Annotated in this window: 83 protein-coding genes, 1 tRNA gene, 3 rRNA genes and 2 riboswitches; of the genes, 55 read left to right on the top strand and 32 right to left on the bottom strand. The window is 69.4% G+C overall.

From position 1 onward, the window contains the following. Window positions 1-272: 272 nt before the first annotated feature. The 5 genes from OG266_RS11655 to OG266_RS11635 all read left to right on the top strand — a co-directional run bounded on the left by OG266_RS11655 (window position 273) and on the right by OG266_RS11635 (window position 7,108). Window positions 273-566 carry a DUF503 domain-containing protein gene (locus OG266_RS11655; protein ID WP_266474462.1) on the top strand — a complete coding sequence of 98 codons (294 nt, stop codon included), beginning with the start codon at window positions 273-275 and terminating at the stop codon, window positions 564-566. A 73-nt stretch (window positions 567-639) separates the two neighbouring features. Continuing rightward, window positions 640-1,107: a 30S ribosome-binding factor RbfA gene (gene rbfA / locus OG266_RS11650; protein WP_266474461.1), complete on the top strand. Its 468-nt coding sequence runs from the start codon at window positions 640-642 to the stop codon at window positions 1,105-1,107. After that, window positions 1,104-2,009 (top strand): tRNA pseudouridine(55) synthase TruB, encoded by a 906-nt coding sequence (gene truB, locus OG266_RS11645; RefSeq protein ID WP_371545262.1) that lies wholly within the window; start codon window positions 1,104-1,106, stop codon window positions 2,007-2,009. Before rbfA ends, truB begins: the two co-directional genes overlap by 4 nt. Window positions 2,010-2,269: 260 nt before the next feature. After that, window positions 2,270-6,004 carry a trypsin-like peptidase domain-containing protein gene (locus OG266_RS11640; protein ID WP_371545259.1) on the top strand — a complete coding sequence of 1,245 codons (3,735 nt, stop codon included), beginning with the start codon at window positions 2,270-2,272 and terminating at the stop codon, window positions 6,002-6,004. A gap of 138 nt (window positions 6,005-6,142) precedes the next feature. Next, on the top strand, window positions 6,143-7,108 hold the full coding sequence (locus OG266_RS11635; RefSeq protein WP_266474458.1) for a bifunctional riboflavin kinase/FAD synthetase: 966 nt from the start codon (window positions 6,143-6,145) through the stop codon (window positions 7,106-7,108). Window positions 7,109-7,145: 37 nt separating this feature from the next. Here the strand turns inward: OG266_RS11635 and OG266_RS11630 are convergent, their stop codons facing one another. The 7 genes from OG266_RS11630 to OG266_RS11600 form a co-directional block, all read right to left on the bottom strand. Then, complete coding sequence (locus OG266_RS11630; RefSeq protein ID WP_371545257.1) at window positions 7,146-8,162, bottom strand: ABC transporter ATP-binding protein; 1,017 nt, start codon at window positions 8,160-8,162, stop codon at window positions 7,146-7,148. Then, window positions 8,159-9,175, bottom strand: a complete 1,017-nt coding sequence (locus OG266_RS11625; protein ID WP_371545255.1) for an ABC transporter ATP-binding protein — start codon at window positions 9,173-9,175, stop codon at window positions 8,159-8,161. Before OG266_RS11625 ends, OG266_RS11630 begins: the two co-directional genes overlap by 4 nt. After that, a complete protein-coding gene (locus OG266_RS11620) occupies window positions 9,172-10,122 on the bottom strand; it encodes an ABC transporter permease (protein ID WP_329545191.1) in 951 nt (316 codons plus the stop codon). Before OG266_RS11620 ends, OG266_RS11625 begins: the two co-directional genes overlap by 4 nt. Further along, a complete protein-coding gene (locus OG266_RS11615; RefSeq protein WP_266474453.1) occupies window positions 10,119-11,189 on the bottom strand; it encodes an ABC transporter permease in 1,071 nt (356 codons plus the stop codon). The genes OG266_RS11620 and OG266_RS11615 overlap by 4 nt, the downstream gene beginning before the upstream one ends. A 99-nt stretch (window positions 11,190-11,288) precedes the next feature. Continuing rightward, the gene (locus tag OG266_RS11610) at window positions 11,289-13,127 is read right to left on the bottom strand and encodes an ABC transporter substrate-binding protein (RefSeq protein WP_371545250.1); all 1,839 of its coding nucleotides are present in this window, start codon (window positions 13,125-13,127) and stop codon (window positions 11,289-11,291) included. Between the two features lie 330 nt (window positions 13,128-13,457). After that, window positions 13,458-16,841 carry an SCO5717 family growth-regulating ATPase gene (locus tag OG266_RS11605; RefSeq protein ID WP_371545249.1) on the bottom strand — a complete coding sequence of 1,128 codons (3,384 nt, stop codon included), beginning with the start codon at window positions 16,839-16,841 and terminating at the stop codon, window positions 13,458-13,460. 559 nt (window positions 16,842-17,400) lie between these two features. After that, the gene (locus OG266_RS11600; protein WP_266474437.1) at window positions 17,401-17,718 is read right to left on the bottom strand and encodes a DUF397 domain-containing protein; all 318 of its coding nucleotides are present in this window, start codon (window positions 17,716-17,718) and stop codon (window positions 17,401-17,403) included. A gap of 349 nt (window positions 17,719-18,067) precedes the next feature. On the opposite strand from OG266_RS11600, the gene rpsO reads away from it, so the two are divergent. From rpsO to OG266_RS11575, 5 genes are all read left to right on the top strand, one after another. Then, window positions 18,068-18,355, top strand: coding sequence for a 30S ribosomal protein S15 (rpsO, locus tag OG266_RS11595; protein ID WP_019064787.1), 288 nt, complete (start codon window positions 18,068-18,070; stop codon window positions 18,353-18,355). A 414-nt stretch (window positions 18,356-18,769) separates the two neighbouring features. Next, entirely contained in the window at window positions 18,770-20,986 is a 2,217-nt protein-coding gene (locus OG266_RS11590) for a polyribonucleotide nucleotidyltransferase (RefSeq protein ID WP_266474436.1), read from the top strand. Further along, the gene (locus OG266_RS11585; protein ID WP_329545188.1) at window positions 20,983-22,362 is read left to right on the top strand and encodes a pitrilysin family protein; all 1,380 of its coding nucleotides are present in this window, start codon (window positions 20,983-20,985) and stop codon (window positions 22,360-22,362) included. Before OG266_RS11590 ends, OG266_RS11585 begins: the two co-directional genes overlap by 4 nt. A gap of 34 nt (window positions 22,363-22,396) precedes the next feature. Next, a complete protein-coding gene (dapB, locus tag OG266_RS11580) occupies window positions 22,397-23,149 on the top strand; it encodes a 4-hydroxy-tetrahydrodipicolinate reductase (RefSeq protein WP_266474432.1) in 753 nt (250 codons plus the stop codon). 5 nt (window positions 23,150-23,154) lie between these two features. Beyond that, window positions 23,155-23,610, top strand: a complete 456-nt coding sequence (locus OG266_RS11575) for a hypothetical protein (RefSeq protein WP_266474430.1) — start codon at window positions 23,155-23,157, stop codon at window positions 23,608-23,610. A gap of 100 nt (window positions 23,611-23,710) precedes the next feature. Here OG266_RS11575 and OG266_RS11570 read toward each other — a convergent pair whose 3' ends face one another. After that, complete coding sequence (locus OG266_RS11570; RefSeq protein ID WP_371545246.1) at window positions 23,711-24,268, bottom strand: PH domain-containing protein; 558 nt, start codon at window positions 24,266-24,268, stop codon at window positions 23,711-23,713. Between the two features lie 90 nt (window positions 24,269-24,358). Beyond that, on the bottom strand, window positions 24,359-24,613 hold the full coding sequence (locus OG266_RS11565; protein ID WP_371545245.1) for a hypothetical protein: 255 nt from the start codon (window positions 24,611-24,613) through the stop codon (window positions 24,359-24,361). 202 nt (window positions 24,614-24,815) lie between these two features. Between OG266_RS11565 and thyX the strand changes: the two genes are divergently transcribed. The 8 genes from thyX to OG266_RS11525 all read left to right on the top strand — a co-directional run bounded on the left by thyX (window position 24,816) and on the right by OG266_RS11525 (window position 35,110). After that, entirely contained in the window at window positions 24,816-25,556 is a 741-nt protein-coding gene (gene thyX, locus OG266_RS11560; RefSeq protein WP_326720319.1) for an FAD-dependent thymidylate synthase, read from the top strand. Window positions 25,557-25,766: 210 nt separating this feature from the next. Beyond that, window positions 25,767-26,666 carry a 4-hydroxy-tetrahydrodipicolinate synthase gene (gene dapA / locus OG266_RS11555; RefSeq protein ID WP_371545242.1) on the top strand — a complete coding sequence of 300 codons (900 nt, stop codon included), beginning with the start codon at window positions 25,767-25,769 and terminating at the stop codon, window positions 26,664-26,666. 137 nt (window positions 26,667-26,803) lie between these two features. After that, complete coding sequence (locus OG266_RS11550) at window positions 26,804-28,489, top strand: ribonuclease J (protein WP_266474420.1); 1,686 nt, start codon at window positions 26,804-26,806, stop codon at window positions 28,487-28,489. A gap of 504 nt (window positions 28,490-28,993) precedes the next feature. Continuing rightward, window positions 28,994-30,521: ribosomal RNA gene (locus OG266_RS11545) — 16S ribosomal RNA — on the top strand. A 314-nt stretch (window positions 30,522-30,835) separates the two neighbouring features. Beyond that, a 23S ribosomal RNA gene (locus tag OG266_RS11540) occupies window positions 30,836-33,960 on the top strand. An 87-nt stretch (window positions 33,961-34,047) separates the two neighbouring features. Further along, a 5S ribosomal RNA gene (rrf, locus tag OG266_RS11535) occupies window positions 34,048-34,164 on the top strand. The 16S, 23S and 5S rRNA genes sit together here, the layout of an rRNA operon. 113 nt (window positions 34,165-34,277) lie before the next feature. Continuing rightward, the gene (locus tag OG266_RS11530; protein WP_266475058.1) at window positions 34,278-34,940 is read left to right on the top strand and encodes a DegT/DnrJ/EryC1/StrS family aminotransferase; all 663 of its coding nucleotides are present in this window, start codon (window positions 34,278-34,280) and stop codon (window positions 34,938-34,940) included. 97 nt (window positions 34,941-35,037) lie between these two features. Then, window positions 35,038-35,110: transfer RNA gene (locus OG266_RS11525), tRNA-Thr, on the top strand. 61 nt (window positions 35,111-35,171) lie between these two features. Here the strand turns inward: OG266_RS11525 and OG266_RS11520 are convergent. After that, window positions 35,172-37,913 (bottom strand): SpoIIE family protein phosphatase, encoded by a 2,742-nt coding sequence (locus tag OG266_RS11520; RefSeq protein WP_266474418.1) that lies wholly within the window; start codon window positions 37,911-37,913, stop codon window positions 35,172-35,174. Between the two features lie 316 nt (window positions 37,914-38,229). On the opposite strand from OG266_RS11520, the gene OG266_RS11515 reads away from it, so the two are divergent. The 10 genes from OG266_RS11515 to OG266_RS11470 all read left to right on the top strand — a co-directional run bounded on the left by OG266_RS11515 (window position 38,230) and on the right by OG266_RS11470 (window position 53,005). Next, on the top strand, window positions 38,230-43,731 hold the full coding sequence (locus tag OG266_RS11515) for a HAMP domain-containing protein (RefSeq protein ID WP_371545239.1): 5,502 nt from the start codon (window positions 38,230-38,232) through the stop codon (window positions 43,729-43,731). Between the two features lie 256 nt (window positions 43,732-43,987). Further along, window positions 43,988-44,671, top strand: a complete 684-nt coding sequence (locus OG266_RS11510; RefSeq protein WP_266474415.1) for a two-component system response regulator — start codon at window positions 43,988-43,990, stop codon at window positions 44,669-44,671. Window positions 44,672-44,852: 181 nt separating this feature from the next. Then, complete coding sequence (locus OG266_RS11505; protein WP_266474414.1) at window positions 44,853-47,576, top strand: DNA translocase FtsK; 2,724 nt, start codon at window positions 44,853-44,855, stop codon at window positions 47,574-47,576. A 264-nt stretch (window positions 47,577-47,840) separates the two neighbouring features. After that, window positions 47,841-48,689 (top strand): RodZ domain-containing protein, encoded by an 849-nt coding sequence (locus tag OG266_RS11500; RefSeq protein WP_329545182.1) that lies wholly within the window; start codon window positions 47,841-47,843, stop codon window positions 48,687-48,689. Between the two features lie 91 nt (window positions 48,690-48,780). Further along, entirely contained in the window at window positions 48,781-50,256 is a 1,476-nt protein-coding gene (gene rimO, locus OG266_RS11495) for a 30S ribosomal protein S12 methylthiotransferase RimO (RefSeq protein ID WP_329545181.1), read from the top strand. Further along, on the top strand, window positions 50,253-50,966 hold the full coding sequence (gene pgsA / locus OG266_RS11490; protein ID WP_266474409.1) for a CDP-diacylglycerol--glycerol-3-phosphate 3-phosphatidyltransferase: 714 nt from the start codon (window positions 50,253-50,255) through the stop codon (window positions 50,964-50,966). The genes rimO and pgsA overlap by 4 nt, the downstream gene beginning before the upstream one ends. Next, complete coding sequence (locus OG266_RS11485; RefSeq protein ID WP_326720312.1) at window positions 50,963-51,508, top strand: CinA family protein; 546 nt, start codon at window positions 50,963-50,965, stop codon at window positions 51,506-51,508. The genes pgsA and OG266_RS11485 overlap by 4 nt, the downstream gene beginning before the upstream one ends. A 109-nt stretch (window positions 51,509-51,617) precedes the next feature. Next, on the top strand, window positions 51,618-51,995 hold the full coding sequence (locus OG266_RS11480; protein ID WP_266474405.1) for a helix-turn-helix domain-containing protein: 378 nt from the start codon (window positions 51,618-51,620) through the stop codon (window positions 51,993-51,995). Between the two features lie 150 nt (window positions 51,996-52,145). Next, window positions 52,146-52,631 (top strand): Dps family protein, encoded by a 486-nt coding sequence (locus OG266_RS11475; protein WP_266474404.1) that lies wholly within the window; start codon window positions 52,146-52,148, stop codon window positions 52,629-52,631. A gap of 98 nt (window positions 52,632-52,729) precedes the next feature. Continuing rightward, a complete protein-coding gene (locus tag OG266_RS11470; RefSeq protein ID WP_371545236.1) occupies window positions 52,730-53,005 on the top strand; it encodes a hypothetical protein in 276 nt (91 codons plus the stop codon). Window positions 53,006-53,035: 30 nt separating this feature from the next. Here OG266_RS11470 and OG266_RS11465 read toward each other — a convergent pair whose 3' ends face one another. The 3 genes from OG266_RS11465 to OG266_RS11455 form a co-directional block, all read right to left on the bottom strand. Then, the gene (locus OG266_RS11465; protein WP_326720310.1) at window positions 53,036-53,800 is read right to left on the bottom strand and encodes an SDR family NAD(P)-dependent oxidoreductase; all 765 of its coding nucleotides are present in this window, start codon (window positions 53,798-53,800) and stop codon (window positions 53,036-53,038) included. A gap of 32 nt (window positions 53,801-53,832) precedes the next feature. Continuing rightward, window positions 53,833-54,702 carry an Fpg/Nei family DNA glycosylase gene (locus OG266_RS11460; protein WP_371545233.1) on the bottom strand — a complete coding sequence of 290 codons (870 nt, stop codon included), beginning with the start codon at window positions 54,700-54,702 and terminating at the stop codon, window positions 53,833-53,835. A gap of 70 nt (window positions 54,703-54,772) precedes the next feature. Further along, entirely contained in the window at window positions 54,773-59,755 is a 4,983-nt protein-coding gene (locus OG266_RS11455; protein WP_371545230.1) for an ATP-dependent helicase, read from the bottom strand. Window positions 59,756-59,892: 137 nt separating this feature from the next. Between OG266_RS11455 and OG266_RS11450 the strand changes: the two genes are divergently transcribed. The 3 genes from OG266_RS11450 to OG266_RS11440 are packed head-to-tail and all read left to right on the top strand — an operon-like array spanning window position 59,893 to window position 61,807. Next, on the top strand, window positions 59,893-60,882 hold the full coding sequence (locus tag OG266_RS11450; protein WP_329545174.1) for an AraC family transcriptional regulator: 990 nt from the start codon (window positions 59,893-59,895) through the stop codon (window positions 60,880-60,882). After that, on the top strand, window positions 60,783-61,502 hold the full coding sequence (locus tag OG266_RS11445) for an AzlC family ABC transporter permease (RefSeq protein WP_266475057.1): 720 nt from the start codon (window positions 60,783-60,785) through the stop codon (window positions 61,500-61,502). The genes OG266_RS11450 and OG266_RS11445 overlap by 100 nt, the downstream gene beginning before the upstream one ends. Next, window positions 61,499-61,807 (top strand): AzlD domain-containing protein, encoded by a 309-nt coding sequence (locus tag OG266_RS11440; RefSeq protein ID WP_266474394.1) that lies wholly within the window; start codon window positions 61,499-61,501, stop codon window positions 61,805-61,807. The genes OG266_RS11445 and OG266_RS11440 overlap by 4 nt, the downstream gene beginning before the upstream one ends. An 84-nt stretch (window positions 61,808-61,891) precedes the next feature. Here the strand turns inward: OG266_RS11440 and OG266_RS11435 are convergent, their stop codons facing one another. Beyond that, window positions 61,892-62,845 (bottom strand): hypothetical protein, encoded by a 954-nt coding sequence (locus OG266_RS11435; RefSeq protein ID WP_266474392.1) that lies wholly within the window; start codon window positions 62,843-62,845, stop codon window positions 61,892-61,894. A gap of 81 nt (window positions 62,846-62,926) precedes the next feature. On the opposite strand from OG266_RS11435, the gene OG266_RS11430 reads away from it, so the two are divergent. The 6 genes from OG266_RS11430 (at window position 62,927) to OG266_RS11405 (ending at window position 70,370) form a co-directional block, all read left to right on the top strand. Beyond that, entirely contained in the window at window positions 62,927-63,121 is a 195-nt protein-coding gene (locus OG266_RS11430) for a DUF3046 domain-containing protein (RefSeq protein WP_371545227.1), read from the top strand. 60 nt (window positions 63,122-63,181) lie between these two features. Further along, entirely contained in the window at window positions 63,182-64,396 is a 1,215-nt protein-coding gene (locus OG266_RS11425; RefSeq protein ID WP_329545172.1) for an AI-2E family transporter, read from the top strand. A gap of 334 nt (window positions 64,397-64,730) precedes the next feature. Then, window positions 64,731-65,855, top strand: coding sequence for a recombinase RecA (recA, locus tag OG266_RS11420; RefSeq protein ID WP_266474386.1), 1,125 nt, complete (start codon window positions 64,731-64,733; stop codon window positions 65,853-65,855). A gap of 3 nt (window positions 65,856-65,858) precedes the next feature. Next, window positions 65,859-66,767 (top strand): recombination regulator RecX, encoded by a 909-nt coding sequence (gene recX, locus OG266_RS11415; RefSeq protein WP_371545223.1) that lies wholly within the window; start codon window positions 65,859-65,861, stop codon window positions 66,765-66,767. Between the two features lie 382 nt (window positions 66,768-67,149). Continuing rightward, window positions 67,150-67,839 (top strand): ArsR/SmtB family transcription factor, encoded by a 690-nt coding sequence (locus tag OG266_RS11410; RefSeq protein WP_371545221.1) that lies wholly within the window; start codon window positions 67,150-67,152, stop codon window positions 67,837-67,839. After that, the gene (locus tag OG266_RS11405) at window positions 67,836-70,370 is read left to right on the top strand and encodes an FtsX-like permease family protein (RefSeq protein WP_371545219.1); all 2,535 of its coding nucleotides are present in this window, start codon (window positions 67,836-67,838) and stop codon (window positions 70,368-70,370) included. Before OG266_RS11410 ends, OG266_RS11405 begins: the two co-directional genes overlap by 4 nt. A 68-nt stretch (window positions 70,371-70,438) precedes the next feature. Here the strand turns inward: OG266_RS11405 and OG266_RS11400 are convergent, their stop codons facing one another. The 8 genes from OG266_RS11400 to OG266_RS11365 all read right to left on the bottom strand — a co-directional run bounded on the left by OG266_RS11400 (window position 70,439) and on the right by OG266_RS11365 (window position 76,895). After that, complete coding sequence (locus tag OG266_RS11400) at window positions 70,439-70,834, bottom strand: rhodanese-like domain-containing protein (RefSeq protein WP_371545217.1); 396 nt, start codon at window positions 70,832-70,834, stop codon at window positions 70,439-70,441. Next, window positions 70,831-71,367, bottom strand: a complete 537-nt coding sequence (locus tag OG266_RS11395; RefSeq protein ID WP_371545215.1) for a cysteine dioxygenase — start codon at window positions 71,365-71,367, stop codon at window positions 70,831-70,833. The genes OG266_RS11400 and OG266_RS11395 overlap by 4 nt, the downstream gene beginning before the upstream one ends. A gap of 74 nt (window positions 71,368-71,441) precedes the next feature. Then, window positions 71,442-71,513 carry a putative leader peptide gene (locus tag OG266_RS11390; RefSeq protein WP_323178383.1) on the bottom strand — a complete coding sequence of 24 codons (72 nt, stop codon included), beginning with the start codon at window positions 71,511-71,513 and terminating at the stop codon, window positions 71,442-71,444. A 115-nt stretch (window positions 71,514-71,628) separates the two neighbouring features. Continuing rightward, window positions 71,629-73,308: an FAD-dependent monooxygenase gene (locus OG266_RS11385; protein WP_371545212.1), complete on the bottom strand. Its 1,680-nt coding sequence runs from the start codon at window positions 73,306-73,308 to the stop codon at window positions 71,629-71,631. 180 nt (window positions 73,309-73,488) lie between these two features. Continuing rightward, complete coding sequence (locus OG266_RS11380) at window positions 73,489-74,430, bottom strand: amino acid ABC transporter permease (RefSeq protein ID WP_266474374.1); 942 nt, start codon at window positions 74,428-74,430, stop codon at window positions 73,489-73,491. Beyond that, entirely contained in the window at window positions 74,427-75,095 is a 669-nt protein-coding gene (locus OG266_RS11375; protein WP_266474372.1) for an amino acid ABC transporter permease, read from the bottom strand. The genes OG266_RS11380 and OG266_RS11375 overlap by 4 nt, the downstream gene beginning before the upstream one ends. A 116-nt stretch (window positions 75,096-75,211) precedes the next feature. After that, the gene (locus OG266_RS11370; protein ID WP_266474369.1) at window positions 75,212-76,054 is read right to left on the bottom strand and encodes a glutamate ABC transporter substrate-binding protein; all 843 of its coding nucleotides are present in this window, start codon (window positions 76,052-76,054) and stop codon (window positions 75,212-75,214) included. 64 nt (window positions 76,055-76,118) lie between these two features. Then, window positions 76,119-76,895 carry an amino acid ABC transporter ATP-binding protein gene (locus tag OG266_RS11365; protein WP_371545207.1) on the bottom strand — a complete coding sequence of 259 codons (777 nt, stop codon included), beginning with the start codon at window positions 76,893-76,895 and terminating at the stop codon, window positions 76,119-76,121. Window positions 76,896-77,202: 307 nt separating this feature from the next. Between OG266_RS11365 and OG266_RS11360 the strand changes: the two genes are divergently transcribed. Next, complete coding sequence (locus OG266_RS11360; RefSeq protein WP_371545204.1) at window positions 77,203-77,889, top strand: response regulator transcription factor; 687 nt, start codon at window positions 77,203-77,205, stop codon at window positions 77,887-77,889. Window positions 77,890-77,898: 9 nt separating this feature from the next. Further along, on the top strand, window positions 77,899-79,308 hold the full coding sequence (locus tag OG266_RS11355; protein WP_329545164.1) for a HAMP domain-containing sensor histidine kinase: 1,410 nt from the start codon (window positions 77,899-77,901) through the stop codon (window positions 79,306-79,308). A 36-nt stretch (window positions 79,309-79,344) separates the two neighbouring features. On the opposite strand, the gene OG266_RS11350 is transcribed toward OG266_RS11355, so the two are convergent. Continuing rightward, window positions 79,345-80,343 carry a TAXI family TRAP transporter solute-binding subunit gene (locus OG266_RS11350; protein ID WP_371545201.1) on the bottom strand — a complete coding sequence of 333 codons (999 nt, stop codon included), beginning with the start codon at window positions 80,341-80,343 and terminating at the stop codon, window positions 79,345-79,347. Between the two features lie 179 nt (window positions 80,344-80,522). On the opposite strand from OG266_RS11350, the gene OG266_RS11345 reads away from it, so the two are divergent. The 3 genes from OG266_RS11345 to OG266_RS11335 all read left to right on the top strand — a co-directional run bounded on the left by OG266_RS11345 (window position 80,523) and on the right by OG266_RS11335 (window position 83,341). Then, complete coding sequence (locus tag OG266_RS11345) at window positions 80,523-80,951, top strand: MazG nucleotide pyrophosphohydrolase domain-containing protein (RefSeq protein WP_371545199.1); 429 nt, start codon at window positions 80,523-80,525, stop codon at window positions 80,949-80,951. Between the two features lie 40 nt (window positions 80,952-80,991). Then, window positions 80,992-82,518: a tRNA (N6-isopentenyl adenosine(37)-C2)-methylthiotransferase MiaB gene (miaB, locus tag OG266_RS11340; RefSeq protein WP_371545196.1), complete on the top strand. Its 1,527-nt coding sequence runs from the start codon at window positions 80,992-80,994 to the stop codon at window positions 82,516-82,518. 88 nt (window positions 82,519-82,606) lie between these two features. Then, window positions 82,607-83,341: a class III extradiol dioxygenase subunit B-like domain-containing protein gene (locus OG266_RS11335; RefSeq protein WP_371545195.1), complete on the top strand. Its 735-nt coding sequence runs from the start codon at window positions 82,607-82,609 to the stop codon at window positions 83,339-83,341. A 429-nt stretch (window positions 83,342-83,770) separates the two neighbouring features. Here OG266_RS11335 and OG266_RS11330 read toward each other — a convergent pair whose 3' ends face one another. Together OG266_RS11330 and OG266_RS11325 are read right to left on the bottom strand one after the other, a co-directional pair. Further along, window positions 83,771-84,034, bottom strand: a complete 264-nt coding sequence (locus tag OG266_RS11330; protein ID WP_329545159.1) for an antitoxin — start codon at window positions 84,032-84,034, stop codon at window positions 83,771-83,773. A gap of 24 nt (window positions 84,035-84,058) precedes the next feature. Further along, the gene (locus tag OG266_RS11325; protein WP_323178371.1) at window positions 84,059-84,250 is read right to left on the bottom strand and encodes a gliding motility protein; all 192 of its coding nucleotides are present in this window, start codon (window positions 84,248-84,250) and stop codon (window positions 84,059-84,061) included. Window positions 84,251-84,496: 246 nt separating this feature from the next. Between OG266_RS11325 and miaA the strand changes: the two genes are divergently transcribed. From miaA to hflX, 6 genes are all read left to right on the top strand, one after another. Next, window positions 84,497-85,435 (top strand): tRNA (adenosine(37)-N6)-dimethylallyltransferase MiaA, encoded by a 939-nt coding sequence (gene miaA / locus OG266_RS11320; protein ID WP_266474353.1) that lies wholly within the window; start codon window positions 84,497-84,499, stop codon window positions 85,433-85,435. A gap of 107 nt (window positions 85,436-85,542) precedes the next feature. Then, window positions 85,543-86,052, top strand: a complete 510-nt coding sequence (locus OG266_RS11315; protein WP_371552745.1) for a hypothetical protein — start codon at window positions 85,543-85,545, stop codon at window positions 86,050-86,052. A gap of 107 nt (window positions 86,053-86,159) precedes the next feature. Continuing rightward, on the top strand, window positions 86,160-87,029 hold the full coding sequence (gene dapF / locus OG266_RS11310) for a diaminopimelate epimerase (protein ID WP_371545192.1): 870 nt from the start codon (window positions 86,160-86,162) through the stop codon (window positions 87,027-87,029). 168 nt (window positions 87,030-87,197) lie between these two features. Continuing rightward, a complete protein-coding gene (locus tag OG266_RS11305) occupies window positions 87,198-89,381 on the top strand; it encodes a bifunctional (p)ppGpp synthetase/guanosine-3',5'-bis(diphosphate) 3'-pyrophosphohydrolase (protein WP_371545189.1) in 2,184 nt (727 codons plus the stop codon). A 70-nt stretch (window positions 89,382-89,451) separates the two neighbouring features. Further along, complete coding sequence (locus OG266_RS11300) at window positions 89,452-90,966, top strand: M1 family metallopeptidase (protein ID WP_371545187.1); 1,515 nt, start codon at window positions 89,452-89,454, stop codon at window positions 90,964-90,966. 262 nt (window positions 90,967-91,228) lie between these two features. Next, entirely contained in the window at window positions 91,229-92,719 is a 1,491-nt protein-coding gene (gene hflX, locus OG266_RS11295; protein WP_371545185.1) for a GTPase HflX, read from the top strand. A gap of 82 nt (window positions 92,720-92,801) precedes the next feature. On the opposite strand, the gene OG266_RS11290 is transcribed toward hflX, so the two are convergent. Continuing rightward, the gene (locus tag OG266_RS11290; protein ID WP_371545183.1) at window positions 92,802-94,031 is read right to left on the bottom strand and encodes a serine protease; all 1,230 of its coding nucleotides are present in this window, start codon (window positions 94,029-94,031) and stop codon (window positions 92,802-92,804) included. Window positions 94,032-94,269: 238 nt separating this feature from the next. Next, entirely contained in the window at window positions 94,270-94,992 is a 723-nt protein-coding gene (locus OG266_RS11285) for an FAD binding domain-containing protein (protein WP_371552743.1), read from the bottom strand. 332 nt (window positions 94,993-95,324) lie between these two features. Then, a riboswitch (cobalamin riboswitch) is annotated at window positions 95,325-95,408 on the top strand. A 60-nt stretch (window positions 95,409-95,468) separates the two neighbouring features. Here OG266_RS11285 and OG266_RS11280 point away from each other — a divergent pair. Together OG266_RS11280 and OG266_RS11275 are read left to right on the top strand one after the other, a co-directional pair. Next, the gene (locus OG266_RS11280; RefSeq protein ID WP_266474345.1) at window positions 95,469-95,687 is read left to right on the top strand and encodes a CbtB-domain containing protein; all 219 of its coding nucleotides are present in this window, start codon (window positions 95,469-95,471) and stop codon (window positions 95,685-95,687) included. A 19-nt stretch (window positions 95,688-95,706) separates the two neighbouring features. Beyond that, window positions 95,707-96,465 (top strand): CbtA family protein, encoded by a 759-nt coding sequence (locus OG266_RS11275; protein WP_371545179.1) that lies wholly within the window; start codon window positions 95,707-95,709, stop codon window positions 96,463-96,465. A 121-nt stretch (window positions 96,466-96,586) separates the two neighbouring features. Here the strand turns inward: OG266_RS11275 and metE are convergent, their stop codons facing one another. The 4 genes from metE to OG266_RS11255 all read right to left on the bottom strand — a co-directional run bounded on the left by metE (window position 96,587) and on the right by OG266_RS11255 (window position 104,301). Continuing rightward, a complete protein-coding gene (metE, locus tag OG266_RS11270) occupies window positions 96,587-98,905 on the bottom strand; it encodes a 5-methyltetrahydropteroyltriglutamate--homocysteine S-methyltransferase (protein WP_371545176.1) in 2,319 nt (772 codons plus the stop codon). A 141-nt stretch (window positions 98,906-99,046) separates the two neighbouring features. Then, a riboswitch (cobalamin riboswitch) is annotated at window positions 99,047-99,270 on the bottom strand. Window positions 99,271-99,344: 74 nt separating this feature from the next. Further along, a complete protein-coding gene (gene meaB, locus OG266_RS11265) occupies window positions 99,345-100,337 on the bottom strand; it encodes a methylmalonyl Co-A mutase-associated GTPase MeaB (protein WP_371545174.1) in 993 nt (330 codons plus the stop codon). Next, window positions 100,334-102,496 carry a methylmalonyl-CoA mutase gene (scpA, locus tag OG266_RS11260; protein WP_371545172.1) on the bottom strand — a complete coding sequence of 721 codons (2,163 nt, stop codon included), beginning with the start codon at window positions 102,494-102,496 and terminating at the stop codon, window positions 100,334-100,336. The genes meaB and scpA overlap by 4 nt, the downstream gene beginning before the upstream one ends. After that, window positions 102,496-104,301 carry a methylmalonyl-CoA mutase family protein gene (locus tag OG266_RS11255; RefSeq protein WP_371545169.1) on the bottom strand — a complete coding sequence of 602 codons (1,806 nt, stop codon included), beginning with the start codon at window positions 104,299-104,301 and terminating at the stop codon, window positions 102,496-102,498. Before OG266_RS11255 ends, scpA begins: the two co-directional genes overlap by 1 nt. Before the next feature lie 432 nt (window positions 104,302-104,733). Between OG266_RS11255 and OG266_RS11250 the strand changes: the two genes are divergently transcribed. The 5 genes from OG266_RS11250 to OG266_RS11230 all read left to right on the top strand — a co-directional run bounded on the left by OG266_RS11250 (window position 104,734) and on the right by OG266_RS11230 (window position 113,937). Further along, a complete protein-coding gene (locus tag OG266_RS11250; RefSeq protein WP_371552741.1) occupies window positions 104,734-106,248 on the top strand; it encodes a diaminobutyrate--2-oxoglutarate transaminase family protein in 1,515 nt (504 codons plus the stop codon). A 488-nt stretch (window positions 106,249-106,736) separates the two neighbouring features. Next, window positions 106,737-108,797: an IucA/IucC family siderophore biosynthesis protein gene (locus tag OG266_RS11245; protein WP_371545165.1), complete on the top strand. Its 2,061-nt coding sequence runs from the start codon at window positions 106,737-106,739 to the stop codon at window positions 108,795-108,797. Window positions 108,798-108,836: 39 nt separating this feature from the next. Continuing rightward, entirely contained in the window at window positions 108,837-109,634 is a 798-nt protein-coding gene (locus tag OG266_RS11240) for a GNAT family N-acetyltransferase (RefSeq protein ID WP_371545162.1), read from the top strand. Window positions 109,635-109,802: 168 nt separating this feature from the next. Beyond that, window positions 109,803-111,872 carry an IucA/IucC family siderophore biosynthesis protein gene (locus tag OG266_RS11235; protein WP_371552739.1) on the top strand — a complete coding sequence of 690 codons (2,070 nt, stop codon included), beginning with the start codon at window positions 109,803-109,805 and terminating at the stop codon, window positions 111,870-111,872. 88 nt (window positions 111,873-111,960) lie between these two features. Next, entirely contained in the window at window positions 111,961-113,937 is a 1,977-nt protein-coding gene (locus OG266_RS11230) for an ATP-dependent DNA helicase (protein WP_371545159.1), read from the top strand. A 429-nt stretch (window positions 113,938-114,366) separates the two neighbouring features. On the opposite strand, the gene lexA is transcribed toward OG266_RS11230, so the two are convergent. Continuing rightward, window positions 114,367-115,143, bottom strand: coding sequence for a transcriptional repressor LexA (gene lexA / locus OG266_RS11225; RefSeq protein WP_266474334.1), 777 nt, complete (start codon window positions 115,141-115,143; stop codon window positions 114,367-114,369). Window positions 115,144-115,343: the final 200 nt, after the last annotated feature.

The following is a 115,343-nucleotide window of genomic DNA, read 5'->3' as shown; positions in this document are numbered from 1 at the left end:
GTGATGGTGTGAGCTGGCCGGGGTGACTTTGTCACCCCGGCCAGCTCACCGCTTTTAGGGGCGCGGGGAACTGCGCGACAAGCCCCCACCGGGCCGGCACCCGAAGAACAACCGAGGGGGCCTGGGGCGCAGCCCCAGAGGATGGGACGGGTAGGGGCGGCGGGGGCGAAAACCCCGTCGAGCGAGCCGGAGGTTCGTTGTACGGTTCTGATGACCCTGCCAAGCGCATTGGCAGGCCATCTATCCCGTACCGGCGGGACATCCGGTTACACATGTATGTGGGGACGCTGTCCTTCGACCTGCTCCTCGGCGACGTTCGCTCGCTCAAGGAGAAACGCTCTCTCGTCCGCCCGATCGTCGCCGAACTCCAGCGGAAGTACCCGGTGAGCGTGGCGGAGACGGGAAACCAGGACTTGCACCGCAGGGTCGAGATCGGCCTCGCGGTGGTCTCCGGAGACACCGAGCACCTCACCGACGTACTGGACCGGTGTGAGCGGCTCGTCGCGGCACGACCGGAGGTGGAACTGCTGTCGGTACGGCGCAGACTCCACACGGACGAAGACTGACGACGTCGGACGACGAATGACGAAGACCGACGAAGACTGACGGAACAAGCAAGGCGAAGAAGGAGACGGACCAGTGGCCGACAACGCGCGGGCTAAGAGGCTGGCGGACCTCATCCGAGAGGTGGTGGCCAAGAAGCTGCAGCGCGGGATCAAGGATCCGCGGCTCGGCACCCACGTCACCATCACGGACACCCGGGTCACGGGTGATCTGCGGGAGGCGACCGTCTTCTACACGGTGTACGGGGACGACCAGGTGCGGGCGGAGGCCGCCGCGGGCCTGGAGAGCGCCAAGGGCGTGCTCCGCTCCGCGGTCGGTGCGGCGGCGGGCGTGAAGTTCACGCCGACGCTGACCTTCGTCGCGGACGCCCTGCCGGACACCGCCAAGACCATCGAGGACCTGCTCGACAAGGCGCGTGCCTCGGACGAGAAGGTGCGCGAGGTCTCCTCCGGAGCGAAGTACGCCGGTGACGCGGACCCGTACAAGAAGCCGGACTCCGACGAAGAGTCGGACGACGACGAGACGGACGACGCCACCGGATGACCGAGAAGCACCAGACGCCCGACGGGCTTGTCATCGTCGACAAGCCGTCGGGCTTCACTTCGCACGACGTGGTCGCCAAGATGCGCGGGATCGCCAGGACCCGCCGCGTCGGACACGCGGGCACCCTCGACCCCATGGCGACGGGTGTGCTCGTCCTCGGCGTCGAGAAGGCCACCAAACTCCTCGGGCACCTCGCGCTCACCGAGAAGGAGTATCTGGGGACCATCCGGCTCGGGCAGAACACGCTGACGGACGACGCCGAGGGCGACATCACCTCGTCCGCGGACGCGTCCGGCATCAAGCGGGACGCCGTCGACGCCGGTATCGCCAAGCTGACCGGCGACATCATGCAGGTGCCGTCCAAGGTCAGCGCCATCAAGATCAACGGCGTGCGCTCGTACAAGCGGGCGCGCGACGGCGAGGACTTCGAGATCCCGGCCCGTCCGGTGCGGATCTCCTCGTTCGCGGTGTACGACGTCCGTGACGCCGTCGCCGAGGACGGCACCCCGGTCCTGGACCTGGTGGTCTCGGTGGTCTGCTCGTCCGGCACGTACATCCGGGCGCTCGCCCGTGACCTGGGCGCGGACCTGGGCGTCGGCGGCCACCTCACCGCGCTGCGCCGCACCCGCGTCGGCCCGTACAAGCTCGACTCCGCGCGCACCCTCGACCAGCTCCAGCAGGAGCTGACCGTGATGCCGGTCGCGGAGGCCGCGGCGGCCGCGTTCCCGCGCTGGGACGTGGACGACAGGCGGGCGGGGCTGCTTCTCAACGGCGTACGCCTGGAGATTCCCGAGGAGTACGCGGGGCGCGGCGCCGTGGCGGTCTTCGACCCGGCCGGGCGGTTCCTGGCCCTGGTGGAGGAGCAGAAGGGGAAGGCGAAGAGCCTGGCGGTGTTCGGCTGACGCCGACGGCCATTCGGGACCGGGCTTGCTGTACCCGCCCGTGGAGCGGCGATCACGGGGTCTCGTGCCCGCCGCTCCACGGTCCCCCCTCGGTTCCCCCACCCAAGGGTGTATCCATCCGTACCCGCCTATTCACCCCTTCGGGCAGGCGCTCGGAGTGAAGCGGGGGAGCGGAAGGGGGCGCGTTCGACACGCGATCTGTCCCGCTGATCACCCCGCGCCTACCGTCGGAAGAAGAAGCGCGGCGGGGAGGTTCGAGCATGGCGGGACGGGGCCCGCGGACCGGGGGCCGACATGCACCGGTCGACAGCCGACACGTACCGGTCCAGAGTCGGCCGGTACCGGACGACACCCGGGAGACGCCGGACGAGGCCCGGGAAGCGTATGACGACGCCCTGGTGCGGGTCTGCGACCTGGCGGGGCGTCCGCGCGGCACGGGGTTCGTCGCCGACCACCACGGCACGGTGATCACCAGCCACGAGGCGGTCGACGGCCTGGCCCGTCTTGTCCTGCACGCTCCCGGCGGCCGCACCTGTGTGGTCACCGCCGACGCCGTCACACCCCTCCCGGACGCCGATCTGGCTCTCGTACGCAGCGAAGGTCTCGGCGTGGACCCGCTCCCCGTCACCGTGCGGACCCACGTCGAGACCGGCACGTACGTCCGGATCGCCGCAGGCGGCTGGCGCGAGGCACGGGTACTCGGCGCCTCCGCCGTCACGTACACGGCGACCGACCGCTTCCATGTCCTGGGCGATGCCCTGGAATTGGCGATCGGTACGGCCGGCGCCGACGCGCTGCGGCTGGGCGGCGGAGCCGCCGGAGGCCCGGTCCTCGACGTCTCGACCGGGGCGGTGGTGGCGGTCCTGGGTACCGCGCTGCACGCCGGGCACCGAGTGGCGGGCTTCGCCGTCCCGCTGCGGACTCCGGAGGCCGAAGGACCGCTCGCCGCGCTGCTGGTCCGCAACGCGGCGACGGTGCCCGCGTACGGAGCCGATCTGAATCCGGCGGGGGTGCTGGAGCTGACGGCGACGTCCGTGGGCTCGGACGGGCCCGGTGGACCGGACGGCGGGGACTTCGAACCTGTCGAACGGGCAGATGTCGTAAGGGAGTTCGCCGGATTCGAGGGCGGTGGCCAGGCCGCCGTGCTCGGGCTCGTCGGCCCGCCCGGCAGCGGTCGTACGACGGAACTGGCGGCCCTCGCCGCACGCCGGACCCGGGGCGCGGAACCGGCGCCCACCCTGTGGCTGCGAGGCGCCGACCTCCTCGCCACGGACCTCTCGGTGGCGGACGCGGCGGCGCGGGCGCTGGAGCGGGCGGGGCGGATCGTGGCGGCCTCGCGGGAGGGCCTGCGCTCGGGGAGCTCTGCGGATTCGGGTGTGCTGCCTCCCGAGGGGTACGACGGTGAGCTGGGCGACATCGGGCCGGAGCGGCTGGCCCGGGTGGCGCTGGACACGGGGCGGCCGTTGCTGCTGCTCCTCGACGGTCCCGAGGAGATGCCGCCCGCCCTCGCCCACCGGATGCCCGAGTGGACGGCGGGAACGGCGGACTGGCTGCGGGAGACCGGGGCGCGGCTCGTGGTCGCGTGCCGGGCCGAGTACTGGGAGCAGGCGGGGGCGGAGTTTCCGGCGGAGCTGCTGCACCGGGCCGATCCCTCCTTGTCCGGGGCCGGGCGGCTTCCCGCCTGTGTGTGGCTGGGGGATCTGACCGAGGCGGAGGCGCTGCGGGCCCGGGCTCGTGCGGGGATCCCCGAGGGCACGCTCGCGTCGGCCGACGCACGGCATCCGCTGGCGCTGCGGCTGCTGTCCGAGGTGCGGGCGGCGCTGCCGGACTCCGCGGCCGCTCGGGGTGCGATGTCGGACGTCCCGGCCGCTCCGGGTGCGCTGCTGGACGCCTCGGCCCGGCCGCTCGACCGGGACGAGGTGTTCGCCGCCTACCTGGACCTCATGTGCCTGCGTGTCGCGGTCCGGCTGGCCGCGGTGAACGGGCTGCGTGGTACGGCCGTACGACGGCTCGCCGCTCAGGTCTCCGGCCAGGTGCACGAGGCCGCGCGGCGCTGTCTGGGGCCCGGGCAGGGGGAGTTGGACCGCGCGTCCTTCGAAGCAGTCTTCCCGTGGGGCCCCGCACCCGTTCGCCGCCTCGGGGCCACCACAGGCTGGGCCTCCGCCGTCCTCACCGAGGGCCTCCTCGTGCCTGCGGGCAACGGGTACCGCTTCGCCCACGAGGAACTCGCGGACTGGATCCAGGGCACCCACCTCGACCTGGACCCCGCCCTGCACGCCTTGGTGCACCGGGGGCGCGCGGGGGTGCCCGAGCAGGCGGGGCCCCGTGGGTCAGCCCGGCCGGGAAAGCCGGGATCCGCCCCGCCCCGCGCACTCCCCGTCCCCCGCCACCGCATCGGCCCGGTCGTCCAGGCCCTGCTGCTCCTGGGCCGGCAGCAGGGTCCCGGCGAGCTGGCCCGTCGGCTGGAAGACCTGGTCGACGCCGTGGACGACCTGCTGCCCGAGGGGCCGGCCCCGCTCGGCGACCCCGGCTGGTGGGCCACGCATCTCTGCGTCGACGTCCTGCTGCGGGTTCCCGACGCGAGCCCGTACGCCGGGGTGCTGCGGTTGCTCGCGGAGCGGATCGTGAGGTGGCGGGAGCAAGGGCGAGCTGTACCTGGGGAGTTCGGGCCGGCCTTCTGGGAGGCGCTGCCGCTGCCGGAGGAGGAACGGTTCGAGCTGCTGAGGTGCCTGGTCGTCGCGGATGAGGCACCGCGCACCGGGAGCCAAGAAGGCGAACCCCGCTATCTGGACGCCGTGGCCCGCCTCCTCACCGCCGACCCCACCGCCGTACAACCGCACCTCACCCACTGGTTCGACGACGACCGCCCCCTCCCCGCGACCCCGCACGCGACCGTGGCGACGGCGGCACAGGCGCTGCTGTACGCGTACCGGCGCCGGGCCCTGGACGATCTCGCGGAGGCGCTGGTCGCAGTCGCGCACCGGCTCGGCGACGAGCTGCTCGCCGTACTCGCCGAGGAGGAACCTTCGGCCGTGTGCCGGGCGGTGGACCGGTGGGCGCACGACGAGCGCCCCGCACGGCGGGTGGCGGCGGTGGCCTACGGACTGCGGGCCGCCCCGCAGGTGCGGACCGAGGCCGACCGCGCGCTGCTGCGCTACGCGGCGCTGGCCCTGCTGGCCCGCCCCGCCGACTGCACCCTGCACGGCGGAGCGCTCGGCCTCCTCGTACGGGACCCGTGGACCCGGGCCCGGTACCTGCCGCAGGCCTTGGAGCGGTTCACGGCGGGTGACCCGCAGCTGCCCGCGAGCGCGCTCGTCGCCGCCCTCACGACCCACCCCGACCCGGTGCTCGCCGCCTTCCGGGCCAGGCTGTGGCAACCGGGCGCGGGCCCGGACACCGGCGAGCTGCTGCGCACCCTCGCCGACGTCACCACACCCGGCCTGGCCCGCCGCGTCGCCGCCCTCGTACGCGAGGCGGTGGAGATCCGCCCGGCGGCCGCCGCGCACGTGGCCGCGTACGTCGACCGGCGGCTCGAACACGGGACGGAGGCCTACACGGTGCTCTTTCCGCTGGTCACAGGGTTGATCGACGGCTGCCCCGCACCGGTGCGGTCGGCGCTCGCGACCGTGCTCGCCGCGCCCGGCGGCCCGGACTCCCGTCCGCTGCGGCGCGAACTCCTCGACCTCCTCCTCGCCCATGAACGGGACCCGGCCGTCCTCGACACCGTGCTGCGCGCGGCGGCGGCCGACGCGGCCCGCAGGGGAGAGGAGCCCACCCGTGAACTGGTGCACCGTACGGGCCTCCTCCTCGTCCGCACCCCGGCCGGAGCCACCGGCTTCGACCACGGTCTCGTCGACCTGGCCCGCACCGTCCCCGGCTTCGCCGGCCTCGTGGCCGGCTGGCTGACGGGCGCCCCCGAGGAGTGGGCCGGCGTGGTCGGCCCGAGCACCCGCCGCATGATCGAGAACCTGGCCGGGGTGCGGGTTCCCGCCTGACCCGCGCCGCCGGAATGCGGGATGTGTCACAGCCTGATGCCGATGCAGGCGGAGAGCACCCGGCATGGCACTCTTAGAGCTGCGATTGAGGCAATCACGGACACAGGTTCGACGAGTTTGCGACAAGGAGCAGTCACAGTGCAGCGCTGGCGTGGCTTGGAGGACATCCCCGAGGACTGGGGGCGCAGCGTCGTCACCATCGGTTCCTACGACGGGGTGCACCGCGGACACCAGCTGATCATCCGGCATGCCGTGGACCGCGCCCGCGAGCTGGGCGTTCCCTCCGTCGTCGTCACCTTCGACCCGCACCCCAGCGAGGTCGTGCGCCCCGGCAGCCACCCCCCGCTGCTCGCCCCGCACCACCGCCGGGCCGAACTGATGGCCGAGCTGGGCGTGGACGCCCTGCTCATCCTTCCGTTCACCAAGGAGTTCTCGAAGCTGTCGCCCGCAGACTTCGTCGCGAAGGTCCTGGTCGACAAACTGCACGCGAAGGCCGCCGTCGAGGGCCCCAATTTCCGCTTCGGCCACAAGGCCGCCGGCAATGTCGACTTCCTGCGGGAGCAGGGCCGGACGTACGACTTCGAGGTCGAGGTCGTCGACCTGTACGTGACCGGTGACGCGGGCGGCGGCGAACCCTTCTCCTCGACCCTCACCCGGCGGCTCGTCGCCGAGGGCGACGTCGAGGGCGCGCGCGAGATCCTCGGGCGTCCGCACCGTGTCGAGGGCATCGTCGTACGAGGCGCCCAGCGCGGCCGCGAGCTGGGCTTCCCGACGGCGAACGTCGAGACCCTCCCGCACACCGCCATTCCCGCCGACGGCGTCTACGCCGGCTGGCTGCACGTCGCGGACGAGGCGATGCCGGCCGCGATCTCCGTGGGCACGAACCCCCAGTTCGACGGCACCGAGCGAACCGTCGAGGCGTACGCCATCGACCGCGTCGGCCTCGACCTGTACGGCCTGCACGTCGCCGTCGACTTCCTCGCCTTCGTACGCGGACAGGCCAGGTTCGACTCCATCGACGCGCTCCTCGTGGCCATCGGGGACGACGTGAAGCGGTCGCGGGAACTGATCGAGGCGTACGAGGCAGAGGCCGACTCCGAGTAGCTTCTCCGCGTACGTCGACGGGGGCGGCCGGTGGCCTTTATGTAGCGACCTGTGCCCTCGCCCAGTGGCACGCGACCTGCATCTCCGCACCCCCGCCCAGCACCTCCAGATCCTGCCCCCGGCACGCGTCTGCCACCCCGGCCCGCTCCGCCTCCCCGCTCGCCAGGATCTGACAGCGCGCGTGGAAACGGCAGCCGGAGGGGATGCGTGACGGGTCCGGGGGCTCGCCGGTCAGCACGATAGGGTCGCCCGGAGCCTCCGGCAGGACGGACAACAGGGCCTGGGTGTACGGGTGCTGAGGTGCCGTCAGGACCTGTTCGACCTCGCCCGTCTCCACGATGCGGCCCAGGTACATCACCGCGACCCGGTCGGCGATGTTCCACGCCAGACCCAGGTCATGTGTCACCACCAGGGCGGACAGGCCGAGTTCGGCGCGCAGCCGCAGGAGCAGGGCCAGGATCTCGCCGCGCACCGAGGCGTCCAGGGAGGCCACCGGCTCGTCGGCGACGATGAGTTCGGGCTCCAGGACGAGCGCGCCCGCGATGACGACACGCTGGCGCTGGCCGCCGGACAGCTCGTGCGGGTAGCGCAGGAAGAAGCGTTCCGGAGGGCGAAGTCCCGCCCGGGAGAGGGCTTCCGCGACCGCCGCCCGCTCGTCGCCGCCGTACCGGTGGATGCGCAGGCCCTCGGCGACCGCGTCGTACACCGTGTGCCGGGGGTTGAGGGAGCCGCTCGGGTCCTGGAGGACCAGCTGGACACGTTTGCGGTACGCCTTCAGGGAGCGTGAGGAGTAGTCGAGGGGCTTGCCGTCGAACGTGACGCGGCCCCCGGTCGGCGGGACGAGACCGAGCAGGGAGCGGGCCAGCGTCGTCTTGCCGCAGCCCGACTCGCCGACCAGGGCGACGATCTCGCCGCGCCGGATGTCGAGGTCGACCCCGTCGACGGCACGGGCGCGGTCGGCACCGTGGCGGCCGGGGAAGGCGATGTGCAGGCCCTCGGCGCTGAGCAGCGGTGATGTCGTCACGGGAGGCGCTGTCACGGGAGGTGTCGTCATGGAGTGCTCCTGGCTGGTTCCGCTTCCACGGCCGCGTCCATGTGTACGCAGGCCGCCCACCTTCCCGCCCCCGCGTCCCGCAGTGCCTGGTCCTCCGTCACACAGGAGTCGAGCGCCACCGGGCACCGGGAGTGGAACGTACAGCCGGACGGCAGCGCCGAGGGGTCCGGCGGGTCGCCCGGCAGGCCGCGCGGCGCGAACCGCGAGGCGGGGTCGCCGATGCGTGGGAAGGCGGCCGACAGGGCTTTGCCGTACGGGTGTCGGGCATCCTCGTAGACCTTCCGCGCGGGCCCTTCCTCGACCACGCGACCCGCGTACATCACCGCGAGCCGGTCGCAGGTGTCGGACAGCACCGCGAGGTCGTGGCTGATCATGATCAGGCCCAACTCCTGCTCGGTGACGAGCTGTTGGATGAGGCGGAGAATCTGCGCCTGGATCATCACGTCGAGCGCGGTGGTCGGTTCGTCGGCGATGACGAGCCGGGGATCGCAGGCCAACGCCATGGCGATCATGACGCGTTGGCGCTGGCCGCCGGAGAGCTCGTGCGGGTAGGCGTCCGCGCGGGCGGCGGGCAGGCCCACGTGTTCGAGCAGTTCGCCGGTCTTCCGCTTCGCGCCCGCCGGAGTCGCCTTCTTGTGCAGCAGGATCGGCTCGGAGATCTGGTCGCCGATGCGGTGCACGGCGTTCAGCGAGTGCATCGCGCCCTGGAAGACGATGGAGGCGCCCGCCCAGCGGACCGCCCGCACCCGGCCCCACTTCATGGTCAGTACGTCTTCACCGTCGAGCAGGATCTCGCCGGTCGTGCGCGTGCCGGCCGGCAGCAGCCGCAGCAGCGCGAGCGCCAGTGTGGACTTGCCGCAGCCGGACTCGCCCGCGATGCCGAGTTTCTGGCCCGCGTCGAGGGATAGGTCCACACCGCGTACGGCGGCCGCTCCGCCCGCGTAGGTCACTTCGAGGTTCCGGACCTCCAGGAGACGGTGACCGGTCGTGTTCGGTTCGGTCGGAGTGCTCAACGTGCCACCCCCAGCTTGGGGTTGAGGACCGATTCGACCGCGCGTCCGCACAGCGTGAACGCCAGCGCGACCCCCGCGATCGCGATACCCGGCGGCACCAGATACCACCACTTCCCGGCGCTGACCGCGCCCGCCTCCCGCGCGTCCTGGAGCAGCCCGCCCCATGACACGACCGTCGGATCGCCGAGTCCGAGGAAGGCGAGCGTCGCCTCGGCGAGGATCGCGGAGGAGATGATCAGGGTCGTCTGGGCCAGCACCAGCGGCATCACGTTGGGCAGGACATGCCGGGACATGATGTGCCAGTGCCCGCCGCCGAGCGCCTTGGCCCGCTCGATGTACGGCCGCGACTCCACCGCCAGGGTCTGCGCGCGTACCAGCCGGGCCGTCGTCGGCCAGGTCGTGACACCGATCGCCAGGATGATCGTGCCGAGCGAACGGGACATCACGGTCGCCAGCGCGATCGCGAGGACGAGGGTCGGCATGACCAGGAACCAGTCCGTGATCCGCATCATCACGGTCGCGAACCAGCCCCGGAAGTGTCCCGCGGTGATCCCGATGAGTGCGCCGATCGCGACGGAGAGCACGGCGGCGAGCAGCCCGACGAGCAGGGACACCCGGGCGCCCCACACCACGAGCCCGAGCAGATCACGCCCGAACTGGTCGGTCCCCAGCGGGAATTCGGCGCTCGGGCTCTCCATCGGACCGCCCGGCGCGTTCGTCACGCTCTGCACGTCGGAGCCGACGGTCAGCGGTGCGGTCAGCGCGACGAGCGCGAAGAGGCCGAGGGCGGCGAGGCCGAGGACGCCTGCCCGGTGGGTGCGGTACTGCTTCCAGAAGCGGGCGGCGGAGGCTCGGCGGCGCTGCCGGGCCAGTGTGCGCGGGCTCGCTGTCGCCACTTGCGGGGTTGCTTCGGTCGGCACCGGCCCGTTCGACTCTGTTGTGGTCATCGGCCCACCCGTGGATCCAGCAGCGGATAGATCAGATCGGCCAGCGTGTTCATCACGATCACCGCCGCCGCGAAGAAGAAGAACAGTCCCTGAACCAGGGGCAGATCGGGCACGCTGAGCGCTTGGTAGAAGAGCCCGCCCAGGCCCGGCCAGGAGAAGACGGTCTCGACGAGGATGACGCCCGCGACCGTCCGGCCGAGGTTGATGAAGATCAGCGTCACGGTCGGCAGCAGGGCGTTGGGCACGGCATGACGGCGCCGTACGAGGTCGTCCCGCAGGCCCTTGGCCCGCGCCGTCGTCAGATAGTCGCTGCCCATCTCGTCGAGCAGCGCCGAACGCGTCACGAGCAGGGTCTGCCCGTACTCGACGGCGACCAGCGTCACCACCGGCAGCACGAGATGGTGGGCGACATCGGCGACGTACGCGAAACCGGTCTCGCCGTTCCCCGACACCATGCCGCCGGTCGGGAAGAGCCCGGGGATCGGGCCGATGCCCACCGAGAAGACGATGATCAGCAGCAGCCCGAGCCAGAAGGACGGGATGGAGTAAAGGGTCAGCGCCAGACCGGTGTTGAGGCGGTCGGCGATCCCGCCGTTGCGCCACGCCGAGCGGGTGCCGATGAAGATGCCGAGCGCCGTGTAGAGGATGAACGACGTGCCGGTGAGGAGGAGGGTGTTCGGGAGCGCCTCGGTGATCTTGTCGATGACGGGGGCGCGGAACTGGTACGACGTGCCGAGGTCACCGGTGAGTGCCTTGGCGCAGTAGTCCGTGAACTGCTCCCACATCGGCAGATCGAGCCCGAACTCCTTGCGGTAGTTGGCGAGTTGTTCCGCCGACACCTGACGGCCGCCCGTCATGTACTTGACGGGGTCGCCGGGGATGAGCCGGAAGAGGAAGAAGCTGGTGACGAGGACGGCGAGCAGGGAGACGGCCGCGCCGCCCAACTTGCCCGCCACATACCGCGGATAGGCGGTCCTGTTGCGCGCCCGCGGCCTGCGGACCGACGGCCCGGCCTCAGCCGGACCGCCGGTCGCCTCGACCAGCGAGGGTGTTGCTTCAGCGGTCATGGACTCTCACTCGGTGGAGGCGGCTCGCTGCTCGTGGCTCCGTAGTGGCGGTGTGCGTGGCTCGGTAGTGGTGGTGTGCCAGTGGTGGCGTGCGCGGGGCTACTCGCGGTCCTCGGCGGTCGAGCGGCGCCGCATCGCGAAGAACGCCCCGGCGCCCACGAGGACGGCGACGCCCGCGACGATGCCGATGATGACCCCCGTCGAGCTCGAACCGTCGGAGGACTCACCGGAGGAGGCCGCAGGAACCGCCGACCACCAGCTCCAGTAACCGTCCTGGCCGTAGATGTTGCCCGCGGCCTTGGGCATCGTCTCGATCGACCCGATCTGGTCGGTGCGGTAGGCCTCGACCGCGTTCGGGTACGCCATGACGTTCATGTACCCGGTGTCGTACAGCCGCGACTGCATCTGCTTGACGAGATCCGCCCGTTTGGCGGTGTCGTACTCGGCGAGCTGCTGCCCGTACAGGTCGTCGAACTGCCTGTCGCAGATGAAGTTGTCGGTCGCACCCGTGTCCTTGGGGGTCGCCGGGAGCGCGCCGCAGGTCTGGATCGACAGGAGGAAGTCGGGGTCGGGGTTGGCGGACCAGCCGTCGAAGGCGAGGTCGTACGTGCCCGCGAGCCAGGGATCGGTCACGTTGTCCAGGCAGTTGAGGGTGACCCCTATGCCGAGTTCGCCCCACCACTCCTTCAGGTACTGTCCGACCGCCTTGTCGTTCGGGTCGGTGGCGTGGCACAGGACGCGGTAGTCGATCGGCTTGCCGTTCTTGCCGACGCGCTTGCCGTCACCGTTCTTCTTGTAGCCCGCCTGGTCGAGGAGTTGGGCCGCCTCGGCAGGGTCGTACGACAGGACCTGGCTCGCGGACGGCTTCCAGAAGTACTCCGCGAAGCGCGGCGGGATGTATCCGGCGCCCTCGACCGCGTGGCCCTGGAAGACCTTGTCGAGGAGGGCCTTGCGGTCGACGGCCATGAACAGCGCCTGCCGCACCTTCTCGTCGAGCAGCGACTCGTGCCCGTCGCCGAACTTCTGCCCGTTCTTGGCCTGGGCGCCCGGGTTGACGGCGAGCGCGTAGAAGCGGCGGCCCGGCGCGTCGTTGACCTTGATGTTCTTCTGGGTCCCGAGGGTGGCCGCCTGAGCGGGCGTCAGACCGAAGGTGAAGGACACCTCGCCCTTCTGCAGGGCGGCGACGGCGGCATCGTTGTCCTTGTAGTACTTGAACACCAGCTCGTCGAACTTGGGCGAGCCGCGCCAGAAGCTCTTGTTGGCCTTGAGCCGTACGTAGCTGTCGGCCTTGTAGTCGGTGAGGATGAACGGTCCGTTGCCGACGACGGGGAAGCTCTTGTCGTTGTTGTACTTCGAGAAGTCCCCGACCTTCTCCCAGACATGCTTGGGCACGATCGGCACGTCGAGCGCGGCCATGGTGGCCTGCGGCTTCTTCAGCTCGATGACGAGTTCGGTGGGGCTGAGGGCCGTGACCTTCTTGAAGTTGCCGACGAAGCTGCCGTTGGCCGTGGCCGCGCCGTCGTCGGTCATCATCTTGTTGAAGGTCCAGGCCGCGTCCTCGGCGGTGGCCTGCTCGCCGTCCGACCACTTGGAGTCGGAGCGGATCGTGTAGGTCCAGGTGAGCTTGTCCGCCGAGGGTTCCCACTTGGTGGCGAGTCCCGGGATCGCGTGGTTGTCCGCGGGGTCGTAGTTGGTCAGGTACTCGTACATGAGCCGGTGAATGCTCGTACTGACCAGACGGCTCGCCAGGAACGGGCTCAGCGAGTCGACGCTCTGCGCGACCGCGACGGTGAGGACGTTCTTGTCCGCCTTGGCCTGCGCCTGCTGGGGAGCCGGGTTGAGTGGGGTCGCGAGACCGGCGGTGAGGGTGAGCGCCGCGGCGCCCGCGGCGGCAATGAGCCGCAGGAGCCTTCTGCCGTGCTGATGCTGTCTGTTCATGGGTCTGTTCATGGGTCGGTGACCTCGCGTCATCGCTCGCACAGGGATGGCTTGTCGAACTGCTGGACCACGTTGATCGGGGAGACGCCGGCGGGGTTGGTGTGTGTGTCTACCAGCGGCGGTCTCCGCGAGTCAACGGCGCATGAACCCCATGTGGCCTGCGGAAATAACGAGTTGACGCGGATTTTTCGCTCATTGGTTCAGACCGCTGAAGCCCTCCTGGTGGGGGCCTGACGGCGGGAAACGCCCATGGATACGCGTAGGGCCCGCACCGTACGAAGACGATGCGGGCCCAGGCGGGAATCGGTCCCCCGAAAGGGGCCGATCGGGTTACTGCTGAGGGGGTGCCGGCGGCTGGAAGGGTTGACCGGGCTGGGGGTACGGCTGTCCCTGCGGCGGCGGATAGGCCTGTCCCGGTTGCTGCGGGTAGCCCTGTCCGGGCTGTTGGGGGTAGCCCTGACCGGGGTGCGGCGGGTAGGGCTGACCGGGCTGCGGCGGATACGGCTGCCCAGGGTGAGGCTGCTGCGGGGGGTGGTGAGCGGGCGGGGCCTGACCCGGTGCCGGCTGTCCGGGGGCCGGCTGGCCCGGGGCCTGCTGATACTGCTGCCCCGGCCCCTGCTGGTACTGCTGACCGGGCAGCGGCGGCGCGGCCACCGGCGGCGGGTTGCCGTCCGACGTCCAGAGCCCGTGGGACTGCTGGTGGCGCGCGATGTCCTCGGCCACCATCGCGGAGAGGTTGAAGTACGCCTCCCGGACCTTGGGCCGCATCATGTCGAGGTCGACCTCGGCGCCCGCGGCCAGGTGCTCGTCGAAGGGCACGGTGATGACGCCCCGGCACCGCGTCTCGAAGTGGGAGACGATGTCCTCCACCTTGATCATCTTGCCGGTCTCCCGCACACCCGAGATGACGGTGATGGACCGGGAGACGAGATCCGCGTACCCGTGCGCCGACAGCCAGTCCAGCGTCGTACTGGCGCTGCTCGCACCGTCGACCGACGGCGTGGAGATGATGATGAGCTGGTCGGCGAGGTCGAGCACACCGCGCATGGCGCTGTACAGCAGACCCGTGCCGGAGTCGGTCAGGATGATCGGGTACTGCTTGCCCAGTACGTCGATCGCGCGCCGGTAGTCCTCGTCGTTGAACGCGGTCGACACGGCCGGGTCGACGTCATTGGCGATGATCTCCAGGCCGGAGGCGGCCTGGGACGTGAACCGCCTGATGTCCATGTACGAGTTGAGGTACGGGATCGCCTGGACGAGGTCACGGATGGTGGCCCCGGTCTCGCGGCGCACGCGGCGCCCGAGCGTACCCGCGTCCGGGTTGGCGTCGATCGCGAGGATCTTGTCCTGCCGCTCGGTGGCGAGCGTCGACCCGAGCGCGGTGGTCGTGGTCGTCTTGCCCACGCCGCCCTTGAGGCTGATGACGGCGATCCGGTAGCACGACAGCACCGGCGTCCGGATCAGGTCCAGCTTCCGCTGCCGCTCGGCCTCCTCCTTCTTCCCCCCGAGCTTGAACCGCGAAGAGGCGGCAGCCGGACGACCGCTCTTGGCCTTCTGCCTCTTGTTGTTGAGCAGCCGGTCGGAGGAGAGCTCCACGGCCGCCGTGTACCCGAGAGGGGCGGCACCGGGGTTGGTGGGCTGGCGCTGGTCGTGCTGCACGGGCTGCGGCCAGGCCGTTCCGGCACGGGGGTCGACCGGCGCGTGCGCCTGCGGGGCGGGCGGAACGGCGGGACCCTGCGGGGGCTGTGCCTCGTACTGCTGCGGCGCGGGCGGTTGGCCCGGCTGCGGTTGCGGCTGCCCCTGCTGCGGGTACGGCGGGGGCGCCTGCGTCGGCGGGAGCGGGGGACGCGGGTCGGCGGGGGGTACGGGCTGCGTGGGCTGCGCGGGCTGGTTCGGGAAGCCGTAACCCGCTTGTGGTGCGGGGGAGTTGGGTGCCTGCGGGGCGGGCGGCTGGTTCGGGAAGCCGTAACCGGCCTGCGGTGCAGGGGAGTTGGGTGCCTGCGGCGCGGGCTGCTGCGGAGGGAAGCCGTATCCCGGCTGCGGGGCCGGGGGCTGCGGAATCGCGGGTGCGCCCTGTTGCGGGAAGCCGTAACCCGATGCCGGGGCAGGCGGGTTGGGCGCCGCCGGAGCCGGACCGGGGGCCAGCGCGGGGGCGCCGGGCTGCGGGAATCCGTAGCTGCCCTGCGGGGTGGGGCTCGGGGCCGGAACGCTGGGCTGCGGGAACCCGTAACTGCCCTGCGGTACGGGAGCCGGAGCCTGCGGCGGCGCCGGAACCGGGTTCTCGACGGCGGGCGGGTACACCGGCGCGGGCGCCTGCGCCGGGCCGGTGGAAACGGGCGCGCTGGGGGAGGGCCACGCCGGTGCCGCGGGCTGGGGGGCGGGCGGTTGGAACGGCTGGCCCGGCTGGGGGGTGGTGGGGGGCGGGGCCTGCTGGAACGGCCGGCCGGGTGCAGGGGCCGGTGCCGGCGGCTGGAACGGCTGGCCCGGTGCCGGTGCGGCCGCATGCGTCTGGGGCGGGACCGGCGCCTGAGCGGCGTCGGCCGCCGCGGGTTCGGTGGACGCCGGCCACTGCGCGGCGGGGGCGGGCGCCGCAGGCTGATAGGCGGGCGGCAACGGAGGCAGCCCACCCTGGGGCAACGGCGGCGGAGCCCACGCGGGGGGAGCGTCCTGAACGGCATCAGCCGCGTCGGATACGGCTTCGGGTTCTACGTCCTGGGGCTCTGCGTCTTGGGGCTCTACGTGGTGGGGCGCGGCGTCGTGAGGCTCCGCGTCATGGAGCTTCGTGTCCTGAGGCTGAACGTCCTGAGGCTGAACGTCCTGAGCGTCGGCATCCTGGGGCTCGGTGTCCGCCGAGTCGGGCCCCGGGGGCACGTCGTCGTCGGCCGCATCGCCGTCGGCTGTGGCGTGCAGTTCCACAACGTCTGCGATGTCCGCAGTTTCCGGGGCAACCGCCTCGTCGGACGCATCACCCGCGTCGGAGGCGGCCACCTCGGCTTCGGCCTCGGCCTCGACCTCGGCTTCTTCGTCCGGGTCTACGTCGTTGCCGGCGCCGTCCTCCGCGTCCGCCGAGAAGGTCTCCTCGGACTCGGACTCGGACTCTGCTTCGGGCTCGGGCTCGGGCTCCGCTTCGGGCTCGACCGACGGGGTGACCACGACCTCAGGCTCGACCACAACCTCAGCCGAAGCCGGTACCGGATCCGGCGCCGGAGACGCACCAGCCCGCTCCGCGAATTCACGCTTCAGAGCGACAGGGGAGATCCGCATCGTGGCGCCACTCTCAAGATCCCCGTTCTCGGAGTCGGCGTCCGCCTCGCCCCCACCCTCGCCGGAAGAAGCGACAACCGGCGGAGCCGGAACGGCGGCAGGCGGCGGCGACCACTGGGGCTGAAACCCACCCGCGGAGAAGTTCGGCAGAGCCGTCGGCCCACCGGGACCCGGCCCAGGCAGCGCGGCGGGAGGACTCGGCTCCGCCGTCGCGGGCTCGGGCTGGCGCTCGGGCTCGGGGTCCGGCTCCGAGGACTCCTCGTCCGAACCCTCCGAACCCTCCGTGCCCCCCGAAGCCCCCGAACCCCCCGACGCGTTCTGCGTGTACCAGGCCGGCGGCGCGTAGTCGATAGTGAACTCGCCCGTCGTCTCGACGGCGGACTCCGCGTCGGAGTGGTCATCGCCGGGTGTGGCCCAGCCCCCGCGGTTCCCGTCCCGATCGCTGTTCACAATTCCTCCTGGTGTGGTCGAGCACCCTCATGCCGTGCCGGGGCGACCGTCTCTTGTCGTGCGAAGTCGTCCGAAGCTGTCCGAGGTCGACCGATTCACCCGGCTCTCCCCCTGGACGCGGGCGGCCGTGCACGGGTCTGGCGTCGCGCCCGGTCCCAGCCTAATCACCACGACTGTCAGTACGGCAGGCCCGTCCACCCCACCGCTGCTGCCCACTACGACACATCCTGCCCAGAGGTGGCGTAAACGCTCTCCCCAACGATGAATAAACCGGGCGATAGTGGTGAACAAGTCGAACAGAAGAAGGTCTGAAACGGTCTCAAACCCCCCATTCCTGGCGGAGGTTGTGCCGGATCGGTCCACCCTGCGTGGCGTACCCAACAATCCGGTCTCGGCGTCAGTACCGACTGCCGTCATGGGACCGCACGATCACCGTAGAAGTCATGGGACCGCACGATCACCGTAGAAGGGGACCGCCACACTCACGCCATCCACCAGGCACCGCCCGACCTACCGCGGACGCGGCGCCACCCCGACCGACACCAACCCCCCTCCCCGGCTACTCGGCCGGCACGCCACCGTTGTGCGGCGCGGGCTCCAGATCGAACTCCCCGTCCCGCGCCCCGAGCACGAACGCCTGCCACTCCGCCTCCGTGTACCGAAGCACGGTGTCGGGGTCGAGCGACGACCGCATGGCCACGGCCCCCTCCGGCAGATACGCGATCTCGACGCGCTCCTCGTGCTCCTCGGTACCCGGCGCGCTCTGCCACTCGACGCCGGAGATGTCGAGGGCGTAGAGCTCGTTCTTCTCCCGCTCCTTGCGCGCCTTGACGTCCTCGGCCTGCGTCTCGACGTCGTTGTCCTGTCCCTCGGCCATGGTGCGACGGCCCCTTCCTGACACGCGAACGAACTGTGCGTTCACCCTACTTGGCAGAGCGTGTTCCGTACGGGGAAACGAGCAGGTCACGACCCCGGCCTGCGCCTGCACGGCGATGTACCGTTCCTGTTCGACGGTGGCTGTGATCGCGGGGTTCCGGGGACTCGGCCTCCGGGCAAACGCGTCCCGCCAGGCTGGTACCCTGTGTAACGGCCGCTTGTGTACGCACCCCCAGAGCTCACCGCTCCGGAGGCCGCGCCCGGCGGATTCCGCCTCCGAGTATCGGAAGCTCCCCTGAGATGTGGACCAGGGGCACTCGGTGGCACATCACAGACTACGAGGAGTACGCGTGTCGCTCGACGCCGCAACGAAGAAGCAGCTCATCAGCGAGTTCGGTCAGAAGGAGGGCGACACCGGCTCCCCCGAGGTCCAGGTCGCCATGCTTTCGCGCCGGATCTCGGACCTGACCGAGCACCTCAAGACCCACAAGCACGACCACCACTCCCGCCGTGGTCTGCTGATCCTGGTCGGTCAGCGCCGTCGCCTGCTGCAGTACCTCGCCAAGAAGGACATCCAGCGCTTCCGTGCGCTGGTCGACCGCCTGGGCATCCGCCGCGGTGCGGCGGGCGCCAAGTAAGACGCCGTGAAGGGAGCGGTTCCCACTTCTAGGGGGCCGCTCCTTTTGCTGTTTGCGCCCCGCGTACGGACCGCTCCACGTGGTCTGCGGGCGGATCGCAGTACACGCTCTACGTGCGGAGTGTCACTGACGCTTTGTAGTGTGGTAGCACAACGCAATACGCATGACACAGCACGTACGGCACAAGCCCGTACGACACAGCGTGATGAAGCCCTGCCCGCCGGGTAGGGCACCGTCACGAAACTGAACGAGGAGAAGCGCACCTCGCCGCCGCCGGTCCTCGGTAGTGGCCCCCGGGAAAATGCGAACCCGGGTGCTTCGATCGAAGACCGGCCAGCACCAGAAGGAGCGCTTCTCCGCCACCGTCCCCCTGCCACACGGGCAGGACGGGACGAAGACGAGGAGAAAACGCTAGTGGAGAACGAGACCCACTACGCCGAGGCCGTTATCGACAACGGTTCCTTCGGCACCCGCACCATCCGCTTCGAGACGGGCAGGCTGGCCAGGCAGGCCGCCGGCTCCGCCGTCGCGTACCTGGACGACGACACCATGGTGCTGTCGGCCACCACCGCTTCCAAGAAGCCCAAGGAAAATCTCGACTTCTTCCCCCTCACGGTGGACGTCGAGGAGCGGATGTACGCCGCCGGCAAGATCCCCGGCAGCTTCTTCCGCCGCGAGGGCCGTCCCTCCGAGGACGCCATCCTCACCTGTCGCCTGATCGACCGCCCGCTGCGCCCGTCCTTCAAGAAGGGCCTGCGCAACGAGATCCAGGTCGTCGCGACGATCATGGCGCTCAACCCCGACCACCTGTACGACGTCGTGGCGATCAACGCCGCCTCCGCGTCCACCCAGCTGGCCGGTCTGCCCTTCTCCGGCCCGATCGGCGGCGTCCGCGTCGCGCTGATCAACGGCCAGTGGGTCGCGTTCCCGACGCACACCGAGCTCGAGGACGCCGTCTTCGACATGGTCGTCGCGGGCCGCGCCCTGGAGGACGGCGACGTCGCGATCATGATGGTCGAGGCCGAGGCCACCGAGAAGACCATCCAGCTGGTCGCGGGCGGCGCCGAGGCGCCGACCGAAGAGGTCGTAGCCGCTGGTCTGGACGCCGCGAAGCCCTTCATCAAGGTGCTCTGCAGGGCTCAGGCCGACCTCGCCGCGAAGGCCGCGAAGCCGACCGGCGAGTTCCCGGTCTTCCTCGACTACCAGGACGACGTCCTGGAGGCCCTCACCGCCGCGGTCAAGAGCGAGCTCTCCCAGGCGCTCACCATCGCCGGCAAGCAGGACCGCGAGGCCGAGCTGGACCGCGTCAAGGAGATCGCCGCCGAGAAGCTGCTCCCGCAGTTCGAGGGTCGCGAGAAGGAGATCTCCGCCGCGTACCGCTCGCTGACCAAGTCCCTGGTGCGCGAGCGCGTCATCAAGGACAAGGTCCGCATCGACGGCCGAGGCGTCACGGACATCCGTACGCTCGCCGCCGAGGTCGAGGCCATCCCGCGCGTGCACGGCTCGGCGCTGTTCGAGCGTGGCGAGACCCAGATCCTGGGCGTCACCACCCTGAACATGCTCCGCATGGAGCAGCAGCTGGACACCCTCTCCCCGGTGACCCGCAAGCGCTACATGCACAACTACAACTTCCCGCCGTACTCCGTCGGTGAGACCGGCCGCGTCGGCTCCCCGAAGCGCCGCGAGATCGGCCACGGCGCGCTCGCCGAGCGCGCGATCGTGCCGGTCCTGCCGACGCGCGAGGAGTTCCCCTACGCGATCCGTCAGGTGTCCGAGGCCCTCGGCTCCAACGGCTCGACGTCCATGGGCTCGGTCTGCGCCTCCACCATGTCGCTGCTCAACGCCGGCGTGCCCCTCAAGGCCGCCGTCGCCGGTATCGCCATGGGTCTGATCTCCCAGGAGATCGACGGCCAGACGCACTACGTCGCCCTCACCGACATCCTCGGTGCGGAGGACGCCTTCGGTGACATGGACTTCAAGGTCGCCGGCACCAAGGAGTTCGTCACCGCCCTCCAGCTCGACACCAAGCTGGACGGCATCCCGGCCTCCGTCCTGGCCGCGGCCCTCAAGCAGGCCCGCGACGCCCGCCTCCACATCCTCGACGTGATGATGGAAGCGATCGACACGCCGGACGAGATGTCCCCGAACGCCCCGCGGATCATCACGGTCAAGATCCCCGTGGACAAGATCGGTGAGGTCATCGGCCCGAAGGGCAAGATGATCAACCAGATCCAGGAGGACACCGGCGCCGACATCACGATCGAGGATGACGGCACGATCTACATCGGTGCCCAGCAGGGCTCGCAGGCCGAGGCCGCGCGCGCCACGATCAACTCGATCGCCAACCCGACCATGCCGGAGGTCGGCGAGCGCTACCTGGGTACGGTCGTCAAGACCACCACCTTCGGTGCGTTCGTGTCGCTGCTCCCGGGCAAGGACGGACTGCTGCACATCTCGCAGATCCGCAAGCTCGCCGGCGGCAAGCGCGTGGAGAACGTCGAGGACGTACTCGCCGTGGGCTCCAAGGTCCAGGTCGAGATCGCCGAGATCGACTCCCGCGGCAAGCTCTCCCTGATCCCCGTGGTCGAGGGCGAAGAGGGCGACGACAAGAAGGACGACACCGACAAGTGACGTCAAGCAGCTCCACGGCGACGGCCCGCACCTCTTCCGAGGCGCGGGCCGTCGCCCGTACCCAAACCCTCATCAAGGGCGAGAACGGCATCGGTACGGTCCGCAAGACCACCCTCCCCGGCGGCCTGCGCATCGTCACCGAGACCCTTCCCTCCGTCCGCTCCGCGACCTTCGGCATCTGGGCGCACGTCGGCTCCCGTGACGAGACGCCGACGCTGAACGGCGCGACGCACTACCTGGAGCACCTGCTCTTCAAGGGCACCCAGCGCCGGTCCGCGCTGGACATCTCCTCCGCCATCGACGCGGTCGGCGGCGAGATGAACGCGTTCACGGCGAAGGAGTACACGTGCTACTACGCACGCGTGCTCGACACCGACCTCCCGCTCGCCATCGACGTCGTGTGCGACATGCTCACCGGCTCGCTGATCGAGCAGGCGGACGTGGACGCCGAGCGCGGAGTGATCCTCGAAGAGATCGCGATGACCGAGGACGACCCGGGCGACTGCGTGCACGACCTGTTCGCGCACACCATGCTCGGCGACACCCCCCTCGGCCGCCCGGTCCTCGGCACGGTCGACACGGTCAACGCCCTCACCGCCGACCGCATCCGCCGCTTCTACAAGAAGCACTACGACCCGACGCACCTGGTCGTGGCCTGCGCGGGCAACGTCGACCACAACAAGGTCGTACGCCAGGTCCGCGCCGCCTTCGAGAAGGCCGGTGCCCTCAAGGGTCCCGACGCCATCCCGTTCGCCCCGCGCGACGGCCGCCGCGCCATCCGCACCGCGGGCCGCGTCGAACTGCTCGGCCGCAAGACCGAGCAGGCCCATGTCGTCCTCGGCATGCCGGGCCTGGCCCGCACCGACGAGCGCCGCTGGGCACTGGGCGTCCTGAACACCGCCCTCGGCGGCGGCATGTCCTCCCGCCTCTTCCAGGAGGTCCGCGAGAAGCGCGGCCTGGCCTACAGCGTGTACTCGTACACCTCGGGCTTCGCCGACTGCGGCCTCTTCGGCGTGTACGCGGGCTGCCGCCCGAGCCAGGTCCACGACGTGCTCAAGATCTGCCGCGACGAGCTCGACCACGTCGCCGAGCACGGCCTCTCGGACGACGAGATCGGCCGCGCGATCGGCCAGCTCCAGGGCTCCACCGTCCTCGGCCTCGAGGACACCGGCGCGCTGATGAACCGTATCGGCAAGAGCGAACTGTGCTGGGGCGAGCAGATGTCCGTCGACGACATGCTGGTCCGGATCGCTTCGGTCACCCCGGACGAGGTCCGCTCGGTCGCCCACGACATCCTGGGACAGCGGCCCTCGCTGTCGGTCATCGGACCGCTCAAGGACAAGCAGGCGTCCCGTCTGCACGACGCGGTCGCCTGAGCCCTCGACCGTCCTCGACTAAGGAAGCAAGAAGATGAGCAAGCTGCGCGTGGCGGTCCTCGGTGCGAAGGGCCGTATCGGAGCCGAGGCGGTACGAGCCGTCGAGGCCGCCGAGGACATGGAGCTGGTGGCCGCGCTCGGCCGGGGCGACAAGCTGGAGACGCTGACCGAGACCGGCGCCCAGGTCGCCGTCGAACTGACCACGCCGGCCTCGGTGATGGACAACCTCGACTTCTGCGTACGGCACGGCATCCACGCCGTGGTCGGCACCACGGGCTGGACCGACGAGCGCCTCGCGCAGCTGAGGACCTGGCTGTCCGGCTCCCCGGAGACGGGCGTGCTCATCGCGCCCAACTTCTCCATCGGCGCCGTACTGACCATGAAGTTCGCCGAGGTGGCCGCACCGTACTTCGAGTCCGTCGAGGTCGTCGAACTGCATCACCCGAACAAGGTCGACGCCCCCAGCGGCACCGCCACGCGCACCGCCCAGCTCATCGCCGCGGCCCGGGAGCGCGCGGGCAGCGCTCCGCAGCCCGACGCCACGGTCACGGCTCTGGACGGCGCCCGCGGCGCGAACGTCGACGGGGTCCCCGTGCACGCCGTACGCCTCCGGGGCCTCCTCGCCCACCAGGAGGTCCTGCTCGGCGGCGAGGGCGAGACCCTCACCATCCGCCACGACTCCCTCCACCACAGCAGCTTCATGCCGGGCATCCTGCTCGGCGCCCGCCGCGTGGTCACGACTCCGGGCCTCACCTTCGGCCTGGAACACTTCCTGGACCTGAACTAGAAGCCATGCGCGCGAAGATCACATACGCCATCACGGCGGCCGTCCTGGTCGCCTACTTCGTGCTGGTCGGCTGGCGTGGCGTCCTGCTCATCCAGGCCGGCACGCTCCTCACCGTCACCTTCGGTGTCGCGGTGCTGATCCTGCCGGTCATCGGCGTCTGGTTCCTCTGGAAGAACACCGAGTTCGTCCGCAAGGCCAACCGCCTCGCCGCCGAACTCGACGCCGAAGGCGGCCTGCCCGTCGACGAGTTGAAGCGCACGGCGGGCGGCCGCATCGACCGCGACTCGGCCGACGAGGTCTTCGCCAAACGCAAGGCCGAGACCGAGGACGCCCCGGACGACTGGCGCAGCTGGTTCCGCCTCGCGGTCGCCTACCACGACGCCCGCGACACCCCGCGCGCCCGCAAGGCGATGCAGCGAGCAATCGCACTGCACGAGGGCAGGCCTCCGGTGGAGGCTTGAGAGGTACGACGCCTCCGGTGGAAGCCTGAGAGGTACGACGAAGGGGCCGGCCCGCGATGTGCGGACCGGCCCCTTCGCAATTCCCGTCGGTGCTGAGCCCTCAGGCCCGCCGGTACTCGTCCGCCCACACCTCGATGGCGTCCGCCGCCCGGTCGAAGGCCTCCATACGCGCCAGGAAGTCGGCGTTGTGCGAGGTCAGCAGCAGCGGCAGGTCCTCGGGCGCACGATCCCTGCGTACGAGGACCAGCGCCTGCCCCTGCACGGTGCGCGGCAGCCCGAGCCAGCGCACCGGCTGCTGCACCGTCCGTGCCGCGACGACCTGCTCCCAGGGCGTCGTAGTCGTACGGAAGAAACCCACCCGGCGCAGCCCCTGCGAGCTCACCCAGACGCCCACCCGCAGCAGTCGCAGCGCGCAGAGTATGGCGAGCGCGGCCCCGCCGAGGAAGGTCGCGGCAGAGGCCGGAGTTCCGGTGACCGCGATGATCACCGCGGCGAACAGCACGTACGAGGCCAGCAGCAGGACGAGCGCGGCCGCGCCCACCCGCCACGGTCCGGGCCGGTAGGGACGCCGCCATTGGTCGCGGTCGTCGAAGGGCAGCGCGAGGTCGTCCGCCACCTCGTCAAAAGCGTGGTCCGCCGTCAGGAAGGGCAGGGGCACGATTGATCCTCACTCAATCCACACTTGGGCTGTGCCCGGTGAGGTTATCGAGCCGGGTGCCTGCTCACCACCCTTGGGGGTCCGGATGAGTCAGTGGCCGTTGGACGCTTCGGACTGGTGCGTCGTCGCGGATGTCTGGTCTGCGGACGACTTGTCCAGTGACAATGCGGGCATTCCTATGATCAGGGCGCCCACGAGCCCCGCGACCACGGTGAGTCCTATCAGCCATCCGCCGACCAGCTGACTGGCGGAAGAACGCTCACGGGGCGGGGGAGTGACATTGCTGCGGAACTGGTCTGCTTCGGCGATGAAGGCGAAGGGTACGGGCTCGCGCCGACGGAGCATGGGGACTGCTTCTCCTCTGGGGACTCGAACGAATCGTTGTCACCAATACAGACGAGCGAAAGCCCCAAGAGGTGCCCAGTTTCACCGAATTCGCAGAAGTTCGCCGTCTAATGTCGCGGCACGGCACCGAACGCCCCGTTGTCGGTGCCGGGCCGTAGAGTGGTCGCCGCCCGAGCCAGTGATGGGAAGGACCCTCTCCACCGTGACCGACACCCCCGCCGACGACCTCAAGCCCAGCTTCCGCACCGATGTCACCGTCGAACTGGTCAAGCACACCGCGTCCGACTCGGACGTGCTGTTCGCCGCCCGCGTCTCGACCCTCGGTGAGCAGTCGCTGGACGAGCTGAAAAAGGACCCGGAGCGCTCAAAGGGCCTGCTCAACTACTTGATGCGGGACCGGCACGGCAGCCCCTTCGAGCACAACTCGATGACGTTTCTCATCAGCGCCCCGATCTTCGTGTTCCGGGAGTTCATGCGGCACCGCGTCGGCTGGTCGTACAACGAGGAGTCGGGCCGGTACAGGGAGCTCCAGCCGGTCTTCTACGTCCCGGGTGAGTCCCGCAAGCTGATCCAGGAGGGCCGCCCCGGCAAGTACGTCTTCGTCGAGGGCACCCCCGCGCAGCAGGAGCTGACGGGCCGCGTCATGGAGGACTCATACCGTCAGGCGTACGAGGCGTACCAGGAAATGCTCGCCGCCGGTGTAGCCCGCGAGGTCGCCCGTGCGGTCCTCCCGGTAGGCCTTTTCTCCTCGATGTACGCCACCTGCAACGCCCGTTCGCTGATGCACTTCCTCGGCCTGCGCACCCAGCACGAGCTGGCCAAGGTCCCGTCCTTCCCGCAGCGCGAGATCGAGATGGTCGGGGAGAAGATGGAAGCGGAGTGGGCGAAGCTGATGCCGCTCACGTACGCGGCCTTCAACGCCAACGGGCGCGTGGCGCCGTAGCGCGCTTCCGCACGCCTTCCGGCACAGATGTACGGGTAGACCGAGTGAAGTGTCCGTATTGCGGCATTTCGAGAAGTTCATCTAGCCTGATCAAACGGACCCGGCACTGCTTGAACCCCCGAGCAGGCAGTGCCGGGCTCCACCTTTGTCACGACTTGTCGCCTGCCCCGAGGGCAGACCCCGCGTTGAGCAGCGAGTAGCGTATTACCCATGGCTCCGACCTCCACTCCGCAGACCCCCTTCGGGAGGGTCCTCACCGCCATGGTCACGCCCTTCACGGCGGACGGCGCGCTCGACCTCGACGGCGCGCAGCGGCTCGCAACCCACCTGGTGGACGCAGGCAACGACGGCCTGGTCATCAACGGCACCACCGGTGAGTCCCCGACCACCAGCGACGCGGAGAAAGCGGATCTTCTGCGAGCCGTACTGGAGGCGGTCGGCGCCCGCGCCCACATCGTCGCCGGCGTCGGCACGAACGACACCCACCACAGCATCGAGCTCGCCCGAGCCGCCGAGAAGACCGGCGCGCACGCCCTGCTGACCGTGACGCCGTACTACAACAAGCCCCCGCAGGAGGGCCTGTACCGGCACTTCACGGCCATCGCCGACGCCACCGAGCTGCCGGTGATGCTTTACGACATCCCCGGCCGCAGCGGCGTACCGATCAGCACCGAAACCATCGTGCGCCTCGCCGAGCACCCGCGTATCGTCGCCAACAAGGACGCCAAGGGTGACCTCGGCCGGGCCAGCTGGGCCATCGCCCGCTCCGGCCTCGCCTGGTACTCAGGCGACGACATGCTGAACCTGCCGCTGCTCTCCGTGGGCGGGGTCGGCTTCGTGTCCGTCGTCGGCCACGTCGTCACCCCGGAGCTGCGCGCCCTGGTGGACGCCTTCGTGAGCGGCGACGTCCAGAAGGCCACCGAGATCCACCAGAAGCTGCTCCCCGTCTTCACCGGCATGTTCCGCACCCAGGGCGTCATGACGACCAAGGCGGCGCTCACCCTGCAGGGCCTGCCCGCCGGACCGCTGCGCGCCCCGATGGTCGAGCTGTCGCCCGAGGAGACGGCCCAGCTCAAGATCGATCTTGCCGCCGGCGGGGTACAGCTCTAAATACAGACTTCACAACTGAATATGTACGACCACGCAGGCCACAGGGCCTGCAACCCACATGACAACTGCTACTGCACGAACGTCACGCGCGCCACGTGCCTTGCCAGGTACGTGGCGCGCGTGGTGAGGAGAGTCTTTTGAGTCATCCGCATCCTGAACTCGGCGCCCCGCCGAAGCTCCCGAAGGGCGGCCTCCGTGTCACCCCGCTCGGCGGTCTCGGTGAAATCGGCCGGAACATGACGGTCTTCGAGTACGACGGCCGCCTACTGATCGTCGACTGCGGAGTGCTCTTCCCCGAGGAGGAGCAGCCCGGAATCGACCTGATCCTGCCGGACTTCACGTCCATCAGGGACCGCCTCGACGACATCGAGGGCATCGTCCTCACGCATGGTCACGAGGACCACATCGGCGGCGTCCCGTTCCTCCTTCGCGAGAAGCCGGACATCCCGCTCATCGGCTCCAAGCTGACCCTCGCTCTCATCGAGGCGAAGCTCCAGGAGCACCGCATCCGCCCCTACACGCTCGAAGTCGCGGAGGGCCACCGAGAGCGCATCGGCCCCTTCGACTGCGAGTTCGTCGCGGTCAACCACTCCATCCCGGACGCCCTCGCGGTCGCCATCCGCACCCCTGCGGGCATGGTGGTCCACACCGGCGACTTCAAGATGGACCAGCTCCCGCTGGACGGCCGCCTCACGGACCTGCACGCTTTCGCGCGTCTGAGCGAGGAAGGCATCGACCTTCTCCTCTCGGACTCGACGAACGCCGAGGTCCCGGGCTTCGTCCCGCCCGAGCGCGACATCTCGAACGTGCTGCGCCAGGTGTTCGCCGGCGCCAGCAAGCGCATCATCGTGGCGAGCTTCGCCAGCCACGTGCACCGCATCCAGCAGATCCTGGACGCGGCCCACGAATACGGCCGCAGGGTCGCCTTCGTCGGTCGCTCGATGGTCCGCAACATGGGCATCGCGAGGGACCTGGGCTACCTGAAGGTCCCGCCGGGCCTCGTCGTCGACGTCAAGACGCTCGACGACCTGCCGGACAGCCAGATCGTTCTGGTCTGTACGGGGTCCCAGGGCGAGCCGATGGCCGCACTGTCCCGTATGGCCAACCGCGATCACCAGATCCGCATCGTCCAGGGCGACACGGTGATCCTCGCGTCGTCGCTCATCCCGGGCAACGAGAACGCGGTCTACCGCGTCATCAACGGCCTGACCCGCTGGGGCGCCCACGTCGTCCACAAGGGCAACGCCAAGGTGCACGTCTCGGGCCACGCGTCCGCGGGCGAGCTCCTGTACTTCTACAACATCTGCAAGCCGAAGAACCTGATGCCGGTTCACGGCGAATGGCGCCACCTTCGGGCCAACGCCGAGCTGGGCGCCCTCACCGGTGTCCCGCACGACCGCATCGTGATCGCCGAGGACGGCGTCGTCGTCGACCTCATCGGCGGCAAGGCCAAGATCTCCGGCAAGGTCCAGGCGGGATACGTGTACGTCGACGGCCTCTCGGTCGGCGATGTGGGCGAGCCCGCGCTCAAGGACCGGCGCATCCTCGGCGACGAGGGCATCATCTCGGTCTTCGTGGTGATGGATGCCAGCACCGGCAAGATCACCGGCGGCCCGCACATCCAGGCCCGCGGCTCAGGCATCGACGACTCGGCCTTCACCGACGTCATCCCGAAGGTCAGGGAGGTCCTGGAGAAGTCGGCCCAGGACGGCGTCGTCGAGCCCCATCAGATGCAGCAGCTCATCCGCCGCACGCTGGGCAAGTGGGTCTCGGACAACTACCGCCGGCGCCCGATGATCCTCCCGGTCGTCGTCGAGGTCTGACCCTCGCACGCGCCAACCCGGAGCGGGGCGCCTCGATTTGCATCGAGGCGCCCCGCTCCAGTACGTTTACGGCTCCGCCTGAACGGGAACCCGGATCGCCTCGTGCGCCGGAACCAGTCCCCGAACGGGGCGGGAATTCCGACTCAGAACTTCTGATAAAGTCGGAGCCGCTGGAAAGGGAAACGCGAAAGCGGAAACCTGGAAAGCACCGAGGAAATCGGATCGGGAAACGGTCTGATAGAGTCGGAAACGCAAGACCGAAGGGAAACTGCCCGGAGGAAAGCCTGAGAGTCTCTCGGGTGAGTACAAAGGAAGCGTCCGTTCCTTGAGAACTCAACAGCGTGCCAAAAATCAACGCCAAGTTTGTTGATACCCCGTCTCCGGTCATCATGGCTGGGACGAGGTTCCTTTGAAGTAAAACATCAGCGAGGACGCTGTGGACCGTGGGGATTATTCCTCCCTTCGGTTCCGCTCTCGTGGTGTCGTCCCGATTACGGGAAAACATTCACGGAGAGTTTGATCCTGGCTCAGGACGAACGCTGGCGGCGTGCTTAACACATGCAAGTCGAACGATGAAGCCTTTCGGGGTGGATTAGTGGCGAACGGGTGAGTAACACGTGGGCAATCTGCCCTTCACTCTGGGACAAGCCCTGGAAACGGGGTCTAATACCGGATAACACTCCTGCCCGCATGGGTGGGGGTTAAAAGCTCCGGCGGTGAAGGATGAGCCCGCGGCCTATCAGCTTGTTGGTGAGGTAGTGGCTCACCAAGGCGACGACGGGTAGCCGGCCTGAGAGGGCGACCGGCCACACTGGGACTGAGACACGGCCCAGACTCCTACGGGAGGCAGCAGTGGGGAATATTGCACAATGGGCGAAAGCCTGATGCAGCGACGCCGCGTGAGGGATGACGGCCTTCGGGTTGTAAACCTCTTTCAGCAGGGAAGAAGCGAAAGTGACGGTACCTGCAGAAGAAGCGCCGGCTAACTACGTGCCAGCAGCCGCGGTAATACGTAGGGCGCAAGCGTTGTCCGGAATTATTGGGCGTAAAGAGCTCGTAGGCGGCTTGTCGCGTCGGTTGTGAAAGCCCGGGGCTTAACCCCGGGTCTGCAGTCGATACGGGCAGGCTAGAGTGTGGTAGGGGAGATCGGAATTCCTGGTGTAGCGGTGAAATGCGCAGATATCAGGAGGAACACCGGTGGCGAAGGCGGATCTCTGGGCCATTACTGACGCTGAGGAGCGAAAGCGTGGGGAGCGAACAGGATTAGATACCCTGGTAGTCCACGCCGTAAACGGTGGGAACTAGGTGTTGGCGACATTCCACGTCGTCGGTGCCGCAGCTAACGCATTAAGTTCCCCGCCTGGGGAGTACGGCCGCAAGGCTAAAACTCAAAGGAATTGACGGGGGCCCGCACAAGCAGCGGAGCATGTGGCTTAATTCGACGCAACGCGAAGAACCTTACCAAGGCTTGACATACGCCGGAAAGCATCAGAGATGGTGCCCCCCTTGTGGTCGGTGTACAGGTGGTGCATGGCTGTCGTCAGCTCGTGTCGTGAGATGTTGGGTTAAGTCCCGCAACGAGCGCAACCCTTGTTCTGTGTTGCCAGCATGCCCTTCGGGGTGATGGGGACTCACAGGAGACTGCCGGGGTCAACTCGGAGGAAGGTGGGGACGACGTCAAGTCATCATGCCCCTTATGTCTTGGGCTGCACACGTGCTACAATGGCAGGTACAATGAGCTGCGATGCCGCGAGGCGGAGCGAATCTCAAAAAGCCTGTCTCAGTTCGGATTGGGGTCTGCAACTCGACCCCATGAAGTCGGAGTTGCTAGTAATCGCAGATCAGCATTGCTGCGGTGAATACGTTCCCGGGCCTTGTACACACCGCCCGTCACGTCACGAAAGTCGGTAACACCCGAAGCCGGTGGCCCAACCCCCTTGTGGGGAGGGAGCTGTCGAAGGTGGGACTGGCGATTGGGACGAAGTCGTAACAAGGTAGCCGTACCGGAAGGTGCGGCTGGATCACCTCCTTTCTAAGGAGCACTTCTTACCGATCCCTCCGGGGTGAGGTCAGAGGCCAGTACATCGGCGTACGTCCGGTGCTGGTTGCTCATGGGTGGAACGTTGATTATTCGGCCCTCTCAGTCATCTCGGGCTGCAAGTACTGTCCTTCGGGGCGTGGAAAGCTGATCATGAGTGGCGAGGGTGCCGGGCACGCTGTTGGGTGTCTGAAGGCACGGCCGTGAGGTCGTTCTTCAGTGCCGGCCCCAGTGAACTCGCCCGTGAGGGTGGGGTGGTGGGTGGTTGGTCGTTGTTTGAGAACTGCACAGTGGACGCGAGCATCTGTGGCCAAGTTTTTAAGGGCGCACGGTGGATGCCTTGGCACCAGGAACCGATGAAGGACGTGGGAGGCCACGATAGTCCCCGGGGAGCCGTCAACCAGGCTTTGATCCGGGGGTTTCCGAATGGGGAAACCCGGCAGTCGTCATGGGCTGTCACCCATACCTGAACACATAGGGTATGTGGAGGGAACGCGGGGAAGTGAAACATCTCAGTACCCGCAGGAAGAGAAAACAACCGTGATTCCGGGAGTAGTGGCGAGCGAAACTGGATGAGGCTAAACCATATGCGTGTGAGACCCGGCAGGGGTTGCGTATATGGGGTTGTGGGATTTCTCTTTCACGGTCTGCCGATCGTGAGACGAGTCAGAAACCGTTGATGTAGGCGAAGGACATGCGAAAGGTCCGGCGTAGAGGGTAAGACCCCCGTAGTCGAAACGTCAACGGCTCGTTTGAGAAACACCCAAGTAGCACGGGGCCCGAGAAATCCCGTGTGAATCTGGCGGGACCACCCGCTAAGCCTAAATATTCCCTGGTGACCGATAGCGGATAGTACCGTGAGGGAATGGTGAAAAGTACCGCGGGAGCGGAGTGAAATAGTACCTGAAACCGTGTGCCTACAAGCCGTGGGAGCGTCGCGCATCAAGTTTACTTGGTGCGTCGTGACTGCGTGCCTTTTGAAGAATGAGCCTGCGAGTTTGCGGTGTGTTGCGAGGTTAACCCGTGTGGGGAAGCCGTAGCGAAAGCGAGTCCGAATAGGGCGATTTAGTAGCGCGCTCAAGACCCGAAGCGGAGTGATCTAGCCATGGGCAGGTTGAAGCGGCTGTAAGAGGTCGTGGAGGACCGAACCCACCAGGGTTGAAAACCTGGGGGATGACCTGTGGTTAGGGGTGAAAGGCCAATCAAACTCCGTGATAGCTGGTTCTCCCCGAAATGCATTTAGGTGCAGCGTCGTGTGTTTCTTGCCGGAGGTAGAGCACTGGATAGGCGATGGGCCCTACCGGGTTACTGACCTTAGCCAAACTCCGAATGCCGGTAAGTGAGAGCACGGCAGTGAGACTGTGGGGGATAAGCTCCATGGTCGAGAGGGAAACAGCCCAGAGCATCGACTAAGGCCCCTAAGCGTACGCTAAGTGGGAAAGGATGTGGAGTCGCACAGACAACCAGGAGGTTGGCTTAGAAGCAGCCACCCTTGAAAGAGTGCGTAATAGCTCACTGGTCTAGTGATTCCGCGCCGACAATGTAGCGGGGCTCAAGCGTACCGCCGAAGTCGTGTCATTCCAGCACATACCCCCAACGGGGGCTGGGATGGGTAGGGGAGCGTCGTGTGCCGGGTGAAGCCGCAGCGGAAGCTAGTGGTGGACGGTTCACGAGTGAGAATGCAGGCATGAGTAGCGATACACACGTGAGAAACGTGTGCGCCGATTGACTAAGGGTTCCTGGGTCAAGCTGATCTGCCCAGGGTAAGTCGGGACCTAAGGCGAGGCCGACAGGCGTAGTCGATGGATAACCGGTTGATATTCCGGTACCCGCTGTGAAGCGTCAAACATTGAATCCAGTAATGCTAAGCCCGTGAAGCCGTCCTGATCTCTTCGGAGTTGAGGGAAGTGGTGGAGCCGGTGACCCGAGCTGGTAGTAGGTGAGTGATGGGGTGACGCAGGAAGGTAGTCCATCCCGGGCGGTGGTTGTCCCGGGGTAAGGGTGTAGGCCGTGTGATAGGTAAATCCGTCGCACATTAAGGCTGAGACCTGATGCCGAGCCGATTGTGGTGAAGTGGATGATCCTATGCTGTCGAGAAAAGCCTCTAGCGAGTTTCATGGCGGCCCGTACCCTAAACCGACTCAGGTGGTCAGGTAGAGAATACCGAGGCGTTCGGGTGAACTATGGTTAAGGAACTCGGCAAAATGCCCCCGTAACTTCGGGAGAAGGGGGGCCATCACCGGTGATAGCACTTGCTGCTTGAGCTGGGGGTGGCCGCAGAGACCAGCGAGAAGCGACTGTTTACTAAAAACACAGGTCCGTGCGAAGCCGTAAGGCGATGTATACGGACTGACGCCTGCCCGGTGCTGGAACGTTAAGGGGACCGGTTAGTGCACTTTCGGGTGTGCAGAAGCTGAGAACTTAAGCGCCAGTAAACGGCGGTGGTAACTATAACCATCCTAAGGTAGCGAAATTCCTTGTCGGGTAAGTTCCGACCTGCACGAATGGCGTAACGACTTCTCGACTGTCTCAACCATAGGCCCGGTGAAATTGCACTACGAGTAAAGATGCTCGTTTCGCGCAGCAGGACGGAAAGACCCCGGGACCTTTACTATAGTTTGATATTGGTGTTCGGTTCGGCTTGTGTAGGATAGCTGGGAGACTGTGAAGCTTGAGCGCCAGCTCAGGTGGAGTCGTCGTTGAAATACCAGTCTGGTCGTGCTGGATGTCTAACCTGGGTCCGTGATCCGGATCAGGGACAGTGTCTGATGGGTAGTTTAACTGGGGCGGTTGCCTCCTAAAGAGTAACGGAGGCGCCCAAAGGTTCCCTCAGCCTGGTTGGTAATCAGGTGTTGAGTGTAAGTGCACAAGGGAGCTTGACTGTGAGACCGACGGGTCGAGCAGGGACGAAAGTCGGGACTAGTGATCCGGCGGTGGCTTGTGGAAGCGCCGTCGCTCAACGGATAAAAGGTACCCCGGGGATAACAGGCTGATCTTCCCCAAGAGTCCATATCGACGGGATGGTTTGGCACCTCGATGTCGGCTCGTCGCATCCTGGGGCTGGAGTCGGTCCCAAGGGTTGGGCTGTTCGCCCATTAAAGCGGTACGCGAGCTGGGTTTAGAACGTCGTGAGACAGTTCGGTCCCTATCCGCTGCGCGCGCAGGAATATTGAGAAGGGCTGTCCCTAGTACGAGAGGACCGGGACGGACGAACCTCTGGTGTGCCAGTTGTCCTGCCAAGGGCATGGCTGGTTGGCTACGTTCGGGAGGGATAACCGCTGAAAGCATCTAAGCGGGAAGCCTGCTTCGAGATGAGTATTCCCACCCCTTGAGGGGTTAAGGCTCCCAGTAGACGACTGGGTTGATAGGCCAGATGTGGAAGCCCAGTAATGGGCGAAGCTGACTGGTACTAATAGGCCGAGGGCTTGTCCTCAGTTGCTCGCGTCCACTGTGTTGGTTCTGAAACCACGAACAACCGTCGTAGCCATGCCACGGCTCCGGTTGACAAGTTTCACCGTGTTTCGGTGGTCATAGCGTGAGGGAAACGCCCGGTTACATTCCGAACCCGGAAGCTAAGCCTCACAGCGCCGATGGTACTGCAGGGGGGACCCTGTGGGAGAGTAGGACGCCGCCGAACTATCTTTAGAGAGCTGGTCCCTGAACTTCGGTTCAGGGACCAGCTCTTTTTTGTTTTGCGTTACTTGAAATTCACGTTGCGCGACCAACATCCACTACATGGGTACTGCCGCAATGCTCAGGGCCGCGGGCGTAGGAGCCGGTGACGAGGTCATCGTGCCGGCCTTCGGGAACGTCGAGGTCGCCGAGGCCGCCGCCGAGGCCGGTGCAGCCGTCGCGTTCGCCGACATCGACCCGATGACGTACTGCCTGGACGCCGACGCGGTCGAAGCCGTCGTGACTCCGCGGACGGCGGCCATCGTCGTCGTACACCGCTTCGGGCGGTCTGCGGACATGATGCGGCTGCGGGAGATCGGACAGCGGCACGGGCTTCTGGTGCTGGAGCAGGGCGAGTCCGAGGCGCCGTACGACGAGATCGCGCAGCGTAGGGCGCGGGCCGCGTATCTCGATGCGCGACTGCGCGGGGTGAGGACGCCGGACGGGGGCGACGGGCACACGTACCAGCAGTACGTCGTGCGGGTGCCGGGCAATGGGCGGCCGGACCGCGACGCCTTCGCACGGGCCGTGCGCGCCAGGGGAGTTGAGTGCCGGGTGCCGGTGAAGACGCCTGTGCACCGTATGGCCGGGTTCCGTCGGGACGTGTACCTTCCGGAGACCGAGCGGGCCGCGGACGAGACACTCGTGCTGCCCGTGGACGCGGCGTTGACCAAGCGGGAGATGCAGCGGATCGTCTCCGCGTGCAATGCGCTCGGCGGACTGGTGCAGCCCGCGCTCTGACCCAACGGGACGGGCGTACGGGACGGGTTGGGAACACGCTTCCGTTCGGGGTATGATCTATCTCGTTGCCGCGAGGGAAACCTCGAAAAGGCGACTGGCCCCCCTAGCTCAGTCGGTAGAGCGTCTCCATGGTAAGGAGAAGGTCAACGGTTCGATTCCGTTGGGGGGCTCGAGAGATAAAGGGCCTCCGCCCTTACGGGCGGGGGCCTTTGTCGTATCCCGAAGCGTTTCTCAGTCCTTCTGGAGGCCCGGAACGCGCATCGCCAGAATCGCCATGTCGTCGGACGGGGCGTCGGAGGCGAAGCGTTCGACCGCGCGCATGATGCGGGCGGCCACCGCGCCCGCTGTGAGGCCTGTGCAGGTGGTGAGGACGTCGATGAGGCCGTCGTCGCCGAGCATGCGGGTGCCCTCGCGGCGTTCCGTGACGCCGTCCGTGACGCAGAGGAGCACGTCGCCGGGGTCGAGCGTGATGGTCTGCTCGTAGAGCTCCAGGTCGTCCATGACGCCCAGCAGCGGCTGCGGTTCGGCAGCCGGTTCGACTGTGCCGTCCTGGCGCAGGCGGAGCGGGAGCGGGTGGCCGGCGCAGACCACCTTCAGGAGCGCCGAGCCGTCCTCCTGGGGCCACAACTCGCCGTACAGGAGCGTGAGGAAGCGGCTGCGGGCTCCCTCGTCGAGGATCGCGGAGTTCAGGCGCTCCAGGACGGCCGGGCCGGTGAAGCCCTCGCGGGCGAGCAGCCTGAGAGCGTGCCGGGCCAGGCCGGTGACCGCCGCTGCCTCCGGGCCCGTACCGCAGACGTCGCCGATGGCGAAGCCGTACGCGCCGTCGCGGATCGGGAAGAGGTCGTAGAAGTCGCCGCCGACCTCATTGCCCTCGCCGGCCGCTCGGTAGATGACCTCGACCTCGACGCCCTCGATGTGGGGGAGTTCCGGGGGCAGGAGGCTGCGCTGGAGGGACTGGCTGATGGCCGTGCGCTCCGAGTACAGGCGGGCGTTGTCGAGGGCCAGGGCGGCCCTGCGGCTCAAGTCCTCGGCGAGTTCCAGGATTTCCTGGCGGAAGTGCTCGTCGGAGGGCTTGCCGAGGGTCAGCATGCCGATGACGCGGTTGCGGGCCACCAGGGGGAGTACGACCGTTTCGCCGCCGACTGCCGCGGCTGTGGCGAGAGTTGTGCCGATGCCCGAGCTGAGCGACGCGCGTTCGCCGAGGCTGCGCATGGAGGTGCGCAGCGCTGCCTCGTGGGCCGCCTCGCCGGGTGCCGACCAGACTCGGGCGCCCGGGGTGGGGACCGGGTCCGGCGGGGCGATCTTCGACAGCAACGCCTTGAGACCGTCGATGCGTTCCTCGTCCTCGTGCAGGACGTACGAGAGATACGGCTCGGAGGCCTGGTCGGCGATCGTGTAGACGGCGCACCAGGTGGCCAGGGTCGGGACCGTCATCTGGGCCATCAGGGCCAGTGTCTGGTCGCGGTCCAGGGTGCCGGCGAGCAGGTCGGAGGCCTCTACGAGGAAGGAGAGTGAGCCGCGTCGCAGGCGTTCCAGCTCGCCCAGGCGGGCGGATTCCACCGCGAGCGCGATGCGGTCGGCGGCGAACTGGAGGCGCAGGGCCTCCTCGTTGGAGTATCTGCCCTGTCCCTCGGCGGCGACGCCGAGTGAGCCGGTGAGGCGGCCCTCGACCTTCAGCGGGACCGTGACGACCGAGCGCATGCCGGTGCCGCTCAGGAGGGGCACGGCGCCGGGGACGACCGTCAAGTCCTCGTGTACGGCGGGCATACGGGCCGAGCCGTACCGTCCGGGGCCCGCTTCGACGGGGACGCGGGCGAAGCGCTGGCGGGCGGAGGGGAGGCCGGTGGACGCTCGTACCTCCAACTCCGTTTCGTCGTCGGTCGCCAGGAGCAGGAAGGCGGAGTCGCCGTCGAGCATGTCGCGGGCGCGCTCCACGGTGCGCTGGAGGAGGCCGTCCAGGTCGTCGGGGGCCGGGGAGCCGATGAAGACCTCGAAGGGATCGGAGGCCTGGCCCTCGGAGCTGGTGGTGGTGTCGGTCGCCGAGACGCGCAACGGGGTCTGGAGGACGGCGCGTTCGTGGTCCCTTACCAGAAGGCAGACCGTGGAGGGCTCGCCACCCGTGTCTCGTACCCGAAGGTGTGAAGCGTAGACGGGAGTTACCCGGCCGTTGGCGCCGCGGACGCCGTACGTGCCTTCCCAGCGCGAGAGTTGGAGGGCCTCGACGATGCCGGTGCTGGTGCCCGGGGTGTGCGGCCAGGCGGCGAGGTCGGTGAGCGGCTTGCCGATGACCAACTCGGCCGTGTAGCCGAAGAGATCCTCCGCGTCCTCGTTCCACGCGTTGATCGCGCCGGTCCGGTCGATCTGGACGACCGCGACGCGTACCCGGCCGTCGGCGAGCGGGAGGAGGTCGGCCGGCAGGGCCGGGCCCGCGGTGCGTGTGCCCACCGCGCGCTCGGGGAGTTCGAGCTGGAACCAGACCTGCTTCTGCGTGGGTGTGTACTCGACGCCCCAGCGGCCTGCCAGGGCCGCGCAGAGCTGGAGGCCGCGGCCGCCCTCGTTGTCCGGGCTGCCCATGTTGACAGCCGTTCCCTGGAGTGGAATTTCACGTTCCGGGTAGCGGTCCGCCACCTCGATGCGCACGCCGTCGTCGCTGCGCAGACACAAGACGTCAGCGGAGGTGCCCGCATGTACTACGGCATTGGTGACCAGCTCGCTCGTGAGGACCACGGCGTCGTCGACGATGTCGGCGAAGCCCCAGCCCTGGAGGGTGTCACGTACGAAGGAGCGGGCGGTCGCGACCGATCGCCCCACGGGATCGAAACTGGCGGCCGCGCGCGCGGTGATCACAGAACTCCTTGTCCGGTTTTCGGCATGCGAGGCTCCGTGGCCGACCCGCTCCTGCCGGGGCAGAACGTGGTTCCCCGTCGGTCGGGGATCCTGGGGCGGTCCCCCAGGATGCAGTCCGGTGGTCATGGTGCGGCGCCCCTCCGATGCCTGCCCGCTCGTGCTCGTGCCACCGCCCAGGCCGGACGGGACCGGCGCGGCTGGACAGCCGCATGCAAGGTTACTTACCTTCGCCGTCCATGCGGATGCCGGTCGCACTGTTTCCGCCCTGAGGTGTGCGGACGGTGTGCGAAGCTGCCGAACTGTTATGGCCTGGTTCAGGCATGGTGAAACACTGGGCAAGCTTCAGGAGAAGGTCCGGGCAGGGTGAGTGCCTTCCAGAACGCCGAGCAGTAGTACCCGAGTACGCCAAGCAGTAATGGTCGACCCTTGTGGGAGGGACACAGTGGAGTCTGGCGCAGCGACGCGGGGCACTGAGACGCGCGCGAAAGGCGGACGGTCCCTGAACAACCAGCGCCCACCGCGCAACGGCACCACCGAGGTGGATACCGCTGCGCTGAACCGGCTGATGGCAGCCCTGGTGTCGATGCGGGACGGAAACTTCCGCAAGCGGCTCACGGTCTCCGGCGACGGCGTGATGTCCGAGATCGCGGCGGTTTTCAACGAGGTGGCCGACCGGAATCTGCATCTGACGGGTGAGTTGTCGCGGGTGCGGCGCATGGTCGGGCGTGAGGGAAAGCTCACGGAACGGCTGGAAGCGGGGGCCTCCGAGGGGTCCTGGGCGGCCGCGATCGACGCCTCGAACGCGCTCGTCGACGATCTCGTACGGCCCGTCTCCGAGGTCGGCCGGGTGCTGTCGGCGGTGGCGGAGGGCGATCTGTCGCCGCGGATGGACCTGCGGGCGCAGGCGGCGGACGGGAACGGGCACCCGCTGCGCGGTGAGTTCCTCAAGGTCGGGCGCACGGTCAACAACCTGGTCGACCAGTTGTCGACGTTCACCGACGAGGTCACGCGAGTGGCCAGCGAGGTGGGTACCGAGGGCAAACTGGGCGGGCAGGCCCGGGTGCGCGGTATGTCCGGTTCGTGGAAGGACCTCACGGACTCGGTCAACACCATGGCGTACCGGCTGACGGCTCAGGTGCGTGACATCGCTCTCGTGACGACGGCGGTCGCCAAGGGTGACTTGTCCCGGAAGGTCACGGTTCACGTGGCCGGCGAGATGCTGGAGCTGAAGGAAACCGTCAATACGATGGTGGACCAGCTCTCTTCGTTCTCCTCCGAGGTGACGCGAGTCGCGCGCGAGGTGGGTACGGAGGGTGAGCTCGGCGGTCAGGCGCAGGTGCCGGGTGTGGCGGGTGTGTGGAAAGACCTCACCGATTCGGTGAATCTTATGGCCGGGAATCTGACGGCCCAGGTGCGCGGGATCGCGCAGGTCACGACAGCGGTCGCCAGCGGTGATCTGTCACAGAAGGTGACGGTTTCCGCGCGTGGTGAGGTGGCGCAGCTCGCCGAGACCATCAACCAGATGACCGAGACGCTGCGGACGTTCGCCGACGAGGTCACGCGCGTCGCGAATGAGGTCGGTGGCGAGGGGCGGCTCGGCGGGCAGGCGAACGTGCCGGGTGCGGCGGGTACCTGGAAGGACCTGACGGACTCCGTCAACACGGTCTTCCGGAACCTGACCACTCAGGTGCGCGACATCGCCGCGGTGACGACGGCCGTGGCCAACGGTGACCTCTCGCAGAAGGTCAGCGTCGAGGTCGCCGGCGAGATGCTGGAGCTGAAGAACACCGTCAACACGATGGTCGACCAGCTGTCGTCCTTCGGTGCCGAGGTCACGCGCGTGGCGCGCGAGATCGGTGTCGAGGGTGAACTGGGCGGGCAGGCGCAGGTGCCGGGCGCGGCGGGTACGTGGAAGGACCTGACGGACTCGGTCAACACGGCCTTCCGGAACCTGACCGGTCAGGTCCGCAACATCGCGCAGGTGACGACGGCGGTCGCCAACGGCGATCTGTCGCAGAAGGTCACCGTCGATGTCTCCGGCGAGATGCTTCAGCTGAAGAACACCGTGAACACCATGGTGGATCAGCTGTCCTCGTTCGCCGACCAGGTCACGCGGATGGCCCGGGACGTGGGCACCGAGGGCCGCCTCGGCGGTCAGGCCCGCGTGGACGGCGTATCGGGTACGTGGAAGGAACTCACCGACTCCGTCAACTTCATGGCGGGGAACCTGACTTCGCAGGTACGGCAGATCGCGCAGGTCACGACCGCTGTGGCCCGGGGCGATCTCTCCCAGAAGATCGACGTGGACGCGCGCGGCGAGATCCTGGAGCTGAAGAACACCATCAACACGATGGTCGACCAGCTCTCCGCCTTCGCGGACCAGGTGACGCGGGTGGCGCGTGACGTGGGTACGGAGGGGCGGCTCGGCGGGCAGGCGCAGGTGCCCGGTGTCGCCGGTGTGTGGCGTGACCTGACGGACTCCGTGAACGGCATGGCGGGCAACCTCACCGCTCAGGTGCGGAACATCGCGCAGGTCGCGACTGCGGTGGCCCGCGGTGACCTGTCGCAGAAGATCGACGTGGACGCGCGCGGCGAGATCCTGGAGCTGAAGAACACCCTCAACACGATGGTGGACCAGCTCTCGAACTTCGCCGAGCAGGTGACGCGGGTGGCCCGCGAGGTGGGCACCGAGGGGCAGTTGGGCGGCCAGGCCGAGGTGCAGGGTGTCTCCGGCACCTGGAAGGACCTCACCCAGTCGGTGAACTTCATGGCGAACAACCTCACCATTCAGGTGCGGAACATCGCCGAGGTCACGACGGCGGTCGCCAAGGGTGACCTCTCGAAGAAGATCACCGTCGACGCGAAGGGCGAGATCCTCGAACTCGTCACCACCGTCAACACGATGGTCGACCAGCTGTCCAACTTCGCCGAGCAGGTGACCCTGGTGGCCCGCGAGGTGGGCACCGAGGGCAACCTGGGCGGCCAGGCGCGGGTGCCGGGTGTCACGGGCATCTGGAAGGACCTGAGCGACAACGTCAACGTGATGGCCAACAACCTGACCAACCAGGTGCGGAACATCTCGCAGGTCGCGGCCGCGGTGGCCAACGGTGACCTCACCAAGACGGTCACCGTCGAGGCGAGCGGTGAGGTCGCCCAGCTCGCCGACACCGTCAACACGATGGTGAAGACGCTGAGTTCGTTCGCCGACCAGGTCACCAAGGTGGCCCGCGAGGTGGGCACGGACGGCATCCTCGGCGGCCAGGCGCACGTACCGGGGGTCGCCGGCACGTGGAAGGACCTCACCGAGTCCGTGAACGGCATGGCGTCGAACCTCACCGGCCAGGTGCGCAACATCGCGATGGTCACCACGGCCATCGCGAAGGGTGATCTGACCAAGAAGATCGACATCGACGCGCGCGGCGAGATGCTGGAGCTCAAGACCACCATCAACACGATGGTCGACCAGCTGTCCTCCTTCGCCGAGGAGGTCACCCGAGTCGCCCGCGAGGTGGGCACGGAAGGCCAGCTGGGCGGCCAGGCGCGGGTACGTGACGTCGACGGCACCTGGCGCGACCTCACGGAGTCCGTGAACGAGATGGCCGGGAACCTCACCCGGCAGGTGCGTGCCATGGCGCGCGTGGCGACCGCGGTGACCCGCGGCGACCTGAACCTGAAGATCGACGTGGACGCCTCCGGCGAGATGCAGGAGCTGCAGGACTACATCAACAAGATGATCGCCAACCTGCGCGACACCACCATCGCCAACAAGGAGCAGGACTGGCTCAAGGGCAACCTCGCCCGCATCTCCGCCCTGATGCAGGGCCGCCGCGACCTCGACGACGTGGCCTCGCTGATCATGAGCGAGCTGACCCCTGTCGTCGCCGCGCAGCACGGTGCGTTCTTCCTCTCCATGCCGCTCGTCGACGGCAAGGACGCGACGGCCGAGGACGAGGACGCGTACGAGCTGCGGATGCTCGGGTCGTACGGCTACTCGATGGGCTCCATGCCGACCTCCTTCCGGCCCGGTGAGGCGCTGATCGGGACGGCCGCCAAGGAGAAGCGCACGATCCTCGTGGAGAACGCTCCGAGCGGCTACCTGAAGATCTCCTCCGGGCTCGGTGAGGCGCCGCCGGCGCAGGTGATCGTCCTTCCGGTGCTCTTCGAAGCGACCGTGCTCGGCGTCATCGAGCTGGCGTCCTTCACGCCGTTCACGCAGATCCAGAAGGACTTCCTCAACCAGATCGCCGAGATGATCGCGACGAGCGTCAACACCATCTCCGTCAACACCAAGACGGAGGTGCTGCTGAAGCAGTCGCAGGAGCTGACCGAGCAGCTCCAGGAGCGGTCGGCCGAGTTGGAGAGCCGGCAGAAGGCACTCCAGGACTCCAACGCACAGTTGGAGGAGAAGGCCGAGCAGCTCGCCCAGCAGAACCGCGACATCGAGGTCAAGAACACCGAGATCGAGGAAGCCCGGCAGGTCCTGGAGGAGCGCGCCGAGCAGCTCGCCGTCTCGATGCGCTACAAGAGCGAGTTCCTGGCGAACATGTCGCACGAGCTGCGTACGCCGCTCAACTCCCTGCTGATCCTGGCCAAGCTGCTCGCCGACAACGCGGACTCGAACCTCACCCCGAAGCAGGTGGAGTTCGCCGAGACGATCCACGGCGCGGGCTCGGACCTGCTCCAGCTGATCAACGACATCCTCGATCTGTCGAAGGTCGAGGCGGGCAAGATGGACGTGTCCCCGACACGCATCGCGCTGGTCCAACTCGTCGACTACGTAGAGGCCACTTTCCGTCCGCTGACGGCAGAGAAGGGCCTCGACTTCTCCGTACGTGTGTCGCCGGAACTGCCCGCCACGCTGCACACCGACGAACAGCGCCTCCTCCAGGTGCTGCGCAACCTGCTGTCCAACGCGGTGAAGTTCACCGACTCCGGAGCGGTCGAGCTGGTGATCAGGCCCGCCGGCGCGGAGGTTCCGGTGGCCATTCGGGAGCAGCTCCTGGAGGCGGGTTCGCTGCGGGACGCGGACGCCGACCTGATCGCGTTCTCCGTGACGGACACCGGCATCGGGATCGCGGCCAGCAAGATGAGGGTGATCTTCGAGGCCTTCAAGCAGGCGGACGGCACGACGAGCCGCAAGTACGGCGGTACGGGCCTCGGGCTCTCCATCTCGCGGGAGATCGCGCGGCTGTTGGGCGGCGAGATCCACGCGCAGAGCGAGCCCGGACGTGGCTCCACGTTCACGCTGTATTTGCCCCTGCACCCCAGCGAACTGCCGCCCCAGGGCTATGGGCAGCTCGCGCCGGCGCTGGAGGCCGGGGAGTTGCTCGCCTCAGAGGCGGAGCTGGCCTCGGCCGGCATCGAGACGCCGGCCGAGGTGAGGTCGTACCAGGACACCCAGAACGGGCCCGCCGCGCTCTTCCGGCGGCGCCGCAGGACGGTGTCCACGGCCGAGCAGCCGAGCGCGCTGACGAGGCAGCCGGACGGCTCCTCGGGCGCGGCTCAGGAGCAGTGGGTGCCAGGGGGCCGGCAGGACGCGGCGCCGCAGCCGCGCCGCGGGATCCGGTTCGAGGGCGAGAAGGTGCTGATCGTCGACGACGACATCCGCAACGTGTTCGCGCTGACCAGTGTGCTGGAGCAGCACGGCCTCTCGGTGCTGTACGCGGAGAACGGGCGCGAGGGCATCGAAGTCCTGGAGCAGCACGACGATGTGACGGTCGTGCTGATGGACATCATGATGCCGGAGATGGACGGCTACGCGACGACGACGGCGATTCGCCGGATGCCGCAGTTCGCGGGGCTGCCGATCATCGCGCTCACGGCGAAGGCGATGAAGGGCGACCGGGAGAAGGCCATCGAGTCGGGCGCTTCCGACTACGTGACCAAGCCGGTCGATCCCGATCATCTGCTCTCGGTGATGGAGCAGTGGATGCGTGAACAGTGACATTCTCTTGTCGGGACCGTTGTCCGGCCGCTCGTTCTCGCATAACTGACTGTGGCCGACGCCGTGTAGAAGTACGGGATTCGGGGAACCTTCTGGTCTCCCGCTACGTTTCTGCTACGTGCACAGTGACATCGCGGTGACAGGGTGTGGCGACAGGCGGGGTGCGGCTACCATGACCGGCACAAGGACGGGCGGCGCAACGGAGTCGTCCCCTGGGGCGGCGCCCGGTGCACTGCCGGGGCGAGGAGGGCGGGCCATGGTGCAGAAGGCCAAGATCCTCCTGGTCGATGACCGGCCGGAGAATCTGCTGGCGCTGGAGGCGATCCTCTCCGCGCTCGATCAGACACTGGTGCGGGCATCGTCCGGGGAGGAAGCGCTCAAAGCACTACTCACGGACGACTTCGCGGTCATTTTGCTGGACGTCCAGATGCCGGGCATGGACGGTTTCGAAACCGCCGCGCACATCAAGCGGCGAGAACGGACCCGGGACATCCCGATCATCTTCCTCACCGCCATCAACCATGGCCCGCATCACACCTTCCGGGGATATGCGGCAGGTGCGGTGGACTACATCTCCAAGCCGTTCGACCCATGGGTGCTGCGCGCGAAGGTCTCCGTCTTCGTCGAGCTCTACATGAAGAACTGCCAACTCCGGGAGCAGGCGGCGCTGCTGCGGCTCCAGTTGGAGGGTGGCGGCAAGGCGACGCTGGGCGAGGCCAAGGAGCCCGCCGGGCTGCTCGCCGAACTCTCCGCGCGGCTCGCGGCCGTTGAGGAGCAGGCAGAGGCGCTGTCCAAGCAGCTCGACGACGACTCGGCGGACGCGGCGGCGGTGGCGACCGCGGCCCATCTCGAACGCAAACTCACGGGGTTGCGCAGGGCGCTGGACGCGTTGGAGCCGGGTACGGGGAGTGGCGCGGCTTCGGTGCCGTCGCAGAACTGAGCGGGCCGGCCGGAGAGTGGGCGTACCCCTGGCCGGGTGTCGCCACCAGTGCGGTCGCGGGTGCCAAGCAGTGCAAGGCCGGTGAATCGGCGTCAGTTTCGGGCTCGGGTCCGGGCGACACGAACGGGTGAAGCAGTAGGCACACGTGTCCGCTGTCGTCTCCACCGGTAACCTCACACACATGGCCTCACGTCAGTCCGCAGCCAAGAAGCCGCCCGCGAAGAAGGCGGCCGCTCCGACGAAGGCCCCCGCGAAAAAGGCCGCCGCGAAGAAGGCGCCTGCCAAGAAGGCCGCGGCGAAGAAGCCCGCACCCGCGCCGGCACCCAATCCGACCGCGGGTGTGTACAAACTCGTCCGCGCCCTCTGGCTGGGGGTCGCGCACGCCGTCGGGGCGATGTTCCGTGGCATAGGGCGGGGAGCGAAGGGGCTCGACCCGGCGCACCGCAAGGACGGTGTAGCGCTGCTGCTGCTCGGCCTGGCGCTGATCACCGCCGCGGGAACCTGGTCCAACCTGCAGGGCCCGGTGGGCGATCTCGTCGAGATGCTGGTCACCGGCGCCTTCGGCCGCCTCGACCTGCTGGTCCCGATACTGCTCGGCGTCATCGCGGCCCGGCTCATCCGGCATCCCGAGAAGCCCGAGGCGAACGGCCGCATCGTGATCGGCCTGTCCGCGCTCGTCATCGGAGTGCTGGGCCAGGTCCACATCGCGTGCGGGGCGCCCGCGCGCAGCGACGGCATGCAGGCCATAAGGGACGCCGGAGGGCTCATCGGCTGGGGCGCGTCCACCCCGCTGACGTACACGATGGGCGACGTCCTCGCCGTGCCGCTCCTGGTGCTGCTCACGATCTTCGGCCTGCTCGTCGTCACGGCGACTCCGGTCAACGCGATTCCGCAGCGGCTGCGGCTGCTGGGCCAGAAGCTGGGCATCGTCCAGGCCGACGAGGACGAGGACGGCCTCGGGGAGGACGACGAGCGTTACGACGAGCAGTGGCGCGAGGCGCTCCCCGCGCGCTCCAGGAGGCGCTCTCGCGCCCCTGAGGCGTACGACCCCGACAGCGCCGAGCAGGAGGCGCTCACCAAGCGCCGTGGCCGCCCCAGGCGGCCCGCCATGCAACAGCCCGACATGAACCGGCCGATGGACGCGGTGGACGTCGCCGCGGCCGCCGCTGCCGCGCTCGACGGGGCCGTGCTGCACGGGATGCCGCCCTCGCCGCTGGTCGCCGATCTGACGCAGGGCGTCCGCGTGGAGCGGGACGGGTACGAGGAGACCACGCCGGTGCCGGCCGCGCGTGCCAAGGCCGTCCCTGGGGCCAAGCGGCCCAAGCAGGAGATGCTCAAGGTCGAGCCCGTCGTGCCCGACCTCACCAAGGCTGCGCCCGACGCACCCCGTGAGCTGCCCCCGCGCGCGGAGCAACTCCAGCTCTCCGGCGACATCTCGTACTCCCTGCCGTCGCTCGACCTCCTGGAGCGCGGCGGCCCCGGCAAGACGCGCAGCGCCGCCAACGACGCGGTCGTCGCCTCGCTCTCGAACGTCTTCATGGAGTTCAAGGTCGACGCCGCCGTCACCGGCTTCACGCGCGGTCCGACGGTCACCCGGTACGAGGTCGAGCTCGGCCCCGCCGTGAAGGTCGAGCGGATCACGGCGCTGGCCAAGAACATCGCGTACGCCGTCGCCAGCCCCGACGTCCGGATCATCAGCCCGATCCCCGGCAAGTCGGCGGTCGGCATCGAGATCCCGAACACCGACCGCGAGATGGTCAACCTGGGTGACGTGCTGCGGCTGGCCGACGCCGCCGAGGACGACCACCCGATGCTGGTCGCGCTCGGCAAGGACGTCGAGGGCGGCTATGTGATGGCCAACCTTGCGAAGATGCCGCACGTCCTGGTGGCCGGAGCGACCGGTTCCGGCAAATCGTCATGCATCAACTGCCTGATCACGTCCGTCATGGTGCGCGCGACCCCCGAGGACGTGCGCATGGTCCTCGTCGACCCCAAGCGCGTCGAACTGACCGCGTACGAGGGCATCCCGCACCTGATCACACCGATCATCACCAACCCCAAGCGGGCCGCCGAGGCGCTGCAGTGGGTCGTACGGGAGATGGATCTGCGCTACGACGACCTCGCGGCGTTCGGGTACCGGCACATCGACGACTTCAACGAGGCCATCAGGAACGGCAAGGTGAAGCTGCCCGAGGGCAGTGAGCGCGAGCTGAGCCCGTACCCGTATCTGCTGGTGATCGTCGACGAGCTCGCGGACCTGATGATGGTCGCGCCGCGGGACGTCGAGGACTCCATCGTGCGCATCACGCAGCTCGCGCGTGCGGCCGGCATCCACCTGGTGCTGGCCACGCAGCGGCCGTCCGTCGATGTCGTCACCGGTCTGATCAAGGCGAACGTGCCGTCCCGGCTCGCCTTCGCCACCTCCTCGCTCGCCGACAGCCGCGTCATCCTCGACCAGCCGGGTGCCGAGAAGCTGATCGGCAAGGGCGACGGGCTGTTCCTGCCGATGGGGGCCAACAAGCCGACCCGTATGCAGGGCGCCTTCGTGACCGAGGGCGAGGTCGCGTTGATCGTGCAGCACTGCAAGGACCAGATGGCGCCGGTCTTCCGGGACGACGTCACGGTGGGCACCAAGCAGAAGAAGGAGATCGACGAGGACATCGGCGACGACCTCGACCTGCTGTGCCAGGCCGCCGAACTGGTCGTCTCCACCCAGTTCGGGTCCACCTCGATGCTCCAGCGCAAGCTGCGCGTCGGCTTCGCCAAGGCGGGGCGCCTGATGGACCTCATGGAGTCCCGCGGCATCGTCGGACCGAGCGAGGGCTCCAAGGCGCGTGACGTTCTTGTGAAGGCTGATGAGCTGGATGGAGTGCTCGCCGTGATTCGTGGGGAAGCTGAAGCGTAGGGAAACGGGACAGGTCGGTCCCCGTACGAGTGGGTTCGCCGCAGATGGGTATCCGAACGTGACTCACCCGTAAGGGAACAGAGGGCAACCGTTTCCCTTCGGCGTACGTCAAGTTGAGGGAGGGGACACGTACATGTCCCAACATCAGGATGACCGGCCATTCTGATGGCGTAAGAAGTCCCACCGCCCGGTTGCCCCATCCTTTCTTACCCCCCCTAAACTGAACCTCCAGCACAGGTGGCTACACGCTCGAAAGGCGCCCCCGTGTCCATCGGCAATTCCCCCGACGGCAACCCCCCCGAAGACGAGCGTCCGTTCGAAGACGACCGTGCGGCAGAGCAGCCTTCGATCGGCCGTGCCCTGCGGCAGGCCCGTGTCGAAGCCGGGCTGACGGTCGATGACGTCAGCAATGCCACTCGGGTCCGTATCGCCATCGTGCACTCGATCGAGCAGGACGACTTCGCCCCCTGCGGTGGCGATGTCTACGCGCGCGGTCACATCCGGACCCTGGCACGCGCCGTCCATATTGATCCGGCCCCGCTGCTCGCGCGCTACGACGCCGAGCACGGCGGTCGCCCCGCGCCGACGCCGGCCGCACCGCTCTTCGAGGCGGAACGTATCCGTCCCGAGCGGCGCGGACCGAACTGGACCGCCGCCATGGTCGCCGCGATCGTCGCGGTGATCGGCTTCGTCGGTTTCACCGTGGTCAAGGGCGGCGACAGCGGGAGCGACGCGAAGACGCAGGTCGCCGAGGGGTCCACGCCGACCGCCAGCAAACCTGCGCCCAAGCCGACCGTCACCAAGCCCGCCGACCCGAAGCCGTCCGACAGCGCCATCGCGGCCGCCCCGCAGGACAAGGTGACCGTCCAGGTGAGCGCCCCCGACGGGCGCAGCTGGATCTCCGCCAAGGACCACAACGGGCGGCTGCTCTTCGACGGTCTCCTGGAGCAGGGCCAGTCCAAGACCTTCCAGGACCAGGAGAAGATCGATCTGGTCCTGGGTGACGCCGGCGCCATCCAGCTGCACGTGAACGGCAAGGAAATCAAGGACGAGTTCCAGCCCGGCCAGGTCGAACGCCTGACGTACACGAAGGGCGACCCCGAGGTCGGATAAGCGGCTCAAGGGACATGCGGGCACGGGGTTGGCCAAGATCGGCCAACCCCGTCGACGTGGGCTGTCAGCGGGACGAAGTAGTCTTGAGCCCATGCCTGAACGCCGTACCGTCGCACTCGTCACCCTTGGCTGCGCCCGTAACGAGGTGGACTCGGAGGAGCTCGCAGGCCGCTTGGAGGCGGACGGCTGGCAACTCGTGGAGGACGCCGAGGACGCGGACGTAGCCGTCGTCAACACCTGTGGCTTCGTCGAGGCCGCCAAGAAGGACTCCGTCGACGCCCTCCTCGAAGCCAATGATCTCAAGGGCCACGGGAGAACCCAGGCCGTCGTGGCCGTGGGCTGCATGGCCGAGCGGTACGGCAAGGAGCTCGCCGAGGCGCTGCCCGAGGCCGACGGCGTACTCGGCTTCGACGACTACGCCGACATCTCCGACCGCCTCCAGACCATCCTGAACGGCGGCATCCACGCCGCGCACACCCCGCGCGACCGCCGCAAGCTGCTGCCGATCAGCCCGGCCGAGCGGCAGAGCGCGGGCGAAGAGGTGGCTCTTCCCGGCCACGGTGCTCCCTCGGACCTTCCTGAGGGCGTCGCGCCCGAGTCCGGCCCCCGTGCGCCCCTGCGGCGCCGTCTCGACGGCTCGCCCGTCGCCTCGGTGAAGCTCGCCTCGGGCTGCGACCGGCGCTGCTCCTTCTGCGCCATCCCGTCCTTCCGCGGTTCGTTCATCTCGCGCCGCCCGAGCGACGTGCTCAACGAGACCCGCTGGCTGGCCGAGCAGGGCGTCAAGGAGGTCATGCTGGTCTCCGAGAACAACACCTCGTACGGCAAGGACCTCGGCGACATCCGCCTCCTGGAGACGATGCTGCCCGAGCTGGCGGAGATCGAGGGCATCGAGCGCGTGCGGGTCAGCTACCTGCAGCCGGCCGAGATGCGTCCCGGACTCATCGACGTCCTCACCTCGACGCCGAACATCGCGCCCTACTTCGACCTCTCCTTCCAGCACTCCGCGCCCGACGTGCTGCGCGCGATGCGGCGCTTCGGTGACACCGACCGCTTCCTGGAGCTGCTCGACACGATCCGTTCCAAGGCCCCGCAGGCCGGTGTGCGGTCCAACTTCATCGTGGGCTTCCCGGGCGAGACCGAGGCCGACCTCGCGGAGCTGGAGCGCTTCCTCACGGGTGCGCGGCTCGACGCGATCGGTGTCTTCGGGTACTCGGACGAGGACGGCACCGAGGCGGCGACGTACGAGCACAAGCTCGACGAGGACGTCGTCGCCGAGCGGCTCGCGCGTGTCTCCCGGCTGGCCGAGGAGCTTGTCTCGCAGCGGGCCGAGGAGCGCGTCGGGGAGACCGTGCACGTCCTTGTGGAGTCGGTCGACTCGCCGGAAGGCGCCTTCGGGCGCGCCGAGCACCAGGCGCCCGAGACGGACGGCCAGGTGCTGTTCACGAGCAGCGAAGGTTTGACGGTCGGCCGTATCGTCGAGGCCAAGGTGGTCGGTACGGAAGGTGTCGACCTGGTGGCCGAGCCGCTCCTGGGCTCGCTCCCGTGTACTGAGGAGGCGGGCAGATGACCGGAGTCCCGGCATCCGCGGCGGGCGGCTCCCCCAGCACGAAAGGTGCGGCGGGCGCTCCCGGCGCTCCGGGGGGCGCCAAGCCGGTGCGGGCCGGGAAGCTGGGCGCTGCGGCCGTCAACCAGGCCAGCCTCTGGAACATCGCCAACATCCTGACCATGATCCGGCTCGTCCTCGTGCCCGGCTTCGTGGCCCTGATGCTGGCCGACGGCGGGTACGACCCCGCCATGCGCGCGTGGGCCTGGGCGGCCTTCGCCGTCGCCATGATCACCGACATCTTCGACGGCCATCTGGCGCGCACGTACAACCTCGTCACCGATTTCGGGAAGATCGCCGACCCCATCGCCGACAAGGCGATCATGGGTGCGGCGCTGATCTGTCTGTCCTATCTCGGAGATCTGCCGTGGTGGGTGACGGGGGTGATCCTCGGGCGTGAGCTCGGGATCACCCTGCTGCGTTTCGTGGTGATCCGTTACGGGGTCATCCCGGCGAGCCGCGGCGGCAAGCTGAAGACGCTGGTGCAGGGCACGGCGGTCGGGATGTACGTCCTGGCGCTGACAGGCCCGCTGGCCACCCTGAGATGGTGGGTGATGGCCGTGGCGGTCGTCCTGACCGTGGTCACCGGGCTCGACTATGTGAGACAGGCCATTGTGCTCCGCAGGAGCGGAATCGCCGAGCGCCTGGCGGCCGCCCAGGAGGCGGAGCGGTGAATTCCCTGGCCACTGAAGTGCTTCGACTACTCACGGTGAGGGGCGAGACGCTTGCCGTGGCCGAGTCGCTCACCGGTGGCCTGGTGGCGACGGAGATCACAGCGGTGCCTGGGGCGTCCAGGGCGTTCCGGGGCTCCGTGACCGCGTACGCCACCGAGCTCAAGCACGAACTGCTCGGTGTCGACGCCACTCTGCTGGCCGAGCGCGGTGCGGTGGATCCGCAGGTCGCGGCCCAGATGGCGGCCGGAGTGCGGAAGGCTCTCGGTGCGGACTGGGGCATCGCGACGACCGGTGTCGCAGGGCCTGAACCCCAGGACGGACAGCCCGTCGGCACGGTTTTCGTGGCCGTCGTAGGGCCGCCGGACGCGGTATTTGACGCAACTGGTGGCGGGAAAGTCGTACCGCTGCGGTTGAACGGCGGCCGTGCGGAAATCCGTATGGAGAGTGCACGGAGCGTACTCGCACTGCTCTTGAAGGGGCTTGCGGGCGAACAGACCGGGAATGAGCGGGCACAGGATACGGAACAGAACGGGGGGTTTTGATGTTTGCAGCCCTGAGTGAACACGACATCGCTCCCCGCACGGCCGCGGCGCAAGGCGGTACGGTGGGGCGTGAAGGATGCGGCTACGCGGTCCGAGGAGGGAGCCACCGATGATTCTGCTCCGTCGCCTGCTTGGTGACGTGCTGCGTCGGCAGCGCCAGCGCCAGGGCCGTACTCTGCGCGAAGTCTCCTCGTCCGCCCGAGTCTCACTCGGCTATCTCTCCGAGGTGGAGCGGGGGCAGAAGGAGGCATCCTCCGAGCTGCTCTCCGCGATCTGCGACGCGTTGGACGTACGGATGTCCGAGCTCATGCGGGAAGTGAGCGACGAGCTCGCTCTCGCCGAGCTGGCACGGTCGGCTGCGGCCACCGAACCGGTGCCCGCACCGGTGCGTCGCCCGATGCTCAATTCCGTCTCGGTGACCGGTGTGCCACCGGAACGGGTCACGATCAAGGCGCCTGCCGAGGCTGTCGACGTCGTCGCCGCCTGACGCTCATGAACTGAGAATGTGTGTGAAGCCCCGGTCGGGGCCTCCAGGGAGACCTGGAGGCCCCGACCGGGGCTTTCGCTTTCCTTCGAGTGACCCAAATTGGCCATATATGCAATGGTTGGTGAGGTCGTAAAGAATCGGAGGATTCTGATGTACGTCGTCAAAAGCTCGCTGTCCGACGCGGACCTGAAGACCGTGTCCGAGGCACTGCAGGGCGCACTGGTCGACTTGATCGACCTCTCCCTCGTGGCGAAGCAGATCCACTGGAACGTGGTCGGACCGCGCTTCCGCTCCGTCCACCTCCAGCTCGACGAGGTCGTGGACACCGCCCGCCTGCACTCCGACACCGTGGCGGAGCGGGCCTCGACTCTGGGCGTCTCGCCCGACGGGCGGGCCGCGACCGTGGCCTCCAGCAGCGGCATCGGCTCGACTCCCGAGGGCTGGGTCAAGGACACCGACGCCGTAGGGGCGCTCGTGGACGCGCTGAGCGCGGTGATCACGCGGATGCGGGAACGGGTGGCGGCGACCGGGGACCCGGATCCGGTGAGCCAGGACATCTTCATCGGGATCACGGCGGATCTGGAGAAGCACCATTGGATGTTCCAGGCGGAGAACGTCCAGGCGGAGAACCGGTGACCTGTCCGCTGCGGTGGCCCGGGATGCGCCTGTGTGCTGCTGGTGCGCCCTGTCGGGCGTGAGGGTGGTGTTCTAGCGTCCGGCTGGAGGTGTTGGCCATGGCGGGGCGGATAGTGCGTTGGGGGGCGGTTCTGGGGCTCGGCGGGCTGTGGTGGTGGAGCGTGCTCCGGCTCGCACTGGTGCCTGACGCGGGGGTTCTGGAGGGGGCGGTCGCGGCCGGCGGATGGGGGCTGAGCCTGCTTCCGGTGCACTGTGTGGCGAAGGCGCGGGCGGCGGGGGCCGTTGGGTCCGATCGGTGGTGGGAGGCGTGGCAGGGGCGCAGGGCTGCTCGGGGGCGCGGGGCGCGCGAGAGGCGTGCGCAGGGTGTGCGGTGAGGGTCCGGCACCCGGTTTCCTGAGTGCGGGCTACCAAGGCATCGCCACGCCGCCGTTGGGCCGGAGGATCTGGCCTGTCGTGAACGCCGAGGCGTCGGAGGCGAGGTGCAGCACGGCGTGGGCGATGTCCTCCGGTTCGCCGACGCGGCCCAGTGGGGACAGCCGGGCCATGAACGCCTCGGTGTGCGCCTGCTCCTCCCCGTTGTGCCGGTCGGTCATCGGGGTGCGGATCCAGCCGGGCGCCACCGCGTTGACACGGATGCCGTGCGGGCCGATCTCGGTCGCCAGCGTCTTCGTCAACTGGACGACCGCTGCCTTCGCGGCGCCGTAGCAGAGCAGGCCGGGGCCGCCCGTGTCGACGGCGCCCGAGGCCATTGTGATGATGCTGCCGCGGGTACCGGTCGCGATCATCGCGTGGGCCGCTTCCTGGCAGGCGTACAGCACACCCTTGAAGTTGACCCTCAGCACACGGTCGAGGTCCTCGTCCCTGGTCTCCAGGACGGGGCTGCTGTGCATGATCCCGGCGACCGCTGCCATGACGTCGAGGCGTTCGCAGGATCTGACTGCCTGCCTGAGCTGGTCGCGGTCGGTGACGTCGAGCGGGTGGGTGTGGGCGGTGCCGCCCTGACCCTTGATCAGGGTCGCGGTCTCATGCAGGCCCTGCGCGTCGCGGTCGGCGCAGTGGACCGTGGCGCCCGCCTCTGCGAGCAGTACGGCGGAAGCGCGGCCGATGCCGCTGGCGGCGCCGGTGACGAATGCGGTGCGTCCGGTGAGGTCGTACGCCTTGAGGGGCATGAAGGGACGGTACGAGGGTTTCTGACGGGTCGTCAATTAGTTGTACGTCGAGGACTCGTGCGGGGTTTGGCGGTGCCCGGTGCCGGGGCGGGGCCCGCTTGGCACGTCGGGCACCAGTAGGTGGGGCGCTCGCGGGAGCCGTCACCCTGGTCGGCCGCGCGGATCGGGGTGCGGCAGCGCAGACAGGGGCGGGGTGCGCGGCCGTACACGAAGAGGTTCTGGTCGCGCCCTGTTGCGCTGTGTCCCTGGGCGCCGAGGCCCGTGGTGTTGCGGGCCGGGCGGTCGCGGTTGGATTCGAGGAGCTTCTTGGCGAGGGCGGGCAGGTGGATGGCGCGGTGGGCGGGGAGAGCGCCGATGGGGAGCCAGGGGGTGACGCCGAGGAGGAAGCACAGCTCGCTCTTGTAGACGTTGCCGATGCCGGCGAGATTGCGCTGGTCGAGCAGGGCTTCGCCGAGGGGGCGGACCGGGTCGCGCAGCAGGTTTTCCAGGGCGCTGTCCGGGTCCCAGTCGGGGCCCAGGAGGTCGGGGCCCAGGTGCCCCACGGCTCGGTCCTCGTCGGCGGTGCGGAGCAGCTCCAGTACGGGGAGCCGGTAGCCGACGGCCGTGCGGTCCGCGGTGCCGAGGATGGCCCGGATCTGGTGGGCGGGGCCACCGCTCCAGCGTTGCCCGTTCGCGTACACCTTCCACGAACCGTCCATCCGCAGATGTGAGTGCAGGGTCAGCCCGCCCTCGATCCGGGTGAGGAGGTGCTTGCCGCGCGGGGTCACATCCAGGACGGTGCGGCCGGTGAGGTCGGAGGTGGCGTACCTCGGCACCCGTAGGTCTGAGCGGATCAGCACTTTGCCGGCGAGGGCGAGGTGCAGCCGCCTCGCGGCTTGCCAGACGGTGTCTCCTTCGGGCATGGCTCCAGGGTGGCATGTCGGGGGGTGGGGGACTTGGGCCTGTGCCGAGGGCGCTGTGGTTCCTGGGGCGCTAGGCGCGGAGGCGCAGTCCGCGGGGGGTCGCGATGAAGCCTGCTCCTTCCAGGAGGGTGCCGAAAGGGGATGTCAGGGAAGAGACGCCGTTGACGCGCTCCACCGTGACCGTGCCGAGGGAGCCGGCTCGGGCCGCTGTGGCGAGGGTCTCGGCGGCGGCGCTCAGGCGGGCGTCCTGTGTGACCGCGCCGTCCGGGTCGGAGGGCCAGGCCAGCAGGGTCTTGCCGCCGCGTTCCATGTACAGCGTCAGCTCGCCGTCCACGAGCACGACCAGGGAGCCCGCTTTGCGGCCGGGCTTGTGCCCGGCACCGGTCGGCGGCTCGGGCCAGGGGAGGGCCGCGCCGTAGGCGTTGGCGGGGTCGGCGGCGGCGAGGACGACGGCCTGGGTGGTGGCACGGGTGTGGGAGCGGGGGCGGTTGTTCGGGAGGCCGGGGCTGTCGGGGGAGGCGGCGCGGGCTGAGAAGTCGGGGTCGGCCGCATCGGCGGAGAAGCTGTGGTCTTCGGTGAGGCCGCTGGTGGGCGGGAAGTCGGAGCTTGCCGGGTCGAAGTTCCCCGGGTCGCGGAAGTCGCCGGGGTCGCCGAGATCGTGGGGATGGCTGGGGGCGTCGGGGAAGTTGAGCGGGTCCGTCGGGTCGAGGCCGCTGGGGAAGGCCGGGGTGCTCGCCGGGCCGCGGTTGCCTGGGAAGGCGTACTGGACAGGGAAACCGTTCGAGAGGTCCGGTTCGGACAGGGCTTCGCCGCGGTCCCGGGCGTTCGCCGCCGCGCGCAGGCGGTCGACCGCGCCGTCCATCGCGAACTGGGCCGCGCCGAGTCCTTCGACCACGTATCCACGCCGTGCCTGGCCGCTGTCCTCGAAGGCGGACAGGATGCGGTAGATCGCGGAGAAGCCGCCCTCGACACCCTCCGCGGCGACCGCACCCCGGGTCACCACGCCGTGCCGGTCGAGCAGGGTCCGGGCCAGGGCGTGGGCGCGCACCGTCAGGTCGGGCTCGCGGTCGGGGAGCAGGGACCAGCGGCCTGCCACGGTCGGCGGGCCGGTACGGGACTGGGGGCGCGCGGCGCCGGTCAGGGAGCCGTAGCGGCCGCGTGGGATCGAGCGTTTGGCGCGGTGGGCCGTGGACCCGGCGGTGCGGCCCGAGCCCAGCAGGGAGCGCATGGGCGCGAGCGTGTCGTTCGTGAGCCGTCCGGACCAAGCCAGGTCCCAGACCGCGTCGGCGAGTTGAGGGTCGGTGACGTCGGGATGCGTGGTCGCCCGGACCTGGTCGGCGATCTGGCGGAAGAAGAGACCGTAGCCCCCGGAGAGAGCGCCCAGGATGGATTCGTGGAGCGCGGTCGTCTCCAGGGGGTGCGGGGAGGACAGGAGCAGCGGAGCCGCGTCCGCCAGGTACAGCGAGACCCAACCGTCCTTGCCCGGCAGTGACCCGGCCCCGGCCCAGACGACCTCTCCGGCGGCGGTGAGCTCGTCGAGCAGCGCGGGGGCGTAACCGGTGACCCGGGACGGCAGGACCAGCTTCTCCAGCGCGGACGCGGGAACGGACGCGCCCTGCAACTGCTCGATGGCGCGCACCAGTCCGTCGATGCCGCGCAGCCCGTGCCCGCTGCCGATGTGCTGCCATTGCGGCAGGAACTGCGCCAGCGCGGCGGGCGGCACCGGCTCCAGTTCATGGCGCAGCGCCGCGAGCGAACGGCGCCGCAGTCTGCGCAGGACCGCCGCGTCACACCACTCCTGACCGATGCCCGCCGGGTGGAACTCCCCTTGTACGACGCGTCCGGCCGCGGCGAGCCGATGCAGGGCGCCGTCCGTGACGGCCGTGCCGAGCCCGAAGCGGGCGGCGGCCGTCGTCGACGTGAACGGGCCGTGGGTGCGCGCGTACCGCGCGAGGAGGTCGCCGAGCGGGTCCTTGACCGGCTCGGTGAAGGCCTCCGGGACACCGACGGGCAGGGCCGTACCGAGTGCGTCACGCAGCCGGCCCGCGTCCTCGATCGCGGCCCAGTGGTCGGCCCCGGCGATCCGGACGCGGATGGCGCGGCGGGAGGCGGCCAACTCCTGGGCCCACTGCGCCTCGGCGCCGCGCTCGGCCAGCTCGGCTTCCGTGAGCGGGCCGAGCAGGCGCAGCAGGTCGGCGACGCCTTCGGCGTCCTTGACCCGGCGGTCCTCGGTGAGCCACTGGAGCTCCCGCTCCAGTTCGGCCAGGACGTCGGCGTCGAGCAACTCGCGCAGCTCGGCCTGTCCGAGAAGCTCGGCGAGGAGCCGTGAGTCCAGGGACAGCGCGGCGGCGCGCCGCTCGGCGAGGGGGGAGTCGCCCTCGTACAGGAACTGGGCGACGTATCCGAAGAGCAGGGAGCGGGCGAACGGCGAGGGCTCCGGGGTGGTGACCTCGACCAGGCGCACCTTGCGGGACTCGATGTCGCCCATCAGCTCTGTGAGGCCAGGGACGTCGAAGACATCCTGGAGGCATTCGCGAACGGCCTCCAGGACGATCGGGAACGAGCCGTACTCGCTTGCCACTTCGAGCAGTTGGGCGGCGCGCTGCCGCTGCTGCCACAGCGGGGTGCGCTTTCCGGGGCTGCGGCGCGGCAGCAGCAGTGCCCGGGCCGCGCACTCGCGGAAACGGGACGCGAACAGGGCCGAGCCGCCCACCTGGTCGGTGACGATCTGGTTGACGTCGCCCTTGTCGAGGGCGACGTCCGCGGCGCCGACGGGCGCCTGCTCGGCGTCGTACTCGGTGCCCGCCTTCGTGGGCGCCTGGTCGAGCAGGTCGAGGCCCATCAGGTCGGCGTCGGGCAGCCGCAGCACGATGCCGTCGTCCGCGTGCATGACCTGGGCGTCCATGCCATAGCGCTCGGAGAGCTTGGCGCCGAGTGCAAGGGCCCAGGGAGCGTGGACCTGGGCGCCGAAGGGGGAGTGCACGACGACTCGCCAGTCGCCCAGCTCGTCGCGGAACCGCTCGACGACGATGGTGCGGTCGTCCGGGATGTGACCGCACGCCTCGCGCTGTTCGGCGAGGTACGAGAGCACGTTGTCCGCTGCCCAGGCGTCCAGGCCAGCGGTGAGCAGGCGGAGCCGGGCGTCCTCCTTGGGGAGGGAGCCCACCTCTCGGAGGAACGCGCCGACCGCGCGGCCCAGTTCGAGTGGGCGGCCGAGCTGGTCGCCCTTCCAGAAGGGGAGCCTGCCGGGAACGCCGGGTGCGGGGGAGACCAGGACGCGGTCGCGCGTGATGTCCTCGATGCGCCAGGAGCTGGTGCCGAGTGTGAAGACATCGCCGACGCGGGACTCGTAGACCATCTCCTCGTCGAGTTCGCCGACTCTGCCGCCTCCCTTCTTGGGGTCGGCTCCCGCGAGGAAGACCCCGAAAAGCCCGCGGTCGGGAATCGTGCCCCCGGAGGTGACGGCGAGGCGCTGCGCGCCGGGGCGCCCGGTGACCGTACCGGCGATGCGGTCCCATACGACCCGGGGCCGCAACTCCGCGAAGGCGTCGGACGGATAGCGGCCCGCGAGCATGTCGAGCACGGCTGTGAACGCCGACTCCGGGAGCGATGCGAAGGGTGCCGCCCGGCGGACCGTGGCGAGCAGGTCGTCGACCTGCCAGGTGTCGAGGGCGGTCATCGCGACGATCTGCTGGGCCAGCACGTCCAGGGGGTTGGCCGGGACCCGGAGGGACTCGATGGAGCCGGTGCGCATCCGCTCGGTGACCACGGCGGCCTGCACGAGGTCGCCCCGGTACTTGGGGAAGACGACACCGGTGGAGACCGCCCCCACCTGGTGGCCGGCGCGGCCCACGCGCTGGAGTCCGGAGGCCACGGACGGGGGTGACTCGACCTGGATGACGAGGTCCACCGCGCCCATGTCGATGCCGAGTTCGAGGCTGGAGGTGGCGACCACGGCGGGCAGACGGCCTGCCTTGAGGTCCTCCTCGACGAGGGTACGCTGCTCCTTGGAGACCGAGCCGTGGTGGGCGCGGGCGATCACCGGCGGGGCTCCCTGGGCGGCGCCCGAGCCGCCCATCAACTCGGCCGGGGCATGGGCTTCTTCAAGGGGTTGGCCGGTCGCCCTCTCGTACGCGATCTCGTTCAGCCGGTTGCAGAGTCGCTCCGCCAGGCGGCGGGAGTTGGCGAACACGATCGTCGAGCGGTGGGCCTGGACGAGGTCGGCGATCCGTTCCTCGACGTGTGGCCAGATGGAGGGCTTTTCGGCTCCCTCCTTGCCGTCGGCGACCGGGGAGCCGCCCAGTTCGCCCAGGTCCTCGACCGGGACGACCACGGAGAGGTCGAATTCCTTGCCGGAGGGCGGCTGGACGATCTCCACCTTGCGCTGGGGCGAGAGATAGCGCGCGACCTCGTCCACCGGACGCACGGTGGCGGAGAGGCCGATGCGGCGGGCCGGCTTGGGCAGCAGCTCGTCGAGGCGCTCCAGGGTGAGCGCGAGGTGAGCGCCGCGCTTGGTGCCCGCGACGGCGTGCACCTCGTCCAGGATCACCGTCTCGATGCCCGTGAGCGCGTCGCGAGTGGCCGAGGTGAGCATCAGGAACAGCGACTCGGGGGTGGTGATCAGGATGTCCGGGGGGCGGGTGGCCAGGGCGCGGCGCTCGGCGGGCGGGGTGTCGCCGGAGCGGATGCCCACCTTCACCTCGGGCTCGGGCAGCCCGAGCCGGACCGACTCCTGCCGGATACCGGTCAGCGGGCTGCGCAGGTTGCGCTCCACGTCCACCGCGAGGGCCTTGAGCGGTGACACGTACAGCACCCGGCAGCGCTTCTTGGGGTCGGCCGGCGGCGGGGCCGAGGCCAGCTGGTCGAGCGCGGCGAGGAACGCGGCCAGGGTCTTGCCGGAGCCGGTCGGGGCGACGACAAGGACGTCCGAGCCCGCACCGATGGCCGCCCACGCGCCGGCCTGGGCCGCGGTGGGCGCGGAGAAGGCCCCCGTGAACCAGCCGCGGGTCGCGGGGGAGAAGCCGTCGAGGGCTCGATGCGTGGAGCTGACCATGCGTCCATCCTGCACCCAGCCACTGACAAGCGCCCTGACCTGCTGAAATGTGTTCGCGGAGTGCTCGCGGCGGTCTGGTACGTGGGTCACCGACGGCCCTGACGGCTCCGTGCGGCCCGCTGACGCAGAATGGGGGCATGGCGGCTTCAGCGGAGCGGGCGCGGCACTGGCAGTACGCGGAACTGCCCGGTGTCGATCTGCTGCGGGCCCGATACGTCGAGAAGATCTTTGTGCGGCATACCCACGAGAACTTCGTCATCGCCGCCATCGCCGAAGGCGTCGAGGTCTTCCACCACGGCAGCGCCGACCAGTACGCGGGCCCGGGCGCACTGGCGCTGGTCAACCCCGACACTCCGCACACCGGCCGCGCCGGCGTCCCCGAGGGCTGGCGGTACGGGGCGGTGTACCCGTCCCCGGAACTGGTGGCCGAGATCGCCGCCGAGACCACCACGATCCGCGGCACTCCCGGATTCATCAGCCCCGTGCTCGACGACCCGTACGCCGCAGGTCTCGTCCACCAGGTGCTCAGGGCCGCGGAGGAGGGCAACGCGCTCGCCGCCGACACCTTGCTGCGGGTGGCCGTGACCCGGCTGCTGCGGCTGAACGGAGGCCCGCTGCCGCAGCGGGCCGTGCGCACCGCCGGTGCTCATATCGCGGCACGCGCGCGTGCCGTGCTGGACGAGCGGATGGCCGAGCCCCCGACTCTGGAGCTGCTCGCCACCGAACTCGGCACCAGCCCGTTCGCGCTGCTGCGAGCGTTCCGCGATGCCTACGGGATGCCGCCCCACACCTGGCTGACCGACGCCCGCGTACGCCGGGCCCGCCACCTCCTGGACACCGGTTCCGCGCCCGCCGAGGCGGCCGTCGCCGTCGGCTTCACCGACCAGCCGCACCTCAACCGTCACTTCACCCGGATCGTGGGCGTCCCCCCGGGCGCCTACCAGCGTGAGCGCAAGAACGTACAAGACGGCGAAGGGCGACTGCTCCTACCGTCCAAGGCGTGGCAGAACAGACAGCTCTCGCAGACATACGCAAAGAAGACGGCGGAAAACCCGACGCAGCCGTCGTCCGGGACGCCCTGGGAGTCGGGATCGCCGTCGGCCTGTCCGGTTTCGCCTTCGGGGTGACCTCGGCGGGCAGCGGCCTCACGCTGCTGCAGACCTGCGCGCTCAGCCTGCTGGTGTTCACCGGCGCCTCACAGTTCGCGCTGGTGGGGGCCCTCGCGGCCGGGGGCAACCCGCTCACGGCTGCCGCGGGTGCCTTCTTCCTCGGAGTGCGCAACGCGTTCTACGGACTGAGGCTGTCGCAGCTGCTGGCCCTCCCGCGCGCGGTGCGCCCGTTCGCCGCGCAGTGGGTCATCGACGAGACCACAGCCGTCGCCCTCGCCCAGCCCACCCGTCGCAGCGTCCGCATCGGGTTCACGGTCACCGGGCTCACCCTCTACGTGCTGTGGAACCTCACCACGCTGCTCGGCGCTGTCGGGGCCGAGGCCATCGGTGACACCGACGCGTGGGGACTGGACGCAGCAGGGCCCGCCGTCTTCCTCGCGCTGCTCGCGCCGATGCTGAAGACCACTACGGAGCGTGTGGTCGCGGGTGTCGCGGTCCTTCTGGGCCTCGGTCTGCTCCCCCTGCTGCCTGCCGGGGTCCCCGTCCTGGTGGCCGCGCTCGCCGCGCCGGCCGCCCTCTACGTAGAGGGCCGCCGCAGCGCGAGGACCGCCGACGAGGCACCAGGGGAGGACCGTTGAGCATCTGGATCGCGATCGGCGCGACCGCCGTCGGCTGCTACGTCGTCAAACTCATCGGGCTGCTGGTCCCCGCCGGAGTACTGGAGCGGCCGCTCGTCCAGCGCCTCGCCGCCCTGCTGCCCGTTGCCCTTCTTGCCGCCCTCACGGCCCAGCAGACCTTCGCCGACGGGCACGTCCTGGTGGTGGACGCGAAAGCCGCGGGGCTTGCCGCGGCCGCCGTAGCACTGATCCTGCGCGCCCCCTTCCTGCTCGTGGTCGCCGCGGCCGTGGTGGTGACGGCGGGGGTGCGGGCGATTACGGGCTGACGTGCGGCGCTGTTGCTCAGGGGTGCCCAGGGACACGTGGGCCGGCGGGGCCATCCGCGGCAGTCCGTCACGGCACCCGCAAGGTCAGCTGATGGACCGTCCGTACGCCCTCAGGGTGCGCAGCGCCTCGATCGTCACGATGGGACGGCACTCCAGGGCGGTGCCCGGCGCCCACTGACGCCAGCGGATCGGCCAGCCGCCGTCCTCTTCCTGCTCGTTCGCCAAGTGGTCGAGTGAGTGCGTCATTTCCTCGTCGGTGAACCACGCGCGCGCGAGTGAGCCCGGGGTCTTCGCGTAGTCGTGCGGGAAATGGTGCTCACCGGGCGCGTAGCCGGGCGCCACGGGGAACGCGTCGAGACGCTCCGGGTCCAGCGCCGCGAGCCGGTGTTCGCGTACCAGGCGGCCCAGTCGGTCGGCGGCCGCCTCCGCGCGCGGGCGGTCGGGCGCGGAGTCCAGGAAGGCCACGGCGGCCTCGATCTCGTACGGGTGGGACTTCTCCAGGGACTCGATCGCCTGCCAGCAGAAGTCGGTCGCCCGGAACAGCCAGGCGTGCCACACCTCGTTGCGGTGCAGCAGGCCCACCACGGGCCCGGTGGCGAGGAGTTCGCTCGGCGGGTTGTCGACGACCGGCACGAAGGGAGCCGTCGGATAGCCGCGCTGGCTGGGATGGATCGCCGGCAGTGCGCCGTCCGGCGTCGAGACGGAGGTCAGATAGCGGCACATACGCTCCACGCGCTGTCCGCCGCAGCGCCCGATCGAGTCGAGCACGCGCAGCGCGTGCCCGGTGTGCAACGGCTGGCTCACCGGGCCGCGCAGATCGGGTTCCAGCGCGTGACCGTAGCCGTCGTCGTCATTGCGGTAGGCGGCCAGCGCGGTCTCCACCGCATCCGCGCCGCCGACATCGCTGTTCAGGAAGTGGTACTCGAAGCGGCGCTGCTCCAGCACGCGCGCCGTGAGCCAGACGAAGTGCTCGGCGCGCGAGAGCGGGGAGTGCGCCGGGGGCGTCGGGGGGAGTGGGGATGCTCCGGATTCGGCCATGGGTCAGACCGTAGGACGGAAAGCGGTCTCCACAAGCGGTCCCCGGCTCGGGCCCACCCTCAGGAGCGGGATACTGGAGTCATGCGGTTGACGGTCTTCTGGCAGCGGATGGCGGATCACTTCGGTACGGAGTACGCCGACACCTTCGCGCGCGATCACGTGATGACGGAGCTGGGCGGGCGGACCGTTCACGAGGCGCTCAACACCGGCTGGGAGGCCAAGGACGTGTGGCGCGTGGTGTGCGCGGCCGCGGACGTTCCGTACGAAAACCGCTGACGGGGCACGAAGATCCGGGGCGGGCACCCGATTGTCGGTGGCGTGGGCGAGACTTGCTCCGTGGCCCCGACAGACGAGACCGCTCAGGTCGCCCAGCAGGCATCACCGTTCGGCACGACGCCGCCCTCCGGCCCCCCGGCCGGGGACGCCGCCGCGCAGGGCGGGCGCATGCCGCGCTGGCTGCCGCGCGCCATGGTGCTCGCCCTCGCGCTCATCGCCGTGTTCCAGTTGGGCAGTTGGGCGTTCCACGAGCTCACCGGCTTGCTGATCAACATCCTCATCGCGTTCTTCCTGGCGCTCGCCATCGAGCCCGCGGTGAGCCGGATGGCCTCGTACGGCATGCGCAGGGGGCTGGCCACCTTCCTGGTCTTCCTCGGCCTGTTGATCTTCGCCGCCGGATTCGTCACGCTGCTCGGCTCCATGCTCGCGGGCCAGATCATCAAGATCGTCGAGGACTTTCCGAACTACCTCGACTCCGTCATCAACTGGATCAACGCGCACTTCAACACCGACCTGAAGCGGGTCGACGTCCAGGAGGGCCTGCTCCGCTCCGACTGGCTGCGCAACTATGTCCAGAACAGCGCCACCGGTGTCCTGGACGTCTCCACCCAGGTGCTCGGAGGACTCTTCCAGCTGCTGACGATCACGCTGTTCTCCTTCTACTTCGCCGCGGACGGGCCGAGGCTGCGCCGCGCGCTGTGCTCCGTACTGCCGCCCGCGCGGCAGGCAGAGGTCCTGCGTGCGTGGGAGATCGCCGTGGACAAGACCGGCGGCTATCTGTACTCACGCGGTCTGATGGCGCTCATCTCGGGGGTCGCGCACTACATCCTGCTGGAATCCCTGGGCGTGCCCTACGCGCCCGTGCTCGCCGTCTGGGTGGGCCTGGTCTCGCAGTTCATCCCCACCATCGGTACCTATCTCGCGGGCGCCCTGCCGATGCTGATCGCCTTCACGGTCGACCCCTGGTACGCGCTGTGGGTGCTGATCTTCGTCGTGATCTACCAGCAGTTCGAGAACTACGTGCTGCAGCCCAAGCTGACCGCGAAGACCGTCGACATCCACCCCGCGGTCGCCTTCGGGTCGGTCGTCGCGGGCACCGCGCTCCTCGGTGCGGTGGGCGCGCTGATCGCCATCCCCGCGGTCGCCACACTGCAGGCCTTCCTGGGCGCCTATGTGAAGCGGTACGACGTCACGGACGACCCGCGGGTGCACGGTCACCGGGAACGGGGCTCGAGCCCCCTCTTCGCGCGCATGCGGCGCTTGTTCACCAGGTGAGCACAGCCAGGAATCCGGCTCCCGCGACGGCCTTCGCGTAGCAGCGGGCCGCTGTGCACGCCGGATGCCCGGGTGAGGTGCGAGGCCCGGGATCCAGCCGGTGTGGGAGTGCCGGTGAACTCTTGGTGATGCCGCGTGGTGCGCTTGACACCAAAATCGAACATCCATTCTCATGGAATCTCCGGCCGGGTTTTCGACGGGGATTTCGGCAGGGTTTTCACGGAGATGTGCCCGAGTTATCCACAGGTCGGACGGGCGTCGGGGCGCATTGTCAGTGGCAGGCGTTAGCGTCTTTGACGTGAAGCGATCGACTCAAGTAAATCGGGTGGAACCCATGGCAGGAACCGACCGCGAGAAGGCGTTGGACGCCGCACTCGCACAGATTGAACGGCAATTCGGCAAGGGCGCAGTGATGCGTCTGGGCGAGCGGCCGAATGAGCCCATCGAGGTCATCCCCACCGGGTCGACCGCCCTCGACGTCGCCCTCGGCGTCGGCGGACTGCCGCGCGGCCGAGTGGTGGAGGTGTACGGACCGGAGTCCTCCGGTAAGACAACGCTGACTCTGCACGCGGTGGCGAACGCGCAGAAGGCGGGCGGCCAGGTGGCCTTCGTGGACGCCGAGCACGCCCTCGACCCCGAGTACGCGAAGAAGCTCGGCGTCGACATCGACAACCTGATCCTGTCGCAGCCGGACAACGGCGAGCAGGCTCTCGAGATCGTGGACATGCTGGTCCGCTCCGGTGCACTCGACCTGATCGTCATCGACTCCGTTGCAGCCCTGGTGCCGCGCGCGGAGATCGAGGGCGAGATGGGTGACTCGCACGTGGGTCTGCAGGCCCGCCTGATGAGCCAGGCGCTCCGCAAGATCACAGGCGCGCTCCACCAGTCCGGGACCACCGCGATCTTCATCAACCAGCTCCGCGAGAAGATCGGCGTGATGTTCGGCTCCCCGGAGACCACGACCGGTGGCCGCGCACTGAAGTTCTACGCCTCGGTGCGACTCGACATCCGCCGCATCGAGACCCTCAAGGACGGCACGGACGCGGTCGGCAACCGTACTCGCGTCAAGGTCGTCAAGAACAAGGTCGCGCCGCCCTTCAAGCAGGCCGAGTTCGACATCCTCTACGGCCACGGCATCAGCCGCGAGGGCGGCCTGATCGACATGGGCGTGGAGAACGGCTTCGTCCGCAAGGCCGGCGCCTGGTACACGTACGAGGGCGACCAGCTCGGCCAGGGCAAGGAGAACGCGCGCAACTTCCTCAAGGACAACCCCGATCTCGCCAACGAGATCGAGAAGAAGATCCTGGAGAAGCTGGGTGTCGGCGTGAAGCCGGAGAAGCCCACCGCCGAGCCCGGCGCGGACGCGGCGGTCACGGTCGCTTCGGACGAGGCGGCGAAGACGGTGCCTGCTCCGGCGACCAAGGCCGCCAAGCCCAAGACCGCGGCGGCCAAGAGCTAGCCCATGACGCGACGAACCGACTGGGCCGAGTACGCCTACCCTGCTGCCCCGGAGGGGCAGGGGCAGGGGTACGACGGGGGCAGGGGCGGCTCGGCCGGAGACGGCGACAGAGCGTATGGCGGTGACGGGGCGTACGGCGGCGCTGGGACGTCTGGCGCCGGCGGGTTCTACGGCGGTGACCCGGACGGCGGGGGGTCGTCGCCGGAGAGCGGCTCGCGGGGCGGCGAAGGCCTGCCCTGGGGCGAGGGTTCGCCCGGCGGTGGCTCGCGCCGGGGCGGCGGTCGGCGCGGTGACGGCGGGCCGCGCGGTGGACGAGGGCGTCGGAGACGTGCCGGTTTCGGTGAGTCGTCCGGCGACCCACAGGACGGAGGCGCCCCTTCCTCGTCGAGGGCCGAGAAGGGGGAGTCCCCAGGGGACCCGGCTGAGCGGGCGCGGGCGATCTGTCTGCGCCTGCTCACCGGGACCCCGCGCACGCGGAAACAGCTCGCGGACGCGCTGCGCAAGCGCGAGATCCCCGACGACGTGGCGAACGAGGTGCTGTCACGGTACGAGGAGGTCGGCCTGATCAACGACAGCGCCTTCGCGGACGCCTGGGTGGAGTCCCGGCATCACGGTCGGGGCCTGGCCAGACGGGCGCTCGTGCAGGAGTTGCGTACCAAGGGCGTGGACGCGACGCTGATCGACGAGGCCGTCGGGCAGCTCGACTCCGAGCAGGAGGAGGCGACCGCGCGCGAGCTGGTCGCCCGCAAGCTGCGTGCCACACGCGGCCTCGACCGGGACAAGCGGCTGCGGCGCCTAGCGGGCATGCTCGCCCGCAAGGGCTATCCCGAGGGGATGGCCCTGAGAGTGGTTCGCCGGGCGCTGGAGGAAGAGGGCGAGGACACGGAAGGTCTTGGGGACGAGGGGTTCTGACCCTGGGGGGTTCGGTTCTGGAGCCATGCGGGGCTCGGAGTTGCTGGGGTGAGTCGGATCGCCGCTGAGTAATCCGAATTCCGGGCGGCTCGGACTACCCCGGCGGTTCGCTTCCCGGTGACGCGGTGACGCGGTGACGCGGTGACGCGGTGACCCGGTGACGCGGTGACCCGGTGACGCGGTGACCCGGTGACCCGGTGACCCGGTGACCCGGTGACGACGTAGCGCCGGAACTGGGCCGGACCGTCGGGTGCCTCCGTCCAGTTCCGGCGCCTCGCGCCACCGGCGGACCCCGGGTTCCGAGCTGGTGGGGTTAACCCCCGCTTGAAGACGCCGGGTCGCCGCACTGCACAGGTACCTGTGCACAGACAACTGTGTACCCATGGCACAGGAACCCGGCGCGACGGACTCCCCGGAGGGGCGGACGGCCAAGGCGCCGCACACGTCCACGGAGCTCTCCGACCTCGCCACGCTCAAGGCCCTTGCGCAACCGCGTCGGCAGCGCATGCTCCAGCACCTCACCGTGCACGGTCCCGCCACCTCGGCGACGTTGGCGCGGGCGCTCGGACTCAACACCGGAGCCACCAGCTACCACCTGCGTGAACTCGCCCGGTACGGCTTCGTCGAGGAGCAGACCGAGGCGACCGGCCATGGCCGGGAGCGCTGGTGGCGGGCTGTCCCCGGTGACCGACGCTTCCCGCCGCGCAGTCGTCAGAGTCCCGAGATGCGGCTCGTCATGGACGAGTTGAACCACCACGCGTACGCCGCCGACCTCGAACTCTTCGAGCAGTTGCAGCTGCAGGCGCAGGCGCAGTCCCAGACGGACGCGGGCGGCGATCCCTGGGCCGATGCCTTCCCGTACTCGCGCGGCAGCATCCGGCTGACCCTCCCCGAACTCCGCGCGTTCTTCGAGGAGTACATCGCTCTCCTCAACCGCTACAAGCGCCCCGAGGGCGACACACCGCCCGGCGCCCGCACCGTGCTCACCCGCTTCCTGGCCTTCCCGGCGCCGGACGCCGCGCCCGCGAGCCACCCGGAACCCCACAACAGAACAGAGAGCGACCCCTCATGATGCTGCGCTACGCACTCAAGACCGTCCGAGCCCGCAAAGGCGGCTTCCTCGGCGCCTTCCTCGCCCTGATGTGCGCGGCCGCCCTCATCACCGCCTGCGGCACCCTCCTTGAAACGGGTCTGCGCGGCACGATCGGCACCGAACGCTATGCCGCCGCCCCCGTAGTGGTCTCCGCCGACCAGAACGTCCACCAGACCACCGTCAAGCAGAAGAAGGGCAAGACCAAGGTCAAACACAAGGCCAAGCCGATCGCCGAACGGGCCTGGCTCCCGGACGACCTCGCCGCACGGCTCAGCGGGGTCGCGGGCGTGGACCGAGTCGTCCCCGAACTGACCTTCCTCGCCCAGCCGTTGACACCCACCGGGACGGTCGAGAAGAGCCGGCCCGCCTACGGTCACGCCTGGGACTCCGCCGCGCTGACCCCGTACACGCTGACCACCGGCACCGCACCCCAGGCCGACGGCGACCTCGTCGTCGACCGCTACCTCGCCGAGCGCGCCCACCTCAAGCCCGGCGACCGGCTCACGGTCCAGTCCACGCAGTCCCCGCGCTCCTACCGTGTCACCGGAATCGCCGCGCCCACCAAGGCCGTACGCCACCAGACCTCCCTCTTCTTCTCCACCGCCGAAGCCCGTCGCCTCGCCGCTCACCCCGGCCAGGTGACCGCCTTCGGCGTGCTGCCTGCCAAGGGCACCGACACGGCCACCCTTGAACAGGCCGTCACCAAGGCGTTGAACGGCACGACCGCGCAGGTCAGCGCGGGTGACGAGCGTGGTCCGGTCGAGTTCCTGGACGCGGCCGCAGCCCGCACGAGGCTGATCAGCATGGGCGGCGCGATGGGTGGCACCTCGCTGCTCGTGGCCGTACTGGTGGTCGTCGGCACCTTCGCGCTCTCCGTGCAGCAGCGTCACCGTGAACTCGCCCTGCTGCGCGCCATCGCCGCCACACAGGGTCAGATCCGCACACTCCTCGGCCGTGAGGCCCTGATCGTCGGGGCCGCCGCAGGTACGGCAGGCGCACTTGCCGGGCTGCCGTTGGGGAGCTGGCTGCACAGCAGGTTCGTGGCCATGGGCGCCGTCCCCGCCACCCTTCAGCACACCGTCAGCGTCTTCCCGTTCTTCGCCGCGATCATCGCGACGCTTCTGGGGGCCTGGGCCGCCGCTCGTATCTCGTCACGCCGTATCACCCGGATCCGTCCGGCCGAAGCGCTCGCCGAAGCCCGGACCGAGCGCACCCGCCCCGCGTGGGGTCGTATCCTCGCCGGTCTCGCGCTGCTGGCCGGGGGCACCGTCCTCATCGTCGTCCTCAGCTTCCTGCGCACCGAGCCTGCCTCAACGCCCGTGACCTTCCTGGCCGTTGTGGTCCTCGCCACCGCAGTCGCGCTGCTGGGACCGCTCCTGGTCCGGGCAGCCGCGGCCATCCTTGCGGGCCCGCTGCGGCTGAGCGGTCCGGGCGGCAGGCTCGCGCGCGCCAACCTCCGCGGCAACGCCGCCCGCATGGCCTCCGTCGTCACTCCGCTCACCCTCCTCATCGGTATGACCTGCACGGTTCTCTTCGTCCAGCCGACCCTGGGCGACGCCGCCCGCGCTCAGGCCCGCGAAGGAATCCGCGCCGATTGGGTGCTGGCCGCCCAGGGGCCCGGAGTCCCGGCCGAAGCCGCACGGCAGCTGCGTACACACGACGACATCGTCACCGAAGTGGTCCGCACGACCGTCCGCGTGGGCCTCGACAAGTACGCGGCCCAAGGCGTCACACCCGGTGGCCTCGCCCGCACCTGGGACCCGGACGTCACCGCGGGCTCCCTGAACCACCTGAAGAGCAACACCGTCGCCGTCAGTGAACTCGCGGCCGACCAGCTCCACTTGAAGCCGGGAAGCACCCTGAAACTCACCCTCGGCGACGGCACGCCGGCCACGCTCACCGTCGCCGCCGTCTACGCCAAGGGCCTCGGCTTCGGAGACCTCACCCTCGCCCATGACCTGATCGCCCGCCACGTGGACAACCCGCTCGCCACCTCCGTCCTCGTCAGCACCGCCCGTACACAGACACAACTCGCGACTACGCTGCGTGAGTTCCCGGGTGTCGAAGTTCTTGCGCCGGCCGCCGCCGACTCGATCCAGGCCGAGCGGCAGCAGGCGAACGCCGAGGTCAACTACCTCGCCATGGGCCTGGTTCTGGCCTTCACCGCCATCGCCGTCGTCAACACGCTCGCGATGTCCGTCTCCGAGCGTGTCCGCGAGTTCGCGATGCTCCGCCTCGCCGGAGCGACCCGCCGTCAGGTGCTGCGAATGCTGCGCACGGAGACCCTCTCGGTCCTGCTGCTCGCCACCGCCCTCGGCAGCGGAATCGCGCTCGCCGTCCTGACCGCCTTCAGCATCGGCATGACGGGTGGCGCGGCTCCGGCGGTCACCCCTCTGGTGTACGCCGTGGTTGTCGCCGTCGCCGGGCTGCTTGCCCTCGTCGCCACCGCGTTGCCCGGCCGAGTGGCGCTCGCGCCCCGCCCCGTCACTGTGGCCACGGCCAAGGAGTAAGGGGCAGTACGCAATGGTGGGCGCCCCTTACATCAGGGGGCGCCCACATCGGCGTACTGCCTGGGCCGTTACTCCTTCACCGGAAACCCGGCCGCCTTCCACGCCTGGAAGCCTCCGACCAGGTCGGTCGCCCGGTGCAGTCCCAACTGCCGCAGGGACACGGCCGCGAGGCTCGACGCGTACCCCTCGTTGCACACCACCACGACCCGTAGGTCGTGGCTCGTGGCCTCCGGGGCGCGGTGACTTCCCTGGGGGTCGAGCCGCCACTCCAGTTCGTTGCGCTCGACGACGAGGGCGCCGGGGATCAGGCCGTCGCGCTCGCGCAGGGCGGCGTACCGGATGTCGACCAGGAGGGCCTCGCCGGCCTGTCCGGCGTCGTACGCCTCCTTGGCCTCCACACGGTCGAGTCCCTCGCGGACCCGGTCCAGCAACTCGTCCACTCCCACCGGGTGTTGGGCGGTCACTGCCAGTCCTCCGGGCGCTCGACCTGCTCCAGGCGCAGCACCTGGCCCGTACGGCTGTAGCGGCGGATCCGCGGCAGGGGCGGGTAGTAGGCGTGGACCGAGATCGCGTGCTCCTCGGTGGATTCGTTGAGCACCTCGTGCACATGGTGGCGGCCGAAGGAGCGGCCCTTGCCGGCCGTCAACCGCCGCTCGCGGTCCACCCCTTCGGTGAGTTCGAGGGTCTTCCAGCCGTCGGTGGGCAGTCGAGCGGCGAGCGAGTACTCCTTGAGTTCGCCCGACGCGGTGAGGAAGGCGCCGACCGAGTCGGCGTGGTCGTGCCAGCCGGTTCCGGTACCTGGCGGCCAGCCGATCAGCCAGGCCTCGCTGCCCCCGGGGCCTTCGAGACGCACCCAGGTGCGGCCCTCGGGATCGAGTGGGAGCGAGGCGATCAGCTCGGCGTCGGCGGCACTACGGCGCACGAAGTCGAGCAGCTCGGCCTGGGTGGGAGTTTGTGAGGGCGCGGAAGGCGCGGAAACAGAGGGTGACACAGACACGCGTACCGTCCTGAAGGTTTCGCTTGGAGCCCGCGGCCATGCAGAGGCGGCTCACGCGGGAAGAAGGATGCGAATCAGCAGGACGGGTGACAGATGCAGCCCGCGTAGCGGACCAGGTCCATATGGACCCTCCGCCACAGGTGCACACAGGTATCGGTCACGATCCGGAGTACACCATGGAGGTGGGGGAGGGTCAACTGACAGTCACTATGTGGACCCCTGGTCCACGGTCGCTCAAGCGAGGCTCGAGCGACCGCCGGATCAGCTGGTACTGGCCGTCGCCTCCGCCTTCGCCGCTCCGCCCAGTGTCGCCTCGGCCGCCGCGTACAGATCGGCCGGACGCACCCCGCTCAACGCGGTGACCAGGTGCCCGTCGGGGCGGATGAGCAGCACGGTGTGCGCCGCCGCACCGGGGTAGCTCTCCGCGACCAGCAGCTCGGCCGGGTGCGGCAGCGCGGTCACGGCAGCTGCGAGCCGGGGCATGATTCCGGCCGTCACCCAGTGCTTGCGCTCCCACACGCCGGTACCGGGCGCGATCAGCACCACAAGCAGCGCCCCACGCCCGAGCCGCTCCCGCAGCGGTACGAACGAACCGTCCTCCGCCGTCACCCGCACGTCGACGACCGGCGCACCGGGCGCAGTGTCCACGGGCGTCCCCGACTCGGCGTGCGGAGGCGCGAGCGGCGAATCGGCGTACGCCCCCGGCGCACCCAGCGGGCCGCGCCCCAGGTGACCGTCCGTGAGTAGCGTGTCGTGTCCCCGGGCGGATCCGGGGACGTACGAGCGCAGCCCTCCGCCGCCGCGCAGCAGCGGCAGCGACTGGTCGGCGGCGCGCAGCCGGGCCGCGACGACCGCGCGCCGCTCGGCCTGGTAGCTGTCGAGCAGCGTCTCGTGCGGGCCGTGGTGCCAGGCCAGCGCCAGTTTCCAGGCGAGGTTGTCGGCGTCCCGCAGCCCCTCGTCCAGGCCCTGGGTGCCGAGTGCGCCGAGCAGGTGCGCGGCGTCCCCGGCGAGGAAGACACGGCCGGACCGCCACCGGCGGGCGAGTCGGTGGTGGACGGTGTGGACTCCGGTGTCGAGCAGCTCGTACGGAGGTGTGGAGCCGCCGCTCCAACCGCCGAGGGTCTCCCGGATACGCGCGACCAGCAGATCAGGCGTGACCAGGTCCTTTCCCGGGGGCAGCAGCCAGTCCAGTCGCCACACGCCGTCGGCGAGGGGGCGGGCGGTCACCTCCCCGGCCGAAGGGCCCGACGTCCGCCACGGCGGCATACGGTGCAACAACGCTTCGCCGGGCCACGGAAGTTCCGTACGCAGCGCCGCCACGGCGTGTCGTTCGACGGCCGTACGGCCCGGGAAGCGGATGTCCTGGAGTTTGCGCACCGTCGAGCGTGGCCCGTCGCAGCCGACGAGGTAACTGCCGCGCCACCATGTGCCCTTGGGGCCGCGGGTGTGCGCGGTGACGCCCGACGTCTCCTGCTCGACGGAGTCGAGGCGGCTGCTCGTGGCGATCTTGACGAGCCGCTCGCCCGCGAGGGCCCCGCGCAGGGCGGTGGTCAGGACGTGCTGGGCGAGGTGCAGGGGGGCGGAGAACGGCGCGGCGTCACCCGGAACGGCGGAAGCAGCAGGGCCTGCCGCGCGGCTCGGGCCGTCCGAGCCCCCGGAGTCTTCGGAACCCCCTGAACCGAACCTGACCTCGCGCATCACCTGCTTGCGCCGCATCGACCGCCATCCGGCCCAACGGAAACCGGCCTCGGAGAGGGGGAAACCCGTCAGCCGCTCGATCAGCGCGGCTGTGTCCTCGCGCAGAACGACCGTCCGCGCGGGCCGCTGTTCGTCCTTGCCGGGCCCTTCGTCGAGGACCACGGAGGGGACCTCCTGGCGGGCGAGCGCAAGGGCGAGCGTGAGCCCCACGGGCCCCGCTCCGACGATGATCACCGGGTCCATGGCGCGGTGCCCCCTGCCCGGAGCGATGCCCTGAGGGACGTACGGGAACAGGCAGTTGGAGCGGGGTGCACGATCACAGAACGTATGCAACCTATTGCCGGTGCTTGCGTCAAGTGACGGAGGCAGTGGCGATCACGCCACTGCCTCCCTGTCGCTCAAGCCACTTGACTGTGCATCAGATCATCGGGGTGGTTTGTCGGTGAAGGTGAAGCCGCTCGGGCCGCCACCCTCGCCACCGGTCCCGAAGCCGCCCCCCACCGCAGCGGGGTTGATCTCCACCGCATCCTCGCCGAGGACCACGCCCGTGCCCTTCTTGCTGCGCCGCAGCCTGCCCTCCAGCCAACTGGCGAAGCTGGTGAGGATGAAGTTCACGATGATGAAGATGACCGCGACCACGATGAAGCTGGGGATGACGTTGGCGTAGTTGGCCGCCAGCGTGCTGCGCGAGTTGAGCAGCTCGGTGAACCCGAGCATCACGCCGCCCAGTGCGGTGTCCTTCACGATGACGACGAGCTGGCTGACGATGGCCGGAAGCATCGCGGTGACCGCCTGCGGCAGCAGGATGTTGGTCATCGTCTGGCCCTTGCGCAGACCGACCGCCATGGCGGCCTCGGACTGCCCCTTGGGCAGGGAGAGGATGCCCGCTCGCACGATCTCGGCGAGGACCGAGGCGTTGTAGAGCACCAGGCCGGTGACGACCGCGTAGAGAGGCCGCTCTTCGCTTCCGATGTCCGTGGAGCGGACGTAGAACTCGTTGGCGAACAGCATCAGCAGCAGCACCGGGATCGACCGGAAGAACTCGACCACCGTGCTGGCCGCGCCCCTCACCCATCGGTGATCGGAGAGGCGTGCGATGCCGAAGAACGCGCCCAACGGAAGGGCGATCACCATGGAGATCGCAGCGGCCTTCAGCGTGTTGGCCAGGCCCGGCAGCAGGTATGTCGTCCAGGCCTGCGACGTGGTGAACGGTTCCCACAGGTCCCACTTCAGCTGGCCCTTGTCGTCCATGGTCTTCCAGATCCACCACAGGAAGAGGGCAAGCAGGACGAAGAAGACCACAGAGAAGATCACATTGCGCCGCTTGGCGCGGGGACCCGGGGTGTCGTAGAGCACCGAGGTCATCGCTTCACCGCCAGTCGCTTGCTCAGCCAGCCGAGGAGGAGGCCGGTCGGCAGGGTCAGTACCACGAACCCGAAGGCGAACACGGCACCGATGGCGATCGTCTGGGCCTCGTTCTCGATCATTTCCTTCATCAGATAGGCCGCCTCGGCGACGCCGATCGCGGCCGCCACCGTGGTGTTCTTGGTCAGCGCGATCAGTACGTTGGCCAGTGGGCCGATGACCGAACGGAAGGCCTGCGGAAGGACGATGAGCCGCAGGACCTGACTGAAGCTCAGCCCGATGGCGCGTGCCGCCTCGGCCTGTCCGGGGGGCACGGTGTTGATGCCGGAGCGCAGCGCCTCGCAGACGAACGCGGCGTGGTAGCCGGCCAGACCGAGCACGGCAAGGCGGAAGCCCTGGACCTTGAAATCGTCGGGCGCTCCCATCGTCACGCCGAAGATGTCGGCGAGGCCGAGCGAGGCGAAGACGATGATGACGGTCAGGGGGATGTTCCGGACGATGTTCACGTAGGCGGTGCCGAACCCGCGCATGAGCGGGACCGGGCTGACCCGCATGGCGGCCAGCAGGGTGCCCAGGACCAGGGAGCCGAGGGCGGAGAGGGCGGTGAGTTTCACCGTCATCCAGAACGCCCCGAGGACGTCGTAACCTTCAAGAAAGTCGAACACGATCTCCCGCGCTTCCGGGTGTGTGGCTTACGTGGAGGGCATGGCGCGCCGCCGCCCTGATCGCTGCGGGCGGCGGCGCGTCATGGAACCCTGCGTTGCTGGGCCGGAGCCTTGCGTTACGAGACGATGTTGCCGATCTTCGGCGCGGGCTCGTTCTTGTAGCCGGCCGGACCGAAGTTGGCGTCGACGGCCTTCTGCCACGAACCGTCACTGACCATCTTCGTCAGGGCGGCGTTGATCTTGTCCGTGGTCGCGGTGTCGTCCTTCTTCACGCCGATGCCGTAGTTCTCGTTGCTCAGCTTGAGGCCGGTGAGCTTGAACTGGCCCTTGTACTTGTCCTGCGCGGCGAAGCCCGCGAGGATCGAGTCGTCGGTGGTCACCGCGTCCACTGCGCCGCTCTGCAGAGCGGCGATGCACTCCGAGTAGCCGCTGAGCTCCTTCAGCTGGGCCTTCGGGGCGATGTCGGCCTTGACGTTCTGCGCCGAGGTGGAGCCGGTCACGGAGCACAGCTTCTTGCCGTTGAGGTCCGTGCCCTTGGCGATGTCGGAGTCCGACTTGACGAGCAGGTCCTGGTGGGCCAGCAGGTAGGGGCCGGCGAAGTTGACCTTCTCCTTGCGCTCGTCGTTGATCGAGTACGTGGCCGCGATGAACTTGACGTCGCCACGGGCGATCGCGTTCTCGCGGTCGGCGCTCTTGGTCTCGACGAACTCGATCTTGTCGGCGTCGTAACCGAGTTCCTTGGCCACGTACGTCGCCACGTCCACGTCGAAGCCGGAGAAGGAACCGTCGGGCTCCTTGAGGCCGAGACCGGGCTGGTCGTACTTGATGCCGACCTTGATCGTGCCGCCGCCGCTGGAGCCGGAACCGGCGTCGTCCTTGTCGTCGGAGCCACACGCCGTCGCGGACAGAGCGAGGGCGAGCACGGCGGCCGAGGCGGCGGTGACCTTGCGGAGCTTCATGGTGAACATCCTTTGGGATGAAGACGGATGCGGGCCGTCGGTGACGGAGAGGTACGACAGACGATCAGTGGTGCAGGATCTTCGACAGGAAGTCCTTGGCACGGTCGCTGCGGGGATTGCTGAAGAACTGGTCCGGCACAGCTTCTTCGACGATGCGTCCGTCGGCCATGAACACCACTCGGTTCGCAGCCGAACGAGCGAAGCCCATCTCATGGGTGACGACGATCATGGTCATGCCGTCGCGCGCGAGCTGCTGCATGACCTCCAGGACCTCGTTGATCATCTCGGGGTCGAGCGCCGAGGTCGGCTCGTCGAAGAGCATGACCTTGGGGTCCATCGCCAGCGCCCGCGCGATGGCGACGCGCTGCTGCTGGCCGCCCGAGAGCTGCGCGGGGTACTTGTCGGCCTGCGTGCTGATGCCGACGCGGTCGAGCAGTCCGCGGGCCTTCTCCTCGGCCACCTTCTTGTCGGCCTTGCGGACCTTGATCTGGCCCAGCATCACGTTCTCGAGCACCGTCTTGTGCGCGAAGAGGTTGAAGGACTGGAAGACCATGCCGACGTCGGCCCGAAGCCGGGCCAGCGCCTTGCCCTCCGCGGGCAGCGGTTTGCCGTCGATCGAGATGGCGCCCGAGTCGATCGTCTCCAGGCGGTTGATGGCGCGGCACAGGGTGGACTTCCCGGACCCGGAGGGTCCGATGACCACGACGACCTCGCCACGGGTGATCGTCAGGTCGATGTCCTGGAGAACGTGCAACGCGCCGAAGTGCTTGTTGACGCTCTTCAGGACGACCAGTTCTTCGGTCGCGGCCACGGCGTCCTTGGCCACCGATACTTCGGTCATCGCTCTTTGGCTCCGTCCTCGCGGTTTGGGAGGACAGTAGTGACCCCGTACGACCAGCGTCATTACATCTGAGGGGAAATTGAGCATAACGATCCGATAGCGGGTGGACACGCCACGTAACGATCATCGTCGGGGGCGTACCGGCTGGGTAACGGAAGCCGCACGCAACCCGAACCCTCTTGACGCCGTCCTTACCTATCGGCGTGACTGCGAGGGTGCACGCGCGCGCGTGCCCGTACTTTTACAGTCCGAGACCGTACGACCGATGATCCGAGACCGTACGACCGATGAACCGGAGGGGGCCGGCATGAGACTGCTCCTCGTCGAGGACGACAACCATGTCGCCGCCGCTCTGTCCGCGGTCCTGGCGCGGCACGGTTTCCACGTCACGCACGCCCGCAGCGGCGAGGAGGCGCTCCAGGCGCTGGTGCCGGAGAGTGACGGTTTCGGGGTCGTCCTGCTCGACCTGGGCCTCCCGGACCAGGACGGCTACGAGGTCTGCGGCAAGATCCGCAAGCGGACCAGCACCCCGGTGATCATGGTCACCGCGCGCGCCGACGTACGTTCCCGGATCCACGGTCTCAACCTCGGAGCCGACGACTACGTAGTGAAGCCGTACGACACGGGGGAGTTGCTCGCACGTATCCACGCCGTCAGCCGGCGCAGCGTCCCCGACGACGCCTCGGCCACCGCCGAGAGCGGACTGCGACTCGGTCCCGTGCACATCGAACTGCCCACCCGTCAGGTCAGTGTGGACGGTTTGATCGTCCAACTGACCCGCAAGGAGTTCGACCTTCTCGCGCTCCTGGCCCAGCGGCCCGGCGTGGTGTTCCGCAGGGAGCAGATCATCAGCGAGGTGTGGCGGACCAGTTGGGAGGGGACCGGGCGCACCCTGGAGGTGCATGTCGCGTCCCTGCGCTCCAAACTGCGCATGCCGGCGCTGATCGAGACCGTGCGCGGCGTCGGGTACCGGCTCGTCGCGCCTGCGGCGTAGCGGGGACGGGTGCGCACACGTCTTTTCCCGCTGCTCATCGTCCTGATGGCCGCCGTGCTGCTCGCGCTCGGCATCCCGCTCGCGGCGAGCCTCGCGGCCGCGCAGCAGCAGAGGGTGGTCGTCGACCGCATCGACGACACGGCACGCTTCGCGGCCCTCGCGCAGTACGTCGCCGACCCGTCGACCGGTCCCGGGACGGGCGGCACCACGGACGAACGCCGCGAGACCCTGAGCAAGGAACTCGCCCGCTACCACAGCCTGTACGGCATCCGGGCCGGCGTCTTCTACCGCGATGACGACCCCATGGCCAACGCCCCCGACACCTGGTTGCTGCCCGAGACGGGCGAGGGGCGCGACGCCTTCAACGAGGCGCTCGGGAGCCGCCGCAGCCACGACCCCGAACAGGTCTGGCCCTGGCAACGGCACCGGCTCATCGTCGCGTCCCCGGTCGTCAAGGACGGTGACGTCGTCGCCGTCGTCGTCACCGACTCGCCCACCGGGCAGATGCGTTCGCGGACCCTGCACGGCTGGCTGATCATCGGCGCGGGCGAGGTCGCCGCGATGCTCCTCGCCCTCGGCGCCGCGCTGCGTCTCACCGGCTGGGTGCTCAGGCCGGTACGCGTTCTCGACGCCACCACCCACGACATCGCGACCGGACGCCTGAAGTCCCGCGTAGCGGCCGCCGGCGGTCCGCCGGAACTCCGGCGCCTGGCCCGGTCGTTCAACGAGATGGCGGACAACGTCGAGGACGTCCTGGAGCAGCAGCGCGCCTTCGTCGCCGACGCCTCGCACCAGCTGCGCAACCCGCTCTCGGCGCTGCTGCTGCGTATCGAGCTGCTTGCCCTCGAACTCCCCGAGGGCAATGAAGAGATCGCCTCGGTCCAGACCGAGGGCAAGCGCCTCGCCGAGGTCCTCGACGACCTCCTCGACCTGGCGCTCGCCGAGCATGCCGAGGCGGACCTGCGGCTCACCGACATCGGCGAGCTCACGTCCGAGCGTGTGGCCGCGTGGGGACCGGTCGCCGAGAGCAAGGGCGTACGGCTCGTCGGCACCTGCCCGGCCACGACCGCCTGGACCGACCCGGTCACGCTGTCCAGTGCCCTGGACGCGGTGATCGACAACGCGCTGAAGTTCACGCCGGAGGGGGAGAGCGTCGAGGTGAAGGTCGCCTCGAACGGCGAGTTCTCGACCGTGGTGGTCACCGACGGCGGCCCTGGCCTCAGCGACGAGGACCTGGCCCGCATCGGCGACCGCTTCTGGCGCAGCGCCAGGCACCAGAACATCAAGGGCTCGGGACTGGGCCTGTCCATCTCCCGCGCACTGCTCGCGGCGGCCGGCGGCTCCATCGCGTACGACCATCACGAGCCGCACGGCCTGCGGGTGACGGTGCGGGTGCCGAGGTCGCGGTCCAGCTTCTGAGGGGGCTGCTGTGTTCTGGCGGCGGGGACGGCGCGGCTAGGGCTTGACCGACCGGTAGTAGCGTCGCGCGCCCTCGTGCAGCTGAAGCGGGTCGGTGTAGATGGCCGTCCGCAGGTCCACCAGCTGCGCCGCGTGCACCTTGCGGCCGATGCGGTCGCGGCTGTCGATCACCGTGCGGGTGATCTCCTCGGTGAGCTTCGCGTCCGCGTCCTCCCGCGTCACCAGCAGGTTGGCCACGGCCACCGTCTGCACCGATGAGCCCAGCTGCGCCTTCGGGTAGGCGTCGGCGGGCATGACCGCGGCCCGGTAGTAGCGGGAGGCGCCCCCCTGCTCGTGCAGCTTCTTGATCAGGTCGCTCCCTATCGGGACCAGCCTGATGTCGTAGCTCTTGGAGAGCTCCAGCACGGCACTCGTCGGAAGGCCGCCCGACCAGAAGAAGGCGTCGATCTTTTTCTGTTTGAGCAGCCCCGGCATGGTGCCGATGCCCTCGGCCAACGGCTTTACGTCCTTCGTCGGGTCGAGCCCTGCCGCTTCGAGCACATGATTCGCGATCAGCCGCACCCCGGAGCCGGACGGTCCCACGGCGACCCTCTTGCCCCGCAGGTCCGCCACGGACCGCACGGAGGACGTGCGCGGGACCACCAGGTGCACATAGTCGTCGTAGAGCCGGGCGCAGCTGCGCAGCTGGTCCGCTCCCGGCTTGTCCTGCAGCATGTACGTCTCCACCGCGTCGGCCGCCGCGACGGTGAAGTCGGCGTACCCCGTGGCCACACGGCGGACGTTCTCCTGCGAGCCGTCGCTGTTCAGGAGCTGTACGTCCAGACGCGGCATGTCCTTGGCGAGGGCGCCCTGAAGGAGCTCGCCGTACTTCTGGTAGACGCCGGTCGGCGTACCCGTGCTGAACGTGATCGTCCCGCCAGGAGACTCCTCGCCCAGCGGCAGCAGCCACCACAGCAGCAGCCCGAAGACCACGAAACCGGCAGCCGAACCGAACAGCGCGCGGCGCCTGCCGATGTGGGGGAGTGCCTGGAACATGCGCGCGATCCTGCCAGTCCGGGCGCGGTTCTGGCCAGGGCGGGGCTCGCGGGGTGCGGAGGGGGCGTCAGCGTTGACGGGACCCCGTCAGCAGGGCGAGCTGTGATTGTGCAGGCAGGTTCTCCTGACTCCGCCGGATGCGGACAACCTCTCCGGACTCCCCTGGATAGGGTCGCCTGATGCATTCCCCTACGGAGCCCTCGACGCAAGCCTCTCCCGCCTCCCTGGTCCGTGAATTCCACCTGGCTTTCGGTCTCGCCGCCCGCACCGTCCCGACGGAGGTCTCCCCGGAGCTCGCCGCGCATCGCGGTGAACTTCTTGCCGAGGAGGCCGCCGAAGTCGCCGAGGTCTCGGTCACGGGCCCCCTGGACCGGCTGGCGCACGAGCTCGCCGACGTCGTGTACGTGGCGTACGGCACGGCACTCGTCCACGGGATCGACCTCGACGCGGTGATCGCCGAGATCCACCGGTCCAACATGACGAAGCTGGGCCCCGACGGCCGCGTCGCCCGCCGGGACGACGGCAAGGTGCTCAAGGGGGACCACTACAGAGCGCCGAACGTGTCCGAGATCCTGCGGAGCCAGGGGTGGACGCCCGCTGACGCCTAGGGAGACAAGAGGTACTCCGGGTACCGCCTACCCTTGTCACATGAGCAGCAGCGACCGGAGCCAGGCAGTGGACGTTCAGGAATCCAAGACATACGAAGTGCGCACTTACGGGTGCCAGATGAACGTCCATGACTCCGAACGCCTGTCGGGCCTCTTGGAGGATGCCGGTTACGTACGCGCGCCCAAGGACGCGGACGGCGACGCGGATGTCGTCGTCTTCAACACCTGCGCGGTACGGGAGAACGCCGACAACAGGCTGTACGGCAACCTCGGCCGGCTCGCCCCGATGAAGACGAAACGCCCCGGCATGCAGATCGCCGTCGGCGGCTGTCTCGCCCAGAAGGACCGCGACACCATCGTGAAGCGTGCTCCCTGGGTGGACGTCGTCTTCGGGACGCACAACATCGGCAAGCTGCCGGTCCTCCTGGAGCGCGCCCGCGTGCAGGAAGAGGCGCAGGTCGAGATCGCCGAGTCCCTTGAGGCGTTCCCCTCGACGCTGCCGACCCGCCGCGAGAGCGCGTACGCCGCCTGGGTCTCCATCTCCGTCGGGTGCAACAACACCTGTACCTTCTGCATCGTCCCGGCGCTGCGCGGCAAGGAGAAGGACCGCAGGACCGGCGACATCCTGGCCGAGATCGAGGCACTGGTCGGCGAGGGCGTCTCGGAGATCACGCTGCTCGGGCAGAACGTAAACGCTTACGGCAGCGACATCGGCGACCGCGAGGCCTTCAGCAAGCTGCTCCGCGCCTGCGGCAGGATCGAGGGCCTGGAGCGGGTGCGCTTCACCTCGCCGCACCCGCGCGACTTCACGGACGACGTGATCGCCGCGATGGCCGAGACGCCGAACGTCATGCCGCAGCTGCACATGCCGATGCAGTCCGGCTCGGACACGGTCCTGAAGGCGATGCGCCGCTCGTACCGCCAGGAGCGCTACCTGGGGATCATCGAGAAGGTACGGGCCGGTATCCCGCACGCGGCGATCACCACCGACATCATCGTGGGCTTCCCCGGCGAGACCGAGGAGGACTTCGAGCAGACCCTGCACGCGGTCCGCGAGGCCCGCTTCGCGCAGGCGTTCACGTTCCAGTACTCCAAGCGCCCCGGAACGCCGGCGGCCACCATGGAGGGGCAGATCCCCAAGAAGGTCGTCCAGGAGCGCTACGAGCGTCTCGTCGCCCTCCAGGAGGAGATCTCCTGGGACGAGAACAAGAAGCAGGTCGGCCGCACCCTGGAGCTGATGGTCGCCGAGGGCGAGGGCCGCAAGGACGGCGCCACACACCGCCTCTCCGGCCGCGCCCCCGACAACCGCCTGGTCCACTTCACCAAGCCCGACGAGGACGTGCGCCCCGGCGACGTCGTCACCGTCGAGATCACCTACGCCGCCCCGCACCACCTCCTCGCCGAGGGCGCCGTCCTGAACGTGCGCCGCACGCGCGCGGGGGACGCGTGGGAGAAGCGCAACGCCGCCGCGGCCGCGAAGCCGGCGGGCGTCATGCTCGGCCTGCCGAAGATCGGCGCGCCCGAGCCGCTGCCGGTCGCGGCGAGCAGCGGGTGCGGCTGCGACTGACTCCGTCGCTTGCCGGGAATGGGTCCAGGTGACGACGTACTGATCCAGGAGTGACGTTCCGCCGCCGAGCGGGGCTACGCTGCCGATCATGCTTGTAGCCGCCGCAGTCTGCCCCTGTCCGCCGCTGCTCGTCCCGGACGTCGCCGCCGGTGCGGCGCCCGAGCTGGACGCCGCGCGCGCCGCCTGTACGGACGCGCTGGGCGTGCTCGCCGCCTCCCGCCCCGACCTGCTGGTCGTCGTGGGCCCCGCCGAACAGAACGGGCGCGGTCCGCACCTTGAGGGCACCGGGGGCTCGTTCCGCGGGTTCGGCGTGGATCTCGACGTACGCCTGGGAAACGTACGCCTGGGAAGTGGGGCGTCGGACCCGGGCGTTTCTGAGCGTGAGCTTCCGGCCTCGCTCGCCGTCGCCGCGTGGCTGCTCGAGCGCACGGGCTGGTCCGATGCCCCGGTCGAGGGTCTCGGTGTGGGGGAACCTCTCGAGGCCGAGCGGTGTATTCAAGTCGGGGAGAGCATCGGCGCGCGGGCCGGGCGGGTGGCACTGCTGGTGATGGGCGACGCCAGCGCCTGCCGGACGCTCAAGGCGCCCGGCTATCTCGACGAGCGCGCGGCGGGCTTCGACGCGGGGGTCGCGCGTGCGCTGGAGGCGGCGGACGTGCCGGCCCTCAAAGCGCTGGACGCGGAGCTGGCGCAGGAGCTGAAGGTCTCCGGGCGGGCCCCCTGGCAGGTCCTCGCGGGCGCGGCGGAGGGTGCGGGGCTCGGCGGCGCACTGCTGTACGAGGACGCGCCGTACGGGGTGGGGTATCTGGTGGCGGCCTGGTCCTGAAGGCTGTCTGGGGCGGCTTCGGGGGCTTGGCGTGGTGGTTCAGGGGGCGTCCCTGAGCACGGTGGTGCTTGAGGCCGTCCGGGTGACTGGTGCCGGGACGCGCTTGGCGTAGTCGCCGACCTCCGCGTCGTGGCCGCCCGGGAGGCGCGGCCCTTCGCGGCATGCGTGGCCTGGAGTCTCTTGAGCCGCTGCGACTGAGCCGCTGCGGCGCACTCCGGCGCCAACTCACTGGCTGCTGCGGCCGACGGGCTGCGATCCTCGCCCCCCGTCGGGAAGTCGCCTCTGCCCGGAAGCCGCCTCCGCCGGGAAGCCGCCTCCGCCGGGAAGCCGCCTCCGCCGGGAAACCGGCCCCCGGCCACCCCGCCCCGAACGCGGCGGACGGCCGGGAGCCCTGAGTGCTCCTCGGCCGTCCGGCGATGTGCGCTGTGTTCAGGAAGCCGTAGGCGGGGACGGCGCGTCCGGCGGAGGTGTGGCGCCGTTGCTGTCCTTGTGCGCGAGGCGGTCCATGGCGCCCTTCGCCTTGCCCGTGCCTGTCTGGATCTTGTCGCTGTACTTGTGCTTGGTCTTTTCGTCGACGACCTTCGCGGCCTTGTCGAGACCATGACTGACCTTGTCGCCGTGCTGCTGCGCGAGGTCCGAGACCTTGTCCTTGGCAGGCGCCAGCTTGGCTTTGAGATTGTCCAGGAGACCCATGGTCCGCCTTCCCTCGAGGGGCAGTTACTTGCGGGCGCCCTCGCCGGCCTCGTTGTCGGCAGCCTTCTCGGCGGTCTGCTGCTTGGGGATCTCCACGTCCTCCGTGGTGGCGGCACCGGCGGTCTCCGCCGTCGCCTCGTCCTCGGTCTCGGACGAACCCTTCGCCTCTTCCGCCACCTCCGCCTCGGTCTCGGCCGTCAGTGTGTCGGCCTGCACCTCAGCGGTTGACGCCTCCTCCGTAGCCTTCGACCTCCGGAGAAGCCGTGCAAAAACGCCCATATCCACTCCATACGTTACTCGTGAGGGCGAAATCCCGCGTTGCCCGGTGCGTCCCATTGCGTCGCCCGGGTCACCGGTCCTCGAAAACCGGCGGCTGGAACCTCGCAACAGGCAACGACCCCGGACTCGTGCCGTCACTTAACTCGTTCGAGGACAGGCCCGGAGGTTTGCGAGACTGGGACGGTGAGAAGCGCACCGCCCGCCCCCCGGGTCATCGCCGTCGTCGGACCGACCGCGGCAGGAAAGTCCGATCTGGGCGTTTTCCTTGCCCAACGCCTCGGAGGCGAGGTCGTCAACGCCGACTCCATGCAGTTGTACCGAGGGATGGACATCGGCACCGCCAAGCTGACGCCCGAGGAACGCGGTGGGATCCCGCACCACCTCCTGGACATATGGGACGTGACCGTCACGGCCAGCGTCGCCGAGTACCAGCGGCTCGCCCGCGCCCGGATCGACGCGCTGCTCGCCGAGGGCAGCTGGCCGATCCTGGTGGGCGGCTCCGGGCTGTACGTCCGTGGGGCCGTCGACAATCTCGAGTTCCCCGGCACCGACCCCGAGGTGCGGGCCCGCCTGGAGGAGGAGCTCACCCTGCGCGGCTCCGGCGCGCTGCACGCGCGGCTGGCCATGGCCGACCCGGAGGCCGCCCACGCGATCCTGCCCAGCAACGGCCGCCGTATCGTCCGCGCCCTCGAAGTCATCGAGATCACCGGCAAGCCCTTCACCGCCAACCTGCCGGGCCACGACTCGGTGTACGACACCCTTCAGATCGGCGTCGACGTCGCACGCCCCGAGCTGGACGAGCGCATCGCGCGCCGGGTGGACCGTATGTGGGAGGCGGGGCTCGTCGACGAGGTGCGCGCGCTGGAGGCGCAGGGCTTGCGCGAGGGGCGCACGGCCGCGCGCGCACTTGGGTACCAGCAGGTGCTCGCGGCGCTTGCTGGGGAGTGCGATGAAGAAGAGGCGCGCGCCGAGACCGTACGCGCGACCAAGCGCTTCGCGCGCCGTCAGGATTCATGGTTCCGCCGCGACCCACGGGTGCATTGGCTCAGTGGGGCCGCGGCGGATCTCACAGAACTCCCGCAGCTCGCGCTGGCGTTGGTCGAACGACCGGTCACAGCCTGATCACGTCATGGCATCGGGACGCTCCGGCCGTCATCCCGGCCTCCGGCGCCGTGCCATCATCGAGCTTCGATCGACCAGTGAATGCCGAGTTGGGAGGGCGCGTGGCGATGGAGGCCGGCCCTCGTGACACTGCACGAGACACTGAGCACGGCATCGATCCGGACGGAGATCGTCTGGAGATCGATCCGGATGGAGAACCGCTGAGTTCCGACGGACCCGAGGACACCCCGGACGGTGTGATCGCCGACGGGCCCGGGCCCGGCGAGATGTCCCCGGAGCCCGAGGTCGAGGTCGAGCTGCGTCCCCAGCGCCGGCTGCGCATCTGGCAGCTCGCGCCCATCGTGGCCCTGGCCGCGATCGGCTCCCTGATGTTCGCCTTCCCGCTGGCCTTCGAGTTCGGCGACGGCGGTGCCGTGGTCGCCATGCTCGGACTGCTGATCTGCTCGTGCGCGGCGGGCTGGGGCATGATGGCCGCCCGCCGGGTCGGCTACACCTGGCCCGGCTTCCCACAGCGCGGTTCGGGCCGCCGCCCGGACTGGCGTGTGGTGATCGCGTACGTCGTGATCGTCGCGGCGGTGGCGGTGCTCGCCGTGTGGCGCGTGGCCCGGCTGCGCTGACGTACCTGGGGCGTGCGTTGCCCGGCCTCACCTCTGTGATGTGCCGCCTCGGCTGTGCCGGGGCCCGTGCGCGCCGGAGTGTCGGACCGAACACGTACGATCGAGGAATGAGCACGCGGATCGCCTTCCTCAAGGGGCACGGGACCGAGAACGACTTTGTGATCATCCCGGACCCGGAGAACGCCATCGACCTGCCCCCGGCCGCCGTCGCCGCCCTGTGCGACCGCCGCGCGGGCATCGGCGGAGACGGTCTGCTGCATGTCGTACGGTCCGCAGCGCACCCCGAGGCCGAGGAGATGGCGGCCGAGGCGGAGTGGTTCATGGACTACCGCAATGGCGACGGTTCGGTCGCGGAGATGTGCGGCAACGGAGTGCGTGTGTTCGCGCGCTACCTCCAGCGGGCCGGACATGTGGCCGAAGGTGACTTCGCGATCGCCACGCGCGGGGGCGTGAAGTCGGTGCACCTTGCCAAGGACGGAGACGTGACCGTCGGCATGGGCAAGGCGCTCCTCCCCGAAGGCGACGTCACCGTGAGCGTCGGCGGGCGCAGCTGGCCCGCGCGCAACGTGAACATGGGCAACCCGCACGCGGTCGCCTTCGTGGACGACCTCGCGCACGCCGGTGATCTGTACGCGCCGCCGCCGTTCAGCCCGGAGTCGGCGTACCCGGACGGGGTCAACGTCGAGTTCGTGGTCGACCGGGGCCCGCAGCATGTCGCGGTGCGTGTCCACGAGCGCGGCGCCGGGGAGACCCGCTCGTGCGGCACGGGCGCGTGTGCCGTGGCCGTCGCCGCGGCCCGCAGGGACGGCGCGGACCCGGCCGTGACCCGCGCTCCCGCGACGTACACCGTGGATGTGCCCGGCGGACGCCTGGTGATCACCGAGCGTCCGGACGGCGAGATCGAGATGACGGGCCCCGCGGTGATCGTGGCCGAAGGTGAGCTTCTCGCCGAATGGTTCGAAACCGTAAACCCCTGAACCTTCGCTCGAATGGGTGATCCGTTTCACGCTCGGCGAGAGGCGGTCAGCCGCACGTGGTGGGCTCGGTAGCATCAAGCACCGGCCCGGACGGGGGATCGACACCATCCCCTGAGCCGTGTACGCCATGGGGCACCCGTCCGCCGGTCTACGCAGCCGGAGGTGCCCATGAGTGCGGAGGCGACGAATCCCGCGACGCCAGGCCCTGTAATGCCTTCCCCCAAGCTCTCGGTACCGATTGAGCAGGGGGGGTCCCCAGCGCATCGCAGGAAGGGCCTTCCGCGGATCGATCTGCGGCGTCTGGGCCGGGCAGCGCTGCTCGGCCCCGTGGCCCGCGACCGGCTGCCCGACGCGATCGGCCACGTGGCCGAGGCTCACCGCGCCCACCACCCCAGCGCCGACCTGGAGCCGCTGCGCCGGGCCTGGGTGCTCGCCGAGTCCTCGCACCGCGGTCAGATGCGCAAGAGCGGCGAGCCGTACATCACGCACCCGCTCGCGGTGACCCTGATCCTTGCCGAACTCGGCGCGGAGACCACGACGTTGACCGCCTCCCTGCTCCACGACACCGTCGAGGACACGGAAGTGACCCTCGATCAGGTGCGCGAGGAGTTCGGCGACGAGGTCTGTTATCTGGTCGACGGTGTCACCAAGCTGGAAAAGGTCGACTACGGGGCCGCGGCGGAGCCCGAGACGTTCCGCAAGATGCTCGTCGCCACCGGCAACGACGTCCGGGTGATGTCGATCAAACTCGCCGACCGGCTGCACAACATGCGGACCCTGGGTGTCATGCGCCCCGAGAAGCAGGCGCGAATCGCCAAGGTGACCAGGGACGTTCTGATCCCGCTCGCCGAACGGCTCGGCGTCCAGGCGCTGAAGACCGAGCTCGAGGACCTCGTCTTCGCGATCCTGCACCCCGAGGAGTACCAGCACACCAGGGAGTTGATCGTCGAGAACACCGCGCGCGACGGAGATCCGCTCGCGGAGATCGCCGAAGACGTGCGCGCGGTGCTGCGTGAGGCAGGCCTGCAGGCCGAAGTCCTCATCCGCCCAAGGCACTTCGTCTCCGTGCACCGCGTGTCGCGCAAACGCGGACCCATGCGCGGCGCCGACTTCGGACGGCTCCTGGTCCTCGTGAACGAGGACGCCGACTGCTACGGAGTCCTCGGCGAACTGCACACCTGTCTCACGCCGGTGGTCTCGGAGTTCAAGGACTTCATCGCCGTACCCAAGTTCAACCTCTACCAGTCGCTGCACACGGCCGTCGCGCGGGGGGACGGCGAGATCGCCGAAGTCCTCATCCGCACCCACCAGATGCACAAGGTCGCCGAGGCCGGGGTCATCGCGCTCGGCAATCCGTACGCTCCTCCTTCGGAGGAGCAGTCCTCGCAGGAGCAGGCGGAGCGTGCTGTTGACGGTGAGCGTGCCGACCCGACCCGCCCCGGCTGGCTCTCCCGGCTCCTCGACTGGCAGGAGGGCGCCGCGGACCCCGACACGTTCTGGTCCACGTTGCGCGAAGACCTCGCCCAGGACCGCGAGATCACCGTCTTCCGCGCCGACGGCGGCTCGTTGGGCCTTCCCGAGGGCGCCAGTTGTGTCGACGCCGCGTACGCGCAGTACGGCGACGACGCGCACGCCTGCATGGGCGCCCGCGTCAACGGCCGCCTGGCGACGCTGAGTACGGTTCTGCGGGACGGGGACACCGTTCAGCTCCTCATGGGCCAGGACCCGGCCTCAGAGCCCTCCAGGGAGTGGCTGGAGCACGCGCACACGCCCGCCGCGCGGATCGCCATCCAGCGCTGGCTGGCCGCGCACCCTTCGCCCAGTGACTCCGAGGCACCCGAGGCTCCCGCCGCGACTCCCCGGCCGACCGCAGAAGGACCCACCGCCCGCCCCGGCGCCGCGAACGCCGTCGTCGAACAGTCCGGTGCGTCCGTACGGCTCGCGGGCTGCTGTACGCCCGTGCCGCCCGACGAGGTGACCGGCTTCTCCGTACGCGGGGGAGTGGTCACCGTCCACCGGGTCGAATGCGCCGCGGTCGAGAGCATGAAGGGCGTGGGGCGCGCGGAGGTCGGTGTGAGCTGGGGTGACACCACCGAGTGCCGGGTCACGCTGGTGGCCGAGTCCTTCGGGCGCCCGCATCTGCTCGCCGATCTCACCGAAGCGATCGCCACGGAGGGCGTCGCCATCGTCTCGGCGACCGTCGAACCTCCCAGCGAGCAGCGCGTACGGCACACGTACACGCTCCAACTCCCGGACGCGGCACACCTTCCCGGCCTGATGCGGGCGATGCGCAACGTGCCGGGCGTGTACGACGTGAGCCGGGCGCGGCACCAGGCGGCGGCCGCGCAGTAGGAGGACCCTTTCGGGTGGACCCGGCGCGCGTCGTCACCGTACGGCGGGTGCGCGCTGGTAGCCGTGGTCCATGCCGCTCACCCCCCGCCCCAGGATCCCCGTCCCCAGGACAGCCCTCCCCAGGACCCGTCGAGTCAAGGCGGCCCTGCTCGCCTCGGCCGTCTCCGTCTGTCTCATCGCCGCGAGCGCGCCCTCGCCGGCCACGCCGCTCGGCGTCGGCGACCGGCTCTTCCCGCACCTGGGCAACCCCGGGTACGACGTCGCGTCGTACGACCTCGCCTTCACCTACCCCGGCACCAACAGCAAGCCGCTCGCGGCCGTCACCACGATCGACGCCGTGACGTCCGCCCGGCTCGATCAGGTCAATCTCGACTTCGCGCACGGAAAAGTGGGGTCGGTCGACGTCAACGGGGCGCCCGCGTCCTTCAAGAGCGCCGGGGAAGACCTGGTGGTGACGCCCGCGGAGCCGGTGCCCGAGGGCGGCTGGATGCGGATCACCGTGCACCACACCAGCGACCCGGTCCCCGCCGCGAACCAGGACGGCGGCTGGGTGCAGACCAAGGACGGGCTCGCGATGGCCAACCAGGCCGACGCCGCGCACCTGGTCTTCCCGTGCAACGACCACCCCTCCGACAAGGCGATGTTCACCATCCATGTCACCGCGCCCGACGGGTACACGGCCGTGGCGAACGGTCTGCCCGCCGGAGCGGACCGGGCCGGCAAGGCGACCACCTGGACGTACCGCACCGAGCACCCCATGGCGACCGAGCTGGCCCAGGTGTCCATCGGCCGCTCCACCGTGCTGCACCGCACCGGGCCGCACGACCTGCCGGTACGCGATGTCGTGCCCACCAAGGACCGCGCCCTGCTGGAACCGTGGCTGAAGAAGACCCCCGACCAGATCGCCTGGATGGAGGAGAAGGTCGGCCGGTACCCCTTCGAGACGTACGGGCTGCTGATGGCCGACGCGCGGACCGGCTTCGAACTGGAGACACAGACACTCTCCCTCTTCGAGAAGGAGCTCTTCACCGAGCCCGCGTACCCGAAGTGGTACGTAGAGTCGATCATGGTGCACGAGCTGTCGCACCAGTGGTTCGGCGACAGTGTCAGCCCGAGCACCTGGTCCGACCTGTGGCTGAACGAGGGGCACGCCACCTGGTACGAGGCGCTGTACGCCGAGGAGAAGGCCGACAGGCCCATGGCGACGCGCATGAAGGCCGCCTATCGGGCGTCCGACTCCTGGCGGGCCGCCGGGGGACCGCCCGCGGCACCGAAGGGGCCCAAGCCGGGGCAGAAGATCAGCATCTTCCGGCCGAACGTCTACGACGGGGCCGCGCTGGTGCTGTACGCGCTGCGTGAGGAGATCGGGCGTCCGGCCTTCGAGCAGCTGGAACGGGTCTGGGTGAGCGTCCACCACGACGGGGTCGCGTCGACGGCGGACTTCGAGGACCTGGCGTCCGGTATCGCGGGCCGTGATCTGAGCGGGTTCTTCAAGGCCTGGCTGTATGGCGAGAAGACTCCGCCGATGCCGGGTCACCCGGACTGGAAGAGTGACGCTCCGCAGGCGGCGCGGAGCGCCGGATAACTCGCGTGACGAGACGGGACGTGCCGTGCGAACATCTTTCAGGTCGGCGGCACGGCCCCTCCGGGGCAGTGACACGGCCCCCTCCGGGAACGTGACACGGCCCCATTCGGGACAGTGGCCCGGCTCTCCTCGGGGCCGGTGACACGGCCCCCGCGGGGTTGACCCGGCGCAATCAGGGAATCTCCTGGTGGCCTGGGACGTTCTTCCCTGTGACGGACGGTGTCCGTCGTCGAATCGGTGTCCCCATAGACGTAAGGATCCAATGACCTCCTCTTCTTCCCCTTCCCAGGACGCGCAGAGCCTCGCGCAGAACCACCCCGAAGGTCTTCGGGCCGATGCCCTGATGGAAGAGGACGTCGCCTGGAGCCACGAGATCGACGGAGAGCGGGACGGCGACCAGCTCGAACGCTCCGAGCGCGCGGCCCTGCGCCGCGTCGCGGGCCTCTCCACCGAGCTCGAGGACGTCACCGAGGTCGAGTACCGACAGCTCCGCCTGGAGCGGGTCGTCCTCGTCGGCGTCTGGACCTCGGGAACCGTGCAGGACGCTGACAACTCGCTCGCCGAGCTGGCCGCCCTCGCGGAGACCGCGGGTGCGCTCGTGCTCGACGGCGTGACCCAGCGCCGCGACAAGCCCGACGCGGCCACGTACATCGGATCCGGCAAGGCCAATGAGCTGCGGGACATCGTCCTGGAGACCGGCGCCGACACCGTGATCTGCGACGGTGAGCTGAGCCCCGGCCAGCTGATCCACCTCGAAGACGTCGTCAAGGTCAAGGTCATCGACCGTACGGCCCTGATCCTCGACATCTTCGCCCAGCACGCCAAGTCCCGAGAGGGCAAGGCGCAGGTCGCGCTCGCGCAGATGCAGTACATGCTGCCGAGGCTGCGAGGCTGGGGTCAGTCGCTGTCCCGTCAGATGGGCGGCGGCTCGGGCGGCGGCCTCGCCACCCGTGGTCCCGGTGAGACCAAGATCGAGACGGACCGGCGTCGTATCCGCGAGAAGATGGCGAAGATGCGCCGGGAGATCGCGGACATGAAGACGGGCCGCGACATCAAGCGCCAGGAGCGCCGTCGAAACAAGGTGCCTTCGGTGGCCATCGCCGGTTACACCAACGCCGGCAAGTCCTCGCTGCTCAACCGCCTTACGGGCGCGGGCGTGCTCGTCGAGAACGCGCTGTTCGCGACCCTCGACCCGACCGTGCGCCGGGCCGAGACCCCGAGCGGGCGGCTGTACACGCTGGTCGACACGGTCGGCTTCGTACGGCACCTGCCGCACCACCTGGTCGAGGCGTTCCGCTCCACCATGGAGGAGGTCGGCGACGCCGACCTGATCCTGCACGTGGTGGACGGTTCGCACCCGGCGCCGGAGGAGCAGCTGGCCGCCGTGCGCGAGGTCATCCGTGACGTGGGCGCCACCAAGGTGCCCGAGATCGTGGTGATCAACAAGGCCGATGCGGCCGACCCGCTGGTGCTCCAGCGGCTGATGCGGATCGAGAAGCGCTCCATCGCGGTCTCGGCCCGTACGGGGCTCAACATGGACGAGCTGCTCGCACTCATCGACAACGAGCTGCCGCGTCCCTCGGTCGAGATCGAGGCGCTCGTGCCGTACACCCACGGCAAGCTGGTCGCCCGCGCGCACGACGAGGGCGAGGTGATCTCCGAGGAGCACACCCCGGAGGGCACGCTGCTCAAGGTGCGGGTGCACGAGGAACTGGCGGCGGATCTCGCGCCGTACGTTCCGGCGCTTTCGTAGAGACGGACGCACGAAGGCCCGCCCCCCCCGTGAGAGGGGGGCGGGCCTTCGTCGTACGTCCGGACGCTCTACGTCCGTTGTGTCACTGTCCGGCGAACTTCTCGCTCACCTCGTCGTAGACACCCTTGGCCACCGTGCCGAGGTGCGGACCCGCCAGCCAGCCCGAACTGACCGGGCCGATCGACGTGTTGGACACCAGCGCGGGCTTGCCGTCGGCCCCCGTGGCCACCCAGCCGCCGCCGGACGAACCGCCCGTCATGGTGCATCCGATGCGGTACATCGTCGGATCGGACTGCACGATCGACAACCGCCCCGGCTTGTCCGTGCACTGGTGCATGGTCTCGCCGTCGAACGGCGCCGCCGCCGGATAGCCCGTCGCCGTGATGCTCGCGACCTTCGGCACGGCCGGAGCGCTGAAGTTGACCGGAAGCGCCGAACCGATCGTCTCCTCGAGGGACTTGCCGTCGCCACCCTCCTCCGGCGTCACGTGCAGCACGGCGAAGTCGTACGGGGCTCCCTGGCCGCCCGTGGCACCGCCCTGCTCGATCCACTGGTCAGAGGTCTGTGCCCAGTCGCTCCACCAGACGCCGTACGGCGCGAGCTCTTCCTTCGTGGCGGTCGCCAACTCGGCAGCTGTGGCACCGTCGTTGTTGTACGAGGGAACGAAGGCGATGTTGCGGTACCAGCCGCCCGTCTTGCCGGAGTGCACGCAGTGGCCCGCGGTCCACACCAGGTTCGACTTGCCGGGGTTGGCCGGGTCCTCGACCACCGTCGCCGAGCAGACCATCGTGCCCTCGGGGGAGTCGAAGAGCAGCTTCCCCGCCTCGGGGGCGTTGTCGTGGTACGCGGTCGGCACGGCCTTCGCGGTCACGGGAGCCGGGGTCGGGTCGGTGACGCCCTGGTCGCCGGAGAGGTCGTTCTCGTCGACGCCCTTGTCCTTGTCCGGATCCTCGGCCTCCCGCATCCGGTCCGGGTTCCACAGGCCCTCGATGATCGGGTTGATGTAGTCCTCGGCCTCGCGCAGCCAGTCGTCCTTGTCCCAGTTCTTCCAGGCGCCGTCTTTCCACTTGTCGACATCGATCCCGTGCTCTTTGAGCCGGTCCTTGAGGTCGTCAGGAATCGTGATCTTGCCGTCGCCGTTCTGGGCCGCGGACGAAGTGGCCGCGCCTGCGGCCGTGTCGTCGCTCGAGCCGCAGGCGGTGGCGGTCAGCGCCAGTGCCGCGGTGAGACAGACGGCGGCCAGCACAGGGGAGGATCCGCGGCGCGCGCCCCTCCCTCGACGAGCGGCGAAGGGCGGGCGTATGGATCGCATGGTGTAACTCCCCCTGGAGGTATGAGAACTGTGCGCTGCGGAGACCTCGAGCGCCGACCGGCTTCGGTCGTCCGCTGTCACCCGAACGGCATCACAGACTATGCGGTCGCTGTGGGGGACATCCGATGGAACGGCAACGGTTCCGCAACAGGCTCTCTGAGCTGGCAATCATCCGGGCCGGCGGTCGCCGTCGATGTCAACGACCGATGTCAGGAGCCCGCGTTGACAGCGGGGGACCTCAACTGTCGGCGGGGCGGGGCACCAGGTCGGTGACCTGTTGGCGGACCGCTTCCCAAGCCGTGGGGTGAAGCGCGCCGATGACCGTACGGCGCAGGGCGTCGAGTATCTCCTCCGGGTCGGCGTCACCCTCGGTGCTCTCGGTGAGCACCTCGTATCCGTCGCGGACGGCGACACGAAGACGGGTCCCTCCGTCGTCGGCGGCGTGCAGAGCCGCGGCGACGACGAGAGGCGGCGGCCCACCCGCTTCACCGGCCGGCTTGTGATAGCTGCTGGCGATCGGCTCGCGCCAGCGGAGACTGAGCAACAGGTGGCTCTTGGCCAGGACTTCGGCCAGGTCGGTCTCGTAGACGCTGTCCGCTTCCAGGACCACTGCACGGGCGTCCAGGACGAGTGCCGCGGGCAGCAGACAGCGCAGCGTGCTGCCGACGAGGTTGCCGCCGACCGTGGCCGTCCGGCGTACGGCTCCGGTCCCCACGGTGGAGGCCGCCCGATGCAGCACCTCCGGCACGCGGCCGTCGATCCGGTTCAGCACCACGGCCGAGCCCAGCGCCTCACGCCCGATCACGTTGGCGTCCGGAAGCTCCCGCAGCGACATGGCCTGCTCGGGGAAGCCGTCCTGTTGCCAGGTGGCCCACACCAGCGTCGCCCCTCCTATCGGGACCGCTCCCTCGGCCATGCACTCCTGGGCTTCGGACACGGACGTGGGCAGACGCAACAGCACGGCAGCCGACCTGCTTTCCTGGACGAGTTGGCGGTGGGGGTACGAGATCTCAGCCACAACTGACCGCTGACATGGCGCATTTTCTCCCAGGTACGCGGGGGCGCGTACAGGGCTCATTCCTTCCACCTGTGCGCCCCTAGCATTCGGGCGCGAAATGTCGAGCCTCCCGGCGCGATGCGCAACCCGCCTTGCGGACGGCCGAGTTCGGCCGGGAGGCCGGGCGGAGCCGGTCGGTGCCGCTGCCCCGGGAGACGAAGATCACGGCACAGGCGCGGTCTTGGCCATGAACCCGACACGCGGTACGGTCTGTGGGATATCGACGACGGTTGGGCGGAAGCCGGTGGAAATCCGGCACGGTCGCGCCACTGTGAACGAAACGGACCGCCCGTACCGGCGGAGCGTCTCGAAAGTCAGACCCGCACCTGTCGTCCATCGCACCACCGATATGGGACGCGAACTCCCGAGGAGGTCCTGCCATGGCGCAGACCGTCGCACCGCCGACAGCCACTCCCGCCCTTCCCGCCAAGCTGCCGATCGGCGCGATCGCCCCCTGGGCGGTCTTCTTCGGCGTCCTGATGCTTGTGCTGCTGTACTTCGTCGGCGCCGAGCAGGGCGCCACCTCCGTCGTCTCCGGCGAGGCCGTCCACGAGTGGGTCCACGACGGCCGCCACCTGCTCGGTTTCCCCTGCCACTGACGAGGGACACCGCGCGCCCATGAACTCCGCAACCGTCAGAAACCTCCTCGTGCGGGGCATGCTCGCCGGCCTGGGCGCCGGCGTGCTCGCCCTTCTCGTGGCCTACCTCCTGGGCGAGCCCAGCGTCGACGACGCCATCGGCTTCGAAGAAGCTCACGCCTCGGGGCACGAGCACGAGGTCGAGATCGTCAGCCGCAGCCTCCAGTCCACCGGCGGCCTCGCCACCGGCGTCCTGATCTACGGCGTCGCCTTCGGCGGCATCGCCGCCCTCGCCTACTGCTTCGCCCTCGGCCGCGTCGGCCGCTTCACCCCGCGCGCCACGGCCCTGCTGCTCTCCGGTACGGCCCTGCTCGCGGTGTACGTCGTGCCGTTCCTGAAGTACCCGGCCAACCCGCCGTCCGTCGGCGACCCCGACACCATTGGGAAGCGCACGACCCTGTACTTCCTGATGATGGTGCTCAGCGTGCTCCTCGCGGTCGCCGCCGTGATCGTCGGCAAGCGGCTCGCACCCAGGTGGGGCACGTGGTACGCCACCGTCGCGGCGGTCGCCTTCTTCGTCCTGGCGACCGGCCTCGCGTTTGCGTTCCTGCCGGCCGTCAACGAGGTCCCGCAGGATTTCCCGGCCACCCTGTTGTGGCGGTTCCGCACCTCGGCCCTGGCCATCCAGCTCACTCTGTGGACCGGATTCGGCCTGATCTTCGGAGAGTTGGCGCAGCGACTGCTGACTCCGCGAGCGGCAGAGGCCGGCCCCGCGCAGGCAACTCCCGTATCGCATTGAGCCGGGGGCTTCCGGCCTCCGGTGGCTCGAGTTCGACCGCAGTCGTGCGTCAGCGCGGAGGACGTACGACCGGGAACGGCCGAGAGGGAGTCGGGCTTGCCCTCTCGGCCGTCCGGTCGGATCAGGATCCGGCGAGTTCCGTGCGGATCGTTCGGGCCGCCGCGACCAGGTTCTCCAGGGACGCGCGGGTCTCGGGCCAGCCGCGGGTCTTCAGGCCGCAGTCGGGGTTGACCCACAGCCGTTCGGCGGGGATGGCCTCAAGTCCCTTGCGCAGCAGGGCAGCCGCCTCGTCGGTGCTCGGCACGCGGGGGGAGTGGATGTCGTACACGCCGGGCCCCGCCTCGCGCGGATAGCCGTGCTCGGCCAGTTCGCGGGCGACCTGCATGTGGGAGCGGGCGGCCTCCAGGCTGATGACGTCGGCGTCGAGGTCGTCGATGGCCTGGACGATGTCGCCGAACTCGGCGTAGCACATGTGGGTGTGGATCTGGGTCTCCGGGCGTACGCCGCCTGCGGTGAGCCGGAACGCCTCGGTGGCCCAGGCCAGATAGGCGGGACGGTCCACGGCACGCAGCGGCAGCGTCTCGCGCAGGGCGGGTTCGTCGACCTGGATGACCGAAGTACCCGCCGCTTCCAGCTCGTTGACCTCGTCGCGCAGGGCGAGGGCGACCTGGCGGGCGGTGTCGCCGAGCGGCTGGTCGTCGCGGACGAAGGACCAGGCGAGCATGGTGACAGGGCCGGTGAGCATGCCCTTGACCGGGCGGTCGGTGAGGGACTGGGCGTACGTCGTCCAGCGCACGGTCATCGGCTCGGGGCGGGAGATGTCGCCGGCCAGGATCGGCGGGCGGACGTAGCGGGTGCCGTACGACTGGACCCAGCCGTGCTGGGTGGCGAGGTAGCCGGTGAGCTGTTCGGCGAAGTACTGGACCATGTCGTTGCGTTCGGGCTCGCCGTGCACCAGGACGTCGAGACCGGTCTTCTCCTGGAAGGAGATCACCTCGCCGATCTCGGCCCTGATGCGCTCCTCGTACCCGGCGCCGTCGATCCGCCCCGCGCGCAGGTCGGCCCGCGCGACGCGCAGTTCGGCGGTCTGCGGGAAGGAGCCGATGGTGGTGGTCGGCAGCAGCGGCAGACCGAGGTGGGCGCGCTGGGCGGCGGCCCGCTCGGAGTACGGCTGGGAGCGGCGGGCGTCGGCGTCCGTGACGGCGGCGGTGCGGGCCCGTACCGCGGGGTCGCGGGTCAGCGCCGAGCCGGCGCGGGAGGCCAGGTCGGCCCGGTTGGCGGCCAGTTCCGCGCCAATGGCTTCGGTCCCACGGGTGAGGCCCTTGGCGAGGGTGACGATCTCGGCGGTCTTCTGGCGGGCGAAGGCGAGCCAGCGCAGGATCTGCGGCTCGATGTCACGTTCGGCGGCGGCGTCGAGCGGGACGTGGAGCAGTGAACAGGAGGCGGCCACGTCGACCCGGTCGGCGAGGCCGAGCAGAGTGCCGAGCGTGGCGAGGGACGCCGACAGGTCGTTCACCCAGATGTTGCGGCCGTTGACCACGCCCGCGACCAGCCGCTTGCCGGGCAGTCCGCCCACTGCGGCCAGGGCGTCCAGGTTGGCGGCGGCGGCCTCGGTGAAATCCAGGGCGAGACCGTCGACAGGAGCCTTGGCCAGTACCGGCAGCGCGGCTCCGAGCCGCCCGAAGTACGAGGCGACGAGCAGCTTCGGGCGGTCGTCGAGCCCTCCCAGGTCACGGTAGGCACGGTCGGCCGCGTTCAGCTCGGCGGGCGTGCGGTCCTGGACGAGAGCCGGTTCGTCGAGCTGCACCCACTCGGCGCCCGCTGCCCGCAGGTCCCCGAGGACCTCGGCGTACACGGGCAGCAGCCGGTCGAGCAAGGTCAGCGGGTCGAAGTCCGGGGCCACGCCGGGCGCGGGCTTGGCGAGCAGGAGATAGGTGATGGGGCCGACGAGGACCGGGCGGGCGGTTAGGCCGAGTGCGAGAGCTTCGCCGAACTCGGTGACCTGCTTGGTGGAGTCGGTGGTGAAGACGGTGTCCGGGCCCAACTCAGGCACGAGGTAGTGGTAGTTGGTGTCGAACCACTTCGTCATCTCCAGCGGCGCCACCTCCTGCGTGCCGCGCGCCATCGCGAAGTACCCGTCCAGCGCATCGAGTTCGACGGCGGCGCGGTGGCGCTCGGGGATCGCGCCGACCATGATGCTGGTGTCCAGGACATGGTCGTAGTACGAGAAGTCGCCGGTCGGCACTTCGTGGACACCGGCCTCGGCCAGCTGCCGCCAGTTGGTACGGCGCAGTTCGGCGGCGGTGGCCCGGAGGGCGTCGGCGTCGACGCGACCCTTCCAGTACCCCTCGACGGCCTTCTTCAGTTCCCGGCCCTGACCCTGACGGGGGTAGCCGTACACGGTTGCCTGTGCTGCCGCGGCTGCGGACTTCGCTGTCACGGAACTCTCCTTCGCGAGATGTCTCCCTGAGATCCCGGGACGGGACGAGAGCGCGAAGGAACGCCAGATCGGCGGGTTGTCGTGCCCGCCGATGTGTACGCCGACCCGCCCACGAGGTCACCGGGATTCCGCGCACGAATGCTTCGCGTGCGGGCAGTTGGCAGGTCTTCGGACTCGTGGGCACGTCCTCCATTGCACGGAGGACACCTACTGGCCGTCGCTTCCCAGGCCCTGTTCCGGACCCAGTGCGTATGACGGCGGTTGTTCCCACTTACCGCTGCGGGGCAGTCCCGGAATTTCACCGGGTTCCCTCTTGCGACGCGTCCGTCTGGCTGACGGGGCGAACCAGCTGCGCTGGCTAGCCTACGGGGTGGGGGTTGGATGCGTCGATTTTTGGGTGCGGCCCGGTGGGGGCTGGTCGCGCAGTTCCCCGCGCCCCTTAGGGCAAGTCGGTTGGCCGGGATTCGAATGCTCGCAGGATTTCCTCTGCCGCCAGGGTTGCTGTCAACTCGCCCTCGCGTACCTGGCGTTCGAGGTCGGGAGCCAGCGCACGTACGGCCGGATCTGAGTGCAGGCGGCCGAGGAGTTCGTCGCGGACCATCGTCCAGGTCCAGTCCACCTGTTGGTTGCGGCGCTTGGTGGCTAGGCGGCCGGTGGAGTCCAACAGCGACCGGTGTTGTTCCAGGCGTTCCCAGACCGTGTCCAGGCCCGTTCCCTCGCGGGCGCTGCAGCTCAGCACCGGTGGGGTCCAGGCGGCGTCGACGGGGTGCATCAGCCGCAGCGCGCCCGCCAACTCCCTTGCCGCGCCCCGGGCTTCGCGCTCGTGCGGGCCGTCCGCCTTGTTGACGGCGATGACGTCCGCGAGTTCCAGGACGCCCTTCTTGATGCCCTGCAACTGGTCGCCGGTGCGGGCGAGGGTCAGCAGCAGGAAGGAGTCGACCATGTTGGCGACGGCGGTCTCGGACTGGCCGACACCGACCGTCTCCACGAGTACGACGTCGTAGCCCGCCGCCTCCATCACCACGATCGACTCCCGGGTCGCCTTCGCCACCCCGCCGAGCGTGCCGGCGGTGGGGGAGGGCCGTACGAACGCCGCCGGGTCGACGGCCAGCCGCTCCATGCGCGTCTTGTCGCCGAGGATCGACCCGCCCGTCCGGCTCGACGATGGATCGACCGCGAGCACCGCGACCCGGAACCCGAGCGAGGTGAGCAGCGTGCCGAACGCGTCGATGAACGTCGACTTGCCCACGCCCGGCACACCGCTGATGCCGATCCGTCGCGCTTTCCCGCTGTGCGGCAGCAGCTCGGTCAGCAACTCCTGTGCCATGACCCGGTGTTGGGGCCTGGTCGACTCCACGAGCGTGATGGCGCGGGCCACCAGCGCCCGCTTCCCGTCGAGTACGCCCTTCACATAGGTGTCGACATCGATCACGGGGTGTGCCCGAGGTCGGTGGCCAGCCGCTGCACCAGGTCGTACGCCGCGTCCGGGATCACCGTCCCGGGCGGGAAGACGGCAGCCGCGCCCATCTCCAGGAGCGTGGGCACGTCCTGCGGCGGGATCACCCCGCCGACCACGACCATGATGTCCTCGCGGCCCTCCTCGGCGAGCTGCTCCCGCAACGCCGGCACGAGGGTGAGGTGCCCGGCGGCCAGCGAGGACACCCCGACGATGTGCACGTCCGCCTCGACGGCCTGGCGGGCCACCTCGCCCGGGGTCTGGAACAGCGGGCCGACGTCGACGTCGAAGCCGAGGTCCGCGAAGGCGGTGGCGATCACCTTCTGGCCGCGGTCGTGGCCGTCCTGGCCCATCTTGGCGACCAGGATGCGGGGGCGGCGGCCCTCGGCCTCCTCGAAGGAGCCCACCAGGGACCGGGTGCGCTCGACGTTCGGGGAATCGCCGGCTTCGTTGCGGTACACACCGGAGATCGTACGGATCTGGCTCGAGTGCCGTCCGTACACCTTCTCCAGGGCGTCGGAGATCTCGCCGACGGTGGCCTTGGCACGGGCCGCGTTCACGGCCAGCTCCAACAGGTTGCCGGTGCCCCCAGCGGCGCGGGTCAGGGCGTCCAGCGAGTCCTGGCACGCCCGCTCGTCGCGCTCAGCGCGCAGCCGTCGCAGCTTCTCGATCTGCTGCGTGCGTACGGAGGAGTTGTCGACCGTGAGGACGTCGATCTGCTCGTCGGTCTCGACGCGGTACTTGTTCACGCCGATGACCGGCTGGCGCCCGGAGTCGATCCGGGCCTGGGTGCGGGCCGCCGCCTCTTCGATGCGCAGCTTGGGGATGCCCGCGTCGATGGCCTTGGCCATACCGCCCGCCGCCTCGACCTCCTCGATGTGCTGCCAGGCCCGGCGCGCGAGGTCGTACGTCAGCTTCTCGACGTACGCGCTGCCGCCCCACGGGTCGATCGACCGGGTCGTGCCCGACTCCTGCTGGATGAGGAGCTGGGTGTTGCGGGCGATGCGTGCCGAGAAGTCGGTGGGCAGGGCGAGCGCTTCGTCGAGGGCGTTGGTGTGCAGCGACTGGGTGTGGCCCTGGGTCGCCGCCATCGCCTCGACGCACGTACGCGTCACGTTGTTGAAGACGTCCTGCGCGGTCAGCGACCAGCCCGAGGTCTGCGAATGGGTGCGCAGGGAAAGGGACTTGGCGTTCTGCGGGTCGAACTGCCTGACCAGCTTGGCCCACAGCAGGCGCGCCGCCCGCATCTTCGCGATCTCCATGAAGAAGTTCATGCCGATCGCCCAGAAGAAGGACAGCCGGGGCGCGAACGCGTCCACGTCCATCCCTGCCGCCCGGCCCGCCCGGATGTACTCCACTCCGTCGGCCAGCGTGTACGCCAGCTCCAAGTCGGCCGTCGCGCCCGCCTCTTGGATGTGGTAGCCCGAGATGGAGATGGAGTTGTAGCGCGGCATCCGCTGCGAGGTGAAGGCGAAGATGTCGGAGATGATCCGCATCGACGGCTTCGGCGGATAGATGTACGTGTTGCGGACCATGAACTCTTTGAGGATGTCGTTCTGGATGGTCCCGGCCAACTTCTCGGGCGGTACGCCCTGTTCCTCGGCCGCCACGATGTAGAGCGCGAGAACGGGCAGCACAGCACCGTTCATCGTCATCGACACGGTCATCTTGTCCAGCGGGATGCCGTCGAAGAGCTGCCGCATGTCGTAGATCGAGTCGATCGCCACGCCCGCCATGCCGACGTCACCGGTCACGCGCGGGTGATCGCTGTCGTAACCCCGGTGCGTGGGCAGGTCGAAGGCGACGGACAGGCCCTTCTGACCGGCCGCGAGGTTGCGCCGGTAGAAGGCGTTGGACTCCTCGGCGGTGGAGAAGCCCGCGTACTGGCGGATGGTCCAGGGCTGGTTGACGTACATCGTCGGGTACGGGCCGCGCAGGTACGGGGCGATGCCCGGGTAGGTGCCCAGGAAGTCCAGGCCCTCCAGGTCACGGCCTGTGTAGAGCGGTTTGACCGCGATGCCCTCCGGGGTCTCCCAGAAGGTCTCGCCCCCGTCGATCGCCTTGCGCCAGTCCTCGGCGCTGCCGTCGGCGGTGGGCGTCCCCAGCTCGATCCCGGAGAAGTCGGGGATTCCCATCAGGACACTCCCATACGGTCAAGTGCGGTGGAGAGCACGGTGACGGTGTCACAGCCCGCGAAGACATAGCCGTCGACACCGGGGTACTGCCCGGGACGGCCGGCGAGGAACACATACCCGGCGCCCGCCGCCCTGAGGGCCCCGGCGGTCTCCGCGGCCTGTTCCTCGTACAGCGGGTCGCTCGAACACAGGCAGACCTCGGTGGCACCGCTGTCCTCGAACGTGCCCTCCGTGACCGGCTCGATGCCACCGGCCTGGAACAGGTTCGACGCGAAGGTGAGGCGAGCGGTGTGGGCGGCGGCGGGACCCATGGCAGCCAGGAAGATCCGCGGCCGGGACCCGGTCGCCGCCAGGTGGGCGTCCGAGCGGGCGCGCAGCGTCTCGTACGCCTCGTCGCGCCGCACCCGGGGGAGCCCGCCGACGGGAGGAACGGGCGCGGCAACGCGCTCCACGGGGCGCTCGGCGAGGTTCGGGAACTCGCTGACGCCGGTCACGGGCTCACGCCGCTTGGCGAGCTTCGCACTCCGCGCCTCCCACGTCTTCGCCAGTTCCTGACCGAGCCGGCCCGAACGAAGGGCTTCCGCCTGGCCGCCCGCCCGCTCGATCCACTGGAAGAACTCCCAGCCCGCGTGGGCGAGTTCGTCGGTGAGCCGCTCCACGTACCAGGAGCCGCCCGCCGGGTCGATCACCCGCGCCAGGTGCGACTCCTCGACCAGGATCGTCGAGGTGTTGCGGGCGATCCGCCGGGCGAACGCGTCCGGCAGACCGATGGCGTGGTCGAAGGGCAGCACGGTGACGGCGTCGGCGCCGCCGACCCCGGCGGCCAGCGTGGCGACCGTCGTACGCAGCATGTTCACCCACGGATCACGGCGCGCCATCATCACCGGCGAGGTCACGGCATGCTGGAGCTGCCCGACCGGGGCACCGCAGACTTCGGTCACGCGCGCCCACAGCCTGCGGGCCGCCCGCAGTTTGGCGATGGTCAGGAACTGGTCGGCGGTGGCCGCGTACCGGAACTCCAGCTGCGCGCAGGCGTGTTCGACCGACAGCCCCGCCTCGTCCAGCTGCCGCAGATAGGCGACGCCGGTCGCCAGCGAGCAGCCCAACTCCTGAGCGGCGGAGCCACCGGCCTCGTGGTACGGCAATGCGTCCACGGTCAGTGCCCGCAGCCCCGGGTACTCCTCGGCACACAGCCGCGCGAGGCCGGCGACCGGCGCGAAGTCGAACGGCTCGTCCCCCGTACGAGCCTGGTGGCCCAGCGGGTCCGCCCCCAGGTTGCCGCGCGCCGCCTCCTTGGCGACACCCCGCTCCTCGTACAGCCGCAGCAACTCCCGTGCGGCGGACTCGACATCACGTCCCGCGTCGAGGACCACGGGGGCCAGGTCGAGGTAGACGCCGTCGAGGACGGGGCCGAGCGAGGACACCGGGATGCCGCCCGCACCGGTGACCAGCCAGAGCGAGGTGACGCCGTTCTCCAGGTCCGCGAGTACCGCGTCGCCGTCGACGGCCGTGTGCTGCTGGCGTACGTCCCAGCCGCCGACGGTGCTCCCCTCGGCACGGCCACCGCGGACGAAGGGGGCGAAACCGGGAAGGCCGGGATCGGGCGCGGGGTCGTGCGCGGAGTACAGGGGCCGGATACCGAGCCCGTCCTCCAGCGCGGTGGACAGAGCCTCCTCGGCTGCCGTGTCCGGAACTTCCCTGCCCGATTTGCGCAGTACGCCCGCGACTAGGTGCTGCCACTGCTCGTGCGTGGCGTCAGGGAACTCGGAGGCGAGCGAAAGCCCGTCGTCGGGCAGGACCGTCATGCTCGGATGTTAGGGCAGTCGGACAAAGGAGCAGCAGTGGGCAGGGCTGTGACCTTGCCCTCTTCCTGCCGGCCTTGATCCTCGGGCCGGGTCCGTACCCTTCCTGCGCTTCCGCCACGGCGGCACGCGAGCGTCGGAGAGCGCCGGATGCGCTGGTGCTGCCGCAGCCCGCCCTGGGCCGGACCGGCAGCGGTTCCGTCACGGCAGGGATTTTCGAGTCACCCGCTTCCCCGCGCGGGCGGCGTCGTTGGTACGTACGGGGGACCTGCCGCATGCGTTCGGGACCCTCCGCCAACTCGCCTCTGGACAGCGGGAGGACCTGAAGTCGTGGCCGTGACCGAGTCTGCGGTGGTGCCGGTGGGGCGAGAGCCCGAGGAGACGCGGGAGGGGGCGTCCGACGTTCTCGGCGGGGCCCAAGGGGCGCGTGAAGGTATGTCCTGCGCTTCCGTGGGGGCGCAAAAGGGTGCGTCCCGCGCCTCCGAGGGGGCGCGCGCGGCGCACGAAGGGATCTTGCGGCGCCAGTCGGCGCGCGAGTCCGCGGCGCGTACCTACGCGCGCGCCCTGCCGATCGTCCCCGTGCGTGCGCGCGGCCTGACGATCGAGGGCGCCGACGGTCGCCGCTACCTCGACTGCCTGTCCGGCGCCGGGACCCTGGCCTTGGGACACAACCACCCCGTGGTCCTGGAGGCGATCAGGAAAGTCCTCGACTCCGGAGCCCCGCTCCACGTCCTCGACCTCGCCACACCCGTCAAGGACGCCTTCACCACCGAGCTGTTCCGCACGCTGCCGCCCGAGTTCGCCGCCCGCGCCCGGGTGCAGTTCTGCGGACCTGCCGGGACGGACGCGGTCGAGGCCGCGTTCAAACTGGTGCGCGCGGCGACCGGACGCACCGGAATGCTCGCGTTCACCGGCGCCTACCACGGGATGACCGCGGGGGCGCTCGACGCATCCGGGGGCGCGACCGACGTACGTGTCGCACGCCTTCCTTATCCGCAGGACTACCGCTGCCCGTTCGGCATTGGCGGTGACCGCGGCGCCGAACTGGCGGCGCGCTGGACCGAGTCCATGCTCGACGACCCCAAGTCGGGCGTGCCGCAGCCCGCCGGGATGATCCTCGAACCCGTCCAGGGCGAGGGCGGGGTGATTCCGGCGCCCGACGCGTGGATGCGCCGGATGCGTGAGATCACCGCGTCACGGTCCATCCCCTTGATCGCGGACGAGGTCCAGACCGGCGTCGGCAGGACCGGGACCTTCTGGGCGGTCGAACACAGCGGGATCACGCCGGACGTCATGGTCCTGTCCAAGGCCATCGGCGGAAGCCTGCCACTCGCCGTCGTCGTCTACCGCGACGACCTCGACGTCTGGCAACCCGGCGCCCATGCAGGCACGTTCCGCGGCAACCAGCTCGCCATGGCCGCCGGCACGGCAACCCTCTCCTACGTCCGCGAAAACCACCTCGCCGAACGCGCGGGCACTCTGGGCGCTCGCATGCTCGCCCAACTCCGCGCACTGGCCGACGAGTTCTCCTGCATCGGAGACGTACGCGGCCGGGGACTGATGATCGGCGTCGAGCTGGTGGACCCCGAAGCGGCCCCGGACCCCGCTGCCGGAGGTTCCCGACCCGCCGCCCCCGAACTCGCGTCCGCCGTCCAACGCGACTGCCTCCGCCGGGGCTTGATCGTCGAACTGGGCGGCCGCCACGCCAGCGTGGTGCGACTCCTCCCCCCGCTGACCATCAGCGACGAACAGGCAACCGCAGTACTCGACCGGCTTGCGGACGCGGTGGGGGCGGTGGCGCGGGGGCGCGGTGGCGGCGGGATGTGTGGTGGAGGTGGGCCTGGTGGCGGAGGTGGCGGGCCCGGTGGCGGAGGTGGGCCTGGCGGGGAGGACGCGTCTTGCGGTCAGGCTCGGGATCCCGGTGATGTCCGGGACGGACCCGCCGGATAGGGCGGCAGTGGCCGGGCTCGGCTGTTCCGTCGTTGTGCCCGCTCGGGTGCTGGACGGCCCGGGTCGCTGGGGCGGCGGAGGGGTGGTGCAGTGACCGAGAACACCGACGACACCGATGACACCGAGGGACCGCACGGTGCTCGCGGCGTTGGAGCGCGAGGCGTGCGCCTTGGGAGTGCCCCGTACGGCGCTTGGCTCCGCCCTACGAAGCTAGGGGCTCTTACGGGGGCCTGTCCTGTATGGACGCCCCACTCCTGCTCATCCCGGCTCCCACCCGTTGTGAGCAACCACTGGGAGCAGCACCGCCCACCTCGTCACCGAGTGGAAGCCGGTCCGTCATACCGACCCCGCACCACCGGCACCGAGTCGCCGCCCCACTCGCACCCCACCCCCATCCGAATCCACCAGGAACGCCAAAGGCCCGACGCACCCCCGTACCGCCCCGGTTCGTCGCCGCACGAGCCCGAACGACTCCACAAGGAACTCTCTTGAACGCCACCCCCGCACCCGACGGTCGTCCCCACACTCACGAGCGAGCGGCCCATGGCACGCAGACCCCGCTCGTGCCCCGGGCCGAATCGGTCCCTCGTCAGAAGGAAGGGGCCCGGGAGTCCGAGCGGCTGCGCGGCGTCACCGCCGATCTGTTGGAGCACCCCGACCCGCATACCGCGGCCCAGGCGGCGGCCGTCGAGAACCTGCTGCGCTGCTGGGTACGGGAGAACAACCTGCCCGCCCCCGAGGACGGCACCCTCCGCATCGCCCTCCCGGCCAGCGCCACGACCCTGCTCACCCCCGTCCACTACTGGTCCCCCACCGGCTGGCACCGCTTCGGCCTCCCCTACCTCGCCGACACCCCCGATGAGGCACCCCCCGCCGACGCGGTCACGGTCGCGGCACTGTTCGCGCGACAAGCGGTCACCGCTGCGCCGACAGCCAACACGGACCCTGCAGCCGCCACGCCCGCCGCGCCCGCCATGCCCGCCACGGCCGCGACGTTTGCCGCGGCCGCCACACCCGCCGGAACACCTCGCGGAGCCAGCGCGCCCCGCCCCGAAGCGGGGGTTTCGCACAGCCCTGCCGGTGACGGTGCCGATCTGGTCGGCCGTGTCGCCGACTCGGTTCGGCGTACCGCCGTGTTCATCAGTGACCGCAGGGAACACCTCGCCGACGAGCCCGACCTCTTCCTCACCGCCGAGCAGGCGCTCCTGCTCGGACACCCGCTGCATCCCACCCCGAAGAGCCGGGAGGGACTTTCCGAGGCCGAAGCCCAGCTGTACTCACCGGAGTTGCGCGGCTCCTTCCCGCTGCACTGGATGGCCGTGGCGCCCTCTGTGCTGGCGGCCGACTCGGCGTGGACGGAACGCGGCCGCCCCGTCACCGCGGAACAGCTCACGGCACGGCTGGCCGGCGCCGGGCTGTCGCTCCCCGACGGGTACGCCGCCCTGCCACTGCACCCCTGGCAGATGAGCGAGATCCGGCACCGTCCCGAGATCGCGGCCCTGCTGGACGCGGGACTGCTGCAAGACCTCGGCCCACATGGCTCCGCCTGGCACCCCACCTCCTCGGTCCGCACTCTCTACCGCTCCGGCGCCCCCGCGATGCTGAAACTGTCGCTGGGCGTGCGCATCACCAACTCCCGTCGTGAGAACCTCCGCAAGGAACTCCACCGTGGCGTGGAGGTCCACCGTCTGCTGCGCAGCGGCCTGTTCAAGCAGTGGCAGGCCGTTCACCCGGGCTTCGACATCGTCCGCGACCCGGCCTGGCTGGCCGTCGACGGCCCGGACGGCACTCCCTTGCCAGGGCTCGACGTGATGATCCGCCACAACCCGTTCGGCCCGACGGACGACGCCGGCTGCATCGCGGGACTGGTCTCACCCAGGCCCCACGCCCAATCCGGCACGCGGGACCAGACGCAGGGCAGGCCCTTGATGCGGTCCCGGCTCGCCGAGATCGTCACCCGTCTCGCCGGCCACACCGGCCGTCCCCGCGGTGCCGTCGCCACCGAGTGGTTCCTGCGCTACCTGGAACAGGTCGTACGCCCCGTGCTCTGGCTGGACAGCGAGGCGGGGATCGCCCTGGAAGCGCACCAGCAGAACACGCTGCTTCTGCTGGATCCCGAGGGGTGGCCCACGGGCGGCCGCTACCGCGACAACCAGGGCTACTACTTCCGCGAGTCACGGCGCGCGGAACTCGACGCCCGGCTGCCCGGCATCGGCGAACGCAGCGACACGTTCGTCTCCGACGAGGTCACCGACGAACGCTTCGCCTACTACCTCGCGATCAACAACGTGCTCGGTCTCATCGGCGCATTCGGCTCCCAACACCTTGCCGACGAAGAGCTGTTGCTCGCAGCATTCCGCCGCTTCCTCACCGACGTGGCCACCGGGCCGGCTCGGCTGCGTACATCCCTGCCCGCCCACCTGCTCGACTCACGCGTCCTGCGCTGCAAGGCCAACCTGCTCACCCGACTGCACGGCCTCGACGAACTCGTCGGTCCCGTCGACACCCAGTCCGTCTACGTCACCATCACCAACCCCCTTCATTCTTGAGGAACATGACCCACCCCGTCTCCTGAGAGGAGCGTCGCCGTGCCTCCCGATGCGAGCACCGACGCCGGTACCGCCTCCGTCACCGAACTCGGCACCAACACAGGGCCTGGTTCGATCCTTGGTGCCGGCGCGGACAGCGAGGACACCCTGGACCTGCGTCTGCCCGACGAGTTCATCGCGCTCCTCGCCGAGGAAGCCAGGGCTCACGGCGATGCCGGCGGAGAGTGGAAAGGCACGGAGAAGACCGGCGTCGCCCCGGCCGGTGACGACCTGCTCGACCGCGTAGCCGGCTGGGGGCCGACCGAGACTCCCGCGGGCGCCTTCCATCTCGTCCCCGTACACATGGAGCGTGATCTCCCGCTCGTCACCCGCTGGATGAACGACCCTGCCGTCGCCGCGTTCTGGGAGCTGGCGGGGCCCGAGTCCGTGGCCGAAGAGCACCTGCGTCGTCAGCTGGACGGGGACGGACGCAGCGTCCCCTGCCTCGGTGTGCTGGAGGGTACGCCGATGAGCTACTGGGAGATCTACCGCGCCGACCTGGACCTCCTGGCGCGCCACTACCCCGCCCGACCGCACGACACCGGAATCCACCTCCTCATCGGTGGTGTCGCCAACCGTGGGCGAGGCCTCGGCTCCACCCTGCTCAGAGCTGTCGCCGACCTCGTACTCGACAAGCGCCCCTCGTGCGCTCGCGTTGTCGCGGAACCCGACCTTCGCAACACCCCCTCCGTCTCCGCTTTCCTGAGCGCGGGCTTTCGGTTCTCCGCCGAGGTCGACCTGCCCGACAAGCGGGCAGCCCTGATGGTCCGAGACCGGGCCCTGCGCGATCTGTTGTAGCGCCGTCACATTTAGTACACCGCTCGTCCCGATCCGGTTCCCTGTCGAGGAGTGCTCGTGCCGAATTCATCCGCCACCCCCGCCTCCAGCGAGCCGTCCGCTCTGTATGACCCCCCTGAGCTGCGCAAAGACCGGTGGGAGCAGGCCGGCCGCCGCCTGCTCGCCAAGATGATCGGCGAGTTCGCGCACGAAGGGATCATCCAGCCGGAGCCGGAGCCGGAGCGATTGCTGGACTCGACGGCGTCCCCGGACCTGGAGCGGAGAGCAACCTTGGTCCCGTATCCATCCCCAGATCGTGAGGAGTCGGGGTTCGCCCCAGCCACAGCCTCGCCCCCAGCCCCAGCCACAGCCTCAGCCACAGCCCCAGCTCCAGGCTCGGACCAGGCGCGGAAGCTGATCCCAACCGCGTCCCCGGATCCGTCCCCGAACTCGTTCCCGGATCCGTCCGCGTACCCGTCCCGGAACCTGTCCGCGCACCCCGAGACATCCCCGATCCCGGACCGGACCCCCATGGATTCCGCACCCTCCGGCGCCGCTCACACGTCCGTGGCCAGCACTCCACACGCCCCGCACCCCCGATACGCCCCCTACACCCTCCGCCTCGACGCCGGCGGCAGCCTCTCCTTCCGCGCCCGCCGTACCGCGTACGACAGTTGGCGCGTCGACCCCGCCTCGCTGACTCTCGCGGAAGGAGAGGAGGAGCCGCGGCCCTTCACCGACCCGCTCGGTTTCCTCATTCGTGCGCGCGGCACGCTGGGGCTGGACGGTGCGACGCTCGGCCATGTCATTCGCGAGCTGAGCACCACGCTCGCCGCGGACACGCGCCTCGACCACAACGCTCTGACGGCGACAGAATTGGCCGACCTGGGATACGCGGAACTGGAGGGCCACCAGACCGGCCACCCCTGGATCGTGCTCAACAAGGGCCGCCTCGGTTTCTCCGCGAGGGACGCCGCGGACTGGGCGCCGGAGGCTCGCAGAGCGACGGCTCTTCCGTGGATCGCGGTGCGGACCACACTCGCCAGCTACCGAGGTGTCCCGGGCCTCGACACCGCCGAGCAGCTCTACGCACGCGAGCTCGCCCCCGCCACGAGGGAGTCCTTCGACGGGTTACTCCGCGCGCGCGGGCTGACCCCGGAGTCGTACCTCTATCTGCCTGTGCACCCCTGGCAGTGGGACGACATCGTGCTGCCGCTCTTCGCGTCCGCCGTCGCCGCGGGCGCGATCGTGCCGCTGCACTCGGACGGTGATCTGCGCCTGCCCCAGCAGTCGATTCGGACGTTCCTCAACGTCTCGCACCCCGACCGGCACACCGTGAAGCTGCCGCTTTCCGTGCTCAACACCCTGGTGTGGCGCGGCCTTCCGACGGAACGGACGCTCGCGGCCCCCGCCGTCACCGCCTGGATGCACGCCCTGCGCGACGCCGACCCGTTCCTGCGTGACACCTGCCGGGTGATCCTGCTCGGCGAGGTCGCCTCGGTGACCGTCGGACATCCTGAGTACGACGCCCTCCCCGAGGTTCCTTACCAGTACAAGGAATTGCTCGGCGCCATCTGGCGCGAGCCGGTCCCCCGTCAGCTGGCCCCCGGAGAACGCGCCCGCACCCTGGCGGCGCTTCTGTACACCGACCCGGAAGGCTGTTCCTTCACAGCTCAGCTCGTCGCCCGATCCGGACTTGCCCCCAGGGCCTGGTTGCGTCGGCTCTTCGCCGCCCTGCTGCCGCCACTGCTGCACTTCCTCTATCGGTACGGCACTGTGTTCAGCCCACATGGGGAGAACACGATCGTTGTCTTCGACGACCATGACGTACCCGTCCGGCTTGCGGTGAAGGACTTCGTGGACGACGTCAACGTGAGCGCGGACCCCCTGCCCGAGCACGCCTCCATGCCCGATGACGTACGGCAGGTGCTGCTCACCGAGCCACCCGCGTTCCTGACCCAGTTCATCCATTCCGGGCTCTTTGTGGGGGTGTTCCGCTTCCTCGCACCGCTCTGCGAGGAGCAACTGGGTGTGCCGGAGGACGAGTTCTGGTCCCTCGTTCGAGCGGAGATCATCCGCCACCAGACACGCTTCCCAGAGCTCAAGGAGCGCTACGAGACCTTCGACCTTCTCACTCCTCGTATCGCGCGCCTGTGTCTGAACCGGAACCGCCTGCATCTGGATGGCTACCGCGACCGCCCGGAGCGCCCGCACGTCGCCGTGCACGGCACCGTCCCGAACCCCCTCCACCAGCCTTGATCACGCATACGGTGCCCGTCTTGATCGCGACCGTCGTCCCCACCTTGATCGCCCGGTTGTCAGTGGTGCCCCGTAGGGTGGCAGAGCTATGACAGAGCCCTCACTCCCCGAACTCCTGCATGCTGCCGTCACTGCCGTCGGTGGTACGGAGCGCCCTGGCCAGGTGACCATGGCCGAAAGCGTCGCGGGCGCCATCGACGACAATTCCCACCTGCTGGTCCAGGCAGGCACCGGCACCGGAAAGTCGCTCGGTTACCTGGTGCCCGCGCTCGCGCACGGGGAGCGGGTGGTCGTGGCGACCGCCACCCTGGCGCTCCAGCGACAGCTTGTGGAGCGTGACCTTCCACGGACCGTGGAGGCGCTGCATCCGCTGCTGCGCCGCCGCCCCGAGTTCGCGATGCTCAAGGGCCGGTCGAACTATCTGTGTCTGCACCGCCTGCGCGAGGGTGTGCCCCAGGAAGAGGACGGGGGCCTCTTCGACCAGTTCGAGGCGGCCGCTCCCACCAGCAAGCTCGGCCAGGACCTGGTGCGGCTGCGGGACTGGTCGGACGAGACCGAGACCGGGGACCGGGACGACCTCACGCCCGGCGTCTCCGACCGTGCCTGGGCCCAGGTGTCCGTGTCGTCCCGGGAGTGCCTGGGCGCCAGCAAGTGCGCCTATGGAGCGGAGTGTTTCGCCGAGGCGGCCCGTGAGCGCGCCAAACTCGCCGAGGTCATCGTCACCAACCACGCGCTGCTGGCGATCGACGCCATCGAGGGCGCGCCGGTCCTCCCGATGCACGAGGTGCTGATCGTCGACGAGGCCCACGAGCTGGTCTCCAGGGTCACCGGCGTCGCGACCGGCGAGCTCACACCCGGCCAGGTCAACCGTGCCGTCCGTCGCGCCGCGAAGCTCGTCAACGAGAAGGCCGCCGACCAGCTCCAGACCGCCGCCGAGGGTTTCGAGCGGCTGATGGAGCTGGCCCTGCCCGGGCGCCTGGAGGAGATCCCGGAGGATCTCGGGTACGCGCTGATGGCGCTGCGCGACGCCGCCCGTACGGTGATCTCGGCGCTCGGCTCCACGCGCGACAAGTCCGTTCAGGACGAGGACGCGGTACGCAAGCAGGCACTCGCCTCGCTGGAGACCGTGCACGATGTGTCCGAGCGGATCACCAACGGCTCGGAGTGGGACGTCGTCTGGTACGAGCGCCATGACCGCTTCGGCGCGTCGCTGCGCGTCGCTCCCATGAACGTGTCCGGGCTCCTCAGGGAGAAGCTCTTCACGGACCGCTCCGTCGTCCTGACCTCCGCGACGCTGAAGCTCGGCGGCGACTTCAACGGAGTGGGCGCGTCCCTTGGGCTCGCCCCGGAGGGCACGGAGGGCGATGACCTTCCGCAGTGGAAGGGCATCGACGTCGGCTCGCCCTTCGACTACCCCAGGCAGGGCATTCTCTACGTTGCCAAGCACCTGTCACGCCCTGCACGCGACGGCGACCGCGGGGACATGCTGGACGAGCTCACCGAGCTGATCCAGGCCGCCGGAGGCCGCACGCTAGGCCTGTTCTCCTCGATGCGAGCCGCCCAGCTCGCGGCGGAGGAACTGCGCTCGCGCATCCCCGAGTACCCCATCCTGCTCCAGGGCGAGGAGACGCTCGGCGAGCTGATCAAGAACTTCGCGGCCGACCCGAAGACCTGCCTCTTCGGCACGCTCTCCCTCTGGCAGGGCGTGGACGTCCCGGGCCCGAGCTGCCAGCTGGTCGTCATGGACAAGATCCCCTTCCCGCGCCCCGACGACCCCTTGATGAGCGCCCGCCAGAAGGCGGTCGAGGACAAGGGAGGCAACGGTTTCATGGCCGTCGCAGCCACCCACGCGGCCCTGCTGATGGCGCAGGGCGCCGGCCGCCTCGTACGAGCGTCGGGGGACCGCGGCGTCGTCGCCGTACTGGACCAGCGCCTGGCCACGGCTCGCTACGGCAGCTATCTGAAGGCGTCACTGCCCGAGTTCTGGTACACGACGGACCGTAACCAGGTACGGAGGTCCCTGGCCGCGATCGACGAGGCCGCGCGGAAGACGGAAGGCGCGTAGCGCCCCCGGGCGGGGTGGTTCGCGCCTCTGCCCGGGGGCGTGGCCGCCGTGGGCGCTTCCGCAGGCCCATGCCGATGCCGCCCGACGCAGCCTGGGCTGGCGCATGTCATCGCACGCGAGCGGGGTCGGCGAGCCCCGGGAGCCCTGGCCCAGCTCTCTACCGAGGTCTGCCGAGGCAGGAGTTCGGACAACCCCGGGCCCTGCGGCGCCACTGATCATCGGACGCCGTGCTCCACGAGGCGCAGTGCCCCACGAGGCGCCGTGCCTTAGGGTCCTGGCCGCCGGAAAGCGCCCGCACTCCGAGCGCCGGGCCAGGACAAGCCCAGCCCAAGGCCCCCGGCCAGAAAACGCACAGGGCCCCGGAACCGGCGCAGTTGGTCCCGGGGCCCGGTCAGGGGCGGGGCGGAGTGTCCCGCCCGTCGCGGCGTGCTAGACGCGCCGCAGCACTGCCACGACCTTGCCGAGGATGGTCGCCTCGTCGCCGGGAATCGGCTGGTACGCGGAGTTGTGCGGCAGGAGCCACACATGCCCGTCCTCGCGCTTGAAGCGCTTCACCGTGGCCTCGCCTTCGAGCATGGCGGCCACGATGTCGCCGTTCTCCGCGACCGGCTGGCGGCGGACGGTGACCCAGTCCCCGTCGCAGATGGCGGCCTCGATCATCGAGTCACCGACGACCTTCAGGACGAACAGCTCGCCGTCGCCGACCAGCTGGCGGGGGAGGGGGAACACGTCCTCCACCGACTCCTCGGCCAGGATGGGCCCACCTGCGGCGATACGGCCCACGAGCGGGACGTACGACGCGGCCGGCTTGCCCGCCGTGTCCGTGGGCTGCGCCGAGGACTGGTCCGAGCCCCTGACCTCGTACGCGCGCGGGCGGTGCGGGTCGCGCCGCAGGAAGCCCTTGCGCTCCAGTGCCATCAGTTGATGCGCGACCGAGGAGGTGCTGGAAAGGCCGACAGCCTGTCCGATCTCCCGCATCGACGGCGGGTAGCCGCGCCGCTGCACGGAGTCCCTGATGACCTCGATCACCCGGCGTTGCCGGTCGGTGAGGCCCGAGCTGTCCGCCCGGATGCCTGGAGGTCGGCCCGGCAGGGATCGCTTGGGCCCCTCATGATTCGCAGCTTCGTTCATCGCATGCACCGGCTCGAGTCGGCCCTGGGAGCGGTCCTGGGCAGTGATGGTGGCACTGTCTGCGGTGGTGGTCACGTCGGCCCCTCTCGATGGTCTCCCTGCTGGACAACGGTAGTTGCTTTCGAAAGGTTGCGCCAAACACACGTTCGAGTGAAAAAGTGTGGATTGCCTGTCGCGATCATGTGTCTGGGTGTATGGCTAACGCTGCACCTGGCGGACAAAAGGTCTCATTGCTGTACTCTTCCCCGCCGGGGCGACGGCTGTGCCGGTCGACC

Origin of the sequence: Streptomyces sp. NBC_00554, assembly GCF_041431135.1 — a bacterium.
Lineage (GTDB): Bacteria > Actinomycetota > Actinomycetes > Streptomycetales > Streptomycetaceae > Streptomyces.
This window is presented reverse-complemented; position numbering and strand designations above follow the sequence as displayed.

Excerpts from the sequence above, each read along its gene's own strand:
- OG266_RS11610 (WP_371545250.1), bottom strand. The coding sequence starts at position 13,127 with ATGAACAGACAGCATCAGCACGGCAGAAGGCTCCTGCGGCTCATTGCC.
- OG266_RS11460 (WP_371545233.1), bottom strand. The coding sequence starts at position 54,702 with ATGCCCGAAGGAGACACCGTCTGGCAAGCCGCGAGGCGGCTGCACCTC.
- OG266_RS11475 (WP_266474404.1), top strand. The coding sequence starts at position 52,146 with ATGTACGTCGTCAAAAGCTCGCTGTCCGACGCGGACCTGAAGACCGTG.
- OG266_RS11640 (WP_371545259.1), top strand. The coding sequence starts at position 2,270 with ATGGCGGGACGGGGCCCGCGGACCGGGGGCCGACATGCACCGGTCGAC.
- OG266_RS11600 (WP_266474437.1), bottom strand. The coding sequence starts at position 17,718 with ATGGCCGAGGGACAGGACAACGACGTCGAGACGCAGGCCGAGGACGTC.
- OG266_RS11255 (WP_371545169.1), bottom strand. The coding sequence starts at position 104,301 with ATGACGGTCCTGCCCGACGACGGGCTTTCGCTCGCCTCCGAGTTCCCT.
- OG266_RS11465 (WP_326720310.1), bottom strand. The coding sequence starts at position 53,800 with ATGCCCCTCAAGGCGTACGACCTCACCGGACGCACCGCATTCGTCACC.
- OG266_RS11385 (WP_371545212.1), bottom strand. The coding sequence starts at position 73,308 with ATGGACCCGGTGATCATCGTCGGAGCGGGGCCCGTGGGGCTCACGCTC.
- OG266_RS11520 (WP_266474418.1), bottom strand. The coding sequence starts at position 37,913 with ATGACCACCGGACTGCATCCTGGGGGACCGCCCCAGGATCCCCGACCG.
- OG266_RS11365 (WP_371545207.1), bottom strand. The coding sequence starts at position 76,895 with ATGACCGAAGTATCGGTGGCCAAGGACGCCGTGGCCGCGACCGAAGAA.
- OG266_RS11510 (WP_266474415.1), top strand. The coding sequence starts at position 43,988 with ATGGTGCAGAAGGCCAAGATCCTCCTGGTCGATGACCGGCCGGAGAAT.
- OG266_RS11330 (WP_329545159.1), bottom strand. The coding sequence starts at position 84,034 with ATGGGTCTCCTGGACAATCTCAAAGCCAAGCTGGCGCCTGCCAAGGAC.
- OG266_RS11280 (WP_266474345.1), top strand. The coding sequence starts at position 95,469 with ATGGCGCAGACCGTCGCACCGCCGACAGCCACTCCCGCCCTTCCCGCC.
- OG266_RS11505 (WP_266474414.1), top strand. The coding sequence starts at position 44,853 with ATGGCCTCACGTCAGTCCGCAGCCAAGAAGCCGCCCGCGAAGAAGGCG.
- OG266_RS11405 (WP_371545219.1), top strand. The coding sequence starts at position 67,836 with ATGATGCTGCGCTACGCACTCAAGACCGTCCGAGCCCGCAAAGGCGGC.
- OG266_RS11450 (WP_329545174.1), top strand. The coding sequence starts at position 59,893 with ATGGCGGCTTCAGCGGAGCGGGCGCGGCACTGGCAGTACGCGGAACTG.
- OG266_RS11435 (WP_266474392.1), bottom strand. The coding sequence starts at position 62,845 with ATGGCCGAATCCGGAGCATCCCCACTCCCCCCGACGCCCCCGGCGCAC.
- OG266_RS11380 (WP_266474374.1), bottom strand. The coding sequence starts at position 74,430 with ATGACCTCGGTGCTCTACGACACCCCGGGTCCCCGCGCCAAGCGGCGC.
- dapB (WP_266474432.1), top strand. The coding sequence starts at position 22,397 with ATGAGCAAGCTGCGCGTGGCGGTCCTCGGTGCGAAGGGCCGTATCGGA.
- truB (WP_371545262.1), top strand. The coding sequence starts at position 1,104 with ATGACCGAGAAGCACCAGACGCCCGACGGGCTTGTCATCGTCGACAAG.
- OG266_RS11345 (WP_371545199.1), top strand. The coding sequence starts at position 80,523 with ATGCATTCCCCTACGGAGCCCTCGACGCAAGCCTCTCCCGCCTCCCTG.
- hflX (WP_371545185.1), top strand. The coding sequence starts at position 91,229 with ATGACCTCCTCTTCTTCCCCTTCCCAGGACGCGCAGAGCCTCGCGCAG.
- recX (WP_371545223.1), top strand. The coding sequence starts at position 65,859 with ATGACGCGACGAACCGACTGGGCCGAGTACGCCTACCCTGCTGCCCCG.
- OG266_RS11430 (WP_371545227.1), top strand. The coding sequence starts at position 62,927 with ATGCGGTTGACGGTCTTCTGGCAGCGGATGGCGGATCACTTCGGTACG.
- OG266_RS11230 (WP_371545159.1), top strand. The coding sequence starts at position 111,961 with ATGACAGAGCCCTCACTCCCCGAACTCCTGCATGCTGCCGTCACTGCC.
- OG266_RS11470 (WP_371545236.1), top strand. The coding sequence starts at position 52,730 with ATGGCGGGGCGGATAGTGCGTTGGGGGGCGGTTCTGGGGCTCGGCGGG.
- OG266_RS11615 (WP_266474453.1), bottom strand. The coding sequence starts at position 11,189 with ATGACCGCTGAAGCAACACCCTCGCTGGTCGAGGCGACCGGCGGTCCG.
- OG266_RS11630 (WP_371545257.1), bottom strand. The coding sequence starts at position 8,162 with ATGACGACACCTCCCGTGACAGCGCCTCCCGTGACGACATCACCGCTG.
- OG266_RS11360 (WP_371545204.1), top strand. The coding sequence starts at position 77,203 with ATGAGACTGCTCCTCGTCGAGGACGACAACCATGTCGCCGCCGCTCTG.
- recA (WP_266474386.1), top strand. The coding sequence starts at position 64,731 with ATGGCAGGAACCGACCGCGAGAAGGCGTTGGACGCCGCACTCGCACAG.
- OG266_RS11275 (WP_371545179.1), top strand. The coding sequence starts at position 95,707 with ATGAACTCCGCAACCGTCAGAAACCTCCTCGTGCGGGGCATGCTCGCC.
- OG266_RS11575 (WP_266474430.1), top strand. The coding sequence starts at position 23,155 with ATGCGCGCGAAGATCACATACGCCATCACGGCGGCCGTCCTGGTCGCC.
- OG266_RS11620 (WP_329545191.1), bottom strand. The coding sequence starts at position 10,122 with ATGACCACAACAGAGTCGAACGGGCCGGTGCCGACCGAAGCAACCCCG.
- dapF (WP_371545192.1), top strand. The coding sequence starts at position 86,160 with ATGAGCACGCGGATCGCCTTCCTCAAGGGGCACGGGACCGAGAACGAC.
- OG266_RS11305 (WP_371545189.1), top strand. The coding sequence starts at position 87,198 with ATGAGTGCGGAGGCGACGAATCCCGCGACGCCAGGCCCTGTAATGCCT.
- OG266_RS11370 (WP_266474369.1), bottom strand. The coding sequence starts at position 76,054 with ATGAAGCTCCGCAAGGTCACCGCCGCCTCGGCCGCCGTGCTCGCCCTC.
- OG266_RS11480 (WP_266474405.1), top strand. The coding sequence starts at position 51,618 with ATGATTCTGCTCCGTCGCCTGCTTGGTGACGTGCTGCGTCGGCAGCGC.
- OG266_RS11250 (WP_371552741.1), top strand. The coding sequence starts at position 104,734 with ATGTCCTGCGCTTCCGTGGGGGCGCAAAAGGGTGCGTCCCGCGCCTCC.
- OG266_RS11315 (WP_371552745.1), top strand. The coding sequence starts at position 85,543 with ATGGAGGCCGGCCCTCGTGACACTGCACGAGACACTGAGCACGGCATC.
- OG266_RS11655 (WP_266474462.1), top strand. The coding sequence starts at position 273 with ATGTATGTGGGGACGCTGTCCTTCGACCTGCTCCTCGGCGACGTTCGC.
- OG266_RS11410 (WP_371545221.1), top strand. The coding sequence starts at position 67,150 with ATGGCACAGGAACCCGGCGCGACGGACTCCCCGGAGGGGCGGACGGCC.
- miaB (WP_371545196.1), top strand. The coding sequence starts at position 80,992 with ATGAGCAGCAGCGACCGGAGCCAGGCAGTGGACGTTCAGGAATCCAAG.
- pgsA (WP_266474409.1), top strand. The coding sequence starts at position 50,253 with ATGACCGGAGTCCCGGCATCCGCGGCGGGCGGCTCCCCCAGCACGAAA.
- OG266_RS11290 (WP_371545183.1), bottom strand. The coding sequence starts at position 94,031 with ATGCGATCCATACGCCCGCCCTTCGCCGCTCGTCGAGGGAGGGGCGCG.
- rimO (WP_329545181.1), top strand. The coding sequence starts at position 48,781 with ATGCCTGAACGCCGTACCGTCGCACTCGTCACCCTTGGCTGCGCCCGT.
- OG266_RS11335 (WP_371545195.1), top strand. The coding sequence starts at position 82,607 with ATGCTTGTAGCCGCCGCAGTCTGCCCCTGTCCGCCGCTGCTCGTCCCG.
- dapA (WP_371545242.1), top strand. The coding sequence starts at position 25,767 with ATGGCTCCGACCTCCACTCCGCAGACCCCCTTCGGGAGGGTCCTCACC.
- OG266_RS11455 (WP_371545230.1), bottom strand. The coding sequence starts at position 59,755 with ATGGTCAGCTCCACGCATCGAGCCCTCGACGGCTTCTCCCCCGCGACC.
- OG266_RS11530 (WP_266475058.1), top strand. The coding sequence starts at position 34,278 with ATGCTCAGGGCCGCGGGCGTAGGAGCCGGTGACGAGGTCATCGTGCCG.
- OG266_RS11300 (WP_371545187.1), top strand. The coding sequence starts at position 89,452 with ATGCCGCTCACCCCCCGCCCCAGGATCCCCGTCCCCAGGACAGCCCTC.
- OG266_RS11235 (WP_371552739.1), top strand. The coding sequence starts at position 109,803 with ATGATCGGCGAGTTCGCGCACGAAGGGATCATCCAGCCGGAGCCGGAG.
- OG266_RS11565 (WP_371545245.1), bottom strand. The coding sequence starts at position 24,613 with ATGCTCCGTCGGCGCGAGCCCGTACCCTTCGCCTTCATCGCCGAAGCA.
- scpA (WP_371545172.1), bottom strand. The coding sequence starts at position 102,496 with ATGGGAATCCCCGACTTCTCCGGGATCGAGCTGGGGACGCCCACCGCC.
- OG266_RS11350 (WP_371545201.1), bottom strand. The coding sequence starts at position 80,343 with ATGTTCCAGGCACTCCCCCACATCGGCAGGCGCCGCGCGCTGTTCGGT.